The following is a 115,343-nucleotide window of genomic DNA, read 5'->3' on the forward strand; positions in this document are numbered from 1 at the left end:
TTGTCACTACCTCGGAACGTGATTTCTTTTATGAGGCCAACGTCAACTTCATCGCCAGGCTTGAGGAACACGGCGTTCCGGTGGACTCCCTGATCTACCAATGGTCCAACGCCAACACTGAGCACACCTGGCAGCAGGACTACCGTTTCGCGGAATCCCAGGAGGTGTACCGCAGGCTGCATGCCTTCGTCGGGAAAGTCGCCCAGCACCCCCGCATGCACGCCCCTCTCTAAAAGGCAGCCGTCGGCGTTATCTTTGGAGCATGGGAGCCAAGGATCAGGCACCGTTGGGGGTGAGCCCCGAGGATTTCGGCTCCGCCCGCGTTGACGCAGCCGCCTTGCTGGATGCCGGGCTGGGAGACATTGACTGGGCCAGCCCGCCGCCGGGTTCGCGGGCCATGCGGATCCAGGCCCCGAGCGGGCACCTTGCGGCGTGGGTCATGGGCAACCCCGCCGACCCCTGGATTATCCTGGTTCCGGGTGCCACCGGCTCCAAAGAGGATTTTTCGCTGATGATGCCGGACCTGGCTGATGCAGGATACTTTGTGCTCAGCTACGACATGGCGGGCCAGTACGAATCGGCGGGGGCAGGGCCGGAAAACCTGGTGCCTCCACGGCGGCACTACGACTATGGGCTTTTCGTCGACGACTTCCTTGCGGTCCTGGAATCCGCAGGAAAACCAGCACACGTGGTGGGCTACTCGTTTGCCGCAATCGTCGTGCAAATAGCCTTCTCGGTGCGGCCGGAAGCGTTCCTTTCACTCACCCTCCTGAGTTGCCCGCCGGAGCCCGGGCAGAGTTTCCGCGGCGTGAGCCGGATTGGCCGTTTCAGCAGCTGGGCGAATGGCCGGATCGGGGCAGCAGTGCTCATCTGGGGCATCCGCCGGAGCTTCGTCCGGGTGCCCCGGAGCCGGCAGCGGTTCGTCAACTACCGTTTCCGCTTCACCCGCCGGGCCTCCGTCCGGGACATCTACGTGCTGATGAAGAACGTCCCCGACCTCCGCGGCCTCCTGGCAGACGCGGCGCTCCCGAAGTTCGTTGCCGTGGGCGAGCATGATCTATGGCCGTTGCAGCTTCACCGGCTGTTTGCGCAGGCCATCGGGGCACGGATCGCTGTCTACCGCGGAGGGCACAGTCCATCCGAGACGTCGCCGCATCAATTCGCACGCGACCTTCTTGCCTTGTACTCCAAGGACGACGGCCCGGCCTGATAACTGCCCGCCGTCGTCGGCCTATGCCTGCAGGCGCTCCGCCCGCAGGCGGTCCAGCCGGCGCCGGAGCGGCGGTTCCTCCTTGAACTCGACCCGGAAAGTCGTCAGGGACATGTCCATGTGGCGGCGGAAGGACGCCCAGCTGGTAAGCGGGCGCGACGAGACGCCGACCGTGAGGGTGCGGTCATAGATGACAGTCATGGCGGGGCGAAGATGGTAGGAGATATCAAGGTCGTCGTGAACATCGGCGTTGGTCCGCACCAAGTGGCCGCCGATTTCCTGCCAGACGTCCCGGCGCAGCGCGAAGTTCGAGCCGTACACGGGCGGATGGCCCAGGAGGAATCCGACGGCCCTGAAGTAGCCGGCCAGGAACACATGCTTCCCGGCCCACCAGACCCAGCGGCCCGCGCCATAGAATTCCCCGGGACCGGTGACAAGGGACAGATGGTCTGCCGCGGCCAGTTCGGCCTCAATGCGTTCAAGCCAGTCGGCCGGCGGCCTGGAGTCCGTATCCAGCCGGGCGATGATGTCTCCGGTGGCAGCGTCGAAACCGGCAGCGGCCGTGGCCGGAATGCCCGGCACATCCACGGGGATGCGCCGGACGCCGGCAGCGCTGCAGATGCCGGCGGTGTTGTCAGTACTGGCATTGTCCACCACGATGATTTCGTCCGCGGGCCTGGTTTGCCTGGACAGCAGTTCCAGGCATGCCTCCAGCATCCTTGCATCGTTGCGGGTCGGGATCACCACCGAGACAGCCACACCACCACCTGAACGTCCTGCGCCCACTGCTGACTCCTCCACACCCTTTGGCCCTATTCTGGTGGCAGTAATCCCGGAGAGGAAGAGCCTGCTGTGCGTACCCGGAAAGGCAGCCTGCCACCAGCCGGCAGCAAGACGCGTCCTGGACTGATCCCATGGCTGCTCGAGGGCGACCCGGCTGTCCGGTGGCAGGTGCTGCAGGACCTGGCGGGCGCCCCCGCAGCGGACGTTTCCGCTGAACGCCGGCGCATCGCGAACGAGGGCTGGGGCGCCAGGCTGCTGGGCGAACAGGACGACGGCGGCACCTGGGCCCAGGGACTTTACTTGCCCAAGTGGACTTCCACCACGTACACGCTCCTCCTTCTTCACCGGTTGGGCCTTCCCGAGGACAACGCCCAGGCAGTCCGCGGCTGCCAGTGCCTGTGGGACGGCGCAACCTACTTCGGCGGTGGACCAAGCCTGTGGCACGGACCGCCGGACACGTGCGTGGCAGGCATGCTCGTCCTCCTGGGCTCCTGCTTCCGTTACGGGGAGCCCCGGCTGGATGCGGCCGTGTCCTGGCTGCTCGCAGAACAGCTGCACGACGGCGGGTGGAACTGCCAGTCCAGGCGGACAGGGTCGCTCCATGGGTCTTTCCATACCACCATCAGCGTGCTCGAGGCGCTGCTGGCCTACCGGAGCTCCGGCGGTGCAGTTGACGTGCAGGACGCTTCCAGTGGGGGAGAGGAGTTCTTCCTTGCCCATCACCTCTACCGTTCCCACAGGACCGGCGTGATCGCCAACGAAAGCTTCACCCGCTTCCCGTTTCCGCCGCAGTGGCATTTCGATATCCTCCGGGGGCTGGAGTACTTCCGGGCGGCCGGAGCAGCACCTGATCCCCGGCTCGCCGACGCCGTGGAAAGGGTCCGCGGAGCAAGAAACGCGGACGGCCGGTGGAAGCGCCCACCGCCGTACCCCGGCAGGCAGTGGTTCACGCTGGAGCCTCCCGGCGCCAGCCGTATCACCACCTTTCGCTGCCTCCGCGTGCTCCGCTGGTGGGAGGGCAGTGGGGTGCCGGGGGCAACGGCGCCTCAATCCAGCGGCCACGGGTAGCGCATCCCCGTCCGGTCCACCGGCAGGACGCCTTCCGGGCGCAGGCGCAGCCCCGCCGCCCGGGCCCGCGGGGGATGGAGCGCAGCCCCGGCGGAAATGCAGGGAATCACTCGATTCACGGCATGGGAGGGGGCTACCGTGGAGGGGTGACTGATCGTCCCGATATTTTCACTGTTGGTGAGCTGCGCGCCGCCGGCCACGCCCACAAGGACCTCCGCCAGGAAATCCGAGGCAACCTCCTCGCCGCGCTCGCGGCCGGCAGGGATCCGTGGCCGGGGTTGTACGGCTTCAGCCGCACCGTCATTCCCCAGCTTGAGCGGGCCCTGATCGCCGGCCACGACGTTGTCCTGCTCGGCGAGCGCGGACAGGGCAAGACGCGCCTCCTCCGCACCCTGGCGGGGCTGCTGGATGAATGGTCGCCCGTCATCGAGGGCTCGGAACTGAACGAACACCCGTTCGAGCCCATCACCGAGCACTACCGCGCCCTCGCCCTCACCGAGGGCGACCGGCTGCGGGTGGCATGGCGCCACCGGTCTGAGCGGTACGTGGAGAAGCTGGCCACGCCGGACACTTCCGTTGCTGACCTGATTGGCGACGTGGACCCGATGCGCGTGGCCGAGGGCCGCCGCCTCGGGGATCCGGAAACCATACATTACGGCCTGGTTCCGCGGTCCAACCGCGGCATCATCGCCATCAATGAGCTGCCGGACCTTGCCGAACGGATCCAGGTGTCCATGCTCAACGTTATGGAGGAGCGCGACATCCAGATCCGGGGCTACGTGCTCCGCCTGCCGCTGGACGTGCTGGTGGTGGCGTCCGCCAACCCGGAGGACTACACCAACCGGGGCAGGATCATCACGCCGTTGAAGGACCGCTTCGGTGCCGAGATCCGGACGCACTACCCCATAGAGCTCGACGATGAAGTGGCCGTGATCCGGCAGGAGGGCCAGCTGGTGGCCAACGTTCCGCCGGTCATCCTTGAGATCCTGGCCCGCTACACCCGTGCGCTGCGGCAGTCCCCGGCCATCAACCAGACCTCCGGGGTGTCAGCCCGGTTCGCCATCGCAGGTGCCGAGACAGTGGCCGCCGCAGCGCTCCGCCGGGCCAGTGTCCGTGGCGAGGCCGAGGCCGTGGCACGGATAGTGGACCTGGGGACAGCGGTGGAAGTCCTGACCGGCAAGATCGAGTTCGAATCGGGTGAGGAAGGCCGCGAACAAGCCGTCCTCGACCACCTCTTGCGCACAGCCACAGCCGAGGCCGTGCGCGCCCACTACCAGGGCCTTGATCTTGGCCCGCTCGTGGCTGCACTTGACGGGCACACCACAGTCACCACAGGAGAGCACGTCACCGCGCAGGAATTCCTCGAGAACCTTCCGGCCCTGAACGGGTCGGGCCTCTACGACGAAATCGGCACCCGCCTCGGCGCAACGAACGAGGGCCAGCGCGCCGCCGCGATCGAACTCGCCCTGGAAGGCCTCTACCTCGCCCGCCGGATCTCCAAGGAGTCCGACGACGAAGAAACGGTCTACGGCTAGAAGAGCTATGGGCATCCACAACCACTCCGCCAGGTACGGCCGGTACACCGGCGGACCCGACCCCCTCGCCCCGCCCGTTGACCTGGCGGAGGCGCTGGACGCCGTCGCCGAGGACGTGATGGCAGGCTACTCGCCCCGCCACGCCCTGCAGGAGTTCCTCCGGCGCGGCGGCCGGAGCAGGGAAGGCCTGGATGACCTCGCACGGCGCGTCCAGCAACGCCGCAGCGAACTGCTCGGCCGCCACCGGCTGGACGGCACCCTCAGCGAGGTCAGGAAGCTCCTGGATACGGCCGTGCTGGAGGAACGCAAGCAGCTCGCCCGGGACGCGATGATGGACAACGCGGACCGTGCGTTCCGGGAGATGCAGCTGCAGAACCTGCCCGCTTCCACCGCGGCCGCGGTCAACGAACTCGCTTCCTATGACTGGCAGTCAGGCGCCGCAAGGGAAGCGTACGGGCGGATCAAGGACCTGTTGGGCCGGGAGGCCCTGGACCAGCGGTTCGCGGGCATGAAGCAGGCGCTTGAAAACGCCACGGAGGAGGACCGGGCAGCCGTCAGCGGCATGCTCCGGGACCTGAACGGGCTGCTGGACAAACACCGGCGCGGACAGGACACGGAGGCTGACTTCCAGGAGTTCATGGCGCGGCACGGCCACCACTTCCCGGAAAACCCGCAGTCCGTTGAGGAGCTGGTTGACGCGCTGGCCAAACGTGCGGCTGCGGCCCAGCGGCTCCTGCAGTCCATGTCGCCCGAGCAGCGGGACGAGCTGATGCGGCTTTCAGCGCAAGCCTTCGGATCGCCGGAACTGATGGCCCAGCTCAGCCAGCTCGACGACAGCCTGCGGGCCCTGCGTCCCGGAGAGGACTGGAGCGGCTCGGAGCGGTTTGAGGGGCAGGAAGGCCTGGGCCTTGGCGACGGCACCGGCGTCCTGCAGGACATCGCGGAACTCGATGAACTGGCCGAGCAGCTTTCCCAGTCCTACAACGGGTCAACCCTCGGCGACCTGGACCTGGATGCCCTGGCCCGCCAGCTTGGGCAGACCGCAGCGGTTACCGCCCGCACCCTGGCCGAGATCGAGCGGGCCATGCAGGACGGCGGATACCTGCGGCGGGGCGCGGACGGGGACCTCCGGCTCTCGCCGCAGGCCATGCGGCGGCTCGGCAAGTCCCTGCTGCGGGACACGGCCCGGCAGCTGTCCGGCCGGCAGGGACGCCGGGACACCCGCGTGGCGGGAGCCGCCGGCGAGCAGACCGGATCCAGCCGCCAATGGGAGTTTGGGGACGCCGAGCCATGGGACGTCACCCGCACGCTGACCAACGCGATCAGCCGTACCGCGGCCGACGGCGGGACGCCGGGTACCGGACTCCGCCTCACCCCAGCGGACATCGAAGTGAGCGAGACCGAGGCCCGCACCCAAGCCGCCGTCGTCCTTCTGGTGGACGTTTCATTCTCGATGGCCGTCGAAGGGCGGTGGGTGCCGATGAAGCGCACGGCCCTGGCGCTGCACCACCTTGTCTCCACACGCTTCCGCGGTGACCGGCTGGAGCTGATCACGTTCGGCCGCTATGCCCAGGCCATGGACATCGGCGAGCTCACGGCAATGCCGCCCCGCCGCGAGCAGGGAACAAACCTGCATCACGGATTGCTGCTGGCTGGACGTTTCTTCCGCAAGCACCCGTCCATGCAGCCCGTCCTCCTGGTGGTGACCGACGGCGAGCCCACCGCCCATCTGCTCGCGGAAGGCGAACCCTGGTTCTGCTGGCCCACGGACCCCGAAACCATCCGGGTGACGGTGGCGGAACTGGAGCGGCTGGGCCGGGCAGGCACCCAGGCCACGTTCTTCCGGCTGGGCAACGACCCCAGCCTGGAACGCTTCGTCCAGCGCATGGTGCGCCGGGTGGGCGGGCGGGTTGTGGCACCCGAGGCCGGGGACCTCGGAGCCGCGGTAGTGGGGGAGTACCTGCGCGCACACTTCCGCGGGCGCGCGTTCGGCGACTCCGACTGGGCCTCATAGCCGGAGGTTGCGCCGGGGAGGGGCGATCCATGTGAGGATCGGAGTATGCCTGACCGTTTGATGCTGCTGGACACTGCCTCGCTGTATTTCCGCGCCTTTTACGGACTGCCGGACACGATCCGCCGCGCGGACGGCACACCGGTCAACGCCGTTCGTGGCTTGCTGGACATGATTGCGCGGCTCACCACCGACTACCAGGCAACGCACCTTATCGCCTGCTGGGACGATGACTGGCGTCCGCAGTGGCGGGTTGACCTTCTCCCCAGCTATAAGGCCCACCGGGTGGCGGAGGCAGTCGCCGGTGCACCGGACGTCGAAGTGGTTCCGGATGCGCTGGAGGCACAGCTTCCGATGATCCGCCGGGCGCTTGAGCTCGCCGGCATCGCCATCGTAGGCGCGGCCGAGCATGAGGCCGACGACGTTGTGGGAACCTACGCGAGCCACGCGGACCTTCCCGTTGATGTAGTGACCGGCGACCGCGACCTTTTCCAGGTGTGCGACAACGAACGGCAGGTCCGCGTGATCTACACCGCACGCGGCATGAAGAACCTCGAAGTCATCACCGAAGAAGTGGTGGTGGCCAAGTACCGGGTGCTGCCCCAGCAGTACGCCGACTACGCCACACTGCGCGGCGACGCCTCGGACGGGCTGCCCGGCGTCGCGGGAATCGGTGAGAAGACCGCGGCGTCGCTGCTGCTCAAGCACGGCACCCTGGAACGGCTGCTTGAGGCGGCCGGGGACTCCGGCAGCGGCGTGTCTGCACCGGTGCGGGCCAAGTTGGCCGCCGCTGCCGGCTACCTCTCGGTGGCCCCCGCCGTCGTCAGGCTTGTGCGCGACCTGGACCTGCCCAGCCCCGAGGAGGCGGGTGCCAAGCTAAGTCCCGTTGCGGGGGAACCGCGCGCCGAGCTTGAGCGGCTCGCCACCGAGTGGAACCTGGGCGGCTCGGTACGGCGGCTTTTCGCGGCGCTCGACCTGCGGCAGTAGGGGAGCTCCGCTACGTCCATGTTGGCTGCGACCGGCTGACTCCATGGCACAAGGAAAAGCTGCCGCGACGCCCTACGGCGAAGCGGCAGCCCTCCGCGTGGTTTCCCTGGTGGCGGATCAGTACGAAATGAATGCAACGAGTTCGCCCACCCGGTCCTCCGGATAATTCCGGGCAATGTCCGCCTGGCTGAGGACGCCCACCAGGTTGTGCCCGTCAATGACCGGAAGCCGACGGACCTGGTGGTCCTGCATTGTCCGGATCGCTTCCTCAATGGAATCGTCCGCACCGATCGTCACGGGTTTGCCTTCGCCGAATTCTCCGGCCGTGGCAGTGCGGGGATCCCCGCCCTCGGCCAGGCACTTAACCACGATGTCTCGGTCAGTCAGCATGCCCTTCAGGCGGTTGTCCTCTCCGCAGATCGGAAGGGATCCGACGTCGAGTTCCTTCATCTTGCGCGCAGCTGCTTCCAGGGTCTCCTTCTCCCCGATGCATTCAGCGCCCCCGGTCATGATTTCCCGTGCCGTTGCCATGATCGTCTCCTTCGTCTGTGCTGTGCTGTGCTGTGCTGTGCTGTGCTGTGCTGTGCTGTGCTGTGCTGTGCTGAGTTGAGCTTGTGCTCTGTCGTGTTGTGCTCTGTTTCGCTGTGCCGTGGCAAGCCCGCTGCCGGATCTGGGGAGGCCGCCGGGCGGCCCCTCCGAAGGGTGATCTGATAGAAAAATGCTAAGCCTACTGATTATTCGTGTCCAGAGCGGCGAACTCCCGATTGCCCCCACGGCACCCCCTAAAGCCACCCCCCTTCCGGCGCCTCCCGCTTGCGCCGCCCCAGTGGGGTAGTAAGCTTGCTGACCATTACTAGTAAGCTTGCTGATTAATCAGATAAGTGGGAGCAGGTCGAACACATGAGTGCAGTTATTGGTGCCATCTGGTCCCTGGTGGCCGCTGCTGGAGCCGCGCTGGCGGTCAGTGCGCCTTTCGGAGCTGCAGGCCATGGTGGCCAGTACCTCGCCGGTCACGTGCTCCTGGGCGTCGGACTTGGCCAGCTGCTCGCCGCAGTACTTCGCGTGGCCGCGCGCCGGGTCCTCAGGAAAGCCCCCCAGGCAACCCAAGTATCCCTTGCAGCCCTTCCGGAACCGGCAGTCGCGGCGGCACGGCCAGTACCAGAGGCGATACCTGCAACAGCCATCGAATCCACTGCCGTGACGGTCCTGCGTCCCCGGCCGGCCGCCGTCATGCCTCTGCGGGGCAGGCATGCCGCCTGAGGTTACAGAGCCGCAGCCTGCGGAGGGGGGACTCCCGGGACTCCGGCGGCGGAGCGTTTGGGCCGGATTGGCCACAGTTCTCGCAGCCGCCGCCGTGGCAGCGGGAGCCCACCTCGGTTCCCCGGCTTTCCGCGGTCCTGACTCGGACCCGGCCACCCTCCAAGGCTTCCAGATCCGCGTGCTCAACGTGACCCAGGCCGCCGCAGAGAACCGGCTGGACGGCGCCCTCGCCGCCTTGGATGCGCTCGAACAGGACCTGGACGCTGCCGCCGGCGGGGGCATGGTTTCAGTGTCCCGGTATCGCGGCATCGAAGCTGCATTGTCAGCGGTCCGGGCGGACATCACCCGCACCATCGAAGCCCAGGCCGCTGCCGCAGCCAGGGCAGCGGCTGCCGCAGCAGAACCCCCCACCACGGAGGCCGCAGCCACCCAGCCGCAGCCCGTACAGCCCCAACCGGAAACGACCGCCGTCATCCCGGCTCCGGAACCTGCATCCCAGGGGCCTGAACTTCCGGACGCTGCCAAGGAAGCCAAAGGCAAGGGCAAGGGTGCTGGCAAGCCCTGATTCCAGTGTCCTGCAGCATTGTCCCGGCCACGTCGGACTTCAACATTGTCCCGGCCACTTCGGACTTCCGGGCAAAATGGAGGGATGACTTCTCCGAGCGGCCGGAAGGCGCCGCCAGCCGGCATCGCCTTCAACCTCGCGGCCATCGGTGCCGGACTTCCCTTCGCTGACTCACTCGCGGCCTTGGCTGACGCCCTGGACTGCACGGGAGGGACTGCAGTAGTGCAGGCACCGCCCGGAACAGGCAAGACCACCCTGGTTCCGCCACTCCTCGCAAACCACCTGTCGGCCGGCACCACCCGGCCGGGCCGGGTGGTGGTCACGCAGCCGCGCCGCGTCGCGGCCCGGGCCGCAGCCCGCCGGCTTGCCGCCCTGGACGGCAGCCGGTTGGGCAGCCGGGTAGGCTACACCGTCCGCGGGGAACGCCAGGCAGGACCTGAAACCCTGATCGAGTTCGTCACCCCCGGCATCCTGCTGCGCCGCCTGCTGGCCGCTCCGGACCTTCCCAGGGCACGCGCGGTGGTCCTGGACGAGGTCCACGAACGGGGGCTGGAAACCGATCTGCTCTTCGGCATGTTCGCTGAAGTCCGCCAGCTGCGCGGGGACCTGGCCGTCGTCGCAATGTCCGCAACCCTCGACGCTCCCAGGTTTGCTGCCCTCCTGGGAGACCACGACGGCGGCGGGCCGGCCCCGGTCATCGACTGCCCCTCCGTGCTCCATTCCCTGGACATCAAGTGGCGGCCGGCACCCGTGCCGCGGCTGGACGGCAGGGGAGTGACCCCCGCGTTCCTTGAATTCGTGGCGGGGACGGCCGCCGAAGCACACCGGGGTGCGCTGGCAGCAAACGCCGCCACCGATGCCCTCGTCTTCCTCCCCGGAGCCAGGGAAGTTTCCCAGGCGGCGGCACGGCTCCGCAGCCTGCTGGGCCACGGGATTGACGTGCTGGAACTCCACGGCCAGGCAGGGGCAGCCGAACAGGACCGCGCGGTGTCCGGCCGCCAGCCCGGCGACAATCCCAGGATCATTGTCTCCACAGACCTTGCCGAGTCCTCGCTGACCGTCCCCGGCGTCCGGCTGGTGGTTGATTCGGGGCTTGCCCGTGAGCCGCGGCGTGACGCCGGCCGGGGGATGAACGGGCTGGTCACGGTCTCGTGTTCCCGCGCCTCGGCGGACCAGCGTGCAGGGCGGGCCGCCCGCCAGGGGCCCGGCACCGTTGTGCGCTGCTACAGCCAGCAGGCCTTTGGCGCAGCCCCGGCGCACGTGACCCCGGAAATCAATGTGGCGGACCTGACGGGTCCGGCCCTGTTGATGGCGTGCTGGGGCTCCCCGCGGGGGAAGGGCCTCCCGTTGCCTGATGCGCCGCCGGAGCAGGCCATGGATGATGCGATGGAAGTCCTGCAGGAACTCGGGGCCGTGTCCGGCAATGGCCAGGCCACCGCCGCGGGCAGGACGCTTTCCGGCATTCCCGCAGATCCGCGGCTGGGCCGTGCCCTGCTCGACGGCGCGGCGGCCGCCGGTTACAGGGCGGCGGCCGAGGTGGTGGCCGCGGTGGCAGGTGACGCCCGTGCGCCGGGCGCAGACCTGGTGCGGCTCATGTCCCAACTGCGCGCTGACAGCGGACCGGCCGGGCGGCGCTGGGCAGAGGAAAGCCGTCGCCTCCAGGCTCTGGCTGAGCACGCAGGCCCGCTGTCCGAGGCTCCCGCCCTTCCTGCCCTCACTGGCGGCACTGAAGTGGTGGGCGCCGTCGTCGCCCTCGCTTTTCCCGACAGGGTGGCACGGAGGGTTCCCGGCGACGGGCCGGAGCGCTACCTGCTGTCATCCGGGACCCGGGCAGGGCTGCCGGCCGGCAGCAGCCTGGCCGGGCACGAATGGCTGGCCGTTGCGGAGGTGATCCGGGCCGAAGGCAGGGACTCAGCCGGCACCGGGGCCGTCATCCGCGCCGCGGCTCCGCTCTCCGCGGGCCTTGCCGAGGCCGCCGCGTTCCACCTTCTGGCCGAAGCCGTCGAGGCGACGTTCACGCAGGGCCGCGTCACCGCCCGCAAGGTGCGGCGATTGGGCGCCATCAGTCTCGCGTCCACCCCCGTCCGTCCCTCGCCCGCGGAGGGCAGGGCGGCGGTGGCAGCAGTGCTTCAAAAGGAAGGCCTTGCGGTCCTCAAATGGTCGACGCCGGCAGCCGCCTTGCGCTGCCGGCTCGCCTTCCTGCACCGCGAGCTGGGCAGGCCCTGGCCGGACGTCTCCGAGGCAGGGCTCCTTGCCCGGCTGCAGGACTGGCTCGGACCAGAGCTTGAGGCGCTGGCAGGGGGTGCGGACGCCGACAGCGTGGACCTCACCGAGCCTCTCCGGCGGCTGCTTCCCTGGCCAGAGGCGGCCCGGATGGACGAGCTCGCACCGGAATGGCTGGCCGTACCCAGCGGCTCCAGGGTGCCGATCGGGTATCCGGAACCCTCATCGGGGACGGAGCGTCCGGTGGTTGCCGTCAAACTCCAGGAATGCTTTGGGCTGGCAGAGACTCCCCGCCTGGTCCATGGCCGGGTGCCGGTCCTGTTCCACCTGTTGTCCCCGGCCCGGCGGCCCCTTGCCGTCACCGACGACCTGACATCCTTCTGGTCCGGACCATACGCCCAGGTGCACGCCGAGATGAGGGGCCGCTATCCCAAGCATCCCTGGCCAGAAGATCCTTGGACCGCGCCGGCCACCGCACGGACCAAGCCGCGGAAGTAGCTGCCCACCGCGTTCGCCTCCCATGGCTTTGGGAGCCGCGTGAGATCTCCGATACACACCCGTTACTTACCGTCGACGCGCTGAAACATGCACCGCATAGGCTCGTTTCCACTTGGACAGCGGTGTCCTCATAGGACACGGAAGGACGTAAAGATGTTTCTCTTCAACAGCCTTAACCTCTTGCTCGACGGCCGGCGCAGTGATGACAGCCGTTCACACGGCGGCGGCAGCGGACACACCGAATTCCCCGAAGGCCAGCTCAGTTCTGCAGCCTGGGAGGGCTGGTGGCACGAGGAAGCCGCCTGAGAGCAGGGCATCGCCCAGGGCCAGCCTTTGGGAGGGCCAGGATGAGTTGCCGCTCCGGATCAGCTGGAGGTGCGGATGAAGCCAGCCACGGGCTCCGCCAGGGATGCGCCCACTTCCGCGGCCGAACGCTTGGCGCCGGCTACCGCAAACGAATGGTCGCCGCCCTCCACCCACTGCAGGACTGCTGACGGTCCGATCCGCCGCACCACGTCCTCAAGGATTCCGGGGGTGGCGAAGGTATCCCGGCTGCCCTGCAGGAAGAGCATGGGTGACGTGATGCCATACAGGTGTTCGTCCCGCACTTTGTCCGGCTTTCCCGGCGGATGGAGGGGGTACCCCAGGTAGACCAGTCCTGCGGCTTCCATCCCCTCCGCCACGGCCATCGAGGCCATCCGACCGCCGAAGGACTTGCCCGCCGCCCACGGGGTGCCGGTGTCGCCGTGTTCCGCCGCCGCCCCCATGGCTGCCCGCCAGGTTGCGATGGCCACCGGTGGGCGGTCCGGGAACTTCCTGCCGGCTTCCCGGTAGGGGAAGTTGAAGCGGAGGGTTGCCAGGCCCAGGGAGTTCAGTGCGTCCGTGAATCCGCGCAGGAAGGGATGCTCCATGCCTGCGCCGGCACCGTGGGCCACCACCACCGTGGCGGACGGGCTTTCGGGGCGGGCGTAGGCACCGGAGACCATAACTTCACCCACCGGGATGCGGAGGTCGGTTTCAGAAGCTGACATGCGTCCATCATGCCGGACGGGCCGCCCAAATCTGCCGGCCTCCTGTGGCAGGGGTGTACGTTGTCCCCATGGCGAGCGAACAGACCACCCTCACAGTCCAGGGTCCGAACGGTGAGCGCGAAATGCGCATCTCCAGCCCCAGCAGGGTCATTTGGCCAGAGCCGGGGATCACCAAACTCGACCTGGCGCGGTACATCTGCGATGTTGGGGAAGCGTTCATCGCGGCCAACGGCGGCAGGCCCGTTGCCCTGCAGCGGTTCTCGGGCACCATCGACGGCGAGATGTTCTTCTCCAAGAACCCGCCGAAGGGCGCGCCGGAGTTCGTCCGGTCCACCAAGGTAGTTTTCCCCAGCGCGCGCTCCCATCCCATGCTCATCCTGGACGAACCCGCGGCCGCCGTCTGGGCGGTGCAGATGAACACCATCGTTTTCCACCCTTGGCCTTCCCGGGCAGACAACACTGACAACCCCGACCAGCTGCGCATCGACCTCGACCCCCAGCCGGGAACTGATTTCGACGACGCCATCCCTGCCGCGATCGCGTTGAAGGAGGTCCTGGCTGAGGCTGGCCTTGACTGCTTCATCAAGACCTCGGGAAACCGCGGGCTGCATGTCTACGCGCCCGTAGAGCCCACCCGGGAATTCCTTGACGTCCGGCACGCTGTCATAGCGGCGGCGCGCGAACTGGAGCGCCGGATGCCGGATAAGGTCACCACCGCCTGGTGGAAGGAAGAACGGGGCGAGCGCGTATTCGTGGACTTCAACCAGGCCAACCGGGACCGCACCATCGCCGGCGCTTACAGCCCGCGGCCGCTGCCGCACGCCCCGGTGTCCTGCCCCATCGCCTGGGATGAACTGGCCGGCGTGGATCCCAAGGACTTCACCATCCTCACCGTCCCGGACCGGCTCAAGACGATCGGCGACCCGTGGGCGGACATGGGCAGGAACCCCGGAACCATCGACACGCTGCTCGGGTGGTGGGAGCGGGACCTCAAGGCCGGGCTGGGCGAGCTTCCCTTTCCGCCGGACTACCCAAAGATGCCGGGCGAGCCACCCAGGGTCCAGCCAAGCCGGGCGCGGAAGCAGGAGTAGCCGAAAAACGGAAGGCAAGGGCCGCCGTCGCCAGCAGCCCTTATCCCAATAGCTCCTTGCGGCAGCTATTCGAACCGGGAAGGATCACCGGTGCCGCGCCGGACAACCTCCGCCACGCCGCTGGAAAAGTCCACCACCGTGGTGGGTTCTGATCCGCAGTCGCCCGCGTCAATCACAGCGTCCACCTGATGGTCCAGGCGCTCCTTGATCTCCCATCCCTGGGTCATCGGATCCTCCTCGTCCGGCAGCAGCAGGGTGCTTGAAAGCAATGGCTCACCGAGTTCCGCGAGCAAGGCCTGAACCACCCGGTTGTCCGGGATTCTGACGCCAACAGTCTTCTTCTTGGGATGCAGCAGGCGCTTCGGGACTTCCTTGGTGGCCGGAAGGATGAAGGTGTAGCCGCCCGGGGTGACGGCCTTGATGCTGCGAAAGACATCGTTCCCGATGTGCACAAACTGGCCCAGCTGGGCGAAATCCCGGCAGACCAGCGTGAAGTGGTGCTTGTCATCCAGCCGGCGGATGCTCCTGATCCGGTCCAGGGCATCCCTGTTGCCTATCTGCGCGCCCAGCGCATAGCAGGAATCCGTGGGATAGGCGATCAGCCCGCCGTCGAGCACTATCTTGACTGCCTGGCTGATGGCGCGGGGCTGGGGGTCCTGGGGGTGAACGTCAAAGTATCTGGCCATGACCCTGAGCCTACGGCCCGGCCGGCCCTCGCGCACCACCGGCCGGCATCCCCTACCACCCGCCGTTCGTTTGAGGCAGGATGTTGTCTGGTTCCACCATGTTCCGTCCCCACTCAAGGAGATCCACCATGCCGACCACCCTCAACCCCTACATCAGCTTCCGCGACAACGCCCGCGAGGCGATGACCTTCTACCAGGCCGTTTTCGGCGGCGATCTGGCCCTGAGCACTTTCGGGGAGTTCCAGGCCAGCGACGACCCAGCCGAGTCGGACAAGATCATGCACGGCATGCTGACCACCACCCAGGGGATGGTGCTGATGGGGGCGGACACGCCGAACAGCATGGGGTACACCCCCGGGTCATCCATCTCGATCTCCCTCAGCGGCGACGATGAAGCGGAACTGCGGGGGTACTACGAGAAACTCAGCGGCGACGGCGGAACCGTGACCGTTCCGATGGAACAGGCGCCCTGGGGAGACATCTTCGGGATGTGCACCGACCGGTTCGGTGTGGCCTGGCTGGTCAACGTCAACAGCCCCCAGGGCGTCACCGGAGCACCCTAAGCCGGTTCGTCCCCGCTGCCGCGAAGCCGGCGGTACGTCCTCCCGCCGGTTCTTGAGCGGAATGCGGGCCGGTGCGAGGATGTACGCGTGGAGTCAGTCCTTGAGTTCCTGTCCGATAAATGGTGGCTCGTCTTTCCGTTGACTGCCCTGACCGGGCACTGGGCCAATTCCTGGCGCAAAGCCGGGGAACGGCGGCATCAGCGAAGGGTGGAACTCTACAAGCTCAAGAACCAGGCACGGGAAGCTGAGCGGGCATCGGCGGCGGAGGTGGAAGCCCTGATGGCCACCCATGACGCCGTCAACAAGCGCTGGCTGGACTACGAACTGGATGTCGGCAAGCTCATCGACTTTCCCCTCATGACCGATGTCCGGGAACCGCTCACGGTGGCCTTCCTTCGCGCTAAACGGGAAGCCGACGGCCAGCGCCCCGCCTCGGCACAGGAGATCACCTCGCCGTCGCGCCTGGAGTCCTACAGGCAGGCCGTCAACACCTTCGCGGTGGCCCTGGACGTGGCAGAGAGGGAGGCCCGGCGGATCAAGGACGGCAGGTTCAGCGGGCGGGAGCGGGAACGGCTTTCCACTGCCAGGCAATTGCTCAGGATTGCCGGGGACCACGCCGCCACACCGGCCGAACGGCAGGCCGCGTACAAGCGGGCACGCCGCGAGCTGGACGGACTGATCGTGCTGCCAGATGCCGCGCTGGCTGCCCTCGAGGAGCGGATCATGCCCGGGCTGGGCGCCGGCCGCCAACCGGACGTCCGGCAAAGCTAGGTTTCCGGTTTGGACCGGGCATGACCCGCACGCTCTATCTCGACGTTGACGGCGTCGTCTGCCCGTTCGGGCCGGACGGACACAGCGGTTGGGGATCCAGCTGGAAGTACGCCGATGCGGGACTCCTGCCCGTGGCCTACGCGCCGGAACTGGTGGACGGGCTGAACGGCATCGCCGCGATGGCGGGGGTGCGCTGTGTCTGGCTGACCAGTTGGGAGGAACTTGCCCCGCAGTACCTGTGTTCGGCCATTGGACTGAATGGGGCTCAGTGGCCCTACCTGACTTCGGCCGGGACGGGCGCCGGAGCAGGCTGGTGGAAGCTTCGTGCCATCCAGGATGACGTGGAAGCCGCCAGCCCTGAGGGTGTCGCCTGGGTCGATGACCAGTTGGCGTTCGAGGCGGAGGCCCAGTCCTGGGCCAGGTTCCTCGGCCGGCGCATCCTGGCCGTTTCTCCCGATCCCAGGCGAGGCATCTCGCCCGGGGAGCTGGAGCGGGTACGGACGTTTCTCGAACGGCCGTTGTTTTGACCTGATGTTGGGTACGCGTACGATCGATAGGGTTTCACGCCGGGCCAGGTTAACGCCGCCAGTCATTCCAAGCGAACAGCTGGTGAATTAACTGGGTAGGGCGGCCGGGGGAAAAGAAACTGCTTGACGTCGACTCTGCAGATTGGGCAACAGGTGGATATCACCTTCATGGTGGCGCTGGTCATCGCACTGGCACTATTTTTCGATTTCACTAACGGCTTCCATGACACCGCGAATGCCATGGCTACGCCCATTGCGACTGGCGCCATCAAGCCAAAAACCGCTGTGACGCTGGCGGCTATCCTGAACCTCGTGGGTGCATTCCTTTCCACTGAGGTGGCCAAGACGGTGTCCGGCGGAATCATCCGTGAGGGGTCGGACGGCATCCAGATCACCCCGGAGATTATCTTCGCCGGCCTGATGGGTGCCATCCTCTGGAACATGATCACCTGGCTCAAGGGCCTTCCGTCGAGTTCGTCGCATGCCTTGTTCGGCGGCCTTATCGGTGCCGCCATCGCCGGCATCGGCTTCAACTCCATCAACCTTGAAGGCCTCCTCCAGAAGGTCATTCTTCCGGCGATCTTCGCACCGCTGATTGCCGGCATCGTCGCCTACATCTGCACACGCCTTGCCTACGCGCTGACCTCGCGCCACGATCCCGAGACCGGGAGCAAGCTCACGCAGAAGCGCGGCGGCTTCCGGACCGGCCAGATCTTCACGTCCAGCCTGGTTGCGCTGGCCCACGGCACCAACGACGCCCAGAAGACCATGGGCATCATCACGCTGGTCCTGATTGCCGCCGGAACCCAGGAGGCCGGCTCGGGGCCCCAGCTCTGGGTTATCGCGGCCTGTGCCCTGGCCATCGCCGTGGGCACATACGCCGGCGGGTGGCGCATCATCCGCACCATGGGAGCCGGCCTAACCGAGGTGAAGCCTGCCCAGGGCTTCGCGGCCGAAACCAGCACCGCTTCCGCCATCCTTGCGTCCTCACACCTGGGCTTTGCGCTCTCCACCACCCAGGTTGCCTCGGGCTCCGTCATCGGCTCGGGCATGGGCCGCAAGGGGACCAGCGTTCGGTGGAACATGGTGGGCAAGATCGCCCTCGGCTGGCTCTTCACTCTTCCCGCCGCAGGAATTGTGGGCGCCCTGACTGCCTTGCTGGTCAAGACGGGCGTGATGGGCGTGTTGATTGCCGCCGTTGCCGGCACCTCCGCTGTGCTGTTCATGTTCTTCTATTCACGCAAATCCGCCGTCGGCCACCACAACGCCATCGAGGTGGAGGAAGCCGGACAGGCCGTCCGGTTTGCCAAGAAGAAGGCCCTGGCACGGGCCCGCGCGCACGCCAAGTCCAAGGCAGACGCCGAGGCCAACAAGAAGACCGAAGCCGGCACGCAGGCGGAAGCCGACGCCATCAACACGAAGGATGCCCAACGATGAAGTGGCTGGAACTGCTGACCGTAGCCGGGGCCACCCTGGCGGCGGCCGTGACCGTGGTTGTCCTCTACTCCCTCGGAGTCAGGCTGACGGCCATCGCCGGTGATCCGCAGCAGATGTCCCCGGGCATCAAGCGCACCTTCGCCTACATCTGCTTCGGCCTGTGCGGCCTGGCAGTGCTCTTCGGGCTGTACCTGATCATTCCGTACTTTTCCGGCTGATCCCGCCTCTGGCAGGTGCTGGTGCCGTTGGCTAGGCTTGCTCCATGCCACGCATCCAGTACTACGTCGCCGCGTCCCTGGACGGCTTTATTGCCACGCCCACTGATGACCTGGGCTGGCTTTTGCAGTTCGACGGTTTTGAGGGCGGCAAGGAAAGCTACGAGACGTTCATGGCGGATGTTGGCTGCATCGTCATGGGCGGCGGCACCTACGCCTGGTTGCTGGAGCACGAGCCCGGCAACTGGCCGTACCAGGGCACACCCTCCTACGTGTTCACTCACCATGAGTACACGGCTCCGGCAGGTTCCAACACCACCTTCGTCCGCGGCGAAGTCACCGAGTTCCTCCCGGACCTCGAACAGGCCGCAGGCGGGAAGAACATCTGGGTGGTGGGCGGCGGGAACCTTGCCGCCCAGTTCGCCTCAGCCGGGCTGCTCGACGAGTTGATCCTTTCCGTCATTCCGGTCGTGCTGGGGGACGGCAAGCGGCTTCTTCCGCTGGCAGGCCCGACGCCGCCGCTCGAGTTGGCAGCCTCCCGCACCATGGGCCGGGGAATCGTGGAGCTGCGGTACCTTCTGAACGGACACGCCGCCTCCTGAACGGACGCCGCCTCCTGAACGGACGCCGCCTCCTGAACGGACGCCGCCTCCTGAACGGACGCCGCCTCCTGAACGGACGCCGCCTCCTGAACGGACGCCGCCTCCTGAACGGACGCCGCCTCCTGAACGGACGCCGCCTCCTGAACGGAGTGGCCGCCTCCTGAACGGAGTGGCCGCCTCCTGAACGGACGCCGCTTCCTGAACGGACGCCGCTTCCTGAACGGACGCCGCTTCCTGAACGACCGCCGCACCGAAACCTGCCAGCTGAGCCTGGGGCCGCTGCCGCGATCTGCGGACTCTAACCGCTGACTTCAGGGAGCGGCGGGGAAATGAACCCGCGCAGAAGTTCGCTCCGCATCTGCCAACGGACCCGGCTGGGATCATCATGCGCGCATTCATCGATCGCCGGCATGGCCCTGCGGCGGCTTGCTGTGCTGTTAGCCGTGGGCGTGAAGGATGCGCGCCAGGGCGTCTTCTCCTGGGGAGAGCCTGGTGCAGGCGTGGTCCGGCGGCCGGCCGGTGACGGGCTCCAGTTGCCGGGGCCAGTGGGGTGGTTCCCAGTCTTGGTGTTCGCTTGTGTAGTGGCGGCCGGTGGGTGAGGTCCAGCCGGGTGGTCCGGTTGTGGTGGCGGGGGTGGGTTTCCAGCCGCTGGTGTGTCGGAGCTTGTGGTGTTTCGGGCAGGGCTGGCCCAGGTTGCTGATTCCGGTGGTGCCGCCTTGGTGCCAGGCGAGGAGGTGGTCGGCTTCGTTGTCCAGGGAGCTGTTGCTGCAGCCGGGGAAGGGGCATTTTCCGTCCCTGAGCCTGAGCCAGGTCCGCATCGCCTTGGTTACCCGGTAGCTGGTGCGGCCGAATTCCAGTGGTGCCCCGTCCCGCGGGTCAACCAGTACCCGGTGGAACGAGTCCGCCCCGCCGGCGACGAGGTCCCGTGCCATGGAGGCCGGGATGGGTCCGTGCCCGTCCAGCACCGCGGGCTCGTCGGTGAGGCCCATCAGGGAGAACACGGGCACGGTGACCAGCACCTGCGGCCGAATCGAAGACGACGGGCCCGGACCTGCCGCCTCCCCGCCGCCGGAACTGACCGCGTCGTGCCCGTCGCCGTGCCCGTCGCCGTGCCCGGGACCGGTTGGCCCGCTTGTCCCGGCAGCACCGGAACTGCTCCCGCTGTTCCCGCTGGTGGTGGTGGTGCCGCTGGTGAGAAGTGCTTCGGCGAAGGTGTCGGCCCGGAGCTGGGTCAGGGTGCGGGCCTCGTCCGGTCCCTGCCTTCCGCGGGAGATGGCGGTGAGCCGGTTCCAGGCCGCTGCGGCGTGGTGGGCGGGCAGGTAGGCGGAGAGCCAGGCCATGCCGTCCTGGTCCGGCCGGTATTCGACCCGCCGGTCAGCCACACCCTTGGCGTGCCGCTTCTCGATGGATTCGGCGTGGTGGCGTTCCCGCCATGTCCGGGCTTTGGCCCGGAACCGGTACGCCGGCATCTGGCCAATGGCGGCGGCCGTGCCCGGTTGTGGTGTGTGCGGGTCCAGGAAGTAGGCTTCCAGGGCGGCGGCGCCAGCGGGGTCAAGGGTTGCGGCCTCGTCCACCATGACTGTGGCGTGCTGCCAGGAGAGTGTTCCGTTGTGCAGGGCTGCGAGGGTGCGGGGCAGGGAGCTGGTCAGGGCGTGGGACCGGGCCAGCAGGGCGCCCGCGGCCCGGTCCCCGATGGCCATGACACAGCTGATCTCGGCTGCGATTGCCATTTCCTGTGCCTGCACCGGGGCGTCCGGGGGAGCGGCTGCACGGGCGGTGCCCGCGTACGTCCCGGCAGCGTTGGCCACCAGACCCGCTATCCGGGCCTGGACCCCGGCGGCCCCGGCAAGGATCTCCAGGCACCCATCAGCCAGCCCGGCCAACGGGTCAGCTGCCGAAAACGGCTCCGAACCGCACCCGACCGCCTCCGCCCTGAGCACAGCAACAGCCGCGTTGATGTCCTCAAACGCCTTCGCCACCGCCGCTTTCCCCATAAAGCCATCATGACTGGGGGGTCTGACATTTTGACGCGAGGGCTCCGCCCAGACCAGGTGTGTATGGCCCCTCCCAGGCGAGATGGCATGTGATGGCAAACGCCGGTGCCGGGGTTGCCCTTTTAGTCCATCTCGCGGGGTGCTGAAGGAGCCGCGGCCAGTCCTGTCGAGCCGGCGCGGCTAGTCCTGCCGAGCCGGGGCGTTGTCCCGGATCATGTTCGTGATGCGGGCCGTGGACAGCCTGCGGCCCTGCTCGTCCGTGATCACAATTTCGTGGGTCGCCAAGGTCCTGCCCAAGTGGATGGCGGTGCATGTTCCAGTCACAGTGCCCGCGGCGATGGAGCGGTGGTGCGTGGCATTGACCTCGATGCCGACGGCGTGGCGGTCCGGTCCCGCATGCATGCCCGAAGCAAAGGAACCTAGAGTCTCGGCAAGCACTACGTGGGCGCCGCCATGGAGGATTCCGGCTACCTGGGTATTGCCCTCCACGGGCATGGTGGCAACGCTCCGCTCGGGGCTCATCTCCAGGAAGTGAATCCCCATTTTCACCACCAGGGCACCGATCCCGAACCGGCCCAGCCAACCGTGCAGGTGCTCAGGGATCCCGGCGGCGGCAAGCTCCCCGGCGAAAGGGCCGGGCGTGAAATTGTCCATCATGGCAACTAGGCTGGCACCTGTGAGTGAAACAACCAAACCGGCCCCTTTCCCGTCCCAAACCCTGCAGGAGGACAAAGCACCGCAGGGCTCCACTCCCCTTGAGGACGCTGCAGATGGGGAAGGCGCAGGCCAGGACAAGGTTCCGGCGCAGGCAGGTGGCTCGGTTTCAGCAACAGTGGCCCCCGTAGTACCCATGACGGACCAGCCGCGGCTTTTGGTGCTCGACGGACATTCCATGGCCTTCCGCGCGTTTTTTGCGCTGCCCGCGGACAAGTTCTCAACCACCAACGGGCAGCACACCAACGCGATTCACGGCTTCACCTCCATGCTGATCAACCTCATCAAGGAGCAGCAGCCCACCCACATCGCGGTGGCCTTCGACGTCTCGGATGAGTCCACCCACCGCAAGACTGAGTACAGCGAATACAAGGGCGGCCGGAACGAGACGCCCCGGGAGATGAACAACCAGATCGACCTCATTGCGCAGGTCATGCAGGCCTGGGGCATCAAGACCATCACCATGCCCGGCTACGAAGCCGATGACATTCTTGCCACCCTCGCGGCAATGGGTGAAAAAGCCGGGTTCGAGGTGCTGCTCGTGTCAGGTGACAGGGACGCGTTCCAGCTCATCACCGACAACGTTTTTGTGCTGTACCCCAGGAAGGGCGTCAGCGACATCCCGCGGATGGACGCCGCCGCCATCGAGGCAAAATACTTCGTCAGCCCCAGCCGGTACTCGGATCTCGCGGCGCTGGTGGGCGAAACTGCGGACAACCTCCCGGGCGTGCCCGGCGTCGGGCCCAAGACGGCGGCCAAGTGGATCAATCTCTACGGCGGACTCGACGGCGTCCTGGAGCACCTGGATTCCATCGGCGGAAAGGTGGGCGATGCGCTGCGCGAAAACGTCGACGCCGTCAAGCGGAACCGCCGCCTGAACCAGCTGCACACGGACCTTGAGCTTCCTGTCACGCTGGATGACCTGTACCAGCCGCGGCCGGACCAGGCCGCCCTCGAGGACCTGTTCGACAAGCTCGAGTTCAAGACCATCCGCAGCCGGCTCTTCGCGCTCTACGGCGACGAGGACAAGCCAGCCGCGGACCGGGAAAGCATCGACACGCCGGAGTACGCCGTGCCGGCAAATGCCGCGGAGTTGTCAGCGTTCCTCGACGGCGGAGCGGGGCAGCGCTCCGCCGTCGCCGTCGACCTTGTCCCGGGTCGGATCGGCGAGGACGCCGCCGCGCTGGCCATTGTCCGGGACGGTGCCGCCGCCTATATCGACCTGTCGAACCAGGACGCCGAATCGGAAAACGTCCTGGCCAGCTGGCTGCGGGACCCGGAATCGCCGAAGGTCCTGCACGGCTTCAAGGCCGCCCTGAAAGCCCTGACGTCCCGTGGGCTGGAGTTGGAAGGCGTGGTGGATGACACCTCCATCTCCGGTTACCTCATCCAGCCGGACCGGCGCACCTACGAGCTCGCCGAGCTTGCCCAGCACCACCTCAACGTGGGGATCCCTGCCGCCACGGCCAAGGCAGGGCAGCTGGAGCTCTCCTTCGACGGGGAGGACGATGCCGCCGCCGACGCCCTGGTCCAGGCGGCCGCCGTCGTCCTTGCCCTCAGCGGCTACTTCGAGGGGGAGCTGAAGGAGCGACGGGCCGAGGAACTGCTGTCCACCCTTGAACTGCCGGTCAGCCGCGTCCTGGCGGACATGGAACTCGCCGGCATCGGCATCGATATGGCCACGTTGGACGATCAGCTCGCCGACCTTGCCCGGGTGATCGACCACGCGCAGGAACAGGCGTTTGCGGCGATCGGCCACGAGGTTAACCTGGGTTCGCCGAAACAGCTGCAGACCGTGCTGTTCGACGAACTCCAGCTGCCCAAGACCAAGAAGATCAAGTCCGGCTACACCACGGATGCCGCATCGCTGAAGAACCTCCTGGAAAAGACGGGCCACGAATTCCTGGTGCAGCTGATGGCACACCGCGAGGCCGCCAAGCTGAGCCAGATGCTGGAATCGCTCAAGAAGTCCGTGGCCGAGGACGGCCGTATCCACACCACCTATGCCCAGAATGTGGCAGCCACGGGCCGGATCTCCTCCAACAACCCCAACCTGCAGAACATCCCCATCCGCAGCGAGGAAGGCCGCCGGGTCCGCGGGATCTTCGTGGTGGGGGAGGGCTATGAATGCCTGCTGTCCGCCGACTACTCCCAGATCGAAATGCGCATCATGGCCCACCTGTCTGGAGACCAGGGCCTGATCCAGGCATACAGGGACGGCGAGGACCTGCACCGGTTCGTCGGCTCGAACATTTTCCACGTGCCCACCGAAGAGGTCACCAGCGCCATGCGCTCCAAGGTGAAGGCAATGTCCTACGGGCTGGCCTACGGGCTGACGTCGTTCGGCCTGTCCAAGCAGCTGGAGATCTCGGTGGACGAGGCACGCACCCTGATGAAGGACTACTTCGACCGCTTCGGCGCTGTTCGCGACTACCTCCGCGGCGTAGTGGACCAGGCCCGCGTGGACGGCTACACGGCGACCATCGAGGGACGGCGCCGGTACCTGCCGGACCTCACCAGCACGGACAGGCAGTTGCGGGAGAACGCCGAACGCATCGCCTTGAACAGCCCCATCCAGGGCTCGGCCGCGGACATCATCAAGCGCGCCATGCTGGGCGTGCACGCGGAGCTGAAGGCACAGGGGCTGAAATCACGGATGCTGCTCCAGGTCCACGACGAACTCGTGCTCGAAGTGGCAACCGGTGAGCGGGAGGCCGTAGAGAAGCTGGTGACCGAGCAGATGGCTGCCGCCGCGGACCTGAGCGTCCCGCTGGAGGTCCAGATCGGCGTCGGCCCCAGCTGGTACGACGCCGGGCACTAGCGTGTGTTGATGCTGGCCAGGCGCCGGGGATCTTGGCTAGGCTCAGGTGCGTGGCTGATCTGAGTGGAAACTACGAAATCCGGCGCTTTGGCGCGGTGTCAAAGGGCAAGGACGGTTACGCCGAGGCGGAAACCTGGAGCCGCGCCGTATCCTTCGGGTTCCACGAATCCACCCGGACGCCGGAACACGTCGCAAAGACGCTCGAAACGTATGAGGCCGATCAGCGCGTGCTTACCGGCGCCTACCAAACGGGCCCGGTAGCGCCGTCGTCGTTGCCCGCGGACGTGCCGGTGGCCACTTTCGGCACAATGCGCAATACCCTCAACGTGGGCTTCGGGCGCCTGGTGGAAGCCCACCTGGTCACCGCTGTTACCGTCCGTACGTCGCACCGGCGCCGCGGCCTGCTGCGGCGCATGATGAGCGAGGACCTGCAACTGGCAAAGGACGACGGCGTGCCGGTGGCGGCGCTGACCGCCTCCGAGGGAACCATCTACGGCCGGTTCGGCTACGGCGTGGCCAGCTTTGAACGCAACGTCAAGGTGGACACCACTGCCCGGTTCAGCCTCCGGCACCAGGCCACCGGCACGGTGGAAGTGGCCGACCCCAGGGCGCTGCTGCAGCTGGCTCCGGAGGTGTTCGGCCGGGTGCACCGGCTGACCCCAGGATCCATAGGCCGGCAGGACTGGTACCGGCAGCTTGCATCGGGTGCGCTGGGACGCGACGGCAAGGAAGACCCCGCCGTCAAGGTGGCGCTCCACTACGGGCCCGCCGGGAACATCGACGGCTATGTCTCCTATAAGTTCCTCGGCTGGGACACCGAGCCCTACACCGTGGAAGTGGTGGACCTGGTGGCCGGCAGCAATGATGCCTACCTGGAGCTCTGGCAGTTCCTGGGCGCCATTGATCTGGTGGAGCGTGTGTCCTGGACGGAAGCCCCCTTGGACGATCCGCTGGCCTGGGCCCTGGACGACCCCCGCTGCATCGACTCGTCGGACAGCCGGGACATGCTCTGGCTGCGCATCCTCGATGTCCCCAACGCGCTGTCCGGGCGGCGCTACCCCACGGAAGGCCGCCTGGCACTGAAGGTCCTGGACCCGCTCGGCCTCACGGCCGGGACCTACGCCCTTTCCGCCGACGGCGGCGAGGGCGCCGTCGAGCGCTTGCCTGAGACCGCGGACGCGGACCTGACCCTGGACGTCTCGGCCCTGTCCTCCATCTACGTCGGCGGGGTCAGTCCAGTCACGCTGGCGGCAGCGGGCAAAATCCGGGAGCACACCGCAGGCTCCGCGCTGAAGGCCCGGCAAATGTTCGCCGTCGAGCGGGCAACGCACTGCCTCACCCACTTCTAGGGGCCGCGGACCTGCTCCAGGCGGGGCCGCTTTTGACCCGTGTTGCGGGCAGCGACTAGAATAAACGGGCGTGTACCACGTGCACGTATTTGCAGTTCAATATTCTCAGCAATCCACAAAATCAGGATGACCCGGAGGATCCGTCGGATTCACCGCAAATCGCGCCTGCGTTCCATAACGCGGGCGCGCCGGTTTGCCTGACCGACTAACTATCCACAACGGAGCCCCTACTACATGACCATCACCTCCACCGAGAAGCCCGGTACCCCCGTAGTCGCCATTAACGACATCGGTACCGCTGAGGACTTCCTCGCAGCAGTCGACGCGACCATCAAGTACTTCAACGACGGAGACCTCGTCGAAGGTACAGTCGTTAAGGTCGACCGCGATGAAGTCCTGCTCGACATCGGTTACAAGACCGAAGGTGTCATCCCCTCCCGCGAGCTTTCCATCAAGCACGACGTTGATCCCGGAGACGTTGTCTCCGTTGGCGATCAGGTCGAAGCCCTGGTGCTCACCAAGGAAGACAAAGAAGGCCGCCTGATCCTCTCCAAGAAGCGCGCTCAGTACGAGCGTGCCTGGGGCGACATCGAGAAGGTCAAGGAAGAAGACGGTGTTGTCACCGGTACCGTCATCGAGGTTGTCAAGGGTGGTCTTATCCTCGACATCGGCCTGCGCGGCTTCCTGCCCGCATCCCTCGTCGAGATGCGCCGTGTGCGCGACCTGGCTCCGTACATCGGCCAGCAGATCGAAGCCAAGATCATCGAGCTGGACAAGAACCGCAACAACGTGGTCCTGTCCCGCCGTGCATGGCTCGAGCAGACCCAGTCCGAGGTCCGCTCCACGTTCCTCAACAAGCTGGAAAAGGGCCAGGTCCGTCCCGGCGTCGTTTCCTCCATCGTCAACTTCGGTGCCTTCGTGGACCTGGGCGGCGTAGACGGTCTGGTTCACGTTTCCGAGCTGTCCTGGAAGCACATCGACCACCCGTCCGAGGTTGTCGAGGTTGGCCAGGAAGTCACCGTCGAGGTTCTCGAGGTGGACCTGGACCGCGAGCGCGTCTCCCTGTCGCTCAAGGCTACGCAGGAAGACCCGTGGCAGACCTTCGCCCGCACCCACGCCCTCGGCCAGGTTGTTCCGGGTAAGGTCACCAAGCTCGTTCCGTTCGGTGCGTTCGTCCGCGTCGAAGACGGCATCGAAGGCCTGGTCCACATCTCCGAGCTGGCCGTCCGCCACGTGGAGCTGGCAGAGCAGGTTGTCTCCGTTGGTGACGAACTGTTCGTCAAGGTCATCGACATCGACCTCGAGCGCCGCCGCATCTCGCTGTCCCTCAAGCAGGCCAATGAGGGCGTCGACGCCGACAGCACCGAATTCGATCCCGCTCTGTACGGCATGGCCGCAGAGTACGACGAAGAGGGCAACTACAAGTACCCCGAGGGCTTCGATCCCGAGTCCAACGAGTGGCTTGAAGGCTACGAGAACCAGCGCGCCGCCTGGGAGCAGCAGTACGCTGACGCCCAGACCCGTTGGGAAGCCCACAAGAAGCAGGTTGCCCAGCACGCTGCCGACGACGCTGCTGCTGCAACGTCCGGTGAGAGCGATTCCGGCACCACCAGCTACTCCTCGGAGCCGGCTGCTGAGTCCAACGCCGGTGCAGGCACGCTTGCTTCCGACGAGGCCCTCGCCGCCCTGCGCGAGAAGCTGACCGGCAACTAATTGCCACCGGCCCGGACTTTTCCGGGCCAGGCAACAGACCCCCTGCCTCCGGGCGGGGGGTCTGTTGCTTTAAAGTGCGACGACGGCGCGGACCGTTCCGTCGTCGTCGGGCGTGAGGAGGGCGCCGGCGCCGGCAAGGATCCGCTGGGCAGCGCGGTTTCCGGCCAAGGTGCGGGCCGTCACCTCCTTGATTCCGGCGCCGCGGGCTTCCGCCAGGACAAGGCGAAGAGCCGCGCTGCCGATGCCGCGGGACCGGAAGCTCCTGCCAAGCCAGATGCCGGTCTCTGCCGTTTCCCGGCCGTTGCCCGCGTCCACCCGCTTGAGCCGGATGGAGCCGGCCAGGGCACCGTCTGCCAGGATTCCCCAGGACTTTTCTCCCGCCGTCCCGTCGAGGCCTTCCGCAGCGGCGCGATGGTAGCTGAAGAACCAGGCAGTACGTTCCAGGTTCCAGCCCGGCCCGCCGAGCGGGGGAGCCACCTCATCGGGCGAGGCGTCCCGCTTGGCAAGGTCCAGGAGCCGGTCCAGCACCTCTTCGTCGACGTCCACCAGGAACACGTCAGGCAAGGGGGACATCCACCCACTCCGTTCCTTCCATGCTGAGGGCGGTGCTGCCGGCGGTCAGCAGCTGCAAGCGCCCGGCGGCAGCTGCAATGGCTGCGGCCTGATCCGGTACGGCCACGCGCAGGACCGTGTGCCCGGCGGAATACGTGGTTTCGGCCATCACAAATCCCGCTGAGCGCAGGTCGTTCTCCAGCCGGCCGGCAACAGCATGCGGCACTTCGGCCGCACAGATGCGCAGCCTGCTCCGGCGCACCAGGGGCACCAGGGAGAGTGCGGAAGAGACCGATTCCGAGTAGGCGCGCACCAGTCCGCCGGCCCCCAGCAGGACACCGCCGAAATACCGCACGACGACGGCACTGACGTCACTGAGGTCGGCCACCCCGGGCAGCGTCTCCCTTTTGGCCAGTGCCTCAAGCATCGGGATGCCCGCCGTCCCCGAGGGCTCGCCGTCGTCATTGGATCGCTGGATGTCCCGGTCCGGGCCGATGATGAAGGCGGAGCAATGGTGCCGTGCGTCATGGAATTCGCGGCGCAGGCCAGCCACCAGGTCACGTGCGGCTTCTTCTGTTTCGGCACGGCGCAGGACGGTGATGAACCGCGAGCGCTTGATCTCGATCTCGTGGCGGAAATCGGGCCCGGCCGCCAGGGTGGTGTAGCCCGTGGCCCTGCTGTCTTCCTCTTGCACCCGCCCCAGTCTAGGCCCAAGCTCCCGCGACCCGGCAAGGCGGGAAGTGCCGGTTCAGGAACGGAGGCCAGCCGCACCAGCACTTCCGTTCCGGCCGGCGGCAGGGTGTGGGGTAGGGGTCGGTGTTGCGGGATTAAGGATCGATTAAGGCTTCAGCGGGATTCTTGGAACAGCAGGAAATGGGCCAGCAGAGCAGTCCTAACAACAAGGGGGAGCCTGATCATGAAGCGGGTAGAAGCCTCAAGCCGCGGCATTCATCAATGGGGTCCGGTCCAGTTCGCACCGGAGCCCGAAGACCTTCATCAGCAGCCCGGCTGCCAAGCAACTGCAAGTTCCGACTACCGCAGAAACTGGGCTGAAGAGATCTGGCCGGACTGCCGGCTTGAGCGGTCCTTGTCCAGTGCGGACGCCGCCTAAAAGACGTATGGACGTCCATCTCTGGTGCACCTCAATCGACTCTTCGCCGAATCCGGCGCAGGCCTGAACCGAAAACGGTCGGGAAAACCCTGCCATTCACCAGGAGTGGCACCGCAAGAAAGGAGCAGTACATTGTTCACGTCCAAAGGAAACCATCGCATTTCTGCCCAGTTGGCCGGACCCGCGGCTGTGGACAAGCGGTCCCGTGGAGCCAATAAGAGGAAGCTGTTCCTTTCCATCGCAACTGTTGCCGCAGCAGGTTTCTCCGGAGCAGTGGTCGCCGCGCCCGCCCATGCCACTACGACTACGGCCGACGTCGGCACAGACCTGCTCGCTGGCTCAATAGCCGCGCCATATAGCGCCGAGGAAATCCGCAGTCTGCAGCAGCTGGACGACCTCCTTGGCGCCAACTCCCGCATCACGGCCAACCAATATGCACTGGGCAATATGTACCGGAGCAATTAGGAGTGGCCCCCGCGTCCTGGCCGGTTGTCCCTGATGACTGCCGGCCGGGGCTGGTCCGTAGCACTTCAGACGCTCCCTTGACCCGGGCCGGGGGATTAGGGTGGTGGGATGCTCAAGATCGGGTTGACGGGCGGCATTGCCTCCGGAAAGTCAGTGGTTGCCTCACGCCTGGAAGAACGCGGCGCGGTGCTCGTGGATGCCGATGCGTTGGCGCGTGAAGTGGTGGAGCCGGGCACGCAGGGCCTCAACCGGATTGTGGCGGAGTTCGGCAGGGATGTCCTTGGTGCCGACGGCCGGCTTGACCGTCCCAAGCTCGGCGCCCTGGTCTTTGGAGATGCTGACCGCCTGGCCGTGCTGAATGGGATCGTCCACCCGCTGGTCCGGTCGCGCGCGGCGGCCATCGCGGAAGCTGCGCCCGACGACTCGGTGGTGGTGCAGGACATCCCCTTGCTGGTGGAAACCGGACAGGGAAGCGACTTCCACCTGGTTGTGGTGGTGGACGCTCCTGACGATGTGCGGCTGCAGCGGATGCTCGAGCACCGCGGCATGACGGAGGACGCCGCCCGCGCCCGCATGGCCGCGCAGGCCACGCGGGAGGAGCGGCTGGCCGCGGCCGACGTCGTCCTGGACAACTCCGGCAGCGTGCAGCACCTGCTGGACCAAGTGGACCGGCTCTGGGACGGCCGGCTGGTGCCCTTCGCCCACAACCTGGCCGCACGGACGCGTGCCGCCAGGGACTGCGGACCCGTCCTGGAGCCCTACCGGGAGGAATGGGCAAAGGAGGCGGCCCGGATCTCGGCAAGGCTGGCGTCAGCCGCCCCCCGGCTCATCCTGGCGGTGGACCATATCGGCTCCACGTCCGTGCCAGGGCTGGCCGCGAAGGACGTCATAGACCTGCAGGTCGCGGTTTCCGGCCTGGACGCAGCAGACCGTGCTGCGCCCCTGTTGGCCGCGGCCGGCTTCCCCCTGGTCCCCGGCGCCGGGTCCGATACGCCCATGCCGACGGCGCCGGAGCCCGGGCAGTGGCAGAAACGGTTCCATGCCAACGCGGATCCCGGGCGCCCGGTCAACGTCCACGTCCGCGTTGCGGGCTCGCATGGCTGGCGCTATGCCTTGATGTTCCGTGACTGGCTGCGGGCGGAGCCGTCCGCACGCACGCTCTATGCGGCGCACAAGGCGGACCTCGCTGCGCGCTTTGCCGGCTCGGCAAGCACCAGGGCGTACGCCGAGGCCAAGGAACCGTGGTTCACGGACGTGGCCTGGCCCCTTATGTCCGCCTGGGCCGAGGAAACCGGGTGGGCGCCGCCGTCGTACCCGTCCTGAAACCCGACCGTGGACCTGCGGGCTGTTCGCCCGTAACGGACTGGCCCCTTGGCGTCGGTGCCCGGTTGTAGATTAGATCCATGAGCCTTGCGCAGGATATCAACCGTGTTGTAGCGCCCTTCGAGGTCATCAGCGAATTCAAGCCCGCCGGGGACCAGCCCGCCGCCATTGCCGAACTGACGGAGCGCATCAAGAACGGCGAGAAGGATGTGGTGCTGCTCGGTGCCACGGGTACAGGCAAGAGTGCAACCACCGCCTGGCTGATCGAGCAGGTGCAGCGTCCCACCCTGGTGATGGTCCAGAACAAGACCCTGGCGGCGCAGCTGGCCAACGAATTCCGCGAGCTGCTGCCCAACAACGCGGTGGAGTACTTCGTCTCCTACTACGACTACTACCAGCCCGAGGCCTACGTCGCCCAGACGGACACCTTCATCGAGAAGGACTCCTCCATCAACGAGGAAGTTGAAAGGCTCCGCCACTCCGCCACCAACGCCCTGCTGACCCGCCGCGACGTGATCGTCGTCGCCACGGTCTCCTGCATCTACGGCCTGGGCACGCCCGAGGAATACATCGCCGGAATGGTCACGCTCCGCAAGGGGGCGGAGATGAACCGGGACGACCTCCTCCGGAAATTCGTGTCCATGCAGTACGCGCGCAATGACATGGACTTCCACCGCGGCACGTTCCGCGTCCGCGGGGACACTGTGGAGATCATTCCGATGTACGAGGAACTGGCCATCCGGATCGAGTTCTTCGGGGACGAGATCGAGAATATCCAGACTCTCCACCCGCTCACCGGAGAGGTGATCCGCGACGAAGAGGAGATGTATGTCTTCCCCGCCTCGCACTACGTAGCAGGCCCCGAGCGGATGTCCCGGGCCATCAAGCGGATCGAGGATGAGCTTGCCGACCGGCTGAAGGTCCTGGAGAGCCAGAACAAGCTGGTGGAAGCGCAGCGGCTCCGGATGCGGACCATGTACGACCTTGAGATGATGCAGCAGATGGGCTTCTGCAACGGCATCGAAAACTATTCGGCGCACATTGACGGCCGCGCACCCGGAACCGCTCCCCACTGCCTCCTGGACTACTTCCCGGACGACTTCCTCCTGGTGGTGGACGAGTCCCACGTGACCATCCCGCAGATCGGCGCGATGTACGAAGGCGACATGTCCCGCAAGCGGAACCTGGTGGACTTCGGCTTCCGCCTGCCCTCGGCCATGGACAACAGGCCGCTGAAGTGGGACGAATTCCTGGAACGCGTTGGCCAGACCGTCTACCTGTCGGCCACTCCGGGCAAGTACGAACTCGGCAAGGCCGACGGTTTTGTGCAGCAGATCATCCGGCCTACGGGCCTCATCGATCCCGAGGTGGTGGTCAAGCCCACCAAGGGCCAGATCGACGACCTGCTGGGCGAGATCAAGACCCGCACCGAGAAGAACGAACGGATCCTGGTCACCACCCTGACCAAGCGGATGGCCGAAGACCTCACGGACTACCTCCTGGGGCACGGCATCAAGGTGGAGTACCTGCACTCCGACGTGGACACGCTGCGGCGCGTGGAACTGCTGCGCGAACTCCGAATGGGCAAGTTCGACGTCCTGGTGGGCATCAACCTGCTCCGCGAGGGCCTGGACCTGCCCGAGGTGTCCCTTGTCAGCATTCTCGACGCCGACAAGGAAGGCTTCCTGCGGTCCTCCACGTCACTGATCCAGACCATCGGCCGCGCGGCCCGCAACGTCTCGGGCCAGGTGCACATGTACGCTGACCGCATCACGGACTCCATGGCGCAGGCCATCGACGAGACCAACCGGCGCCGCGCCATCCAGGTTGCCTACAACACCGAACACGGCGTGGACCCGCAGCCGCTGCGGAAGAAGATCGCCGACATCACGGACCAACTGGCCAAGGAAGACGCCGATACCCAGGAGCTGCTGAACAACAACCGGCTGGCCAAGGGCGGAAAGCGGAAGTCCGCCGCCAAGGGTGCCGCCCAGGTCCGTTCGGACGGCCTCGCCGCGGCGCCCGCGGAGGACCTGGTGGGTCTGATCGAACAGCTGACGGAGCAGATGCACGGCGCCGCCGCCGAACTTCAGTTCGAAGTTGCAGCCAGGATCAGGGACGAGGTCAGCGAGCTGAAGAAGGAACTGCGCCAGATGCAGGCCGCCGGGCACGCCTGACACAAACATCAACGGGGGACGGCCAGGCTGCCCGCCTGGGGTAGAGTTAAGGTCACGTAGGGGAGTATCCCGAGCGCTACGATCGTCAACACGCAGGGCATGGTTGCCCCGCCGGGCGTAGCGGGCCGCCGTTTCAGCACCAAGTGCGCAGGCAGGCCGGAGAGACTTACACCGCATCTCTGTACCCTGCGAAAGGCTACCCTGTGCTCGAATTGCCCGTCTGGTTCGAAGTCGGCTCACTTGTCGTCCTCGGCCTGATCCTCCTGATCGACCTACTTTTGGTGGTCCGGCGCCCCCACGAACCTTCCATGAAGGAAGCCGGACTCTGGGTAGCGTTTTACGTCAGCCTTGCCCTGGTGTTTGCCGGGGCCATGTTCGCCTTCACGGGCCCCGAATACGGGGGCCAGTTCGTCGCCGGCTGGGTGACGGAATACAGCCTCAGCATCGACAACCTGTTTGTCTTCATCATCATCATGGCCCGTTTCTCGGTGCCCCGGAAGTACCAGCAGGAAGTGCTCATGGTGGGCATCATCATCGCCCTGATCCTGCGCGGCATCTTCATCCTCCTCGGCGCGATCGTGATCGAGCAGTTCAGCTGGGTGTTCTACATCTTCGGCGCATTCCTGCTCTGGACTGCGTGGAAGCAGGCCCAGGATGAAGGCGAGGATGAAGAAGACCGGGAGAACCCGCTGATCGCCAGGATCCGCAAGGTCATCCCCATGTCCGAGAAGTTCGACGGCGGCAAGCTGCGCACCACCGTGAACGGCAAGAAGGTCTTCACCCCCATGCTGATCGTGTTCATCACCATCGGCCTCACGGACCTGCTCTTCGCCGTCGACTCCATCCCCGCCATCTTCGGCCTCACCCAGAGCCCCTTCATCGTGTTCACAGCCAACCTGTTCGCCCTGATGGGCCTGCGCCAGCTGTACTTCCTGCTCGGCGGCCTCATGAACCGCCTGATCTACCTGAAGCACGCGCTGTCCTTCATCCTCGCGTTCATCGGCGTCAAGCTGGTCCTGCACGCCATGCACGTCAACGAACTTCCGTTCATCAACGGCGGCCAGCACATTGAATGGGCTCCCGAGATCCCCACGTTCGTGTCCCTGGCCGTCATCGTCGGCACCATCGTCATCGCCGTGATCGCCAGCCTGGTCAGCTCCAAAGCCAAGGAAGCACACCTGGACCCCCGCCTCGAGGAAGATGCCCGGAGGAGCCACAGCGACGCCGAGTAAGCGTCCCCTGTCCTCCTGAGCTGGGAAATCCCGGCCGCACCTGCGGCCGGGATTTTCGCTTTTAAATTCCCACTGCAGGGCCGGCCTGGCGAGGACTATGCTCGGAACATGGCCCCCACCCTCATATCTGAGCAACGGGTGCGCCACGTGCAGCGGCGCACGGTGGTGCTGCTGAGCGCGGCCCAGGTTTTTGGCGGAATCGGCACCGGAGCCACGGTTTCCATCGGGTCCATCCTCGCGGTAGAGCTGTCCGGTTCCAGTGCCTGGGCGGGTGCCGTTGCCACGGTCATGACCCTCGGCGCCGCGCTGGCGGCCCTGCCGCTTGCCTCGCTGGCCGACCGCAGGGGACGACGGATCGGACAGGTGGCCGGGCTGTCCGCGGCCCTCGCAGGCACGGCCCTGATGGTGCTCGCGGTGGTGTCCGGCCTTTTCATCCTGCTGGTGCTTGGTGCTGCCGGGATCGGAGTGGGTACCGCCGCCAGCCTGCAGGCGCGCTTCGCCGCCGTCGACCTTGCGGACCCCGAACACCGCGGCAGGGCCCTGTCCGCCGTGGTCTGGGCCGTTACCGTTGGCGCCGTCGCCGGACCCAACCTCATCCAGCCAGGCACCGTGGTAGGACAGGCGCTGGGCCTTCCGCCCGTGGCAGGACCTTTCGTGATTGCCGGCGCCGGCCTCCTGGTGGCAAACATCCTGCTTTTTGCCGGGTTGCGGCCGGATCCGCTGCTGCTGGCCAGGGAACTTGCCCCGCAGCAGGCCGGCAACGCCGCCCAGGATGCACAGAGGCACCGGCCGGCAGCAGGCGTCAGCGCCGTGGGGGCAAGCACCGGGGGACGGGCAAAGCACGACGGCGGCTCGCTGGTCCGCGGGCTCCGCGCCATCCGCGGCTCCCGCACCGCCCTCCTGGCAGTGGCCGCCGTCATCGGAGCCCACGCCGTGATGGTGGGCGTGATGTCCATGACGCCACTGCACCTGCAGGAACTGGTGGAGGGGCCGGGCGCCAGCCACGCCGGCCACACCGCTTCCGGCGACGTGCTGGTGATCATCGGGTTCACCATCTCGCTGCACATCGCCGGGATGTTCGCATTGTCACCGGTGATGGGCTGGCTGACGGACAAGGCCGGCAGGGCGCAGACCATCATGATTGGCTTTACCCTGCTCATCGCGGCCGTGGCTGTCGCAGGGTTCGGCCAGGCGTCCACGGGAGCAGTGGCGGCAGGCCTGGTCCTGCTGGGCCTGGGCTGGTCCGCAGCCACGGTGTCCGGTTCCACCCTGCTCGCCGAGAGCGTCGGCCAGGACTCCCGGGTGGTGGTGCAGGGCGTTTCGGACATGCTCATGGGCGCCGCCGGAGCCGTGGGCGGGGCAGTCTCCGGCCTGGTCCTCAGCTGGATCGGCTATCTGGGCCTGAACCTGTTGGGCGGCGTGGTGGGCGCAGCCGTCCTGGCCGCGGCGTTCGTGACCGTCATGGCGGGCCGGCGCCAGTCAGCGGCCGCCTGACCTCGCCATGCCCAGCAGCCGCGCGAAGATGCCTTCCCCGTCGTCGGCAATCCCGTCATGGTGGAAGTCGCCGGTCTCCCAGACCTGCAACCCCCGCACCGCGGACGCTGTCTCAAGGGAGAGCTTCCGGTCCACGTAGATGTCGTCCGAGTAGACGGCGGCAGCCACCGGCACGGTGTTGGCCGCCAGTTGCGCAACGTCGTAGAGCGGCTTCCAGTCCGGCTTTGCCGCAAGCAGTTCCGCCACGTCGCGGAGCGGCCGAAGTGCCGGGTCCTGCTCGAAGTACCACGGATAAACCATCTCGCCCGTCAGCAGCAGCGGCTCGGCGTCCGGCCGGAATTCCGGGTAATCCTCCAGCACCCGCCACGCTGACCAGCCAGTGGCCTGCCCCTGGCCATAGATGGATTCATGCATCAGGGCATAGAGCGGGTTTGACCGGCGCGAAACGATGCCCTGCACCTGGTCCAGGAAGGCATCCGAAAGCCGGACGCCGTGGGCGGTCTCCGTGAAGGCGTCCTCCAGCAGGTAATGCAGGGCGTCCACGCGTGTGTTCCCGCCGAGGAAGGAACCCACCATCTGGAAGCGCTCTACGGTGAGCGGGCCGCCGTCGGGAAGGAACTCGGGGGTGCTCCTCAGGTGGCGGGCAATCCTGTCGACCATGTCCCGGTCCTCCGGGTACCAGCCGAAGTACTCCGCGTTCCGGGCTGCCACGCGCTGGAACGTGGCCCGGTACACGTCGTCGGCCGGACCCGTCAGCGGCGCAAGGCCGCCGGTCACCAGGACTTCCCGAAGGCCCCCCGGTGCAAAGGACAGGTACGTCAGCGCGCAGAAGCCGCCGTAGCTCTGGCCGTAGACCGTCCACGGGCCGGACCCCAGGGCGTCCCGGATCAGCTCGGCGTCGGCAACGATGGAATCCGCACGGAAGTGCTCCAGGTATGCGGCCTGGTCCGCAGCGGGCCCCCGCAACGGCAGGGTGTTCCGGTCCGCAGGCGTGGACAGCCCTGTTCCGCGCTGGTCCAGCATCAGGATCCGGAAGTCCTTGGCTGCCGCTTTGCTCCAGCCGCCCAGTGAGCCAAACCTGTTGCCGCGTCCGCCCGGACCGCCCTGGAGGAACAGGAGCCAGGGAAGATCCGCGGCCTCCTCCTCGCTGTGCGCGGCCGACACATACTCACGGGCAAAAACGGTGATCGTTTCGCCTGAGGGGGAAGAGTGGTCCAGCGGCACCGTGAAGAAGTGCTCCGTGGAACGCATCCCGCGGAACTGGTGCTGCGCCCTTACCTCATGCCCCGCCCGCACCGCCGGACCCGCCGGCGAGGGCATTCCCGCACTAGCCATTGGCGGCGGGGACGGCACTGCCGAACTGTTCGAGGGCCTGGCCGGTAAGCCGGAAGGTGGACCACCCGTCCATGGGCCTGGCGCCGAGGCGCCGGTAGAAGTTGATGGACGGCTCATTCCAGTCAAGGACGCTCCACTCAACCCTTGCGTAGCCGTTCTCTACGGCGGTGGCGGCCAGGTGCTGGAGCAGGGCCTTTCCGTGCCCCTCGCCGCGGGCCTCCGGACTGACGTACAGGTCCTCCAGGTAGATCCCGTGCACGCCTTCCCAGGTGGAATAGTTCAGGAACCACAGTGCGAACCCCTGGACTTCGCCCGCCGCGTTCTCCGCCATGGCGGCGAACACACGCGGGCTCTCGCCGAACAGCACCTGCCGCAGCATCTCCGGGGTGTTCCGGACGGCGTCAGGTTCCTTCTCGTAGTGCGCCAATTCGTGGATCATCCGAAGGATTGCGGGTACGTCGTGCGGGGTTGCGGGGCGGATTACACTCATTGTTCGAGCTTACCGGCCAGCCGCAGGCAAGGGCACGGTTCAGAGCCGGTTGACCTCCGTCACCCTGATCACGGCCGTACCGGTTTCGTCCGAGGCAGCCAGGTCCACCTCGGCGGAAATCCCCCAGTCGTGGTTGCCGGCAGGATCCTCAAAGATCTGCCGGACCTTCCACCGGTCCTTTTCCTCCGTGATCATGAGCAGCGCCGGTCCGCGGGCATCGGGCCCGGTCCCGATGTCGTCGTGTTCGTCGAAGTAGTCGTCCAGGGCGTCTTCCCAGCGTTCGGCGCCCCAGCCGGCTCCGCCGTCGAGTTCTCCCAATGCGGCCGCGTCCTCGTCGGCGAACAGCTCCACGCGGCGGAACATCTCGTTGCGCACCATCACCCGGAACGCCCGGATGTTGGACGTGAGCGACGGCGGGGGCGGGGGAGGCGCGTCGTGCGGCGTCGGGGCGGCGCCCGAGGCGAGTTCCTCCCATTCGTCCAGGAGGCTGGAGTCCACTTGGCGGACCAGCTCGCCGAGCCAGGCGATGAGGTCCTCAAGGTCGTCGCGCAGCATGTCCTGGGGAACGGTCTGCCGCAGGGCCTTGAAGGCGTCCGCGAGGTAGCGCAGGACTATCCCCTCCGAACGGGCCAGCCCGTAGAACTGCACGAACTCGCCAAAGTTCATGGCGCGCTCATACATGTCCCGGACCACGGACTTGGGGGCCAGCTCGAAGTCGCCCACCCAAGGGGCCGCCTTCCGGTACACCTCGAAGGCTTCCCTGAGGATCTCCGCGAGGGGCTGGGGGTAGGACACTTCCTCCAGCATGGCCATCCGCTGGTCGTATTCGATGCCGTCCGCCTTCATGGCGGCCACCGCCTCGCCGCGGGCCTTCTTCTGCTGGGCGGACAGGATCTGCCGGGGCTTCTCCAGGGTCGCCTCGATCACGGACACCACGTCCAGGGCGTACGACGGCGACTCAGGGTCCAGGAGTTCAAGCGCAGCCAGTGCGAAGGGGGACAGCGGCTGGTTGAGTGCGAAGTTCGGCTGGAGGTGGACAGTCAGCCGTACGGTCCGGCCGTCCGGTCCCTGCTCCCGGGCAGGAATCCGCTCCACCACCTCGGCGGCGAGCAGTTCGCGGTAGATGCCCAGTGCCTTCTTCATCAGCTGCAGCTGGGAAGACCGGGTCTCGTGGTTTTCCGTCAGCAGGCGGCGGGCGGCCGCAAACGGGTCCCCGGGCCGCTCCATCAGGTTCATCAGCATCGCGTGCGTAACCGTGAAGCTGGAGGTCAACGGGTCCGGCACCGATTCGACCAGCCGCTTGAAGGTGGGCTCGCCCCAGCTGACGAACCCCTCGGGCGGCTTCTTCTTCACCACCTGGCGCAGCTTCTTCTGGTCGTCACCGTGTTTGGCCACGGCCTTGGCCATTGCCTTGACGTTCTCGGTCACGTGTTCAGGCGCCTGGACCACCACGGTCCCGGCGGTGTCGTAACCTGCCCGGCCTGCCCGGCCCGCAATCTGGTGGAACTCACGGGAGTTAAGCAGCCGGGTGCGGACGCCGTCGTACTTGCTCAGGGCCGTGAGCAGGACGGTCCGGATGGGCACGTTGATTCCGACGCCCAAGGTGTCTGTGCCGCAGATGACCTTCAGCAGCCCCGCCTGGGCCAGCTGCTCCACCAGCCGCCGGTACTTCGGCAGCATGCCGGCATGGTGCACGCCGATGCCGTGGCGGACCAGCCGGTTCAGGGTCTTGCCGAAACCGGCCGCGAACCGGAAGTTGGCGATCAGCTCTGCAATCTTGTCCTTTTCCTCACGGGTGCAGACGTTGATGCTCATCAGGGTCTGGGCGCGGTCAATGGCCTCGATCTGGCTGAAGTGCACCACGTAGACCGGCACCTGCCTGGTGGAGAGCAGTTCCTCCAGCGTCTCGTGCACGGGGGTCTCGTGGTAGTAGTAATGCAGCGGAATGGGCCGTTCCGCAGAGCTCACCGTCGTGGTGGCACGGCCCGTCAGCGCCATGAGGCCTTCCTCGAACCTGCTGACGTCGCCCAGCGTGGCGGACATCAGGAGGAACTGTGCCTGGGGGAGCTCCAGCAGGGGAACCTGCCAGGCCCAGCCGCGCTGCGGATCCGAGTAGAAATGGAACTCGTCCATGATCACCGTGCCGAGTTCCGCGGCTGCGCCTTCACGGAGGGCAGTGTTGGCCAGGATCTCGGCCGTGCAGCAGATGATGGGCGCGTCCTGGTTGACGCCTGAATCGCCCGTGATCATGCCCACGTTCTCGGCGCCGAAAATGTCACACAGGGCAAAGAACTTCTCGGAAACCAGCGCCTTGATCGGTGCAGTATAGTAGCTGCGCTGGCCCAGGGCCATGGCCTGGAAATGGGCGGCGATGGCCACCAGGGACTTGCCGGACCCGGTGGGGGTGGTCAGGATGACGTTGGCCCCCGCGGCCAGCTCCATAATGGCCTCGTCCTGGGCGGGGTACAGGGCCAATCCCCGGCTTTCCGTCCACTCAACGAACCGCATGTAGAGATCGTCGGGATCCACGCCGGCAGTCCGGTTGGGGGCGGGGGGATGGGGCAGCTGGTCAACGAGTTTCATTGATTGCCAGCTTAGTGCCCTGCCGTGCCGGTGATTCCGCCGCGCCCGGGTTAGGCTTCGCGGTACAGCAGACGTCACCAGAATGCGGAGATGGATATGAAGTGGGATCCGGCGAAATACGTCCAGTTCGGGGACTACCGGGACCGGCCCTTTTTCGACTTGACCGGGAGGATCCACGCCGACCGGCCTGTCCAGGTGGTGGACCTGGGCTGCGGGCCGGGGAACCTGACCGCGACGCTCGCGGACCGTTGGCCGGATGCGGAGGTGGTGGGCCTTGATTCCTCGGAGGAGATGCTTGCCAGGGCTGCCGGACGGGCGGAAGGAAACCCGGCCCTGCGCTTCGAACTTGCAGACATTTCGGAGTGGAAGCCCTCCGGGGAGACCGATGTTGTGGTGAGCAACGCCGCCCTGCAGTGGGTGCCGGGCCACCAGGACTTGATGCGGACCTGGCTGGATGCCCTCCGCCCCGGCGCCTGGTTCGCGCTCCAGGTCCCCGGGAACTTCAATGCCCCGTCGCATGCGTTGCTGCGGGAACTTGCGGGCTCGCAGCGTTGGGAGCCGAAGCTCGGCGGGATGCTCCGCGGCGGCGAGTCGGTGGGCGAGCCTGCGGAGTACCTGCGGCTCATGCTTGACGCCGGGTTCTCGGCTGATGCCTGGGAGACGACGTACCTGCAGGTGCTGCCCGGCGAGGACGCCGTTCTGGAGTGGGTACGCGGCACGGCGATGCGCCCCGTGCTTGCCGCCCTCTCCCCTGGGGAGGGGGCGGAATTCGAGGCCGAGTACGCGGCACTGCTGCGGGATGCCTATCCACAATCGGGGCATGGGACGGTCTATCCGTTCCGGAGAATCTTTGCCGTGGGCTGCAGGAACCAGTGACGAAATCCAAGCCGCCGGGCTTTCTTCACAGGCCAGTCACACGTGTGACAACCCTGGTAAGTGATCTGGCCTACAATGACGTGGTGGCTGATGGGGGAGAGGCCGCCGCGGGCTGTTTCCTCCGTCGATTGACCTAACTGGAGGTACGTTGCTGATCGGACTGATGAGGCGGCTGCTCGCGGGCCTTAAGCCCCACGTGGCTGCCATCGTTGTCCTCCAACTCGTCCAGGCGGCGGCCACCCTGATGCTGCCCACCGTCAACGCGGCAATCATCGACGACGGCATCGTTGCCGGAAACAGCGCAGTCATCCCGCGCCTTGGCTTCACCATGGCAGCCCTGGCCGTGGTCCAGGCCGTTGCCGCCATCGGCGCAGGCTACCTCTCCGCGGTGGCGGCAATGAGGATAGGGCACCAATTGCGGGCGGAGATCTTCACCAGGATCCAGTCATTGTCCTCCCAGGAGGTGGCGGCCTTTGGAACCCAGAGCCTGACCACCCGGGCCACCAATGACACCCAGCAGATCCAGGCCTTCGCGGTCCTCGTGTTCACAATGCTTGTTGCGGGCCCTGCCATGGGCCTTGGCGGCATTGTGCTGGCACTGCAGCAGGACCTGGCGCTCTCCGCGGTGGTCATCGTGATTGTGCCCGCGCTCCTGCTCATCATGTACCTCATCGTGGGCCGCCTCATTCCGCTCTACCGTGAGGGACAGGAGCACCTGGACCGTGCAGGGGGCATCCTTCGCGAGCAGATCATCGGCGCCAACGTCATCCGGGCCTTTGTCCGCCAGGACCACGAAGTCCGGCGCTTCGCCCGAATCAACAGCAGCCTGACGGCAAACAACCTCCAGTCAGCACTGCTGGTGGCAGGAATGCTGCCTTTGGTCATGCTGGTGGTGAATATCTCCTCCGTGGCCGTTGTCTGGTTCGGCGGCCAGCGGATCCAGGCCGGGCTGATGAACGTCGGGGCCCTGGCCGCCTTCATTGCCTACATCCTGCAAATCCTCCTTGCCATCATGATGGCGATGTACGTCCTCATGACTGCACCCCGGGCGGCAGTCTGCGCCGAGCGCATCAGCGCCGTGCTGGATACCGAACCCTCGGTGCGCGACCCGCACGAGCCCAGGGCGCTGCTGCCCCCGGCGGCCGGAGGGCAACAGCATCTTCCGGCCGGCCCCGGTGTCCTCCAGTTCAAAGGGGTTGGTTTTTCTTATCCCGGCGCGGAAGCCCCGGTCCTTGCGGACATCACCTTCACAGCCACTCCGGGCACCACCACAGCAATCGTGGGGTCCACCGGCAGCGGAAAGTCCACGCTGTTGAACCTCATTCCGCGATTCCTCGACCCCACTGCCGGAACCATCACCCTGGACGGCGTGGACATCCGGGAGCTGCGGCTCGGCACACTTCGCTCCGCCATGTCCATAGTTCCCCAGCAGTCGCACCTGTTTTCGGGGACCATCGCGGACAACCTCAGGATGGCAGCGCCGGCGGCATCGGACGCCGAGCTCTGGCACGCCCTCGGGACGGCCCAGACCATGCGGTTCATGGGTGTGCTTCCATTGGGGCTTGCCACCCCCGTTGGCCAGGGCGGGACCAACCTGTCCGGGGGGCAACGGCAGCGGTTGTGCATCGCACGGGCGCTGCTGAGGAACGCGCCACTTTATCTCTTTGACGACAGCTTCTCGGCGCTGGATTACGACACGGACGCGAGGCTGAGGCAGGCGTTGGCCGCGGAACTTGCCTCAAGCACGGTGATAGTGGTGGCAGAACGGATCGCCGCGGTGGAAAGCGCGGACCGTATCTTGGTCTTGGACGGCGGGCGCCTGGTGGCGCAGGGCACGCACGCCGAACTGCTGGAAATTTCCCCCACGTACCGCGAAATCGCGGATTCCCAGCTGGCCATGGACGGCCAGTCATGACGCTGCCGGCTGTTGCCCCCGGGGTGCCGGGGAGGTTTTGGCCAACAGCAGGACGGCTGTTGGGCCTGCTGCGCCCGTTCAGGCGCTTGATGGTGGGCGCAGTGGCGGCTACCTGCACGTTCGCCGGGCTCAATGTGGCGGCCCCCAAATACCTTGGTGACGCCACTGATGTCGTGGTGGACGGCGTTACGCAGGGATTCGTGGACCAGGGCCGGCTCGGCATGCTGCTGGCGGGGGTGTCGCTGATGTACGTACTGGCCTCGCTGTTCAACTGGATCCAGGGAGCCCTGACGGCCAGGTCGGTCCAGGGGCTCATGTATGGGCTGCGGGCTTCGCTTGAGGACAAACTGCACCGCCTGCCGTCCACCTACTTCCAGGAGCGCTCCAGGGGCGATGTCCTGAGCCGTGCCACTAATGACATCGACAATATCGCCCAGGCCTTGAACCAGCTCCTCACGCAGCTGATCATGTCCTTCCTGATGCTGTGCGGGTCCCTGGCCATGATGCTGTGGATCTCGCCCCTGCTCGCCGTGATCGCGGTGGCCACGGTGCCGCTGTCCACCCTCATCACGGTTCTCGTGGCCCGACGTTCGCAGGCGCACTTTGCGAGGCAGTGGACCGAAACGGGGGAGTTGAACGCGCACGTGGAGGAGTTCATCACAGGACACGAGGTGATCAAAGCCTTCGGCCACCAGGCCAAGGCCGCGGATATTTTCGCCGGCAGCAACGGCCGCCTGGCCCGCGCCGCTACCAAGGCACAGTATTCCGCCGGCGTGGTCCAGCCATTGATGGTGCTGATGTCCAACCTTAATTACATTGCCGTGGCAGTGATCGGCGCGCTCCAGGTCCTGGCCGGTGCCATGACCATTGGCGGGATCCAGGCGTTCATCCAGTTCAGCAGGCTCTTCACCCAGCCGGTGGGCCAGATCGGCGGGTTGCTCAACCTCATCCAGTCCTGCGCGGCATCGGCTGCACGGGTCTTCGACCTCCTGGACACGGAGGAGGATCCACCGGAGCCGTACACCGCATCCGTTGCGGCCCCGGCAAATGGGCGGATTGTCTTTGACGACGTCACGTTCAGCTACCCCGGATCAGCGCCTGCCGTGCGCAACCTTTCTTTCTCCGTCGAGCCTGGCCAGACCGTAGCGATTGTTGGCCACACCGGTGCGGGGAAGACCACCGTGGTGAACCTCCTGATGAGGTTCTACGAGCCCGGGTCAGGACGCATCACCATGGGAGGGCAGGACATCGCGGCGATTCCCCGGGACCGCCTCCGGGAGCAGTTCGGCGTGGTGCTCCAGGACGCCTGGCTCTTCGCCGGCACTATCAGGGAAAACATTGCCTACGGCCGGCCGGATGCCACGGACTCCAGCATCAGGACGGCCGCCGAGGCCACCCATGTGGACCGGTTCGTCAGGGCACTGCCCGACGGCTACGACACCATCCTGGAAAACGGTGGCGAACCCCTCAGCCAGGGCCAGCGGCAGCTGCTCACCATTGCCCGGGCACAACTGGCCGGCAGGGCCGTCCTGATCCTGGACGAGGCCACCAGCTCCGTCGATTCGCGGACCGAGCTCCTGATCCGCCAGGCAATGCACCGCCTGCGCCAGGGCAGGACGAGCTTTGTGATAGCCCACCGTTTGTCCACCGTCCGCAACGCTGATCTAATCTTGGTCATGGATCACGGCCGCATAGTCGAGCAGGGCACGCACCAAAGCCTCCTGACCGCCAACAGCTACTACGCCCGGCTGCACAACGCCCAATTCTCCGGCCGGCCGGGCCGCGCGGACGCCCTTGAGGCCGGCCTTTGATGCCGGCATCCGGCTTCCCCGGAACATGGAAACCCAACACTTCCAGCTCCGTGCCGCTCTTCGAACAGGTGCGGCTCCAGGTCATCCACCTGGTAGACAACGACGCCCTCCCGGCCGGGACACGGCTGCCCGCCGTCAGGGCCTTGGCCGAGCGCCTGGATGTGGCACCGCATACGGTGGCGCGAGCCTATAAGGAGCTCGAAGCCGCCGGGATCGTGGCCACCCACGGCAGGAAGGGAACAACGGTCTGCGCACGCGACGAACGCCTCGGCGGGCTCGCGGCGGCTGCCGCCGCCTACGCGGCCGAGGCCAAAGCGCAGGGTGCCACGTTCGCCGAGGCCGTAAAGCTTTTGGCCGCCGCCTACGATGTTCCCTAAGGGCGGAACCGTGCAGCTTCGAAGAAGTTTTCGATTAGCATTATGGGGTGCCTAAAGCCGTAGCTGAAGAAACTTCCGCCCCGTCCACTGCTTTGACCGTACCTCCTGCGGCTGTCCCGCACCGTCCGGACCTCTCCCGCCTCGTCGTTAAAGGGGCGCGGGAACACAACCTGCGGAACGTGGACCTCGACCTGCCCCGGGACGCGATGATCGTCTTCACCGGGCTGTCCGGATCCGGGAAGTCCTCCCTGGCTTTCGACACCATCTTCGCGGAGGGCCAGCGGCGCTACGTTGAATCGCTGTCCGCCTACGCGCGCCAGTTCCTGGGCCAGGTGGACAAGCCGGACGTCGACTTCATCGAGGGATTGTCCCCGGCGGTGTCCATCGACCAGAAGTCCACCAGCAAGAACCCGCGCTCCACGGTGGGCACCATTACCGAAATCTATGACTACATGCGCCTGCTGTGGGCCCGGGTGGGCCGGCCCCACTGCCCCGTGTGCGGCGAGCCCGTGGCCAAGCAGACGCCCCAGCAGATCGTTGACCAGCTGCTGGAGCTTGACCAGGGGACACGCTTCCAGGTCCTTGCGCCGGTGGTGCGCGGACGCAAGGGTGAATTTGTTGACCTCTTCAAGGAACTCACGGCCAAGGGCTACTCCCGCGCACGCGTTGACGGGAACCTGGTCCAGCTGAGCGACCCGCCCAAGCTGGGCAAGCAGTTCAAACACACCATCGAGGTGGTGGTGGACCGGCTGGTGGTCAAGGAAGGCATCAGCCAGCGGCTCACCGACTCCATCGAGACCGCACTGGGCCTGGCCGAGGGCCGCGTCCTTGCAGAGTTCGTGGACCTGGAGGCGGACGATCCCGCTCGGCTGCGGGCCTTCTCCGAAAACCTGGCCTGCCCCAACGAGCACCCCCTGGCCATCGACGAGATCGAGCCCAGGTCCTTCTCGTTCAACAACCCCTTCGGCGCCTGCGCCGCCTGCAGCGGCATCGGCACCAAGCTGGAGGTGGACGAGGAACTGATCGTTCCCAACCCGGAACTTTCGCTGGCCGAGGGCGCCATCGCTCCCTGGTCCCTTGGCACGGCCACCACGGAGTACTGGAACAGGCTCCTGGAAGGCCTCGCGAAGGAACTTGGCTTCTCCATGGACACCCCGTGGGAGAAACTGGGCAAGGACGTGCGCCAGACCGTCCTGCACGGCAAGGACCACAAGGTTGTGGTGCAGTACCGCAACCGCTTCGGCCGGGAGCGCAAGTACAGCACCGGGTTCGAAGGCGCCATCCAGTACGTCCACCGCAAGCACGGCGAAACGGACTCCGACTGGGCCCGCGACCGCTACGAAGAGTACATGCGGCAGATTCCCTGCCCCGCCTGCAACGGTGCGCGCCTCAACCCTGCCTCCCTGTCGGTGCTGATCAACGGCAAGTCCATTGCCGACGTCGCCGCCCTGCCCATGCGCGACTGCGCCGCGTTCCTGAACAACCTGGTCCTGACGGGACGGGAAGCGCAGATCGCCCACCAGGTCCTCAAGGAGATCCAGGCGCGGCTGACCTTCCTGCTCGATGTCGGGCTGGAATACCTCAACCTGGAACGTCCCTCCGCCACCCTCTCCGGCGGTGAGGCCCAGCGCATCCGGCTCGCCACCCAGATCGGTTCAGGCCTGGTGGGTGTCCTTTACGTGCTGGACGAGCCGTCCATCGGCCTGCACCAGCGCGACAACCGGCGGCTGATCGACACCCTCACCAGGCTCCGCGACATGGGCAACACGCTCATCGTTGTCGAGCACGACGAGGACACCATCCACGTGGCCGACTGGATCGTGGACATCGGACCCGGCGCCGGCGAGCACGGCGGCCAGGTGGTCCACTCCGGCTCCTACAAGGACCTGCTGGACAACACCGCCTCCCTCACCGGCGACTACCTGTCCGGGCGCAGGAAGATCGAAGTCCCGAAGAAGCGCCGCAAGTACGACAAAAAGCGAGAGCTGAAGGTGGTAGGGGCACGGGAAAACAACCTCCTCAACGTGGACGCCGCGTTCCCGCTGGGGCTCTTCACCGCCGTCACCGGAGTGAGCGGCTCCGGCAAGTCCACGCTGGTCAACGAGATCCTCTACAAAGTCCTGGCCAACAAGCTCAACGGCGCCAAGCAGGTGGCCGGGCGGCACAAGACCGTGCAGGGCCTGGAACACCTGGACAAGGTGGTCCACGTTGACCAGAGCCCCATCGGGCGGACCCCCCGCTCCAACCCCGCCACCTACACGGGCGTGTTTGACAACATCCGCAAGCTGTTCGCGGAAACCACCGAGGCGAAGGTACGCGGTTACCTGCCGGGTCGGTTCTCGTTCAACGTCAAGGGCGGCCGCTGCGAAGCGTGCTCTGGAGACGGAACGCTGAAGATCGAAATGAACTTCCTGCCCGACGTCTACGTCCCCTGCGAGGTGTGCCATGGTGCCCGCTACAACCGGGAAACCCTCGAGGTGCACTACAAGGGCAAGACCATCGCGGACGTCCTCAACATGCCCATCGAGGAAGGCGCCGAGTTTTTCGCTGCCTTCTCGCCCATCGCCCGGCACCTCAACACCCTCGTGGACGTCGGCCTGGGCTATGTCCGCCTGGGCCAGCCCGCCACCACGCTGTCAGGCGGCGAGGCCCAGCGCGTCAAGCTGGCCGCAGAACTCCAGAAGCGGTCCAACGGGCGCAGTGTCTACGTCCTGGACGAGCCCACCACCGGGCTGCACTTCGAGGACATCCGCAAGCTGCTGATGGTCCTGCAGGGCTTGGTGGACAAAGGCAACACCGTGATCACCATCGAGCACAACCTGGACGTCATCAAGAGCGCGGACTGGATCGTGGACCTCGGGCCGGACGGCGGTTCGGGCGGCGGCCAGATTGTGGCGTCGGGAACGCCTGAGGAGCTGGCCAAGTCCACGGCAAGCCACACAGCAGCATTCCTCGCGGAGATCCTGTAGGAGCGGGAGCAAAGTTTCCGGAAGCATTCCAAATGTATGCCGCTGCGCGTATGCGAGTTTCAGGCACGAGTGGTGTCGTGAGAAACTAACCCGGTGACTCAAACAACAGTGCCCGTGATCTTTGACCTGGACGGCACTCTTGTCGATCCGGCCGGTGGAATAACAGACGGAATCTCCTTCGCCCTGAACGCCCTGGGGCTTCCCGTTCCCGGCCAGGACCTCCTCCACGCGATGATCGGTCCGAAGCTCAGTGATTCGCTGCTGAACGTGGCCAACGTTCCGGCGGACCTGCTGGACGAGGTCATCCGCCTGTACCGCGAGTACTACGTGGCCACGGGGATCGCACAAAGCCGCATCTACCCTGGCGTCCGCGAAATCCTGGAGTCCTTCGCGGAAACCGGGCTTCCCGTGGCCGTTGCCACCCAGAAACCGCAGGGCCTGGCCCGCACGGTGCTGGCACACCACGGCATCGATGGCCTGTTCCACGGCATCCACGGTTCCGCGGATGACGAAAGCGCTGTGCGGGGGGTTCCGCTTGGCAAGACGGCCATCATCGCAGCTGCACTGAAGGACTTGAACACCCAGCATGCCGTGATGGTGGGGGACCGGGCACAGGATGTTTCCGGTGCCATCGCCAACGGCCTGGACTGCATCGGAGTGGCCTGGGGATTCGCCCCCGACGGTGAACTGGAAGAGGCCGGTGCGGTGGCCGTCGTGGAAACCGCAGAGGGCCTGGTTGAGCTACTTGGGCGGATGCAGGCCATCCACTCCGCGGCCCTGGGCGAGGTGACCAACGATGGCAATGTTTGATGCTGTCCGCTGGACCACGCGCAGCCTGATCTCGGGCACCTGCCGGCCCACCGTCGTCGGCCTTGAAAACGTTCCGGCGGACGGGCCGTTCATTGTGGCCCCTAACCATCTGTCATTTTTCGACAGCGTGATCGTCCAGGCGCTGATGCCCCGCCCCGTCGCGTTCTTCGCGAAGGCCGAATACTTCACGACAGGGGGCGTCAAGGGCAAGGTCATGAAGGCCTTTTTCGAGTCCGTGGGGTCCATTCCGGTGGAGCGGGGCGAGCAGGCCGCCAGTGTCCAGGCGCTCAAGACACTCTTGGACATCCTGGAATCCGGCAAAGGCATCGGCATCTATCCGGAAGGCACCCGCTCCCGGGACGGCATCCTCTACCGGGGACGCACCGGCGTGGGATGGCTGGCGCTGACAACAGGCGCACCCGTGATCCCGGTGGGGCTTATTGGCACCGAAAACCTGCAGCGCGCCGGTGAGAAGGGCGTCAAGCCCCAGCACTTCACCATGAAGGTGGGGGAGCCGCTGTACTTCGACAAGACGGGCCCGGACCACTCCCTGCCGGCGCGCCGGCAGGTCACGGACCGCATTATGGACGCCATTGCCGAGCTCAGCGGCCAGGAACGCTCCACCAGCTACAACCAGAGCAAGGCCACTGAATAACGTCCGCTCCATCCAGGGTTGGGCAGCTGCAGTTGCGGCAGGGTGGCAATGGCACCCGGCGCGCCTCAGTAGACTGGATAGGTGGCAAATCCAGCAAGTTACAGGCCCAGGACGGGAGAGATTCCCACCAACCCCGGGGTGTACCGGTTCCGTGACGCGCACGGCCGCGTCATCTATGTAGGCAAGGCGAAGAGCCTCCGTTCCCGGCTGAACTCCTACTTTGCCAACCCGGCGGGCCTGCTGCCCAAGACCTACGCCATGGTCCACGCCGCCAGCAGCGTCGAATGGACGGTGGTGGGCAGCGAGCTCGAGTCGCTGCAGCTGGAGTACACCTGGATCAAGGAATTCAAACCGCGGTTCAACGTGGTGTTCCGTGACGACAAGACCTACCCCTACCTGGCCGTGACAGTGGGCGAGAAGTACCCGCGCGTCCAGGTGATGCGCGGCGACAAGCGGAAAGGCACCCGCTACTTCGGCCCCTATACCGCAGGCGCCATCCGGGAGACCATGGACACCCTGCTCCGCGTTTTCCCGGTCCGCAGCTGCAGCGCCGGAGTGTTCAAGCGCGCCGAGGCCAGCGGCCGCCCCTGCCTCCTGGGCTATATCGACAAATGCTCCGCCCCGTGCGTGGGAAGGATCTCCCCCGAAGACCACCGGGCACTGGCGGACGATTTCTGCGCCTTTATGGGCGGCGAGGCCAAGCGCTTCATCGCGAAGCTGGAAAAGCAGATGGCGGAAGCCGTAGCCGAGCTTGACTACGAGCGCGCCGCCCGGGTCCGGGACGACATCACCGCCCTGCGGAAAGTCTTTGAACGCAACGCCGTGGTCCTCGCCGAGGACACCGACGCCGATGTCTTCGCCCTGCACGAGGACGAGCTGGAAGCCGCCGTCCAGGTGTTCCACGTCCGGGGCGGCCGCATCCGCGGCCAGCGTGGCTGGGTAGTGGAAAAGGTGGAGGACTCCACGACTCCCGACCTCGTGGAGCACCTCCTGCAGCAGGTCTACGGCGAGGACGGCGACAGCCACGGCAGGCTGCCGCGGGAGGTCCTGGTGCCCGTCGCGCCCAGCAATGCCGAAGAACTGGCTCAGTGGCTGGGCGGGCTGCGCGGGGCAAAGGTTGACATCCGGGTCCCGCAGCGCGGCGACAAGGCCGCGCTGATGTCCACGGTGCGCGAGAACGCCGAGCACGCCCTGAAGCTGCACAAGACCCGGCGCGCGGGGGACCTGACCGTCCGGTCGCAGGCACTGCAGGAACTCCAGGAGGCGCTGGACCTGCCGGTGCCCCTGCTGCGGATCGAGTGCTTCGACGTCTCGCACGTCCAGGGAACCAACGTGGTGGCGTCCATGGTGGTGGTTGAGGACGGGCTGCCCAAAAAATCGGATTACCGGAAGTTCTCCGTGACCGGACCCGCAGCGGCGGACGACACCGCCGCCATGCATGACGTCCTGACCCGCCGGTTCCGCCACTACCTGCAGGACAAGTCCGCGCAGGTGGGCGAGGCTGCCCTGGCGGGCGTAGCTGAGGTGTCCGGACAGGCGTCCGGAGCAGGGCGCGGGCTGGAACAAGAAGTGCTGGACAGTTCACAGCTGGATACCACCACCCCGGCACCGCGGGCCAAGTTCGCCTACCCGCCCAACCTTGTGGTGGTGGACGGCGGCAAGCCCCAGGTCAACGCCGCCGCCCGTGCCCTCGCGGACCTGGGCATCGACGACGTTTACGTGGTGGGCCTGGCCAAGCGGCTCGAGGAAGTGTGGCTTCCGGACAGCGACTTCCCGGTCATCCTTCCCAGGACGTCCCAGGGGCTGTACCTGCTTCAGCGGATCCGTGACGAAGCCCACCGGTTCGCCATTTCCTTCCACCGGCAAAAGCGCGGCAAGGCCATGACCGTCTCCGCCCTGGACGGTGTGCCGGGGCTGGGTGCCTCCAAGCGGAAAGCCCTGCTGGCCCACTTTGGCTCCGTGAAGGGCGTCAAGGCCGCCTCGGCGGCGGAGCTGTCCCAGGCGAAGGGCATTGGTCCTGCCCTTGCCGGTGCCATCGTGAACCACTTCGCCCCGGACGGACCGGAAGCTGCAGCGGTCCCCGCCATCAACATGACCACGGGCGAAATCATTGAAACTTAGCGGAGTCCCCTGAAACTTGGCTAGGGTAATGAACGGGGTTTCCGCCAACGCGGCAGCCTGCTGGACAACAACAGGAACGGGGCGGACTTAATGGCAGAGACGACGGCGGAATCCGGGGCCGGGCAGGACGGGCTGCAGCCCGTCAAGCCCCTCGAAGCGGAGCTGCTGGTGGTCACCGGAATGTCCGGAGCCGGGCGGAGCACAGCCGCCGACGCGCTTGAGGACCACGGCTGGTATGTCGTGGAAAACCTTCCGCCGCAGATGCTCGGGACCTTGGCCGACCTTGTGTCCCATGCCCCGCAGTCCATTCCCCGGCTGGCGGTGGTCATCGACGTCCGCAGCAAGGGCCTGTTCGCGGACATCCGCGCCGCACTGGGAGCGTTGGCTTCCAGCGGAGTGGCTTTCCGGGTGCTTTTCCTCGACGCCAGCGACAACGTCCTGGTCCGGCGGTTCGAACAGGGGCGCCGGCCGCACCCCCTGCAGGGCGGCGGGCGCATCCTCGACGGCATCGCTGCCGAACGGGAACTGCTCCAGGAACTGCGCGACAGCTCCGACGTCGTCCTGGACACGTCCGGCTACAACGTCCACGGCCTCGCCACCGCCATCACCGAACTGTTCAGCGAAACGGGGCCGGTGGCCCTGCGCTTGAACGTCATGAGTTTCGGCTTCAAGTACGGCCTGCCCGTGGACGCCAACTACGTGGCGGACGTCCGGTTCATCCCCAACCCGCACTGGGTGCCCCAGCTGCGCCCGCACACCGGGCTGGACAAGGACGTCAGCGACTACGTCCTCGAGGCGGAAGGGGTCAAGAACTTCGTCGACCGCTACGTCATGGCCCTGGAGCCCGTCCTGGACGGTTACCGCCGCGAGAACAAGCACTACGCCACCATCGCCGTGGGCTGCACGGGGGGGAAGCACCGCTCCGTGGCCGTGGCCGTCGAGCTTTCCAAGAAACTGGCACAGTTCCCCAGAGTCACGGTGACCACCACCCACCGGGATCTGGGCCGGGAGTAATGTCGCTTTTCACCGGGGCCCTGCCGTTGGTTCCGCCCGCCGGAGCAGCGGGCGGGCAGCAGGCCAAAGGCCCCAAGGTAGTTGCCCTGGGCGGCGGACACGGCCTCTCGGCGTCGCTGTCCGCCCTGCGCCTGCTCACCTCCGACCTGACGGCGGTGGTGACAGTGGCGGACGACGGCGGCTCGTCGGGGCGCCTGCGCGAGGAGTACGGCGTCCTTCCGCCGGGCGATCTGCGCATGGCGCTGGCCGCCCTGTGTGACGACACCGACTGGGGACGCACCTGGCGCGACGTCATGCAGCACAGGTTCCGCCCCGGCAAGGGCCCGGGCGGCTCCCTGGACGAACATGCCATGGGCAACCTGCTGATCGTGACCCTGTGGGAGCTGCTGGGCGACGCCGTGGCCGGGCTCAAGTGGGCCGGCGCGCTCCTGGGGGCGCGGGGCCAGGTCCTCCCCATGTCCACCGTGCCGCTCACCATCGAAGGGGACGTCCGGGTCACCGCCCCCGACGGCGGGTCCGCCCTGCAGACCATCCGCGGCCAGGCGCGCTGCGCGGTGGCGGGTTCCCTGGAACAGGTGCGGCTCCTCCCCGAGGCCGCCCCCGCCTGCGTTGAAGCACTTACCGCCATCGAGCTCGCGGACTGGGTGATCCTTGGGCCAGGCTCCTGGTACACCTCCGTGCTGCCCCACCTCCTCCTCCCCGAGATGCGGGAGGCACTGTGCCAGACGCCCGCCAAGCGCTGCCTCACCATGAACCTGGCCACGGACACCAAGGAAACCTCCGGTATGACCGCCGCGGACCACCTTCACGTGCTGCGGCGTTATGCCCCAGGGTTCAGCGTGGACGTTGTCCTGGCTGATCCCGCATCCGTCCCTGACCGGCAGGAGTTCGAGAAAGCCGCCGGGATGATCGGCGCCGAGGTGGTCTTGGGTAAAGTAGGGGCGTCGGGCCGCCGTCCCGTCCATGACCCCCTGCGTCTGGCGACGGCGTACCACGACGTGTTTGGGAACAGTTAGGAAGGTGCCATGGCACTGACAGCATCGGTCAAAGAAGAACTGTCCCGTCTGGACATCAAGAAGTCATCAGTACGCAAGGCCGAAGTCTCCGCCATGCTCCGCTTCGCAGGCGGGCTGCACATCATCTCCGGCCGGATCGTTATCGAGGCGGAGGTGGACCTCGCGTCCACCGCGCGGCGCCTTCGGGCAGCAATCGCGGAAGTGTACGGCCACCAAAGCGAGATCATCGTCGTTTCCGCCGGGGGGCTGCGGCGCGCCAGCCGCTACGTGGTCCGGGTAGTGCGCGACGGCGAGGCGCTTGCCCGCCAGACAGGCCTCCTTGATGGCCGGGGCCGTCCCGTGCGCGGGCTGCCGTCCGCCGTCGTCAACGGCTCAGCCGCCGACGCCGAAGCGGTGTGGCGCGGCGCCTTCCTGGCGCACGGTTCGCTGACCGAGCCCGGACGCTCGTCGTCGCTGGAGGTTACGTGCCCAGGCCCGGAATCGGCACTGGCCCTCGTGGGCGCGGCGCGCAGGCTGGACATCCAGGCCAAGGCCCGCGAAGTCCGCGGGGTGGACCGCGTGGTCATCCGCGACGGCGACACCATTGCGGCGCTGCTGACCCGGATGGGTGCCCATGACGCCCTGATGGTCTGGGAGGAACGGCGGATGCGCAAGGAGGTCCGCGCCACCGCCAACCGGCTGGCGAACTTCGACGACGCCAACCTCCGGCGCTCTGCCCAAGCCGCAGTGGCGGCAGGGGCACGCGTTGACAGGGCCCTTGAAATCCTTGGCGACGACGTGCCGGACCACCTGAAGTACGCTGGCGAACTCCGGGTGGCACACAAGCAGGCCAGCCTGGATGAGCTGGGGCGCCTGGCGGACCCGGTCATGACGAAGGACGCGATCGCCGGAAGGATCCGCCGGCTGCTGGCCATGGCGGACAAACGTGCGCTGGACCTGGGCATCCCGGGGACGGACGCCAATGTGACGCCTGAAATGCTGGACGAGTGACAGCCCCATAGAATCAAAATGATTCCGGGCGCCAGCCGCCCGGATGCACAATCCGAGAGTTACCAACCGGACCGGATGTCCACGATATTGGAGGATTTTGTGACCGAGTACGTATTGCCCGAACTCAGCTACGACTACGCCGCCCTGGAGCCGCACATTTCCGCGCGGATCATGGAGCTGCACCACAGCAAGCACCACGCAGCCTACGTTGCCGGCGCCAACAATGCCCTGGCCCAGCTGGCCGAAGCACGGGAGAAGGGCGACTTCGCCAACATCAACCGGCTCTCCAAGGACCTCGCGTTCCACACCGGCGGCCACATTAACCACTCCGTCTTCTGGAACAACCTCTCCCCGGACGGCGGCGACAAGCCCGAGGGCGAACTCGCTGCGGCCATCGATGACGCCTTCGGCTCCTTCGATGCCTTCCGCGCACAGTTCTCCGCAGCAGCACTCGGCCTGCAGGGTTCCGGCTGGGGCTTCCTGGCCTACGAGCCCATCGGCGGCAACCTGGTTATCGAGCAGCTGTACGACCAGCAGGGCAACACGGCGCTGGGCACCACCCCGCTGCTCATGCTGGACATGTGGGAGCACGCCTTCTACCTGGACTACGTCAACGTGAAGGCCGACTACGTCAAGGCGTTCTGGAACATCGTGAACTGGGCCGACGTCGCCAAGCGCTTCGAGGCTGCCCGCACCAACGCCACGGCACTCATCACACTCCCGTAGTGCGAACGGCTGCACCGCGGTGTAACAAACTTCACATTTTGGACTTATAACGGCCGGGATGTGGACGGTCCGCCCCCGCACTTGCGGGGGCGGACCCAGTTAAACGTAAGATAGGTCACGGAAGGCGGTTAGCCTTCAGCAATGAGGCTGGTCGCCCTCCGTATGTAAATCATCTCTGCCCAATGGCGTGCGGGATCTGTTAGTTGGCTTGATAGCCCGCTCAACTAGTTGTGCTTCTGAAAGCACCAAGGAGACTGAAAAAGTGACGACCCGTATTGGTATTAACGGCTTTGGCCGTATTGGCCGCAACTACTTCCGCGCAGCACTTGCGCAGGGCGCAGACCTGGAGATCGTTGCAGTCAACGACCTCACCAGCCCCGAGGCACTCGCGCACCTCTTCAAGTACGACTCCGTCGGCGGCCGCCTGAAGGAAACCATCGAGGTCAAGGACGGCAACATCGTCGTCAACGGCAACGTCATCAAGGTCCTGGCAGAGCGTGATCCCGCCAACCTTCCCTGGGGCGAGCTGGGCGTTGACATCGTCATCGAGTCCACGGGCTTCTTCACCAAGGCCGCCGATGCGCAGAAGCACATCGATGCAGGCGCCAAGAAGGTCCTGATCTCCGCTCCGGCCTCGGACGAGGACATCACCATCGTGATGGGCGTGAACCACAACCTGTATGACAACGCCTCGCACCACATCATTTCCAACGCGTCCTGCACCACCAACTGCCTGGGCCCGCTGGCCAAGGTGGTCAACGATGAGTTCGGCATTGAGCGCGGCCTCATGACCACCGTCCACGCCTACACCGCGGACCAGAACCTGCAGGACGGCCCGCACAAGGACCTGCGCCGCGCCCGTGCCGCAGCGATCAACATGGTCCCGACGTCCACCGGTGCCGCCAAGGCCATCGGCCTGGTCCTGCCCGAGCTCAAGGGCAAGCTGGACGGCTACGCCATCCGCGTTCCCGTGCCCACCGGCTCCGCCACTGACCTCACGGTCACGGTCTCCCGCGAAACCACGGTGGAGGAAGTCAACGCTGCCCTCAAGCGCGCTTCCGAGTCCGAGGAACTGCAGGGCTTCCTGACCTACACCGAGGAGCCCATCGTCTCCTCCGACATCGTCGGTGACCCTGCCTCGTCCATCTTCGACGCCGGCCTCACCAAGGTGATCGGCAACCAGGTCAAGGTTGTTTCCTGGTATGACAACGAATGGGGCTACTCAAACCGCCTCGTTGACCTTACGGAGCTTGTCGCAGCCAAGCTGGGCTAGGGTTAGACACATGACACTTCACACCCTCAACGAACTTCTCGCTGAAGGTGTCCGCGGGCGGTACATTCTGGTTCGTAGTGACCTGAATGTGCCGCTCGACGGCTCTACAGTCACTGACGACGGCCGCATCAAGGCCTCACTTCCAGTGCTGTCAAAGCTCACGGACGCCGGTGCCCGCGTGCTGGTAACAGCCCACCTCGGACGCCCCAAGGGCGCCCCGGAGGAAAAGTACTCCCTGAAGCCCGCAGTGGCCCGCCTGGCCGAACTCGCGGACTTCAATGTCTCCCTGGCCGCTGACACGGTAGGCGGCTCCGCGAAGGAGGCTGCAGCCGCCCTCCAGGACGGCGAGGTGCTGGTCCTGGAAAACGTCCGCTTCGATGCCCGCGAGACCAGCAAGGACGACGCCGAGCGCGGCGCCTTCGCTGACGAGCTGGTCGCCCTGACGGGCGGTAACGGCGCCTACGTGGACGACGCCTTCGGAGCAGTGCACCGCAAGCACGCTAGCGTGTACGACGTCGCCACCCGGCTTCCGTCCTACCTCGGCGACCTCGTGCACACCGAGGTGGAGGTCCTCCGCAAGCTGACGGCCGACACCCAGCGCCCGTATGTTGTGGTGCTTGGCGGTTCCAAGGTCTCCGACAAACTGGCAGTCATTGACAACCTGCTGGGCAAGGCGGACACCATCCTGGTGGGCGGCGGCATGCTGTTCACCTTCCTCGCCGCGGCCGGGCACAAGGTTGCCTCCAGCCTGTTGGAGGAAGACCAGATCCCGGTGGTCCAGGACTACCTCAAGCGAGCGGCCGGTGCCGGAACCGAGTTCGTGGTCCCCACCGACGTCGTGGTGGCGGAGAAGTTCGCTGCCGACGCCGCACACGAGACTGTCCCTGCGGACAACATCGAGGGCAGCAGCTTCGGGACACAGGGCATCGGCCTGGATATCGGGCCCGAGTCGGCAGCTGCTTTCGCTGACCGGATCAAGGGTGCGAAGACCGTGTTCTGGAACGGGCCGATGGGGGTCTTCGAGTTTGAAGCGTTCTCCGCCGGAACCCGTGCCATCGCCCAGGCCCTGACCGAAACCGGCGCATTCACGGTGGTGGGCGGCGGGGATTCGGCTGCTGCGGTACGCACGCTAGGGTTCGCCGACGACCAGTTCGGCCATATCTCCACCGGCGGCGGCGCCAGCCTGGAATACCTCGAAGGCAAGGAGCTCCCGGGGCTCAGCGTCCTCGACCGCTAAAGCCTTCCGGCAGCAGCATCTGACCCATTTGTCCCTCCGGCCGGCAGGTTGCCCCGCGGCAGCCTGCCGGCCGAACACATATCAAGAACTTTTTTTGGAGAATACGTGACAACGTCAACGAACGGCGCATTCGACCGCAAGCCCTTCATCGCGGGCAACTGGAAAATGAACATGGACCACGTGCAGGGCATCACCCTCCTGCAGAAGCTCGCCTGGACCCTCTCGGACGCGAAGCACGACTACAGCCGGGTCGAAGTTGCGGTCTTCCCCCCGTTCACCGATCTCCGCGGTGTCCAGACCCTGGTCCAGGGCGACGACCTGGACATTGCCTACGGCGGGCAGGACCTCTCCCAGTTCGATTCCGGCGCCTACACCGGTGACATCTCGGGCCAGTTCCTGAACAAGCTGGGCTGCAAGTACGTCCTGGTGGGCCACAGCGAACGCCGGACCATCCATAATGAATCGGACGAGGTCCTCAACGCAAAGGTCAAGGCGGCCTTCAAGCACGGCATCACCCCGGTGCTTTGCGTCGGAGAGGGCCTGGAGATCCGCCAGGCAGGTACCCACGTGAGCCACACGCTGGAGCAGCTTCGTGCCGGTGTGGAGGGGCTTTCCGGCGAGCAGGCCGCAGAGCTGGTTGTCGCCTACGAGCCCGTCTGGGCAATCGGCACCGGTGAAGTAGCCGGACCTGAGGACGCACAGGAGATGTGCGCCGCCATCCGTGCCGAGCTGGAGTCGCTGTTCGGCGCCGACGTTGCTGCCAGGACGCGGCTGCTTTACGGCGGCTCAGTCAAGGCCAACAATGCCGCCGCAATCCTCAAGGAACGCGACGTGGACGGCCTGCTGGTGGGCGGGGCCAGCTTGGATCCGGCCGAGTTTGCTAATATTGTCAGGTTCGAGAGTCACTTGGTGACGGACTAGTCCGTCCGCTCAACTCGCGCAATCCCAACTTCCTGAAAGGCCGTCGTGGACGTTCTTCATGTCATTCTGCAGATTCTCCTGGGCATTACCAGCCTCTTGCTGACGCTGCTCATCCTCCTTCACAAGGGCCGGGGCGGCGGGATGTCGGACATGTTCGGCGGCGGCATGAGCTCAGGCCTCAGCTCGTCGGGCGTGGCCGAACGCAACCTGAACAGGTTCACAGTGGTCCTCGGCGTAACCTGGGGCATCGTCATCATCGCGCTGGGACTGATCATGCGGTTCAGCGGCGGCGGAGACTCCTGACCTCCTGATTCGCAAAAAGTGTCGTGGCGGAAACTGCCGCGGCACAGGTCTGCCAACTAAACTGTGGCTGTCGGTTCCCGACAGCCACAGTTCTGTTTAAACAGGCAGGAGTCCCGATGATTCATCCGTCGTCAGGCTTCCGGGGCACCCGCGCGGGCGTCACGGAAGGAACGGGTTTCAGCTTCGAGTCAGAGGACCATGGGAAGCCGCTGCCGCGCATCCGGGTCTCATACTGGTGCGCAAAGGGCCACGAAACCACACCCGTGTTCCTCAAGCTGCCCGAGGACCAGATCCCGCTGGTCTGGGATTGCCGGAAGTGTGGCGGCCCGGCATCCCGGGACGGGCAGGCAGCAGCAGCCGACGCCGTGGACGACGGCTACAAAAGCCATCTTGAGTACGTTAAAGAGCGGCGCTCCGACCAGGATGCTGAAGATGTCCTGGCCGGAGCGCTGGAAAAACTACGCGCCCGCGGCGTCCTTCCGGACCAGCTGCTGGGGGACCCGTGAGGCCGCGTTCTCGTCGATAAGCCACAATGTCCGGGACGTGCCCCGCGGTCCTGCGGCCGGGACCTGGACGGGGTTGGCGCCGGCAAGCGCCAGCCCCACGGCGCCGGCCTTGTCCTCACCTGCCACCACCATCCACACCTCGGAAGCAGTGTTGATCGCCGGCAGCGTCAGGGAAATCCGAAGCGGAGGCGGCTTTGGCGAATTCCTGACACCCACCACGGTGCGTTCCTTCTCGCGGATACCTGCCTGCTCCGGGAACAGCGACGCGACGTGCGCATCAGGACCAACACCCAGCAGGACGACATCGAGGCGGGGGAGCGCGGAAGGTTCCTCTGGCCGGTCATCGGACATGTCCGCTGCGTGTTCGGCTGCGGCCGCTTCCCGGAACCGCCGGGCGTAATCCTCGGCGGCTTCTTCCGGACTGCCGAACTCATCCGAGGATCCCGGCTCGTGGATCCGCTCCGGGTCCACGGGGATGCGCGCCAGCAGGGCGTCCGACGCCTGCTTCGTGTTCCGTTCCGGGTCCCCGGCCGGAAGGAAGCGCTCGTCGCCCCACCAGAAGTTCACCTTCGACCAATCGACGGCCGGGGCCGCCGGGGAATCAGCAACAGCCTTCAGCGTGCCGATGCCCACGGTTCCCCCGGTCAGCACCACGGTGGCCTCGCCGTACTTATCCTGCACATCAACAAGCTTGGTGATCAGGCGGGCCGCGATGGCAGCCATCAGGACGGACGAATCAGGATGAATGCTTACTCTTGGGTCAACGCTCACTGGGTCGGACGCTCCTTAGATTGGTACGTGGCAGTCCAATAGTAATCACTTCACCAAACACTTCGTCCGGGTCCAGGCGGCGCAGCTCCTCCGCCAGGCAGTCGCGGAGGCTGCGGCGTGGAAGCGAGATGCGCTGCGCGGGCTGGCCCGGCTGGGTCAGCTCGGCTACGGACAGCCCCGGCCGGAAGAGCTGGACGTCGCCGCCGGGGCGGGAGAGCCGGACACGCCGGATGCCAGTCCCGGCAGGGTCTGCCACGATGGTGACCGGAGCCTCCAGCGTGAGGGTGAGCCAGGCGGCCAGGAGGATGGTGGAGGGTGAGTCCGAGGCTCCTTCGACGGCGACGGCGGTGACCGGTGAGGGGTCCACTTCATCCAAGGCTGCGGCGAGTTGGATCCGCCAGTTGGTGAGGCGGGTCCAGGCGAGGTCGGTGTCGCCGGCGCGGTAGGTCTTATGGATTTTCTCCAGCGCGGCCTGGGGGTCCGGTTCGTTGGCCGAATCAGTGATCCGTCGGTGTGCGATTTTCCCGATGGACGTTTCGCAGGCGTTTTCCGGTGCGCCGTGCGGCCACCAGGCCACGATCGGTGCGTCCGGCAGCAGCAGGGCGGCCACCAGGGATTCGCTTTCGTGGGCGAGCTGGCCATAGCCGCGCAGCACGATCACCTCGGATGCTCCGGCATCACCGCCCACCCGGATCTGTGCGTCCAGGCGGTCCGGCGCCGTGGCGCCGGCGTCGGCCAGGACGATGATCCGGCAGGGGTGCTCACGGCTGGCGTCGTTTGCCGCCTCGATTGCTTCTTCCTCGAGCCCGGACTTGGTGACCACCACCAGGGTGAGCACCCGGCCCAGTGCGATCACGCCGCCCTGTTCGCGCAGGGCCATCAGCTTCTTGGACACGTTCGAGGTGGTGGTGTCCGGCAGGTCTACAATCATGGCCTTCTCCAGGTTCGTCCGTCGCGGGCCAGCAGCTCATCGGCGGAGGCCGGGCCCCAGGATCCAGGGGCGTAGGGCTCCGGCTGTTCGTTCGTGGTGGCCCAGTACTCCTCGAACGGGTCGAGGATCTTCCAGGACAGCTCCACTTCCTCATGCCTCGGGAACAGTGGCGGTTCGCCCAGGAGCACGTCCAGGATCAGCCGCTCATACGCCTCCGGGGAGGACTCGGTGAACGAGTGCCCATATCCGAAGTCCATGGTCACGTCGCGGACTTCCATCTGCGTGCCAGGAACCTTCGAACCGAACCGGATGGTCACACCCTCGTCCGGTTGGACCCGGATCACCACGGCGTTCTGGCCAAAGTCGTCCTCGGCATGGTCGCGGAACAGCAGGTTGGGTGCGCGCTTGAACACCACCGCGATCTCGGTGACGCGGCGGCCCAACCGCTTGCCGGCGCGAAGGTAGAACGGCACCCCGGACCAGCGGCGGGTGTGGATGTCCACGCGGATCGCGGCGAAGGTTTCAGTGGTGGAATCGGCAGGGATGCCTTCCTCCTCCAGGTAGCCCTGGACCTGCTCCCCGCCCTGCCAGCCACCAGTGAACTGGCCCCGCGCGGAGTGTGTGGACAGGTCATCGGGGAGCTTGACGGCGGCGAGGACCTTTTCCTTTTCCGCGCGCAGGTGGTCGGCGTTGAAGGAGATGGGCTCTTCCATTGCCGTCAACGCCAGCAGCTGGAGCAGGTGGTTCTGGATCACGTCGCGGGCCGCGCCCACGCCGTCGTAATACCCTGCCCGGCCGCCGGTCCCGATGTCCTCAGCCATGGTGATCTGGACATGGTCCACGTAGTTTGCGTTCCACAGCGGCTCAAACAGCTGGTTCGCGAACCGCAACGCAAGGATGTTCTGGACTGTTTCCTTGCCCAGGTAGTGGTCGATCCGGAATACCGCGTCCTGCGGGAATACCGACTCCACGATGTCGTTCAGCTTCCGGGCGGACTCGAGGTCGTGCCCGAACGGCTTCTCGATCACCACGCGCCGCCACTTCTCACCCTCGGCCTGTGCCAGGCCGTGTTTGGACAGCTGCCGGCAGACCTGCTCGAACGCCTTGGGCGGGATCGACAAATAAAAGGCATGGTTCCCGCGGGTGCCGCGGACATCGTCCAGTTCCTTGATCGTTTCGCCGAGCCGCTCAAACGCCCCGTCGTCGTCGAACTCGCCCTGGACAAAACGGACGCCCTCGGACAACTGGTTCCACACAGCCTCATCAAAAGGCGTCCGTGCATAAGCCTGCACCGAGGACTTCACCTCGGCGGCAAAATCCTCATCACTCCAGGGCCGCCGCCCAAATCCCACCAGCGCGAAGCTCGGCGGCAACAGACCACGGTTGGCCAAGTCGTACACAGCCGGCATCAGCTTCTTGCGGGCAAGGTCGCCGGTGACTCCGAAGAGCACCAGCGAGGACGGGCCTGCGATCCGGTTCAGGCGGCGGTCACGCGGATCCCGCAGCGGATTCCGGCGCTGGCCGGGACGGGTTCCGGCCGGCTTGCCGTATTCAGTTTCTGGCATAGTGCTTCTGTGCCTTAGCTTTCGGTAACGGAGGCTGACCTGGCGGACAGCGCAGCAATGATGTCCTGCAACTGTGCCACACCGGCCGCGCGGTTGGTCAGGTGCAGGCGGAGCACGGGCCGGCCGTGCCCTTCCAGGACCTGGGCGTCGCCCGCCGCCTGGGCAGCGATGAGGGCGCCGAACGTGAAGGGACGCTCCGGGATGGCGACGTCTTCCGCCGAAGCAGCGGTGACCTGGAGGAACACGCCGATGGCCGGTCCGCCCTTGTGGAACTGCCCGGTGGAGTGCAGGAAGCGCGGTCCCCAGCCGAAGGTTACGGGCCGGCCGGTGACGGCTGCGAGTTCGTCGCGGACGCCTTCGAGCTGCGCGAACGCCAGGCGGTCGAAGTAGGCCTGGACGCTAAGGTAGCTGTCCGGCTGGAGGGTATCCAGCAGTGCGCGGACTGCCTCTTCAGCTGTCGCGGCGCTGCCAAGCCATTCACCGCCGCGGACCTCGATGGATCCGTCAACGAAGGCTGCGGGCGTGGGCTCAGGCTGTGCGTCCAGCAGGCCGCGCGCTGCTACCTTGGCCGCCTCGACGTCAGGCTGGTCGAACGGGTTGATGCCCAGCAGGCGGCCCGCCACGGCAGTGGCGAACTCCCACACCATCATCTGGGTGGCAAGTCCACCGGCGATGGCCACTTCATTTTCCCGAAGTTCGACGTCGGCATCGGCGGCTACCAGCCGGACCACCAGGACGTCGTCGGCGCCGGAGGTCACCTCGGGTGAGTTGGGGCCGGCGACCACCGGCAGGACGCCGGTGCCGAGCTTGCCGGTGGATTCGGCGATGAGCTGCTCGGCCCAGTCCGCGAAGCCCACAATCCCGGAGCCGTCCTCGGCGATGACAATCTTGTTGCGCAGCGGGCTGGTCCCGCCGAGCGCGGTGCCCAGCGCCAGCCCGATGTTCTCCGGTGCGTCCTCGTTCAGGATTTCCGCGGCGTCCTCGGCCTCGTCCAGGAATGCCTGGATGTCAACGCCGGCCAGGCCGGAAGGCACCAGCCCGAAGGCGGTCAGCGCGGAGAAGCGGCCGCCGACGTTGGGGTCGGCGTTGAAGACGGCCCGGTACCCGGCGTCGCGCGATGCCTTGTCCAGCGGCGACCCCGGGTCCGTGACGATGATGATCCGGCTGGCGGCGTCGACGCCGGCGTCGTTGAACGCCTTTTCGAAGACCCTGCGCTGGGAGTCGGTCTCAACGGTGGAGCCGGACTTCGAGGAAACCACAATGGCGGTTTCCGCCAGCCGGTCCGCCAGGGCAGCACGGACCTGGTCGGGGTCCGTGCTGTCCAGCACAGTCAGCTCGACGCCGGCGGTACCGGCGATGACCTCGGGAGCCAGCGAGGATCCGCCCATGCCGCACAGCACGATGCGGGTAACACCCTCGGCCCGGAGGGCGTCGCGGAGTTCCAGGATGTCCTTGACCAGCGGCTGCGAGACGGTGGCCGCCTCAACCCAACCGAGGCGGATTGCCGACTCTGCTTCGGCGTCGGGGCCCCACAGGGTGTGGTCCTTCGCGAAGATCCGCGTGGCGATCCGGTCCTCGACCAAGACGGGAAGGTGCTGTTCGAGTGCCTGCTGTGCGGCACCTGTGGCTTCGTAGCTGAGTGTGCTCATGGTGGGTTAGGAGGCCTTCCGTGCAGAGGCGAGGGCGCCCTCGACGTCGCCGAGCAGTTCCTTCCAGCTGGCCACGAACTTGTCCAGGCCTTCGGACTCGAGGATGGCGACAACGTCGTTGTAGGAGATGCCGAGCTTTTCGAGGGCATCGAGCGTGGCGTTGGCTTCGGCGTAGGTGCCGGTGACGGTGTCGCCGGTGACCACACCGTGGTCGAAGGTGGCGTCCAGGGTCTTCTCGGGCATGGTGTTGACGACGCCCGGGGCTACGAGTTCAGTGACGTAGAGGGTGTCCGGGTATGCCGGATCCTTGACGCCGGTGGAAGCCCACAGGGGGCGCTGGGGGAGTGCGCCTGCCTCGGCCAGCAGGGCCCAGCGCTCGGTGGCGAAGAGTTCCTCGTAGACCTGGTAGGCCAGGCGGGCGTTGGCCAGGCCGGCCTTGCCCTTGAGCGCCTTGGCTTCGTCCGTGCCCAGGGCGTCGAGGCGCTTGTCGATCTCAGAGTCCACGCGGGAGACGAAGAAGGAAGCCACCGAGTGGATCTTGGAGAGGTCGTGGCCGTTTTCCTTGGCCTGCTCCAGTCCGGACTGGAAGGCGTTGATGACTGCGCGGTAGCGCTCCAGGGAGAAGATCAGGGTCACGTTGACGCTGATGCCTTCGGCCAGGGTGGCGGTGATCGCTTCAAGGCCCTCGAGCGTGGCCGGGATCTTGATGAGGACGTTGTCCTTGTTAACGCGCTTGTACAGGTGCTTTGCTTCTGCGATGGTGCCTGCGGTGTCCCAGGCCAGGCGCGGGTCAACTTCGATGGACACCCGGCCGTCCACGCCCTTGGTGGCCGCGGCGACCGGTGCGAACAGGTCGCAGGCGTCCGCGACGTCGGTGGTGGTGATTTCGAAGATGGTGTCTTCGACGCTGGCACCGGCCGCCGCCTGCTTTGCGATGGTGGCGTCGTAGTCCGTGCCGGAGGTGATCGCGGCGTGGAAGATCGACGGGTTGGTGGTTACGCCAACCACGTTCTTCTCTTCGATGAGCTTGGCCAGGGTGCCGGTTTCCAGGCGTCCACGGGAAAGGTCATCGAGCCAGATGGAGACGCCGGCGTCGGAGAGCTGCTGGGTGGGAGTAGTCATGGTGTGTATCTCCTCGAAAATTGGGGTTATGCCTGGAGGCTGGCGAGGGAGTCCTTGGCGGCCGCGGCAACTGCTGCTGCGGTGATGCCGAACTCCTGGAAGAGGCGCTTGTAGTCTGCGGAAGCGCCGTAGTGCTCAAGGCTGATGGAACGGCCGGCGTCGCCGACGAATTCCTTCCAGCCAAGGGCCAGTCCTGCCTCAACGGACACGCGTGCCTTGACGGCGGCGGGCAGGACGGATTCGCGGTAGGCGGCGTCCTGCTTGTTGAACCATTCAACACAGGGCATGGACACGACGCGCGCGGCGATGCCTTCGGCCTGCAGGGCTTCGCGGGCCTGCACGGCCAGCTGGACCTCCGAACCGGTGGCGATGAGGATGACGTCGGCCGGGACGGTGGCGCCGTCCTTGGCGGCCTCGGCAAGGACGTACCCGCCCTTGGCGACGCCCGCGACGGAACCGAAGGTATCGCCGTCGGCCTCGCCTTCGCCGCGCTCCCAGGTGGGGATGTTCTGGCGGGTCAGCACGATGCCGGCCGGGTTGCTGTGGTTCTCCAGCATGGTCTTCCAGGCCACGGCAACTTCATTGGCGTCGCCGGGGCGGACCACGTCCAGGCCCACGATGGCGCGCAGCGAGGCGAGCTGTTCCACCGGCTGGTGCGTGGGGCCGTCTTCGCCCAGTCCGATGGAGTCGTGCGTCCAGACGTACAGGGAGGGGACGCCCATCAGCGCGCCGAGGCGGATGGCCGGGCGCTGGTAGTCGCTGAAGATCAGGAACGTGCCGGAGAATGCCCGGGTGCGGCCGTGCAGGCTGATGCCGTTCACGATCGACGCTGCGGCGTGCTCGCGGATGCCGAAGTGCAGGACGCGGCCGTACGGGTTGCCGGACCAGGCGTCAGTCTGCTTGGAGGCGGGAACGAACGACGGCGAGCCCTCGATGGTGGTGTTGTTCGACTCCGCGAGGTCGGCCGAACCGCCCCACAGTTCCGGCAGGACCGGGCCCAGGGCGTTCAGGACCTTGCCGGAGGCGGCGCGGGTGGAGACGTCCTTGCCGGCGGGGAACACCGGGAGGGCCGAGTCCAGGTCCTCGGGAAGTTCCTTGGCCTCGATGCGCTGCAGAAGTGCCGCGCCCTCGGGGTTGGCGGCCTGCCAGGCGTTGAAGGACTCTTCCCACTCCTTGCGGGCAGCGGCACCGCGGTCGACGACGGCGCGGGCGTGGGCGAGGACGTCCTGGTCCACGTCGAAGGACTTGGCGGGATCGAAGCCCAGGACCTCCTTCAGCGCTGCGACTTCCTCCGCACCGAGTGCGGAACCGTGGATCTTGCCGGTGTTCTGCTTCTTGGGGGCGGGGTAGCCGATGATGGTGCGGAGGGAGACGATGGAGGGCTTGGACGTCTCGGCCTTGGCGGCGAGGAGTGCGGAGTAGAGCTCCTGCACGTCCTCCTTGTACTCGCCGGTCTTGGTCCAGTCCACGCGCTGGACATGCCAGCCGTAGGCCTCGTAGCGCTTCAGGACATCCTCGGTGAAGGCGATATCGGTGTCGTCCTCGATCGAGATGTGGTTCTCGTCGTAGACAACAACAAGGTTGCCGAGCTCCTGGTGGCCGGCCAGCGAGGAAGCCTCTGCCGTGACGCCTTCCTGGAGGTCGCCGTCGGACGCGATAACCCAGATGGTGTGGTCGAACGGGCTGGTGCCCGGTGCGGCGTCGGCGTCGAACAGGCCGCGCTGGCGGCGCTGGGAGTAGGCGAACCCAACGGAGGACGCCAGGCCCTGGCCCAGCGGGCCGGTGGTGATCTCGACGCCGGCGGTGTGCTTGTACTCGGGGTGGCCGGGGGTGAGTGAGCCCCAGGTGCGCAGTGCCTCGAGGTCCTTCAGTTCCAGGCCGTAGCCGGAAAGGAACAGCTGGATGTAGAGAGTGAGCGAAGTGTGGCCGGGGGACAGGACGAAGCGGTCGCGCCCCAGCCAGTCAGGGTTGCGGGGATCGTGGCGCATCAGCTTCTGGAAAAGAAGGTACGCGGCCGGCGCCAGGCTCATGGCCGTTCCGGGGTGGCCGTTGCCCACCTTCTCCACCGCATCCGCGGCCAGCACGCGGATGGTGTCCACCGCACGCTGGTCCAGGCTGGTCCAGGACAGTTCTTGCTCTTCCAAATGTGGCACGAAAACCGGGCCCCTCTCTGTGCTGATGGCAGGCGGCACACGGGATCCGTACAAAGGCACGCTGTGTGGCGCCCGCTCGGTGTGTACCAGCCGTTCACCATCGAAACGTTGATCTTTTCACTCAGCCACTGGCCAGTCCGGGAATGCGTTTTCCACTGCTTCCTTGCTGCGTGCTGATCTTGTGACAGCTTAGCTCCATTCCACCCTTTGGGCGGCGTAAATCTCACGTTGTGGACGCAATTTCCGCTTATGTGAATGCCTCTGAAGTGAGGTTGAGTTAATCTGCTCGAATCTGTGCGCGAGCAATCACCAGCACCAAATGGCGGGCCGTTGGCAGGGGGCCGGCGCGGTATGATATTCGGAGGCCAGCGCCGGGTCGGGGGAATCAATCCAGCCGCCCGCACTCCCGGCTGTTGCGTGGATCACTCTTCCGCGGGCGCCCGGTTGGGGCGGGGCCGCATGACTAGCTGGACAGCCAGACAGAACTGCCAACAGAACGGGTGACTGCCACCGTGAGCACAACAGATACGCCGCTGAACGCATCCCGGGCCGCACGCCCCGGGATCGCCCGTAAGGCAAAGGCGTATCTCGCCCTCACCAAGCCCCGCGTCATCGAACTGCTCCTGGTGAGCACACTGCCCACCATGATCTATGCCGAACGCGGCTTCCCGTCCTTTGGGCTCATCCTTGCCACGCTGGTTGGCGGGGCCTTCGCTGCCGGCAGTGCCGGTTCGTTCAACTGCTACATCGACCGCGACATCGACAAGCTGATGCACCGGACGGAGAACCGCCCCCTGGTCACCGGCGAAGTCAGCCCCCGTGAGGCGTTGGTCTTCTCCTGGCTCCTGGGTGCTGCTGCCATTGCCATCCTCTGGTTCGGCGCCAACCCGCTGTCCGCGTGGCTTGGGCTGGGGGCGATTTTCTTCTACGTGGTGATCTACACGATCATCCTGAAGCGGCGCACCGCCCAGAATATTGTGTGGGGCGGCGCTGCGGGGTGCTTCCCGGTGCTCATTGCCTGGGCGGCCGTCACCAACTCGGTGGAGTGGCCCGCCGTCATCCTCTTTATGGTGATCTTCCTGTGGACGCCGCCGCATTACTGGCCGCTGTCCATGCGCTACGGCGAGGACTACCGCAACGCCAAGGTTCCCATGCTCGGCGCCATCGCCGGTGCCAAGGTGGTTTCCGTGCAGGTTGTCCTCTACGCCTGGGCGATGGTGGCCTGCTCGCTCCTGATGGTTCCCGCGGGCGGTGCCGGCTGGGTCTACACTGCCACCGCCGTCCTGGCTGGAGCCTGGTTCCTTTATGAGTCCCACGCCCTGCACAGCCGGGCACAGCGCGAGGACATCTCCGACAAACGGGCCATGAAGGTCTTCCACGGCTCCATCAGCTACCTCACGCTGCTCTTCATCGCCCTGGCCGTCGACCCGTTCATCGGGCCCGCCGTCATGGCGGGCTGAGCGGGAATACAGCCCGCGGCTATCCTCGCCTCCCCCCGGCTTTGCCGGGTGGTCCGCCGCCTCCCTCAGGTTCGATTCGTTCCAGCTCCATAGGCAGTTTTGGCGAACCCAGGCGTATGACATTTTTGTCATGTCAGTCACTTTTCCTGTCATCTTAAATGACCTCGTGGGTACTGTGGGACCGATCCTGCCCGCGAGTGAAGGAATATCCATGGCACAGGCGCCCGATCCATCGTCCATCCCGACGGCAGTCCACAGTCCGCCCGCGCCAGGAAGGGGCGGGAGGAAACGCCGCCGCCTGCAGTTCCTGGGCCACCTGGGCGCCGATATCCCTGCATCACTCGTGGTGTTCCTCGTGGCGCTCCCGCTTTCGCTCGGGATCGCCGCGGCCTCCGGTGCTCCTATCATGGCGGGACTTATTGCCGCCGCCGTTGGCGGCATCGTCGCGGGAAGCCTGGGCGGGTCTCCGCTCCAGGTCAGCGGACCGGCGGCCGGCCTCACCGTCGTGGTGGCCGGGCTGGTCCAGGAGTTCGGCTGGCAGGTGACGTGCGCGATCACCGCGGCGGCCGGCGTCGTGCAGCTGTTGCTGGGAATCAGCCGCGTGGGGCGCGCCGCGCTGGCAGTCTCACCCGTGGTAGTCAAGGCGATGCTGGCAGGCATCGGCGTCACGATCATCCTTCAGCAGAGCCACGTAATGCTTGGTGGGCAGCCGGCGGGCTCGGCCCTCGAGAACATCGTGGCCCTGCCGGCAGCCATCACCAGTGTGGAACTGCACGCAGCCTTGCTGGGACTGGCCGTCGTCGTGATCCTGCTCGGCTGGAAGCACCTCCCGGCGGCGGTGCGCCGTATTCCCGGGCCGCTGGCCGCCGTCGCTGCCGGCACTGCCCTTTCCATCGCCTTCGCCCCCGGCGTCGAGCGCATTTCCTTCGAGGGGTCCCTTGTCGACGCCGTGGCGCTGCCGCAGCTGCCTGAAGGAAACTGGCGCGCCGTTGCCTTCGCCGTCATTTCCATGGCGCTGATCGCCAGCATTGAATCGTTGCTTTCCGCTGTCGCCGTGGACAAGATGCACAGCGGCCCGCGCACCAATCTGAACCGGGAGCTCGTGGGGCAGGGAGCGGCCAACATTGTTGCGGGGTCGCTGGGCGGGCTGCCCGTGACCGGCGTCATCGTCCGCAGTGCCACCAACGTGGAGGCGGGCGCCGTGACCCGCGCCTCCGCAGTCATGCACGGCATCTGGGTCCTCGCCTTCTCCGCCATCTTCGCCGGAGTCATCCAGCTCATCCCGCTGGCCGTCCTTGCGGGGCTCCTTGTGGTGATCGGTGCCCGCCTCATCAAAATTGCGGACATCAGGACCAGCCTCCGCACGGGTGACCTTTTGATCTACTCCGTGACCCTCCTCTGTGTCGTCTTCCTGAACCTGCTCGAGGGCGTCATGGTCGGCCTCGCGCTGGCTGCTGCCAGCGTGCTGTGGCGCGTGCTCCGGGCCGCAGTCGACGCACACACACCCGTCTCGCCGTCGGACTCCTGGCGCGTCACTGTGGCAGGGTCCTGCAGCTTCTTCGCCCTGCCGCGGCTCAACCGCGTGCTGCATTCCGTGCCGGGCGGGAAGCACGTTGTGGTGGAGCTGAACGCGGACTACGTTGACCACGCCTTCCGCGAAGCCCTGATCGCCTGGCAGAAGCAGTACCGGGCGGCCGGCGGAACGGTGCGCATTGAAGAACACGGCAACACGCTCTTCCAGGATGCAGCTGACCGCACGCCCAAGCGCCAGGATGCGCGCGAACTTCCGCTCCCGCCCAGGACGTCGTGGCAGTCTGCAGTGCCCGGCCAGGAAGGGGCCGGGGAGCCGGCCCGCGTGCACCCGGGACCGCTGGAACCGCTCCTCCACGGGATCAGCAAGTACCACCGCCGCTTCGCGGACCAGGTCCAGCCCCTGGTCCAGGATCTGGCGGAGGGCCAGAACCCGGACACCCTGTTCATTGCTTGCGTTGATTCCAGGGTCAACCCCAACCTGATCACCAGCAGCGGCCCGGGCGACCTGCTGACCCTGCGGAACATCGGGAATGTGGTGTGCCATGAGGGCCAGGACGCATCAATCGATTCCGCCCTGTCCTTCGCCGTGAAGGGCCTGAACGTGGACTCGATCGTGATCTGCGGGCACTCCAACTGTGGCGCCATGAAAGCACTGGTCGAGGACGCCAGCGGTCACGGAAACCCTGGACTGGGCGCAGGTTTCGACGCCTGGCTGGACCATGCCCGGCCCAGCTATCGGCACCTGGCGGACCATCCGGTGGCGCTGGAAGCTGCGGCCGCGGGCTACAGCGAGGTGGACCAGTTGGCCATGGTCAACGTTGCCGTCCAGCTGCGGAAGCTGGAATGCCATCCGGCGGTTGGCCCCGGACTCGCTGCCGGCAGCGTTCAGGCCACGGGGCTGTTCTACGACATTGCCACGGCCAGGGTGCTGTTGGTGGAGCCCACCGGCATCCGGTTCCTGGACCCTGCGCAGGCTGCCGCCCGCCAGGCCGCCGCGCGCAAGTTGGCCCAGCCCGCCCGCCACTCCGACCCGGCGTGCGCCGGGTGATAGGGCGGCATCGGACCCGGCGCACAAGCGCCCCCCGTGCGGTATCACATTGGACTGTTTCCGTCAGGCATTGCCTGCGGAGTCCCGGCGAGGGTTCCTTTTCGCGGTGGGCGGGCGGCCCTGACCAACAGCACGACGGCGGCGATCGCCCAGAATGCCGCGCCCCAGGCCAGGGGCGGGACCAGGAGCGCGAGGCCTGATCCAGTGCCGGAGGCCGCCATGAAGGAGAGGACGAAGGCAGCCGCCGAGAGGGGTGCATGCATCATCATCGCCAGGGGAAGGCTCCGGGTATGGTCGTAGACCCACACCATCAGCACCCTGTACGGAGGAAGCCACGCGAAAAGGTACACGGCCACTACCAGGGCGGCGGGTACGGCTCCCGATGGGTCTGCGCTCCCGGCGAACATGGGGTAATGCCAGGCGCCCCACAGCATGCCCATGATGAGCCCCGTGGCGAGGACGCCGTACCGCCGCCGAAGCTGCGGCAGTGCAAAGCCTGTCCAGCCGAGCTCTTCCAGGCTGCCGACCGCGATTCCCACCACCACTCCGGCCAGCACGATAAAGGCCAGCTCCCCGGGCGTGGCGAAGCCCGGGTAGAAACCCGGGAACGCCCATGTGACAGCAGCCGCGGTCGCCGCCATGACAACGGGCCCGGCCAGGAGCGCGACCGCATACCAGCGTGCACCGGCCGGCCAGGTACGGAGGCGGATTCCGAGTTGCCGCAGGCCTGCTTTTCCGTGCAGGAGCCAGGTGAGGAGGACGCATGCGGCCGCCGGGCCAAGCGGGCCCGCCGTCACTGCGACCGCCATCGGTACCGGCCCAACACCCTGGATGGCAGCTATCCCGCCCCAGGAGATTGCGAAGGTCAGCAGATAGTAGGCGGGCACGGGATGCCGCCTGATGGCCGCGGTGAACCCGTTCCCGCTCCCTGCGGGTACGCCCGGCACCGGGACTCCAGGCTGTGGCTGGCCAACCATCGCGCATCCTCCCGCCCCTCGGCCCTTGGAGCCGCCGTCGGTCCCACGGAGCAGGCCAAAGTGTTTCCAAACCCAGCCTGCCTGGGCGGGGGCCGGGAAGGTAGAGGCGTTGGTCACAGGCTGCAGCGGCCGGGTCGCTGCAGCGGGCTATTCCACCGGACTTGCTTTTGCGAGGTCCCAGGCGTTCGTTGCGGCAACCATCAGCAGCGCGGCCCCGAGCATGTGGGCGGCCACCAGCAGCGCCGGGATGCCGTTGTAGTACTGGGTGAAGCCGATGACGGCCTGGAGGACCGTCACGGCGAGGAGTCCCAGGACGGCGGCGCGGAAGGGGCCCCGGATGCGTCGGAGGACCACCAGCGCCAGGGCAACAAGGGTTCCTGCAGTTACCAGGTACGCGGGCACGGCATGGATGTGGGAGAACAGATCCCAGTCCAGGCCGTTGCGGGGAGCGTCGGCGTCGCCTGCGTGCGGGCCGGCTCCGGTCACCACGACGCCCAGCATGACGGCGAGGGCAGAGAAAAGCGCGACGGCGGCCGTCACAGGGCGCATGACTCCCGGAAGGGCCGGGTGGCGTACGGCCAGGAACCGTCCCGTACGCCCGTAGGCACGGTTCACCAGCAGCGTGGCGAACACCACCAGTGCCATGGATACCAGGAAGTGCAGGCCGACGACCCACGGGTTGAGGTTGGTGAGGACGGTGATGCCGCCGATCACGGCCTGGGCGGGGATGCTGGCCAGGAGGCCCAGGGCCAGCAGGAAGAGGTCGCGCCGCTCCTTGCGGAGGTTCCACAGGTACACCAGCATCAGGGCGGCGACGGCGGCCAGAGCGAACGTGAGGAGGCGGTTGCCGAATTCGATGAAGCCGTGGATGCCCATCTCCGGAGTATTCACCAGTGAGCTGTCCGTGCAGCGGGGCCAGGTGGGGCAGCCCAGCCCGGACGAGGTCAGCCGTACGGCTCCACCGGTGACCACCAGCAGGGTCTGCCCGATCAGGGAGGCTACAGCCAGGCGGCGGACGCTGGCGTCCACCGTTCGGGGCAGCCGGGAGGCCAGGCGGCCGGCGAACTCAGGGAGGCGGGAGGCGGTGCTCACGAATATCTCAATTCCACTTGAACCAACGGATTGCTGCTGCCCCGGCAATAACTGTCCAGAGCACCAGTATGAGGGTGGCGGCGCCGTTCAGCGCGCCGTGCAGGAAGGCGTCCCGCAGGGCTTCGCCCAGTGCGCCCGAGGGCAAGTATCCGACGATCTGCTGGGCCCCGGCGGGCAGCTTTTCCGCCGGAATCACGATTCCGCCCAAGGCCCCCAGGAGGATCCAGAGCAGGTTGGTGATGGCCAGGGTGGCCTCCGGCCGGACGGTTCCGGCCACCAGGAGGCCCAGGGCAGTAAAAGCTGCCGCCCCCAGCGCAAGGAGCAGGAGCCCGGGAACCCAGCCAGCCGCCGTCGGCCGCCATCCCAGGGCCAGCCCAACGGAGGCCACCACGGCAACCTGCAGGCACAGCACCGCCAGGACGGAAAGCACCTTTCCTGCGATCAGCCCACCGCGGCCCAGCGGCGTGGTGGAGAGGAAGCGGAGCACGCCATAGCGCCGGTCGAAACCGGTGGCGATGCCCTGGCCGGTAAAGGCCGTGGACATGGCGCAGAGGGCGAGGATTCCGGGCACTGCCACGTCGATGCGGCTGGGCCCCAGCCCGTCCAGGAAAGGTGTCACCGTCAGGCCAACAAGCGCCAGCAGCGGCAGCACCACGGCAAGGATCAGCTGCTCGCCATTGCGCAGCATTGCCAGCGCCTCGTACTTGCCCTGCAGCAGGATGCGCCGCGCCAGGGGAGCGGGACCGTGGCCGCCGGGAGCTCCGGCGCCGGGGCCGGGAGCGGTACCTGCGGCACCCGTGGAGGTCCCGTTCATCGGAGGTCCTTTCCCGAAATGTCCAGAAAAACGTCTTCAAGGCTACGCGCCTGCAGGGTCATGAAGGCGGGCATGATGTCGTGGACGGCCCACCACTCAGCCAAGTCCGCAAGGTGGCGCGGGGTCAGCGTACCGGTGGCCGTGTAGCTGCCCGCCCGTTCCTCGGAGATGACGACGTCGGGGGGCAGCACGCCGGACAGGTCCAGGCCCGGCTTCGCCTCGAAGGTAAGGGTCCGCACGTGGTCGGCGCCCGCCTCCACGGCGGGTCCGCGCTGGAGGAGTTCCTGGACTGTCCCCTCGGCGACGTTCCGGCCGCCGTCGATGATGTAGACATAGTCCGCCAGCCGCTGGGCGTCGTCCATCAGGTGCGTGGTGAGGATGATTCCCATGCCTGAATCCCGGAGTTCGCCGATCAGCTCGAACACCAGTTGGCGGGACTGCGGATCCAGCCCGGCGCTGGGCTCGTCGAGGAACAGGACTTCCGGCCGGCCGATCAGTGCAGCCGCTAGGGCGAGGCGCTGTTTCTGGCCGCCTGAAAGCCGCCGGACGGTGGTGCGGCCGAAAGCGCCGATCCCCAGCCGCTCAACCAAGTCCTCGACGGGCCAGGGGTGCGCGTAGAGTCCTGCGACATGCCGCAGCAGCGGGAGGGGCCTGGCCGACGGCGGGAGGCCGCCGTCCTGGAGCATCACACCTACGCGGGAACGCAGGTCCGCCCCTGCCGAGGCCGGATCCTGGCCCAGCAGGGAAATGCTGCCGCCGCTGCGCTTCTGCAGGCCCTGGGCGCATTCGAGGGTTGTGGTTTTGCCGGCGCCGTTGGCGCCCAGCAGTGCCGTGACCTGCCCGCGCTCGGCAACGAGCGAGATGCCGCCCACCACCCGGAGCATTTTGCCGTCCAGGCTGGAAAGCGGGCCTACATCCTTTATGAGCCCATTGATGGACAGGACAGGGGATTGGGGCGATCGCACCCCAGTATTCTACGGGAAGTAGTACTGCCGGCAGTCCCCGCCCGCTGCTCAGGTCAGCCTGTCCTTACTGGAACGTGGGACTAAATTACGACACTATTGTGTTGTGTATTCCATGACCAACGCTACTGCTGTGCCTGTTGCCCGGCACGGGGCTTCCGCTGTCACCGCGGAACGTGGCGTCATGCCCGCAGGTCCGGTGGCTGACGCCGATGAGCGCACCCGCGACCGCGTCCTCGCCGCCGTCCTGGAACACGGGCCGGTCAGCGCCGCTGAACTGGGCGACCTGCTCGGCTTCACGCCTGCGGCAGTCCGCCGGCACCTGGACCATCTGTCCCGCGCGGGCGTTATCGAAGTCAAGCGGGTGGCCAAGTCGGGGGCAGGCGCAGGCCGTCCGGCACGGCGTTACGTCCTCAGCTCCCAAGGCCAGTCGAGCCTTGGCGATGACTACCTTGATATCGCCGCGTTGGCACTCCAGCAGCTCCAGAAAATGGCGGGCCCGGACGCAGTGCGCGCCTTCGCCGTCGAGCGTTTTGCCGACATGGAGCGCCGGTACGCGCCCGAGATCGAGAAGGCCGGCCCGGACATCACTGACCGGGCCAAAGCGTTGGCGGATGCCCTGAGTCGTGACAACTTCGTGGCGTCGGCAGCCTCCATCGAGGCCAAGGCTCCGCTCCCCGCCGCCCTTTCCAGCGTCCAGCTGTGCCAGGGCCACTGCCCCATCCAGCAGCTCGCCGCCCGGTTCCCCGTGTTCTGCGACGTGGAGACCGAAGTCTTCTCCCGGCTGGTGGGCGTGGACGTGCGGCGGCTTTCCACCCTTGCCCGCGGCGGGCACGTCTGCACCACCCACATTCCCACAGGCCGGCTGTCTGCCGGAGGGCCTAAACCGCTCCCGGCAGCCCCCGCCAGCCTGAATGAAGTAAACAACCATCAGCAAGAAAGGCCGTGATGACGGACCAACTATCAGAGAAAGCAGTAGCCGAAAACACTGTGATCTCGGAGATTCTGGAAAAGAATCCCGAGCTCCACGGCATCGGCAACTACGAGTACGGATGGGCTGACAAGAACGACGTCGGCGCCAACGCACGCCGTGGGCTCAACGAAGAAGTGGTCCGGGACATTTCGGCCAAGAAGAGCGAGCCGGAATGGATGCTCGACCTGCGCCTCAAGGGCCTGAAGTACTTCGACCGCAAGCCCATGCCCACGTGGGGTGCGGACCTCTCCGGCATCGACTTCGACAACATCAAGTACTTTGTCCGTTCCACGGAGAAGCAGGCCACCTCGTGGGACGACCTTCCTGAGGACATCAAGAACACCTACGACAAGCTGGGTATCCCGGAGGCCGAAAAGCAGCGCCTGGTTTCCGGCGTCGCCGCCCAGTACGAGTCCGAGGTTGTCTACCACCAGCTCCGCGAGGACCTCGAGCGGCAGGGTGTCATCTTCCTGGACACCGACACCGCGCTGAAGGAACACCCGGAGATCTTCCAGGAGTATTTCGGCACGGTCATCCCCGTGGGCGACAACAAGTTCGCGTCGCTGAACACCTCCGTATGGTCCGGCGGTTCCTTCGTCTACGTCCCCAAGGGCGTCCACGTGGACATCCCGCTGCAGGCATACTTCCGCATTAACACGGAAAACATGGGCCAGTTCGAGCGGACCCTGATCATTGCCGACGAGGACTCCTACGTCCACTACATCGAGGGCTGCACCGCGCCCATCTACACCTCGGACTCGCTGCACTCCGCCGTGGTGGAGATCATCGTGAAGAAGGGCGCCCGCGTCCGGTACACCACCATCCAGAACTGGTCCAACAACGTGTACAACCTGGTGACCAAGCGTGCCATCTGCGAAGAGGGCGCCACCATGGAATGGGTCGACGGCAACATCGGCTCCAAGGTCACCATGAAGTACCCGGCCGTCTACCTCGTCGGCGAGCACGCCAAGGGCGAGACCCTGTCCATCGCGTTCGCCGGCGAAGGCCAGCACCAGGACACCGGCTCCAAGATGGTGCACATCGCGCCGAACACCAAGAGCTCCATCATCTCCAAGTCGGTGGCCCGCGGCGGCGGACGCGCTGCGTACCGCGGCCTGGTCCAGGTCCGCGAAGGCGCCAAGCACTCGGCCAACACCGTCCGCTGCGACGCGCTGCTCGTTGACACGATCAGCCGTTCGGACACCTACCCGTACATCGACATCCGCGAGGACGATGTCGTGATGGGCCACGAGGCAACTGTTTCCCGGGTCAGCGAAGAGCAGCTCTTCTACCTGATGTCCCGCGGCATGCGCGAAGACGAAGCCATGGCGATGATCGTCCGCGGCTTCATCGAGCCGATTGCCCGCGAGCTCCCCATGGAGTATGCACTTGAGCTGAACCGCCTGATTGAACTGCAGATGGAAGGGTCCGTCGGATAACGATGACTGAAATCACTACTGAAAAGGCACGCATCGGCGCGCCCTCAGCCCAGCCGTTCATCGACGGCTTCACCGAGGAAGGCGAGAGCCTTTCGCCCATCAACGCGGCAGGCTCCAAGGCTCCGCTCGCCGGCGAAGCGGTCAAGAGCCACTCGCACGGTGGCGGTGTTGGTGTTCCGGACAGCTCACGCGCAGGCCGCCTGACGTCCTACAAGCTTGCCGACTTCAAGCCGCTCACCGGCATGGAGGAGGACTGGCGCTTCACGCCGCTGAAGCGGCTCCGCGGACTTCACTCCGAGGTCCTCGCCGGCGCCGCGCCCACCGTGGTTGTCACCGGCCCGGAAGAGGTCACCGTTGAGAGCGTCGGCCGTGACGACCACCGCATCGGCACCGCCGGCATCCCCGAGGACCGGGTGTCCGCCAACGCCTGGGAGAACTTCGCCGGCGCCACGGTGGTGACCATCCCGTCCGAGTTCGAGGCGACGTCGGAGGTCACTGTTGACATCGAGGGCACGTCCCTCGAGGCCGCCGCGCAGCACCTGTTGATTGTCGCGGAAAAGTTCTCCAAGGCCGTTGTTGTCCTGAACCACAGGGGTTCGGCCGTTGTTTCGGAGAACGTCGAGATCATCGTGGAAGACGGCGCCAGCCTGACCGTTATCACGCTCCAGGAATGGAACGACGACGCCGTCCACGCCTCCTCCCAGCAGGCGAAAATCGGCCGTGACGCCAAGCTCAAGCACGTCATGGTGAGCCTCGGCGGCGACCTTGTCCGCGTCACGCCGTCGGCCCGCTTCACCGCCCCCGGCGGCGAGGCGGAGCTGTTTGGACTGTACTTCGCCGACGCCGGCCAGCACCTGGAGCAGCGACTGTTCGTTGACCACGCCGTGGCCAACTGCAAGTCCAACGTGCTGTACAAGGGCGCACTGCAGGGCCGGAACGCCCACGCCGTCTGGGTTGGCGACGTCCTGATCCGCAAGGAAGCCGAAGGCACCGACACCTACGAGGCCAACCGCAACCTGCTGCTGACCGACGGCGCCCGCGCCGACTCCGTGCCCAACCTCGAAATCGAGACCGGCCTGATCGAGGGTGCCGGCCACGCCAGCGCCACCGGCCGCATGGATGATGAGCACCTGTTCTACCTGATGGCACGCGGCATCCCCGAGGACGTTGCCCGCCGCCTGGTGGTCCGCGGCTTCCTGAACGAGATCATCCAGCAGATCAAGGTCCCCTCCATTGAGGAGCGGCTGACCGAGGCTGTTGAGCGCGAGCTCGCCCTGACGGACAACTAGGAAGCACGGAGCACGGGTTAACAGATGACTGACCAGCCAAAGGGCGAGCTTGTCTGCAAGGTGGATGAAATCCAGCTGAAGCAGGCGCTGCGGATCCTGATCGACGACTACCCTGTGGCCATCGTCAAGGACTCCATGGGGGAGATCCACGCCATCGGCGACACCTGCTCGCATGCGGACATTTCGCTGTCCGAGGGCGAGGTGGAGGGCTGCGCCATCGAGTGCTGGGGCCATGGGTCCCAGTTCGACCTGCGCAGCGGCCAGCCGCTGCAGCTGCCGGCCTACGATCCCGTCCCGGTGTTCGCCGTCGACATCCGCGGGGACGAGGTCTACGTGGACGTCACCAACGTCCTCAACGGCGCCGAAGCTCCAAACTTCAGCTAGCACCACAGAATTACGAACCAACTTCCAGACAGAGAGCGCACCGCGGCCGGCAGGCACGGTGCAGAGGAGAACAAGACACATGTCTACTCTTGAGATCAAGGACCTGCACGTCAGCATTGAGACGGAGCAGGGAACCAAGGAAATCCTGAAGGGCGTCAGCCTGACCATCCGGACCGGCGAGACCCACGCCATCATGGGCCCCAACGGCTCCGGCAAGTCCACGCTGGCCTCCACCATCGCTGGCCACCCCCGCTACAACGTCACCAGCGGCTCCATCACCCTGGACGGCGAAGACGTCCTGGAGATGAGCGTTGACGAGCGCGCCCGTGCCGGCGTCTTCCTGGCCATGCAGTACCCGGTGGAGGTCCCCGGCGTCAGCATGACCAACTTCCTCCGCACCGCCAAGACCGCCATCGACGGCGAAGCACCCAAGCTCCGCACCTGGACCAAGGACGTCAAGGCTGCCATGGAGCAGCTGCGGATCGACGCCGACTTTGCCCAGCGCAACGTGAACGAAGGCTTCTCCGGCGGCGAGAAGAAGCGCGTGGAAATCCTGCAGCTGGAACTCTTCAAGCCCAAGTTCGCCGTCCTGGACGAGACCGACTCCGGCCTGGACGTTGACGCGCTGAAGGTTGTCTCCGAGGGCGTCAACCGCGCCCACGCCGAGGGCAAGATGGGCACGCTGCTCATCACGCACTACACGCGCATCCTGCGCTACATCAAGCCTGACTTCGTCCACGTGTTCGTGGACGGCCAGGTTGTGGAAGAAGGCGGCCCGGAGCTGGCCGACCGCCTGGAAGAAGAAGGCTACGACCGCTACGCCAAGGGCGCCGGCGCAGCCACCATCGCGGCCCCCGCCCCAGCACAGGCCTAGTAAAGGACACCTGCCATGACCGAAATCAACGCGGCACGCACGAGCCTTGAGGACGTCGAAGAGGCGCTCAAGGACGTCATCGATCCTGAGCTCGGCGTCAACGTGGTGGACCTCGGGCTGTTGTACGGCCTGAAGTACTCCGACGACGACGGCGCGCTGCTGATCGACATGACCCTGACCACGGCCGCCTGCCCGCTCACCGATGTCCTGGAGGAGCAGGTGGGCAAGGCCCTCGATGGCGTTGTGGACGAATGGCGCCTCAACTGGGTATGGATGCCGCCATGGGGTCCCGAGCGGATCACCGACGACGGCAAGGACCAGATGCGGGCCCTCGGCTTCAACATCTAAGAGTCAAAAAAGTACGACGACGGCCGCTCACCTTCCTTGGGGGCGGTTTCTAGGGGTCGTTGCAACACCTGCTGGTTAGGTGGTTAGTAGTAAATCACGTAAACGCTCGGCTGGGGTCTTCCAGCCGAGCGTTTTGCGTGGGCGGCCGTTGAGTTCCTGGGCGACGTGTTCGAGGTCTTCAGTGCCGTAGGCGGACAGGTCGGTGCCTTTAGGGAAGTACTGGCGCAGTAGCCCGTTGGTGTTTTCATTCGAGCCGCGTTGCCAGGGGCTGGCGGGGTCGCAGAAGTAGACGGGCATGTCGGTGGCCATGGTGAAGGATCGGTGTCCGGCCATTTCGGCGCCTTGGTCCCAGGTCAGTGAGCCGCGCAGGTGCGCTGGAAGGGAACTGATGGTCCGGACGAGGCCGTCACGGACGGTTTCGGCGGTGTGGTCATTTGGCAGGTGGACGAGCATCACGTACCGGGTGGTGCGTTCGACCAGGGTTGCGATGGCGGACTGGTTTAGTGTGCCGGTGATCAGGTCGCCTTCCCAGTGGCCGGGTACGGCGCGGTCCTCGACCTCGGGCGGTCGTTCGGAGATCATGACCATGGGGTCGGCGAAGCGGGAGATGCGCTGTTCGCCGGTGTTATGGGGTTTGCGGCGGGTCCGGCCGGTGCGCAGGGCCGCCTGAATTTCGCGTTTGAGCCCCCCTCTGGCCTGGACGTAGAGGGCTTGATAGATCGTCTCTGGGCACACACGCATCTCCGGCAGTTCGGGGAAATCTTCGACCAGCGTGTGGCTGATCTGCTCTGGAGACCAGCGTAGGAGCAGTTTCTCCTTCACGTAGTTGCTCAGATCCGATTCACCAGCGAGTTTCCCGGTTTTGGGCCGGGCGCGGCGTGAGGCAGCTTGACGTTGCGCCGCATACGGCTGGTAGCCAACACCCGGGTGGCCGTTACGGGCGATTTCCCGGCTAACGGTCGACGGCGATCGCTGCAACACTGCCGCGATTGTACGCAGCGAGGCCCCAGCGCCGTTCAGGTCCCGGATGGTCTCGCGTTCTTGCAGCGACAGAAACCTCGGGTCAATGGCCCGTTCAAGCACCGAGATCGATACCGACCGGGTCTGCTGCCTTTTGCCGGGGACGGCAGGAAGTGTTGAAGAATCCACATCATGGTTGTAATGCATTCTCTGTCCACCTGGATAAATGCGTCGACCGCCAGATTTCCTCACCCCAAGCTCCCACTCCCGTGCACTGCTGCGGGGAACGCCCAGGGCCTTGACCGCATCGCGCCGGCTCAGTCCTTGGTCCCATAAGCGCAGGTACTCCACTCGCCTGCGATGACTCACCGGCCGGCTGGAAATGCCCGCCTCGCGGGCCCAGCGGAACGCAGTGTTTACATTCAGGCTGATCTCAGCTGCGGCAACAGTCACGCTCCCTTCCCGCTCGAGAACGGACAAGAACTCACGTTTCTGTTCGGATGTGTATTTGGTTCTGGCTGCCTGGCGGGTTGATGCGGTGTTCCCGGAAGTGAGGCCAGCCCTGCGGAGCCACTGATAGCAGCTGTTCCGGTTCAAACCCAGTTCTGCCGCGGCTGATGTCGCACTTCCGAGTCGGTCAAAAACCTGGAAGAACTCTTCCCTCTGCTGAACAGTCGATCTCGCGTACTTCCGGGACTCCGCTGGAACATCGCTTAAATACGGCACGGTCGTTGCAACTCCCAAAATCTATGGGTGTTGCAACGACCGCTAAAACTCAAGGGGAAGGTGAGCGGCCGTCGTCGTACTTTAACTCAATCCACTGCTCCGTAGGTGTCGTTTTTCAGCGATCTAAACGACACCTACGGAGCAATCGAGGGGGCTAAATGCGGGGTTAGAGCGAGGGTGATGAGAAGGTGTCGCACTGGTTGATGTCCCCGGTCTCGTAGCCCCGGTAGAACCAGCGCTGGCGCTGCTCACTGGAGCCGTGGGTCCAGGCCTCCGGAGAGACCCGGCCCGTGGCTGCCTCCTGGATCCGGTCGTCACCAACTGCGGACGCGGCGGACAGTGCGTCGTTCAGGTCCTGCTGGGTGAGTTGCTCCAGGAAGGGCTGGCCGTCCGGACCAGGCTGGGTGGATGCGTGCTTTGCCCAGAGTCCGGCGTAGCAGTCGGCCTGCAGTTCAACCCGGACAGCGCCGGATTCCGGACCCTGCGGATCCTGCTGGGCCTGGTCCAGGCTGCCCAGCACGTTCTGGATGTGGTGCCCGAACTCGTGGGCCACCACGTACTCCTGCGCCAGCGGCCCGCCGGAGGAACCGAACCGGTCCACGAGCTCCTGGAAGAACCCGGGATCAAAGTAGGCGGTGGTGTCGGTGGGGCAGTAGAACGGTCCAACCGCGCTGGAGGCCGTGCCGCAGCCGGTGCTGACCCCCTGCTCGAAGATCACCGTCTCCGGCTGCGGGTACTTCACGTTGTACTGCTGCAGATAAGCAGGCCAGAAGGCGTTCAGGCTGTTCACCGTGCCGGTGATGCGGCAGTCCACGCGGGCGTCCGCATCCGCCCCGGTCTGGCAGGCAGGAGCCGTGCCCTGGCTCTGCGGCGCCTGGCCCGCGCCGGCCAGGCCTTCCAGCAGCTGGGGGTTGACGCCCAGGAGCGTGGCAATGAGCAGGATGAGCCCACCGCCGATGCCGCCGCCCACTTTTACTCCACGGCCCATGCCGCGCCGGTCCTGGACCTGCGAGGGGTCCAGCTGCACATTGTCGTTGAAACTCATAAAGTCACATTACCCGCGCGCCCGTCGCTCAACCGGGCCGGCCGGTAAAGTTGATCCGATGCCTTTCCTTAACCGAATCCAGCGCTGGGCCGATGAACGGCCCCACGACACCGCCGTCGTGATTGCAGGACGGCGCCTTTCATGGGCTGAATTCCGGGAATCCGCTGGGGACCTGGTGGCCCATGCAAAGTCCGTGACGTCCCTCTGTGAAGCAAATTCGGTTGACTTTGCCACCAGGTTCGCCGCCGCAGTGGCCGGCGGGCGCCAGTGCGCGGTCCTTGACCCGGCATGGCCGTTCCAACTGCAGGAGGACATCAGGGGGCGTGTTGAAGCCTCGGCACTTCCGGCCGCGGTGTCGCCTGACGATGACCTGGCCGATGGCGCGCCGGAGTCCACCTTCCTCATCGGCCTCACGTCCGGCACCACCTCGGTGCCCAAAGCCTTCACACGCTCCCGGCGGTCCTGGCAGGAATCCTTCGACGCCTCGATCGAGTTCTTTGGACTCCGTCAGGACGATGTGACGCTGGCGCCCGGACCGCTCGCCGCGAGCCTCAACCTCTATGCCCTGGCAGAGTGCCTCTATGCCGGCTCTGAGTTCCAGACCCTCGAATCCTTTGACGTCGGGGACGTCCATGCCGCCATCGCGCATGACCGCGTCACCAGGCTGGTGCTGGTGCCCACCATGCTGAGGATGCTCAGCGAGCGCGGCCTGGCCGGATGCGTGGACGCTTCCGGAGTACGCACCATCATCTGTGCCGGCTCAAAGCTGGACGCCCGGACCCTTGAGGCCGCGCGCCGCTGGGCCCCGAACGCCACCATCTTCGAGTACTACGGCGCCTCGGAACTGAGCTTTGTTTCCGGGGCCGGGCTGCCCGCCCGGCAGCTTGCCGTGCCCGGCGGGACCGGCATCGGCCGGGCATTTCCGGGCGTGGAGGTCCGGATCCTCGATGACACCGGGGCGCCCCTTCCGGACGGCGAGGCCGGGAACATCTGCGTCCGGAGCCCGATGGTCAGCAACGGCTACCTCTGGGGCGACGACGGCCAGGCGCTGAAGTCATTTGACGGCTGGTCCACCGTGGGGGACCAGGGGTATCTCGCCGAGGGGGAACTCCACATCCTGGGCCGCCGCGCGGACATGATCCTCACGGCAGGCAAGAACGTGTATCCGCATGAGGTTGAACTGGCACTGTCAGCCGTGCCCGGGGTATCCGCCGCTGTGGCTGCCGGAATACCGGACGACCTGCGCGGCCAGCGTGTGGTGGCCGGTGTTCTTCCCTCCCACGGGGCGGTCACGGCAACGCAGCTCCGGGCAGGACTTGAAGAGATCCTGGCGCGGGACAAGCGGCCGCTCCAGTATTACCTCCTGTCCGAACTGCCCACCACGGACCGCGGCAAGGTCAGCAGGAGCCTGCTGCTGGACTGGATACACTCCCGGGACCAAAGGGTGCGCAGCCTTGGCGGTTGAGCTGCTCCCTCCTGAACGCCAGCCGGTCATCATCGCCGCGCGGCGGACCCCGGTGTGCCGCAGCAACGGTGCCCTCAAGAAACTGCGCGCCCATGAACTGCTGGCGCCCGTCCTGCGCGGGCTCCTGGCCGCCGCCGGGGTTGAGCGTTCGGCTGTCGCCGATGTGGTGATCGGCAACGCCGTGGGCGGCGGCGGAAACGTGGCGCGCCTTGCCTTGCTGGAGGCGGGGTTGCCGGTCAGTGTTCCCGGCGTCACCGTGGACCGCCAGTGCGGTTCGGGGCTGGACGCCATCGTCCTCGCTTCACGGCTGGTGGCTGCGGGCGGTGGCCCGCTGTTCCTTGCCGGGGGAGTGGAGAGCACCAGTACGGCGCCCCTGCGCGCATACAGGAACGACGACGGCGGGCCGGAGTTCTACCGGCGCGCACAGTTCGTGCCGGAAAGCTTCGGCGATCCGGACATGGGTGTGGCGGCAGAAACCGTGGCCCAGAGGTTCGGCATCAGCCGGGAGCGGCAGGACGCCTTCGCCCTGCGGAGCCACCGCCTGGCGCTTGGCGCCTCTGAGGCCGGGTATTTCGACGGCGAACTGGTTCCCCTGCATACCCAAGCCGGGACTGTTGCTGCCGACGATGGCCCACGCCGGGGGCTGAACTCCGCAGTGATGTCCCGGTTCCCGGCCGCCTTCGTGGACGGGGGAACCGTCACCGCGGGGAACTCGTGCTTCGACGCGGATGCCGCCTCCGCCGTCGTCATTACCTCCCTTGAGCGGGCACGGGACCTGGGCGCCGTGGACGGGCTGCTGGTCAAAGGCGCCGGAACGGCAGGAGTGGAACCCGAGGTGCTGGGCGTGGGCGCCGCAGCCGCGGCGGGGAACGTGCTGGCTGCCGCCGGCGTGCGGGCCGAGGAACTGGAACTGGTGGAGTTCAACGAAGCCTTCGCCTCACAGACGCTTGCCTGCCTGGACCAGTTGGGGATTGACGGCGGGCGGGTAAACCTCGACGGCGGGGCGCTGGCTTTGGGGCACGCGTATGGGGCATCCGGTGCTGTCCTGGTGACCCGCGTGCTGGCGCAGGCGCGGAGGAACGGAACACCGGGCAGCCTGGCCCTGGCCATGATCAGCAGTGCTGGAGGCATGGGTACAGCCGCGCTGCTGGAATACCGGCACCTGTAGGTAATCCCTGGGCTCAGTCCTCGGCTTCGCCCAGGCCTCGGGCGGCGAGCGCCTCGCCCGTCTGGCGGGCAAAAGCCACCGAGGTGATGAAGACTGGCAGGATCAGCGCGCGGGGGTTGCGTTCCAGGCCGCGGGCCCGGGCGGAATCCCGGACGTCGGCGAACGTGCCGGCGATGTAGGGGATGCTGCGCAGCATGATGCCGATCGTCAGTGCGAACCGCTCGGGGTCTGCACCAAGTCTCCTGAAGGGGGTGGCTGCTTTGACCACTCCGTCCAGGAGCTGCTGGACCGGGGTGGTGGCGGTGAGCAGTGACGCGGCCATGACGCAGACCAGGATATTCAGGACGATCCTTGCTGCTGTTGGTGCTCCCAGCTGCCACCACTGGAATACGCCGATGGCCAGCAGCACGGCGGCGAGCGGCCGGACAGCACCCCAGAGCCGCCCAAGACCGGCGCCGGTGAGCAGGAAGAGCCCGCTGAGCCCGCCGAGTACCGCCGCCGAGATGAGCCAGTCCTGGATGATGAACGAGGCCAGGCCGCAGCCGAACACCAGCAGGAACTTCAGCGCCAGCGGCGCCCGGTGGACCAGGGAGTCCCCCGGCGCGTAATTGGCCAGGAGGAAACCGTGGCCCCTCACCGGGTGCCCGGTTCCGTGGTGTGGAGGCCGTCCATGCACAGGGCGCGGTATATCGCGACAGCTTCCGCAGGGGCGCCGTCGAACGCGGTTCTCCCTTGGTCAATGACCAGCACGCGGTCCATTTCGAGGGCCAGGTCAAGGTCGTGCGTGGACATGATGATCTGCTGGTCCAGTCCCGCCAGGGTCCTGCGAAGGAGTTCACGGTTGCGGAGGTCCAGGAGGGTGGAGGGTTCATCAAGTACCAGGACGTTGGGGTTCACGGCCAGGACGGCGGCGAGCGCCATCAGTTGCCGCTCGCCGCCGGAGAGTTCGTAGATGCTTTGGTCGGCCAGGTGCAGCAGCCCCATCCGTTCAAGGGCCGCTTCAGCCTGGTTGCGCCGCACGGTGGCGTTCTTAGCCGAGCGGCGGAGCGAAAGCTCCACGTCCTCCCGGCCGGTGGGCATCACCAACTGGGAGAGGGGATCGGTGAAGACAAAGCCCACGTTCCGCCTGACGTTCCGGACGGCACGTACTGTGTCGTCGCCGTCGACCGCCACCCGGCCATCCGTTGGCTGGACCAGGCCGTTGACCAGCCGCAGCAGCGTGGACTTACCGGAGCCGTTGGCCCCGATGACGCCCACGCGGCGTTCCGTGAGTTTAAGGTTAACGGCGTCGAGAAGGACTTTCGGCTCGCGGGAGTGGTCCGTTTCGACGGCGACTGTTACCTGGTCAAAGGTGACGGAGGGCATGGCCGGCTGGTCCTAGGCTGTGGTGGTCTGGGAATTGGCGGCCTGGGTAGTGATGGTTGGTGCCGCGCCGCGGCGGACGCGGCGGACGCGGCGGACCAGGATGTCCGGGAAGGCGCGATGGAGGGCCACGGCGATGACGGCGGCGAGGACGTTCTTGATGATGTCCCCGGGATAGAAGACCAGGTCACTCACGAACGCCTGCACCAAGGTTGCCTTTGTGTTGAGGGCTATGCCGGCGACACCGAGCGAGTGCACCACCAGCACGCTGGTGGCCATGGCGGCAAGGAAAAGCCAGAGGGCACGGACCTTGGTGGTGCGGCGGATTACTGCGATCGCAAGCAAACCCACCACCAGGGCGGCGATGGGGAAAGCGATGATATAGCCGGCGGAGGGACCGGCGAGGATGCCCAGCCCGCTGCGGCCCTGGCTGAAGATCGGAAGGCCTGCGAGGCCCAGCAGGGTATACAGGCCGACGGCGGCGAAGCCCCTTCCGGGGCCCAGGACCAGGCCGGTGAGCATCACCGCGAGGGTCTGGAAGGTGATGGGGACGCCGAAGCCGTTTACGGCCAGGCCGGGAACCAGGGCAGCGCTGGCCACAAGGGCTGCGAAGACGGCGATCAGGCCCAAGTCGGTGGCGTTCCAGCGGCGGCGCTGGGCTTTAGGGGTGGTGTTGACGGCGGTTTTGGTGTTGCTCATGGCGGTCCTGTCGGGGTTGTACAAGCGGCATCTGGTGTAATCCCGACGTTACCGGGGCGCGGTGATGCCTATTTTGTAGGGGGCCTACTAAAGCAGGCCCCGGCCGATGAGGGCTGGGCACAACTGGCCCACGGATTACACCACGCAATGGCTCTGTTGGTTCCCGGGTAGCCTCGGGGGCTTCCTTGGGGTGTGCACGGTCGAGCACGCGGACACCCGTGCCGTGCAGCTCCACCAGGATGGCTTCCTGGGGAGAACTGTTCGGCGCGCTGGGGCCTGAACCTGGTGCAGCTGTGATCGCTTGCGGTTCTATTGCAGCTGGAGCACCAGCTTTGGCGGGGTCGTAGTCTCCCTGGAACCGAAGTCGGCCCCGTCGCTGCTGGTGGCGTTCATGCCAAGCGACAGGAGGCCGCCGAGCTCTCCCTGCAGGGCTGACGCAGTCAGTGTCACTTCATAATTGGTGTTCGCCGTGACTGGTCCGAGGCTGCCCAGGATGCTGCTGCCCAGGGCCGGCCTTGTGCCGTACGTGAGGACGGTCTCGGCCCATGTGTCGTCCGTGACGAACCTGACGTTCTGTGTTCCCACTGAGCCGCTGGTCGTAGCCCGCAGTTGGAGCTTCGCGCTGACGATCGTTTTGCCTGCGAAAGCGGAAAGATCGAACTTCAGGTAGGCGTTCTCGACTGGACTGTTGTCCACGGCGAGCTTCACCGCCGTTCCGTAGTTCGTCGTCGTCGCCCCGCTGGAAACATAGGTATCCGCTATGGCCGTCAACGTCACCGTCTCCGAGGGCGTGGTGGCTGCGGCTGTAGTGAAAGTCCACGTCTTGGCCACGACTGTGTTGCCGGCGGAATCTTTCGCTCCGCTGACCTTGGCGGTGTACTGCGTGGCAGGTTTGAGATTGTCCGTGGGATCCAATGTGGCGGTGTTGTTGCTGAGGGTGACCGTCGCGCCCACAGGAGTCGTTGACGTCCCCTCGGACAGAGTGAAGGTCGTGTTGTTGACCGTCGTGAGATCCATGGCTTCCGAAAACGTAGCCGTGACATTTCCGGTGACCGCTGCATCTGATGCGTTCTCTACCGGCGTCACTGAGGTCACCGTGGGTGCGGTGGTATCCGCGGGTGGCGGGGTCCCCGTGCCCGATCCAAGCTGGAGCACCAGCTTTGGTGGGGTCGTGGTCTCCCTGGAGCCGAAGTCGGCCCCGTCGTTGCTGGTGGTGTTGATGCCCAGGGACAGGATGCCGCCCAGCTCGCCCTGCAGAGCTGACGCAGTCAATGTCACTTCATAATTGGTGTTCGCCGCGACCGGTCCAAGACTGCCCAGCACACTGCTGCCCAGAGCTGGTCTGGAGCCGTAGGTGAGGCCGCTCTCCGTCCACGTGTCGTCCGTAACCAGCCTGACGTTCTGCGTACCCGTTGAGCCACTGGTCGTCGCCCGCAACTGGAGCTTCGCGCTGACGACCGTCTTTCCGGCGAGTGCCGACAGGTCAAACTTCAGGTAGGCGTTCTCCACCGGGCTGTTGTCCACGGCGAGCTTGGGCGCCGTCCCGTAGTTCGTGGTCAGCGCCCCGCTGGAAACATAGGCGTCCGCTGCTGCCGTCAAGGTCTCCGTTTGGGGCGCCGAGGTGTCGATCAGCCAAGTCCGCTCCGCAGGAGTTGGGTCCGCATTGCCGGCTGCGTCGGTCGCCCGAACCGCGAAGACGTGCGAGCCAACCGCGAGATCAGCATATCTCTTGGGTGACGTACATCCTTCGAAGGCGCCCCCATCCAAGGCACACTCGAACGTGCCAGGCTCCGTCGCAGTGAAGGTGAACTCAGGTGAAGTGCTGGCACTGGTCCCTGATGGACCACCTGTAATCGACGTATCAGGCGGTGTGGTATCCGGTCCGGGGTTGCCTCCTCCGCCGCCCTCTGCTCCTATCTGCCGCGGGTCAAAAGTGGTGTCCACAAGCAGCCGGGGGCTGAACGCGTCGGCAATCTGCTGCCAGGAGACGAGCTTGTGGTTTTGGTTGCCACTGTTGCCGTTGCCCGCATCAGTATTGTTGTGGTCCTGGCTTGTGAAGAGCCCAGCGGGATAGGAAGGTCCGAGCGGGAAATTGGTGACATCAATCCCGTCCTGCCCATTGACACCGTCGACGCCGCCTCCGGTGGCGATCTTGAAGGAGCCGACGAAGGCGTTGTCACCGCGGTTGTAGACGACGAAGTTGGATCCACCCTGGCTCGATACAATCAAATAACCGGTCCCCTGCCGGCCATAATAAATGGCGGAGTTCTTGACGTTCTCCACTATCCGCCCACCGGTTGCCACAGTACGGTCCACAAGTGACCGGGTTGAACCGTCCCCCGGCTCAGCTCCGTATCGCCACAAACCGACTTTCTCCTCTGACACATACAGACGTTGCAGCTCATCATCGGCCGAAATGCCCTCGGAGCTGTCGCCGTTGTCGAAAGAACGTACGGCAGTCCCGCGGACCGCTCCATTGGAACCGTCCAACTCGAACTGGGTAATCACATTCGTATTGAAGTCATGAACAAAGGCGTAATACTTCCCCGAGACGGGGGAGTGATACATTCCGAAGCCGCGAGGCCTGCCCGGCGTGCTGATGCGCCCCACCTCTGTCAGGGACCGGTCAGCGACGTTCACCTTGTAGAACCGGACGCCGGTCGACTCCACGTTCCTCTCCGTCACGCCGACGAGGGCGATGCGCTCACTGCCCAGCGGAAAGTTGTACCGGAGATCGACGTTGTTCATACTGCCGTGCAGGTAGAAATGTAACTGGCGCCCCGACAGGTCGTAGACCCCCACACCTCCGGTACTTAGCTTGTCGGTACCGATCACCACGCTTTGCGACGGATCCGTGGGGTGTATCCAGATCGCGGTGTCGTCTGCCGCGTCACTGGAACTCGGAACCGGTGTTGTCTCTGCCGAGGGAGTCACCAGGACGTCCGCCGCATGCGCCCGCGGGGCGGTGAGTACGCTGAGGCCTGCGAGGGCTGCAGCCAAAACCGCGACAAGCAGGAGCCGGAGCAGCGTGGGGGCGTGGCGCAAGTATCCGCCTATGTCCCGGGAACGTCGAACAGCAGCCGTGTGAGCCATGGATTTCCTATCCGTTGGCCGGTGCGCTGCACAAGCGCACCGGACGTCTGACACAGACGCCCCACACCCCAGCAGCATTCGGCGTCGTAGAGGAATCCTAGCTGTGGTCAAACCCGCCCAGAATAAGGCCGGATACCCGAACATCGGCTGGAACTACCTAATTTCTGCCGCCGATGCGTCCATTCCCTCATCGGGTTTAGGTTATTCACCGGCTCCCAAAACTCGGGTATAGGGGATTGATTGCCCGCGTATTTCTCCAGGTTTACGCTGTGAGATAGCTCGCATTTAGCCGTCGTTGTTTCTGGGTCGACGTTGGTTCAGGCAGCCGGGTACATCACAGTCCTAAGAGAAATAGCGACGAACATGAAAGCTACGAGCCTCCTGGCTTTGCCAACTCAGCAGAAACGGCGCGGCATGATGCTTCGGCGTAAATGCGCAGCGGGTGCATCGTCCATTCTGCTTTTGTTCGGAATTCTTGCGCCAACAACCGCAAATGCCGCAGCGACGACCTCTTTAGTCATGGACGCTTACGTGCAAGCCGACAAGGCGACTTCGAACTTTGGAACCAGTGTCCGCTTGTCTACAGAAGGCCGTGCGTATATCTGGCGGAACTCGCTCCTGCGGTTCTCCGTGCAGGTGCCCGCCGGCGAACATGTTGTATCAGCCAAGCTTCGTGCGTATTCCGAGGCCTCCACGACTTCCACTGAGTTCGTTGATGTCTACACCACATCGGGCGGCTGGACCGAGAGGGGCGTCACGTGGAATAACGCACCGGCCCGCGGCACGTGGCTCGGGAAGGCCGGCGGTTTCGCGAGTGGTTCCTGGGTTGAATGGGATGTGACGAAGGGCGTCAATCCCAAAGGCGGCGAGCAAAACTTCAAGCTGGAAAGCAATGCCCGGAAATGGATTGGGTTCAAGTCAAGGGAATCGTCGAACTCGGCCCTGCGTCCAAGGCTTGTGGTGACGACCGCGCCTGACACGGTGACCTCCACCGAGGCGGCCGTAATACATGGGTGGGGCGCACGTGTGGCCGGGGACGAGTTCAATTATTCCGGCGCGCCCGATGCCACGAAGTGGAATGTCTATAACAGCGCGGGTCACGCGGGCAACGGTTACCGGAGCCCGCAGCAGGTCACCGTGGACGGTTCCAAAATGGTCATCACAGGAACTCCCGATGGCACGACCGCCGGAATGGGCGCGAAGTTCGCAAACCAGAAGTACGGGCGGTGGGAAGTACGCGCGGCCGGGTCCGGTGATAACGAATACCACTTGGTTTCCATCCTGTGGCCCGACAGCGAGAATTGGCCGTGTGATGGCGAGATTGACTACGCGGAGACCATTGGCGACTGGAACGTCATCAACTTCTTCCACCACTATGGATGTTCAAACCTGCAAACGCAGGCGTCCAGGCCTCTGGACGTAACCCAGTTTCACAACTACGCGGTTGACTGGTCGTCGCGCGGGATCGTCGGCTATATCGATGGAATCAAGTGGTTTGAAGACACCGACCCTACGCATCAGCCTCCGGGTCCGATGCACCAGACATTACAGCTGGACTGGTTCCCTGACAGCAGTGCCGACGGAGCCGCGGAAATGCGTGTTGATTGGGTCCGCGTGTACGCGGCGGGGTGATATCCAAACGCGGGCAACGCTGTCCTGGTCCGGGTATTCCCAGTCCGTGAGACCCGTCTCGAAGTAGCGTTCCTCAGCGCGTTCAACGGTAGACTTGGGTGGGCCGTTCTCCGGCCATTGCCGCCCACGCCCACCACAGACGCACTGGGCGGCGGCTTATCCCTGCTGTGAAAGGCTTTACCTGCTTTGATTACTGTCCAGGACCTTGAACTGCGTGCCGGCGCCCGGCTGCTGATGGACCAGGTGAGCTTCCGCATCGACAAGGGAGACAAGATCGGGCTGGTGGGCCGGAACGGCGCCGGGAAGACTACGCTCACCCGGGTGCTCGCGGGAGAAGGGCTCCCGGCCGCCGGCAAGGTCACCCGCACCGGCGAAATTGGCTACCTTCCGCAGGACCCGCGCACGCCGGACATGGAACAGCTCGCGAGGGACCGGATCCTGTCCGTCCGGGGCCTGGACATCGCCCTCGGCAAGCTCCGCGTGGCGCACGAGGAGATGGCCAGCGAGGATGCTGCCGTCCAGCGCAAGGCAATGAACCGCTACGACCGGCTCGAGTCCGAGTTCCTGGCCGCCGGCGGTTACGCCGCTGAGGCTGAGGCCGCGGCGATCTGCTCCAACCTCGCCCTCCCGGACCGGCTGCTGAACCAGCCGCTCAAAACGCTCTCCGGCGGACAGCGGCGGCGCGTGGAGCTGGCGCGCATCCTGTACTCAGATGCCGAGACCATGCTCCTCGACGAGCCCACCAACCACCTCGATGCCGACTCCATCGCATGGCTCCGTGACTTCCTGAGAAACCACCAGGGCGGGCTGATAGTCATTAGCCACGACACGGAACTCCTTGAAGCCACCGTTAATAAGGTGTTCCTGCTGGACGCCAACCGCGCGCAGATCGACTTCTACAACATGGACTGGAAGCGCTACCTCACACAGCGCGAAACCGATGAACGTGCCCGCAAGCGCGAACGCGCCAACGCCGAGAAGAAGGCCCAGGTCCTGTTTGACCAGGCCAATAAGATGCGGGCGAAGGCAACCAAGGCCGTTGCGGCACAAAACATGGCCAAGCGCGCCGAGCGCCTGCTGAGCGGCCTGGAGGCTGTCCGCGAGCAGGACCGGGTGGCGGCGCTGCGCTTCCCGGATCCGTCGCCGTGCGGCCGCACCCCGCTTACCGCCGAGGGCCTGAGCAAGTCCTACGGTTCGCTGGAGATCTTCACTGATGTAGACCTGGCCATCGACCGCGGGTCCAAGGTGGTCATCCTCGGACTCAACGGTGCCGGCAAAACCACCCTTCTTAGGATGCTTGCGGGCGTGGACAAGCCCGACACCGGGGACGTTATAGCCGGGCACGGCCTGAAGGTGGGCTACTACGCCCAGGAACACGAGACCCTCGACGTGGACCGCACCGTCCTGGAAAACATGCGCTCCGCCGCTCCCGACATGAAGGACGCAGAAGTCCGGGGCATCCTGGGCTCGTTCCTGTTCTCCGGCGACGACGTCGACAAGCCCGCCGGCGTCCTCTCCGGCGGCGAAAAGACCCGCCTCGCCCTGGCCACCATCGTGGCCTCAAGCGCCAACGTGCTCCTCCTCGACGAGCCCACCAACAACCTCGACCCCGCCAGCCGGGCCGAAATCCTGGGCGCCCTCAAGAACTACAGCGGCGCCGTCGTCCTGGTCAGCCACGACGAAGGGGCAGTCGAGGCCCTCAACCCCGAGCGCGTTGTCCTGCTGCCCGACGGCGTCGAGGACCACTGGAACGAAGACTACCTGGACCTGATCACGCTCGCTTAGTTCGCCTCCGGCCGCCCGGTGGTTACGTCCGCACCACCGGCCGCGTAATTTGCCGCTTGCTGGCTCGTCCCTCGCCTCTGACGCAAGCTACACAAATCATCCGGCCGCTGGCACTTAGCGGTCCGGTCACCTTTGGACGCGCTACCGGACCGCCAGTTCGCTGGCGTCGGTGATTCTTCGCAATTCTTCATAGGTGATGCTGAACATCGAGTGGTGGTCTCCCGCTCCCGCCCAGAGGAGTTGGTGCTCCTGGAGGCTCACGTCCAGGAGGGCCCGGATCTTGGCCGGGTGGCCCACCGGCGCCACACCGCCTACCGGTTGGCCGGTGTGATGCAGGACGAAGTCCGGGGAGGCGCGGCGGATCCTGCCTGTTTCTAACCCCCGGGACCGAACGCCGGGCCAACTATGAGCACCAGGCCCGCCGTCGTGGATTGCACGTTGGCCGGGGGCACCAGCGCAGCAGCGTGGGTGATTTATATAGCGTGCGTCAAAGGCGAGGAACGAGCCAGCACGCGGGAAATCACCCACGGTGTGAAGCGAACGCATCCATGGACGCAGACGCAATCGACGGCGCGAAACGGAAGACGCTCAGTACCCCTGGGCATCGAGGAGCGCGTCTTCCTCTTCCTCCGACGTGGCCTTCTTACGCTTCTTCGGAGCAGGCAAAGGACGACGGCTGGGTGCCCCGGACGCCGTGCGGGGCGCACCTTCGGGGGTCTCGTCGTCGTCCTCTGCATCAATGGCCGCATTGCGCGCCTGCTGCCGTGCCGCGTAGCCGAAGCCGACGAACATCAGGACGCCGAACGCAAACCACTGCAGCGAGTAGGAAAGGTGTGTGCCTTCCTCCGTGGAGGGCTTCGGGAAGGGGAACGGCATCTCCGCCGCAGGCGGCGTCTCCGACGCGAGCTGGCCGTACGCGCCGGCCAGCAGCGGGTATCCAAGCTGGGCGGAATAGGCGGGAAGGTCGATGGACGCGAGCTGGCCCTCCGGCGCGCCCCGCTGGAGTTCGGGCTCGGGATGCTTCAAGCGGACGACGGCGGTCACCTCACCGGGAGGGGGCGCCGGCACCGAGTCGGGGCTGCCGGGATTCCGGTTGCCGATAGGCAGCCACCCACGGTCGATCACGACGGTTTCACCCGTGGTCAGCCGGAACGGGACCACCACTTCGTAGCCAGGCTGGCCGTTGAGCGGACGGTTCCGGACCACGCGCTGGCCCTCGACAAGATAGGTTCCCCGGAGCTCCACCTGTGTCCACTCCATGGCGGGGTCCAGCCGCCTGAATTGTTCCTTGGCGTCCGCGAACGGAATGGGCGCCGCGGAGTAGTTGGTGACGACGCGGTTGATCTCCGCGAGGGTCTCCGCGCGCCGGTCCATTTGCCAGCGGCCCAGGAACACGCAGGCGGAGGCAAAGACCGCGGCCAGCAGAAGATAACCCAGCCACTTGCTGGAGAAGAGGAAACGGTACATTCAGTTGTCCTGCTCCAGGTCACCGGGGGCAAGGTAGTCCACAAGGGGGAGGGTTTCCTTCCACAGCCCCCTCGTTTGGAGGTAGTCTTCCAGCCAGTCCCGGTGGTCCGCGCAGGCCAGCCAGGTTTTGCGGCGCTCGGGGGTGTGGATCTTCGGGTTGTTCCACAGGAGCTGCCAGGACGCCTGCACCCGGCACGCTTTGCGGGAGCAGATGGCTCCGGCGTCGGCCATCGGGGGATTGGTGCCGGCAGCGAAATCAAAGATGCTCATGATGCCTTCCGCTCCTGCCCGGATGTTGTTTCGTCGTCGTCCTCAATCAGCTCGCCCTGAAGGACCTCGCTGCCCTGCTCCCCGCCGGCGGACGGGGGCGCGCTCTCGAGTTCCGCCAGCGGTGCAGAGTCCAGCAGCAGGTCGCTGTGCCCTTCCGCTTTATCGCTGCCGTTGGCTATGACCACCGCAATCCAGGGCAGGAAGACTGCTCCGGCCACCGCGATGATCTTGAACCAGCCGTCCACCACGAAGATCAGGATCAGGCACACCATGCGGATTCCCATGGCCAGGGCGTACTTGATCATGCGCTGCCGCATGTCCTCCGAATGGGCCGCGGCAGCATCCGTGATGCTGTGGACCTCCGCGTCACCGGAGAACCTGCCAGGTTCCCCGGGCGCGGATTGTCCCGCATGGTTTTCAAGGGTCACGGTGATTTATCACGCTCCAAAGGCTTAGCTCAATTCTCTCACCATCGGCAGTGGCACCCAAACCCGGACAGGGCCGGAGGCTAAGATCGAAGTCAGCCAAGCTACCCCTACCTACCGCGGCCCCAGCGCGCCGCAGAATCCCGGAGCCCCTCCATGACTGAAGCAGCATCCGCTCCCCGCAGCGTCCTGATAACCGGCGGCAACCGCGGTATCGGACTGGCCATCGCCGAGGCGTTCCTGGCCAACGGCGACAAGGTTGCCGTGACCTACCGGAGCGAATCGAAGCTGCCGGAAGGTATCCTGGGCGTCAAAGCGGATGTCACGGACGAGGCCTCCGTGGACGCGGCCTTCAAAGAGGTGGAAGCGGCCCACGGTCCCGTGGAGGTCCTGGTGGCCAACGCCGGAATCACCAAGGACACCCTGCTTTTGCGCATGAGCGAGGACGACTTCACGTCCGTCATCGACACCAACCTCACCGGTGCGTTCCGCGTCATCAAGCGCGCCTCCAAGGGCATGATCCGGCTGCGCAAGGGCCGCGTTGTCCTGATTTCCTCCGTGTCCGGCCTGTACGGGGCGCCAGGCCAGATCAACTACTCGGCGTCCAAGGCAGGCCTGGTGGGCATCGCCCGTTCCCTGACGCGTGAGCTTGGGTCCCGCGGCATCACGGCCAACGTGGTGGCCCCGGGCTTCATCAACACGGACATGACCGCCGAGCTTCCCGAAGCCACCCAGAAGGACTACCTCTCCAGCATTCCGGCAGGCCGCTTTGCCGAGGCGTCCGAGGTTGCCAACGTTGTCCGCTGGATCTCCAGCGACGAGGCAGCCTACATCTCGGGAGCCGTGATCCCCGTGGACGGCGGCCTGGGCATGGGCCACTGACAGTAGCGGCCAACTAGCAGCACGGCCCTTCTTTGTGTGGGTCACACAAGGGAATTGGCCAAGGCCGCTGGCATGATGGACTGCAGGCCATCAGCAATTTAGACGTTTCAGACAAAGGAGCCCGCATGGGACTGCTGGATAACAAGACTGCCATCGTGACCGGATCCTCCCGCGGCATCGGCGCGGAGGTGGCGAAGAACCTGGCCAAGGAGGGCGCCGCCGTCGTGGTCAACTACCGCCAGAAGGCTCCACGCGCCAACAAGGTGGTGCAGGGCATCGAGGCCGACGGCGGCCGGGCCGTGGCAGTGGGCGCCGACCTCACCAGCCAGGAGGGCGTGCAGGCCCTCGCCAGCGCCGCCATGGAAAACTTCGGCTCGCTGGACATCCTGGTGCTGAACGCCTCCGGCGGCATGGAAACCGGCATGGGCGAGGACTACGCACTCAAGCTGAACCGCGACGCCCAGATCAACATGCTCAACGCCGCCGTGCCCCTGATGAAGGAAGGCTCCCGCGTGGTGTTCGTGACCAGCCACCAGGCCCACTTCATCAACACCGTGCCCACCATGGAAGCCTACGAGCCCGTTGCCCGCAGCAAGCGCGCCGGGGAGGACGCCCTGCGCGAACTCATCCCAAGTCTGGCTGAGAAGGGCATCACCCTGGTGGTGGTGTCCGGCGACATGATCGAGGGCACCGTCACCGCCACGCTCCTGGACCGCTCCACCCCCGGTGCCATCGAAGCCCGCCGCGCTGAGGCCGGAAAGCTTTACTCCGTGGAGGAGTTCGCTGAGGTGGTGGCCAGCATGGCCACGGCCGACGTCGAATCCGGCCACACCGAATACGCCGGCGGCGCCGACTACTTCGGCAAGGGCGCCGGCCAGGCCACAAGTTAGCCCCCGCGCTGCCCCCACACGACACGGCAGTCCGCGGCAATGTCCCTTCCGGACATTGCCGCGGACTGCTCGCCATCCGCGCCCTGACGCCGTGCGCCCATCTCGCGGTTAATGGGTGTCAGACGCCGGCGACGTACCTGACGGCGTCGAGGTACGGCATGTTAACGGCGGCGTCGGCAACGGCACGCACTGCGGGCTTGGCGTTGAAAGCGATGCCGATGCCGGCCGCGCCCAGCATGTCCAGGTCGTTGGCGCCGTCGCCCACGGCCACGGTGTGCTCCAGCGCGATGCCCTCGGATGCTGCCCATTCACGCAGGTATTTTTCCTTGGCCGCCCGGTCCACAACAGCGCCCAGCACCTTGCCCGTCAGTGCGCCGTCCACGATCTCCAGCTCGTTCGCCTGCCAGTGGTGCAGGCCCAGCTCATCGGCGATCGGCTCCAGGATCTGGTTAAAACCACCCGAAACAACGGCAACCACGTGGCCGGCGGCCTTGAAGGCGGCCACCAGTTCGCCGGCGCCCAGGCTCAGCTTTACTTCCTGCCGAACGGAATGGACGACGTCGGCCGGCAGCCCCGCGAGAACCGCCACCCGGGCGTGGAGGCTTTGGGCGAAGTCCAGTTCCCCGCGCATCGCAGCTTCGGTGACGGCGGCTACTTCTTCCCGTTTTCCTGCATAGGCGGCCAAGAGTTCGATGACCTCCTGCTGGATCAGGGTGGAGTCCACGTCCATGATCAGGAGCTTGCGTTCAGCTGACCGCAGACCGGCAGGGACCAGTGCGGTGTCCATCCCGCTGATGGAGGCCTCCGCCACTGCATGGCGGAGGGCAGCGAGGCCAGCGGCCGTGGCATCGGGAAGCGCCAGGTCCGCGACGTGGACCTGGTACCGCTCGTCGCCAAGGCTGGCCTCGGACAGCACGGCGGCGCCGTGCGCAGTGAAGATGGAACGGAGCTGCTCCAGCCCGGTTGGAGACAGTTTCAGGCCGTAGCTGACCGCAGTCACGTTCGAAGTCATGCCTGCAATCTTAGCCAGCGGGCAAGGGGTCCCTTGAATTCATTTCACGGTTGCTGGAAGGTGGCAGGCGGACAGCAATAACGGTTGCACGTGGAGGAACCTATGATTGAGCTGCTCACGCCCCGCGAAGTGGACGAGGCCCGTGTTTCAGGCCAGTTCGTGGCCAAGACCCTGGCGGCGCTGAGGGACAGAATCCGGCCGGGGACCAACCTCCTGGAAATCAACGACTGGGCTGCGTCCATGATCGAGGCCGCGGGGGCGCGCTCCTGCTACGTCGACTATGCTCCCTCGTTTGGGCGCGGCCCCTTTGGGAAAGTCATCTGCACTTCCGTCAACGATGCGGTTCTGCACGGGCTGCCCCATGACTACGTGCTGGGGGACGGGGACCTGCTGACGCTGGATTTCGCCGCGGGTGTCGACGGGTGGGTTACCGACTCCGCAATCAGCTTTGTTGTAGGGAAGTCTTCTGCGCCCCGAGACCTTCACATGATCGAGGCCACTGAGAAGGCTCTTGTGGCTGGTATCGGTGCCGCGCAGCCTGGAGCCCGCATCGGAGACATCTCCCACGCGATCGGCTCGGTGCTTGAAGCGGCAGGGTTCCAGGTCAACACCCAGTTCGGCGGACACGGCGTCGGGAGCACCATGCACCAGGACCCGCACATTCCGAATACCGGTAAACCCGGGCGCGGATACGTGCTTCGCCCGGGGCTGCTGTTGGCAATAGAACCGTGGATCATGGACGGCACCAGTGAGCTCGTCACCGCTCCGGATGGATGGACGCTGTGCAGTTCCAACGGCCGCCGGACGGCGCACTCGGAGCACACCGTAGCCGTCACCGAATCCGGTCCGATCGTCCTCACCCAACTGGCGGAATAGGCGCCAGGGGAGATCAGGCTCCCCGCCTGTAGCCTGGCCGCTCGTGGTCAGGCAAGGCGGGCGCTGATTGCGGCATGCGGCCGGTGGCCGGTGCCAGTTCGTCTCTCAATGGAAACTGTTCCGAAGCCAGTGGATTCGAGCAGCTTGGTAACGCCTTTGACTGGCCATGAGTAGGCAGGCGTCACGGCATGCGGAAACCTCTGGATTTCCGGGCTCTCAAACAAGCCCACCAGGAGATCCCCGCCCGGGCCCAGGGACCGTGCCAGTTCCTGGAGAACGGGAGGAACCTCGTTGGGTTCAAGGTGGATCAGTGAGTACCAGGCAAGGATGCCGGCGGCCGCGCCCGCCGGGGCTCCAAGGCTTGTAAGGGACGCTTCGCGGAAAGGAATCCCGGGAAAGCGGTCTTTTGCCTGCTCAATGAATGCCGGCACCACATCGATACCTTCGACGACGGCCCCCTGGTCCGCGAGGAATTTCGTCCAGTGCCCGGGCCCGCAGCCTACATCCAGCACTGGCCCGACGACGGCTCCAGCCCATTTAGCAATGAGTTGCCGGTCTGCCGGGTGTGCTGACTCCACGTCCCCGAAGCGTGCAATGTACTCGGCAGCCCGGCTTGAGTATGCGGCCTGGACTAGTGCCTCCGTCATGAAGCCACCCTACTTTGGTGAAGCATTCGCGCCGGCCCTTCCTGATGCGACTTTCCGGCACCATGACCAGTTATCAGTCAGCCTCTTTTTTGTCCTAGTGTCTATTCCTATGAGTGATGTTCTGGAATTGGCTTCCGTCAGCGTTGTCCGAGGCAAAAAGACCCTGCTGGACAAAGTCGACTGGGAGGTCAATGAAGGCGAACGCTGGGTGATCCTCGGCCCCAACGGCGCCGGCAAGACCACGCTCCTGCAAATAGCTGCAGCCCGGCTCCACCCCAGCAGCGGCAAAGCCGGCATCCTTGACGAAATCCTCGGGCGCACGGACGTCTTCGAGCTCCGTCCCCGGATCGGCCTCTCCTCTGCCGCACTCGCAACCCAGATTCCCGAACAGGAGAACGTCCTCAACGTCGTGGTCACCGCTGCCTACGGCGTCACCGGCCGCTGGCGCGAGGGCTACGAGCGCGACGACGAACGGCGGGCCTTCCGCCTGCTCAACGACTGGGGGATGGGGCCGCTGCTGAACAGGACCTTCGCAACCCTGTCCGAGGGGGAGCGCAAGCGTGTCCAGATTGCCCGCGCCCTCATGACCGACCCCGAGCTGTTGCTGCTTGACGAACCGGCAGCCGGCCTGGACCTGGGCGGCCGCGAGGAACTCGTCCACAAACTGGGGGAACTCGCGCAGGACGAGGCCGCACCCGCCATGGTCCTGGTGACGCACCACCTCGAGGAAGTCCCGCCGGGCTTCACCCACGCCATGCTGCTGCGTGACGGCGGAGTGGTCGCCGCGGGCGCCATTGCGGATGTCCTGACAGCGGAGAACCTCAGCAAGACCTTCGGGCTGGACCTGGACGTCAGCGAAAACGCCGGCCGGTACACCGCCGTCGCCCGCCGCTAACGCGGCACTGCATCACCTTGGATCTTCTCAGCAGCATCTTTGTGTCCATCGCCGGCCTGTGGGCCGGAACCATCAACGCCGTCGTGGGCTCCGGCACCCTGGTGACGTTCCCCGTGCTCATCGCCCTTGGCGTCGCCCCGGTTGTGGCCTCCATGAGCAACGCCATGGGCCTTGTCTTCGGCACGGCAGCCGGAGCGTTCGGGTACCGGCGCGAGCTGAAGGGCCGCGGCCGCCAGCTGATGCGGCTCCTGCCCGCATCACTCCTGGGCGGCATCTCTGGTGCATGGCTGCTCCTGCACCTGCCTGAGAGGGTCTTCCACTACGCAGCCCCCGTCCTCATTGTCCTTGCCCTCCTTATGGTGGTGTTCCAGCCGCGCCTGCAGGCGTGGGTGCGTTCCCGGGAGGAAAACCCGGAGCACGCAGTCCGGGACAAGCGGCACGGTATCCTCCTGGTGGTTCTGGTCTATGCGGCCGGGGTCTACGGCGGGTACTTCGTCGCTGCCCAGGGCATCCTGCTGGTCGGCATCCTCGGCATTTTCCTTACCGGCACTATCCAGAACGCCAATGCCATGAAGAACATCCTGGTCCTGGGCGTGAACCTGGTGGCTGCGGTGTCCTACGTCCTATTCGCGTTCGACCGGATCAACTGGCTGGTGGTGCTCCTGATTGCCGTGAGTTCCAGCATCGGCGGGCTCGTTGGAGCCAAGGTGGGCCGCAAACTCTCGCCCACCGTGCTGCGCGGCGTGATCCTGGCCCTGGGCCTGGTGGCCCTCGGATTCATGATCGCCAATCTGCTGAAATAATCACCCGGTGACAATCCACTATCTCGAATCCGCCGCGGACCCCCGGGTCTCCGACTACACGCAGCTCACCGACGTGCACCTGCGCAAGCTCCGGGAACCGGCTGAAGGCATGTACATTGCCGAATCCTCCCGCGTCCTGCGCCGGGCGCTGGCGGCGGGTCACCAGCCGCGCTCCTTTTTCCTCGCGGAAAAGTGGCTGGACGACCTGCAGGACGTCCTGGCCGCGCACCCGCAGGTCCCCGCCTTCATTGGCAGCGCCGCCCTGCTGGAGGAGATCACCGGTTTCCACCTGCACCGCGGTGCCATGGCGGCCATGCAGCGCCCGGCCCCGGTTCCGCTGCCGGAGCTGCTGGCCGGTGCCCGCAGGGTGGCCGTCCTCGAGGACATTGTGGACCACACGAACGTTGGCGCGATCTTCCGCTCCGCCGCCGCGCTGGACATCGACGCCGTCCTCGTTTCCCCCCGCTGCGGCGACCCGCTCTACCGCCGGAGCGTCCGGGTGAGCATGGGCACCGTCTTCCAGGTGCCGTGGGCCAGGCTAACCAGCTGGCCCCAGGATCTCCTCCTGCTCAAGGACCACGGGTTCACGGTTGCAGCGCTGGAGCTCACCGAGGACGCGCAGGACGTGGACGCGGTGGCTGCCCGGAACCCGGAAAAGCTCGCCCTGGTGCTCGGCACGGAAGGCGCCGGAATGAGCGCCGGGACGCTCGCCGCCGTCGACCTCGCCGTGAAGATCCCCATGCGAAACGGCGTGGACTCCCTGAATGTTGCGGCGGCATCGGCGGTGGCCTTCTGGGAGCTGCGCCCCCGGGACTAGGGCCGGAACGCCGTTCGCGGGCACAGTGGTTATCCGCTATTATTGATAGCTGGCTGCCCTGCGCTTCACGGCACAGAACACGGCCATCCCATTCATACCTGGCAGCTGGCAAAATCCAGTTGTGCGAACAAAGGTCCCATTATGAAGTCTGATATCCACCCGAAGTACGAAGCTGTTGTTTTCAACGACCTGGCTTCCGGCACGAAGTTCCTGACCAAGTCCACCGTTTCTTCCTCGAAGACCATCGAGTGGGAAGACGGCAACACCTACCCGGTCATCGACGTCGAAATCTCCTCCGAGTCCCACCCGTTCTACACGGGCAAGCAGCGCATCATGGACTCCGCAGGCCGCGTCGAGCGCTTCAACGCCCGCTTCAAGGGCTTCGGCGGCAAGAAGTAACCACCTTCCGCAAGGTTCTTTGGGAAAGCCCGCACCGGTCAACGGTGCGGGCTTTCTGCGTTCCCGCCACCCGTTACTGGCGTGCGCCGCTTTTGGGGCAGGATTGATGGCATGACCGCCATGCCTCCTCCAGCACGCCGTTCCGCCTCCAGCCGCCACGGCGAATACAAAGTGCCCGGCGGCAAGCTCGTGGTGGTGGACCTGGACGTCATCGGTGGCCGGCTGGCCAACGTGAGCGTCAGCGGCGACTTCTTCCTGGAGCCGGACGAGGCACTCCTGGACATCAACCGCGGGCTGGCGGGACTGCCTGAAACAACAACGGCGGCCGAACTTGCCGCCGTCGTCTCATCGTCGCTTCCGGCCGGCTCAGCCCTGTTCGGCTTTTCCGCGGACGCCGTCGCCGTCACCGTCCGCCGCGCCCTCGCCAAGGCGACCTCCTGGGCGGACCACGAGTGGAATGTCATAGCACCCACCGTCCTGCCCACCGAGATCAATGTGGCCCTCGACGAGGTCCTCACGGAGGAGGTTGGCGCGGGCCGACGCAACCCCACGCTCCGCTTCTGGGACTGGCAGGAGCCGTCCGTGGTCATCGGCAGCTTCCAGTCTGTCCGCAACGAGGTGGACCCGGCCGGCGTGGAGAAGCACGGCATCACCGTGGTCCGGCGCATCAGCGGCGGGGGAGCAATGTTCATGGAGGCGGGCAACTGCATCACCTACTCCCTCTATCTGCCGCAGACTCTCGTTGACGGCATCAGCTTCGCCGATTCCTATCCGTTCCTGGATTCCTGGGTCATGGCGGCGCTGGAAAAGCTCGGCATCAACGCGTTCTACGTGCCGCTGAACGACATCGCCACGGACCAGGGAAAGATCGGCGGGGCAGCGCAGAAACGGCTGGCCAACGGGGGCATGCTGCACCATGTGACCATGAGCTACGACATCGACGCCGACAAGATGGTCGAGGTGCTGCGGATCGGCAAGGAGAAGCTTTCCGACAAGGGCACCCGCAGCGCAAAGAAGCGGGTGGACCCGCTGCGGCGCCAGACCGGCCTGGCCCGCACCGCCATCATCGCCGCCATGAGCGAGGTATTCACCGACCGCTACGGTGCAACGCCGTCACAGCTGACCGAGGCGGAACTGGGCACCGCCCGGGAGCGCGTCGGCAGCAAGTTCGGCACGGCAGGCTGGCTGCACCGCGTCCCCTGAGCGCATTCATTGTCCCGCCGGCCCCTAACCTCGCAAGTTCGGCCAGGGAACCCTGCCGGCATGGGCCCACCTACTGCCGTTATGAGCGCTGAAAACGGCGGTTACGGAGCAATCGATGGTGTACTTACGACGGCGGCCTGGGCGTTGAGTGCCCGCAGCAGGTGGCTGCGCTGCTCGATGATGATGCGGCGCAGGGCACGGGGAGCGTCCGCGTTGTCTGCCAGCCACGTATCCGTGCGCCGGATGACGGGATGCTCCGCCGGTGCCGTTCCCTCCGCCAGGTCCTGCGCAAGCGGATACAGTCCCCGGACGATCCGGCCGGCGACCTCGATGCTGCGGCTCTCCCACACGCTGCGCAGGCACTCGAAATATGGCTCCACGTAAGGCTCCAGCAGCTCCGCAGGGGACGTGGTGAACCCGTTGATGGTGGCGCCCAGGAGCTGGTTGGAGAGCTCGTTCCGGTGCACGGCCGCCTGCCAGGCGGCGGCCTTGGCGTCCTTGTCCGGGCGGGCAGCGATCGCCGTAGCATGGCCGGCCCTCCCGGAGGCCGTGGTGTCCCGGGCGAGCTCGGCGTCCAGTTCCTCCACGGCGGCCTGGCCCTGCGCCGCGAGGGCATGCCAGAAGTGCCAGCGCAGTTCCGCGTCCACCGCCAGTCCGGGCACCCCAACGGTGCCGTCCAGGAGGCCGCGCAGCCGGGACACCATGGCGTCGTCCTCCCGGCTGAGGGTGGCCAGGGTCCTCGCCCAGGCCAGTTGCTGGTCCGAACCGGGTTCTGACTGGTCCATCCGGGCAGCCGCGGTGGCCAGGAAAGCTGCACGTACAGATGCCCGCTCACTGGCGGGCGTGTAGCGTTCAACCGCGGTGCTTGCGTTCTCGAGGATGTTCAGCAGCACACCGATGCCGGTTTCGGATGGACCAAACGCAGCAACGGCCTCGACGTACCGGGATGCCGGGCTTTCACCGTCACGTGCCGAGTTCCAGAGCGCCGTCCAGCACAGTGCCCGGGCCATGGGGTCGGCGAGCCGGTCCAGGGAGGAACGGACCGTGGCCTCGGAGCCCGGATCGAGCCGGACCTTGGCGTAGGTGAGGTCCTCGTCGTTCACCAGCAGGAGCGCAGGGCGGGGCTGCCCGGAAAGCTGCGGCAGGTCCGTGCGCGCCCCGACCACATCCGTTTCGAAGCTCCCGGTCCGGACCAGGGCGCCGCCGGCGTCGAAGTCGTAGGAGCCGATTCGAAGCCGGTGCGGCCGCAGCTCTTCCCGTCCCGTGACCGGATCAATGGCCTCCTGGACGATTGCCACTGCCCCCAGGTTGCCGTCGTCGCCCGCTGCATGCGGCGCGGTGTCCAGGGACAGCGTGGAGATGCCGGAGGTCTGCAGCCACTTCTGCGCCCAGCCGGCGAGGTCACGCCCGGAGGCAGCGCGGAGCGACTCCAGCAGGTCCGCCAGCGTAGTGTTGCCGTAGGCGTGCTTCCGGAAATAGGCCCGCGAGCCTGCAATGAACGCCTCAAATCCGGCGTAGGCCACCAGCTGCTTCAGCACCGAGGCGCCCTTGGCATATGTGATGCCGTCGAAGTTCTGTTTGGCGGCTTCCAGGTCCGGGATGTCCGCCACGATCGGGTGCGTGGTGGGCAGCTGGTCCTGGAGGTAAGCCCACGCCTTGCGCTTGTTGGCGAAGGTCACCCAGGCAGTGTCCCAGTGCGTTGCCTGGTCCACGCCCAGGGTTCCCATGTAGTCGGCAAAGGATTCCTTGAGCCACAGGTCGTCCCACCATTGCATGGTCACCAGGTCGCCGAACCACATGTGCGCCATCTCGTGCATCAAGGTGTTGGCCCGCCCCTGGTACTGGGAGTCGGTGGCGCGCGAGGTGAAGACGTAGCTTTCGGTGAACGTCACCAGGCCCGGGTTCTCCATGGCGCCGAGGTTGTATTCCGGCACGAAGGCCTGGTCGTACTTGCCCCACGGATAGGGGTAGTCGAAGAGCCGGTTGAAGAAGTCCAGGCCGTTCTTGGTGAGGCGGAAGAGTTCGTCCGTGTCGAAAGAGTCCGCCATCGAAGCGCGGCAGTACAGGGCGAGCGGCACGTCCAGGGAGGTCCCGTCGTCGAGCGTGCCCTGCCAGCGGTCCTCCGCCTTGAAGTAGGGGCCCGCCAGCACGGTGGTGATGTAGGTGGACATCGGACCTGTGGCCGCGAAGTCCCAGCGCGCCGCGGCGGGGTCGCCGGGAAGCGCGGACCGGTCCGCCTCCGCCCCGTTGGAGGCGACGTGCCAGCCGGCGGGGGCCGTCACGTGGAAGGTGTACGTGGCCTTGAGGTCGGGCTGCTCGAAGTTGGCGAAGACCCGGCGAGCGTCCGCGGGCTCGTACTGGGTGTACAGGTAGCACTGCCCGTCCGCGGGATCGACGAACCGGTGCATGCCCTCACCGGAGCGGCTGTACAGCGCGGTCCCGGCGACTGCCACGTGGTTGTGCAGCTGCAGGTTCTCCAGCCTGATCCTGGCGCCGTCCGCCACGTCCCCCACGCGGAGTTCCTCGCCGTTCAGGACCACGCTGTGGACATCCCCGATGAAGTCCAGGAACGTCGCTGCCCCTGGTTCGGCTGCGGTGAAGGTGATGACGCTCCGGGTCGGATAGCCGGCAACATCCGGATCCGCAGCGTGCCGCACGTCCAGCGAAACGTCGTAACTGGTGGTACTGATCAGGGCTGAACGTTCGGCGGCTTCATCGCGCTGCAGATTCTCATGTGACACCCAGCTATCTAATCACGCAGCGGGTGTCCGAAATCACGCGGCGATCAGCAGGGCTGCCGCCAGTCCTAGGAGGGCAATCAGGAACCACGATGCGAGGGCCGCGAGGAGCGCGCGTCCGCCGGTGTGGAGGAGCGTCCGGACACGCACCGCGGACCCCAGCCCGAACAGTGCGGCGCCGAGCAGGATGTCCTGCAGCGCGCCGCCGGCCTCCAGCCATCCCGGCGCGAGCCACCCCGTGGAGCGAAGCCCCACCATGGCCACGAATCCCAGGACAAAAAGCGGCACCACCGGCGGAAGCTTGGTGTTCTGGCCGTCCCCGGTGTCCGCCGGCCGGGGTGCAAGACGGTGGTGCGCGCCGGCGATTGCTGCGACCGGAGCCAGCAGGAGCACCCGGGTGAGCTTGACCACGACGGCGATGCCCAGCGCCGCCGTTCCCGCCGTTTGCGCCGTGGCCACCACCTGGCCGACGTCGTGCACCGACGCGCCCGTCCAGGCGCCGAACACGGGCGCGCTGAGCCGCAGGGGATGGACCAGCAGGGGAAGGACGCCGATGGCAAGGGTTCCGCAGAGTGTCACGAGGGCCACCGGCAGGACGGTGTCGACGTGCCGGATCCGGCGGACGGCCGCCATGGCGCCGATCGCCGAAGCACCGCAGATGGAGAATCCGGTGGCCACCAGGAGCGAGGTCACCGGCGGCAGCCGGAAGAGCCGGGAGATGGCGTACGTCCCGCCGAAGCTCGCCGCCACCACGCCAACGATCAGGACGAGTGACAGCCATCCCAGGCCCAGCACGTCCATGATGCCGACCTTCAGGCCCAGCAGGACGATTCCGCCGCGCATCAGGTGTTTCCCGGCGAAGTCCAGCCCGGGCCGGGCCCTGCCGGCTGTCCAGGCTCCGGCAACAGGCAGGTTCGCGGCGAGGACGCCCAGGACCACCGCCAGCGTCATGGCCGGCAGCACGGGCACCAGTCGGTGGACCAGGAACGCGGCGGCCACCGCAATGGCGGCACCCGCCAGCCCCGGGAGCAGCCTCTCCGCCCGTCCGGACAGGCCACGGGCGGGCTCAGGATAAGATCTGCTGGCTGGCACTCACCTACTGTGCCGGAAAAGACGCGGAATGCACGAACCAGGGGACCTCCGCCAACACGCCACAATGGATGGCAGTAATGAATTCGAAACAAAAAGATGGTTGGCTATTGGACATGTCAGACCTATTCCAGGATTACTCCGTGGCCGCCGGCCGGTCCGGAGCCTACGACGAGATGTTCGCCCCCGGGCAACAGGCAAGGGACTCGTACGGGCAGGTGGCGGACGCCCTTCGCAAGCTCTCCCTGGCCGATGTCAGCGCGCGCGCAGACTCAATGGCGCGCACCTTCCTGGACCGCGGCGTGACCTTCGACTTCGCGGGGGAGGAGCGCCCCTTCCCGCTGGACATCGTTCCCCGGGTCATTCCAGCGGGGGAGTGGGATGTGCTGGAGCGCGGGGTCGCGCAGCGCGTACGCGCGCTCGAGGCGTTCCTCAACGACGTGTACGACAAAATGACCGTGGTGGCCGACGGCGTGATTCCGCGGCAGCTGGTGACCACCAGTGCGCATTTCCACCGGCAGGTCCACGGCTTCGAGCCTGCCGGCGGCGTCCGGGTCCACATTTCGGGCATCGACGTCGTCCGTGATGCCGCCGGAACGTTCCGGGTGCTGGAGGACAACGTCCGCGTTCCCTCGGGCGTGAGCTACGTCCTGGAGAACCGCCGGGCCATGGCCAAGGGCCTGCCGGAGGCTTTCGGCCAGCAACTCATCCGCCCCGTCGAGGAGTACCCGCGGCGCCTGCTCTCTGCCCTGCGCAAGACCGCGCCGTCCGGGGTGGACGATCCCACCGTCGTCGTCCTGACCCCCGGCGTGTTCAACAGTGCCTACTTCGAACACACCCTGCTGGCGGGCCTCATGGGCGTGGAGCTGGTGGAGGGCCGCGACCTCATTTGCCGCGGAAACCGCGTGTACATGCGCACCACCGCAGGCGAGCAGCGCGTGGACGTCATCTACAAGCGCATCGACGACGACTTCCTTGATCCGCTGCAGTTCCGCTCCGACTCCATGCTCGGCTGCCCCGGACTGGTCAACGCAGCCAGGGCCGGCGGGGTGACGATCGCCAACGCTGTGGGCAACGGCGTCGCGGACGACAAACTGGTCTACAGTTACGTCCCTGACCTCATCCGCTACTACCTCAGCGAGGAACCCATCATCGCCAACGTGGACACGTACCGCCTGGAGGAGAAGGAATCCCGCGAGTACACCCTGGACAACCTGGCCGAACTGGTGGTCAAGCCCGTGGATGGTTCCGGCGGCAAGGGGCTGGTCATCGGGCCGGATGCTTCCAAGGACGAACTGGACGCGCTCCGGCAGCGAATCATTGCGGATCCGCGCGGCTGGATCGCCCAGCCGGTGCTGCAGCTTTCCACGGTCCCCACCTTGAGCGGGGACAAGTTCGGCCCCCGCCACGTGGACCTTCGGCCCTTTGCGGTAAACGACGGGGACAATGTCTGGGTCCTCCCGGGCGGCCTGACCCGCGTGGCCCTGAAGGAGGGTTCACTGATTGTGAACTCCAGCCAGGGCGGCGGATCCAAGGACACCTGGGTCCTGGCGGACTCTCCCCAAGTGCCGGTGGAAACCGTGCCCCGGCCCTCCATTTCTGTCCGGGAGCGTGTTTCCGTGTGGCCGGTGGAGAGCAACTGGCGGGACCGCCAGTCGGAGCAGCAGCAGTGAGCCGGGCCCTTGCCCGGGCAGTATCTTTTCCAGTTTCGGGCACGCAGGAGGTAGCCGCGAATGCTTAGCCGTATTGCCGAGTCCCTTTTCTGGATCGGCCGCTATGTGGAGCGTGCGGACGGCACCGCCCGCATCCTCGACGTCCACCTCGAACGCCTCAACCACCTGCCCATGGACGAACGCAAGAGCGTGGCCCAGGAGCTCCTGGCGGTCATGGGGGCAAGGCCGCAGAGCGAGGATTTTGGCCTGCCCGAACTCCTCCACGCGCTTGCCTACGACAAAACCAGCGCCACCTCCATCGCCGGATCCCTGGGTGCCGCGCGGGAGAACGCCCGGCGCGCCCGGGAGACTGTGTCCTCCGGGCTCTGGGAGAGCCTGAACACCACCTATTACGGGCTGAGCCAGCACCGCAAGGACGTTGTCGGTACGTACCGGTTCTGCAACTGGACCCTTGAACGGACGGCCATGGTCAGCGGCCTGGCGGACACCACCGTCAGCCATGACGAAAGCTGGCTCTTCCTGGTGCTGGGCCGCTCCCTGGAACGGGCCGACATGACGGCCCGCATGCTGTCCACCCGGGATGTCCTGTCCGCCGGCATGTCATGGGTCAACATGCTCCGTTGCGCCGGGGCGTACGAGTCTTTCCTGCGCACCCGCCGTGCTGCCTTCGGGGACCAGCACGCGGCGGAATTCCTGCTGCTGGACCGCCTCTTCCCGCGGTCCATCGTCTACGCCCTGCGGGACGCTGACGAGTGCCTGGCAAAGCTTGATCCGTCCGCCCAGCGGGTGGGGTTCATCAACGATGCGCGGCGGATTGTGGGCCAGGCCCGGACGTTCCTTGAGTTCCACCGGACGGACGATCTGATGTCCGAGCTGCCCGAGCACATGGAGCGCGTGCAGAAGGCCGTCTCGCAGGCCTCGGACGCAATTTCCCGTAAGTACTTCAATCAGGCGGATGAACTTGCCTGGGTGGGAGAAGTTTCATGACCCGGCTGAGCATCGTCCACAAGACGGCCTACAAGTACAACAAACGGGTCACCCTGTCCTACAACGAGGCCCGCATGACCCCGCTGACGGATTCCCAGCAGGTGGTGCTCGAGTCCGTGGTCAAGGTGTCGCCGTCGCAGGCTGCCGTGAGCACCTACCGCGACTACTGGGGCACCAGGGTCACGGCGTTCGACATGCAGATGCCGCACGAACACCTTGAAGTGGTTTCCAACATCACCGTGGAGGTCCACCGCGCCGAGAAAATCCCGTCGGAGTCTGACATTGCCGGCTGGGACGTCCTGGCCTCACCCGAGACGCACACCACCTTCAGCGATTGGCTTCCCCAGTCCAGGCTGAGCGGTCCCGGTGACGAAGTCCTGGGCATCATCCCGCAAGTGGTGGCCGGGAAGAACCCGCACGAGGCCGCCATGGCCTTGTTCGAGTGGATGCGCGGCGAAATGACCTACATGTCCGGTTCCACAGCGGTCACCACCAACGCGGAAGAGGCTTGGGGCCAGCGGCAGGGCGTCTGCCAGGACCTCGCCCACCTGGCCATCGGTGCGTTGCGCAGCTGCGGCATCCCGGCGCGCTACGTCTCGGGTTACCTTCACCCCCGCTCCAGCGCCGGCATCGGAGAGACTGTGGCCGGGCAGTCGCATGCGTGGCTGGAGTGGTGGGACGGCGACTGGCGCAGCTGGGACCCCACCAACCATAAGCCGGCCGGGGACTTCCATGTCACGGTGGCCCGGGGCAGGGACTACCGCGATGTGCCGCCGCTGAAGGGCATTCTGTCGGGTGGGGGCGGTTCGGCCCTGAGCGTCAGCGTGGAGATCACGCAGCTCGCCTGACCGGGCGTGTCTCCCCGGACAGCGTCTGCCGGGCCAGCTCCGCGGGCTGGCCCGGCAGACGGCGTTTATTCCTGGGCGGATTTCACCGCGCCGCTGAGCTGGGTCCACCAGGTCATCGGTTCCGTCACCTTGAAGCGTCGGCCCGTCACTGTGTCCGGTGTGATCCGGACGAAGATGTCCTTTTTGCCTGCCTGCCAGGGGAAGAGGAAGAGCTGCGCGGTTTCCAGGACCTGCTCCGTGCCGGTGACGATGGCGGCCGTGCCCTTGACCACCACGCTCCAGGCCAGGCCGGTGTTGGGATCCACGCCGTCCGCCTCCACCGCCACCGGGGCGTCCTCCGAGGCGCCGGAGAGTTTGGTTCCCTCGCTGGTGCGGAACACCAGGGTGCCCCGGTCAACCGTGTAGTTGATGGGAAAGATATCGGGGCGTCCCGCTACCAGGACCGCCAGCCTGCCGACGGACACGGTGCGGAGCGCGGCCCAGCACTCGTGGTGTTCAAGGTTCTGGACTTCAGGTATTGGTTCGGCGCTCATGCCGCGAGCTTACCCTCACCAAGGGCTGGGTTTGTAGTCCTTGAGGAACACGCCGTACTGGTCCTCACCGTGCTCTCCCATGACGATGGGATCGTACACGCGGGCGGCCCCGTCCACCAGGTCAAGGGGGGCGTGGAAGCCTTCTTCCATGAGCCTGACCTTGGTGAAGTGCGGACGCTCGTCGGTGATCCAGCCGGTGTCCACGGCAGTCATCAGGATGCCGTCGCTGTCCAGCATTTCCTGGGCGCTGGTGCGCGTCATCATGTTGAGTGCAGCCTTTGCCATGTTGGTGTGCGGGTGGCCCGGGCCCTTGTAGGCGCGGGAGAACTGGCCCTCCATGGCCGAGACGTTGACGATGTATTTCCGGCGGGCGGTGGACCGCTTCATGGCGCTCCGCAGCCGGCTCACCAGCAGGAAGGGCGCGGTCACGTTGCAGAGCTGTACCTCGAGCATCTCCAGCGGATCCACCTCGTCCACCACCTGGGTCCAGCTGTTGATGGTGGCCAGGTCCGGAACCAGCCCGCCGGCGTCGATGGCCGTTCCTGACGCAATGCGTTCCAGGGAGGCTGATCCCGTGGATAGTGCCAGCGATGTGATGGCATCCCCGGCCAGGACCGGGTGCTCCGTCACGCTGCTGGCCAACGCCAGGGGGTGCTTGTCATGTGCGTGGCCGAAGGTCACCAACTCGGGACCGCCGTTGGCCTGTTCCAGTGCCGCCGGAAGCGGTTCATCCTCGGCGTCCACCAACGGCTTGTAGGCATTGCCGGAACGGCGTACCGTCTGCGCCGCGTTGTTGATGATGATGTCCAGCGGGCCTGCCTCGTTGAGTGAGTCCGTGAGGGCCATGACCTGGGCGGGATCGCGGAGGTCGATGCCCACGATGCGGAGCCGGTGCAGCCATTCGCCGCTGTCCTCCATGGCGGCGAACCTGCGGGCGGCATCCTTGGGGAAGCGCGTGGTGATGGTGGTGTGGGCGCCGTCGCGGAGCAGTCGAAGCGCGATGTACATCCCGATTTTGGCCCGCCCGCCGGTCAGCAGGGCGCGGCGGCCGGTCAGGTCGGTCCGGGCATCGCGTTTGCTGTGGCTGAAGGCAGCGCAGTCGGGGCACAGCTGATGGTAGAAGGCATCAACCTGCGTGTAGTGCTGCTTGCAGATGTAGCACGGGCGCGAGCGGATCAGGTGGCCGGCGACTTTGCCGGTGGCTGAGGTGGCCAGCTTGTTGCCGCGCGTCTCGTCGTCGATCCGGTCCGGGGCTGCGGTTGCGGTCTGGGCGATGACAGCCCGGTCCGCTTCGGAGATCAGGTCCCGCTTGGTGACCCTGCGGTGCCGCTTGACGGCCTTGAACATTTTCCCGGTGGCGCGGCGCACTGAAACGTAATCCGGGTGCTCCTCGTCGTAGGCATGGATGGTATTCAGGACCTTGAGGCAGGCCTGGATTTCCTCAGGGGTCAGATCGGGGGAGCTCACTGTATCGATTTTACAGCCTGGGGCTCCCTGCCGGCCCCACCGTCAACGGGGCGGGCGGCTGCCGGGGAGCGCCCTGTAGGAGCGCTCCCGGGCAGTGGTCAGGAGAGGCGGACGCGCGGCGCGGCGTCCGCGGCCGCCGCAGCGTGCGTCGCAGCAACCTTGTCCAC

General features: G+C 66.1%; 102 protein-coding genes and 1 pseudogene (2 of these 103 only partly in view). 65 read left to right on the forward strand and 38 right to left on the reverse strand.

All coding sequences use genetic code 11. The features are described 5' to 3' along the window. Together KTR40_RS08625 and KTR40_RS08630 are read left to right on the forward strand one after the other, a co-directional pair. Window positions 1-233: the end of an alpha/beta hydrolase gene (locus KTR40_RS08625; RefSeq protein WP_304940896.1), read on the forward strand. Its footprint begins 820 nt before the window's first position; 233 of the gene's 1,053 nt are visible here — the last part of the coding sequence; its start codon lies off the left edge, out of view; the stop codon is at window positions 231-233. Window positions 234-262: 29 nt separating this feature from the next. After that, window positions 263-1,210, forward strand: coding sequence for an alpha/beta fold hydrolase (locus KTR40_RS08630; protein WP_228405881.1), 948 nt, complete (start codon window positions 263-265; stop codon window positions 1,208-1,210). A 21-nt stretch (window positions 1,211-1,231) separates the two neighbouring features. On the opposite strand, the gene KTR40_RS08635 is transcribed toward KTR40_RS08630, so the two are convergent. After that, window positions 1,232-1,996 (reverse strand): glycosyltransferase family A protein, encoded by a 765-nt coding sequence (locus tag KTR40_RS08635; protein ID WP_228405882.1) that lies wholly within the window; start codon window positions 1,994-1,996, stop codon window positions 1,232-1,234. 66 nt (window positions 1,997-2,062) lie between these two features. Between KTR40_RS08635 and KTR40_RS08640 the strand changes: the two genes are divergently transcribed. The 4 genes from KTR40_RS08640 to KTR40_RS08655 all read left to right on the forward strand — a co-directional run bounded on the left by KTR40_RS08640 (window position 2,063) and on the right by KTR40_RS08655 (window position 7,594). Next, the gene (locus KTR40_RS08640; protein WP_228405883.1) at window positions 2,063-3,061 is read left to right on the forward strand and encodes a hypothetical protein; all 999 of its coding nucleotides are present in this window, start codon (window positions 2,063-2,065) and stop codon (window positions 3,059-3,061) included. Window positions 3,062-3,207: 146 nt separating this feature from the next. Further along, window positions 3,208-4,596 carry a sigma 54-interacting transcriptional regulator gene (locus tag KTR40_RS08645; RefSeq protein ID WP_139029069.1) on the forward strand — a complete coding sequence of 463 codons (1,389 nt, stop codon included), beginning with the start codon at window positions 3,208-3,210 and terminating at the stop codon, window positions 4,594-4,596. A gap of 7 nt (window positions 4,597-4,603) precedes the next feature. Continuing rightward, window positions 4,604-6,610 carry a VWA domain-containing protein gene (locus KTR40_RS08650; RefSeq protein WP_228405884.1) on the forward strand — a complete coding sequence of 669 codons (2,007 nt, stop codon included), beginning with the start codon at window positions 4,604-4,606 and terminating at the stop codon, window positions 6,608-6,610. A gap of 45 nt (window positions 6,611-6,655) precedes the next feature. After that, window positions 6,656-7,594: a 5'-3' exonuclease gene (locus KTR40_RS08655; RefSeq protein WP_228405885.1), complete on the forward strand. Its 939-nt coding sequence runs from the start codon at window positions 6,656-6,658 to the stop codon at window positions 7,592-7,594. A gap of 117 nt (window positions 7,595-7,711) precedes the next feature. Here KTR40_RS08655 and KTR40_RS08660 read toward each other — a convergent pair whose 3' ends face one another. Next, complete coding sequence (locus KTR40_RS08660) at window positions 7,712-8,125, reverse strand: CBS domain-containing protein (RefSeq protein WP_139029072.1); 414 nt, start codon at window positions 8,123-8,125, stop codon at window positions 7,712-7,714. Window positions 8,126-8,494: 369 nt separating this feature from the next. Between KTR40_RS08660 and KTR40_RS08665 the strand changes: the two genes are divergently transcribed. From KTR40_RS08665 to KTR40_RS08680, 4 genes are all read left to right on the forward strand, one after another. Next, the gene (locus tag KTR40_RS08665; RefSeq protein WP_228405886.1) at window positions 8,495-8,854 is read left to right on the forward strand and encodes a hypothetical protein; all 360 of its coding nucleotides are present in this window, start codon (window positions 8,495-8,497) and stop codon (window positions 8,852-8,854) included. Between the two features lie 67 nt (window positions 8,855-8,921). Beyond that, window positions 8,922-9,419 carry a hypothetical protein gene (locus KTR40_RS08670; RefSeq protein ID WP_228406250.1) on the forward strand — a complete coding sequence of 166 codons (498 nt, stop codon included), beginning with the start codon at window positions 8,922-8,924 and terminating at the stop codon, window positions 9,417-9,419. 84 nt (window positions 9,420-9,503) lie between these two features. After that, window positions 9,504-12,140 (forward strand): ATP-dependent helicase HrpB, encoded by a 2,637-nt coding sequence (gene hrpB, locus KTR40_RS08675; RefSeq protein WP_228405887.1) that lies wholly within the window; start codon window positions 9,504-9,506, stop codon window positions 12,138-12,140. A 153-nt stretch (window positions 12,141-12,293) separates the two neighbouring features. After that, window positions 12,294-12,446: a hypothetical protein gene (locus tag KTR40_RS08680; protein ID WP_171058978.1), complete on the forward strand. Its 153-nt coding sequence runs from the start codon at window positions 12,294-12,296 to the stop codon at window positions 12,444-12,446. A gap of 59 nt (window positions 12,447-12,505) precedes the next feature. Here KTR40_RS08680 and KTR40_RS08685 read toward each other — a convergent pair whose 3' ends face one another. After that, window positions 12,506-13,171, reverse strand: a complete 666-nt coding sequence (locus tag KTR40_RS08685; RefSeq protein ID WP_228405889.1) for an alpha/beta family hydrolase — start codon at window positions 13,169-13,171, stop codon at window positions 12,506-12,508. 68 nt (window positions 13,172-13,239) lie between these two features. Between KTR40_RS08685 and ligD the strand changes: the two genes are divergently transcribed. Then, complete coding sequence (gene ligD / locus KTR40_RS08690; RefSeq protein ID WP_139029078.1) at window positions 13,240-14,262, forward strand: non-homologous end-joining DNA ligase; 1,023 nt, start codon at window positions 13,240-13,242, stop codon at window positions 14,260-14,262. A 65-nt stretch (window positions 14,263-14,327) separates the two neighbouring features. On the opposite strand, the gene KTR40_RS08695 is transcribed toward ligD, so the two are convergent. Then, window positions 14,328-14,948, reverse strand: a complete 621-nt coding sequence (locus KTR40_RS08695; RefSeq protein ID WP_228405891.1) for an L-threonylcarbamoyladenylate synthase — start codon at window positions 14,946-14,948, stop codon at window positions 14,328-14,330. 128 nt (window positions 14,949-15,076) lie between these two features. Between KTR40_RS08695 and KTR40_RS08700 the strand changes: the two genes are divergently transcribed. The 6 genes from KTR40_RS08700 (at window position 15,077) to KTR40_RS08725 (ending at window position 19,063) form a co-directional block, all read left to right on the forward strand. Next, window positions 15,077-15,511, forward strand: coding sequence for a VOC family protein (locus tag KTR40_RS08700; RefSeq protein WP_228405892.1), 435 nt, complete (start codon window positions 15,077-15,079; stop codon window positions 15,509-15,511). A gap of 87 nt (window positions 15,512-15,598) precedes the next feature. Beyond that, window positions 15,599-16,282 carry a hypothetical protein gene (locus tag KTR40_RS08705; protein ID WP_228405894.1) on the forward strand — a complete coding sequence of 228 codons (684 nt, stop codon included), beginning with the start codon at window positions 15,599-15,601 and terminating at the stop codon, window positions 16,280-16,282. Window positions 16,283-16,302: 20 nt separating this feature from the next. Beyond that, window positions 16,303-16,809 (forward strand): HAD domain-containing protein, encoded by a 507-nt coding sequence (locus KTR40_RS08710; protein ID WP_228405896.1) that lies wholly within the window; start codon window positions 16,303-16,305, stop codon window positions 16,807-16,809. A gap of 153 nt (window positions 16,810-16,962) precedes the next feature. Further along, window positions 16,963-18,246: an inorganic phosphate transporter gene (locus KTR40_RS08715; RefSeq protein ID WP_228406078.1), complete on the forward strand. Its 1,284-nt coding sequence runs from the start codon at window positions 16,963-16,965 to the stop codon at window positions 18,244-18,246. Continuing rightward, window positions 18,243-18,464 (forward strand): hypothetical protein, encoded by a 222-nt coding sequence (locus KTR40_RS08720; RefSeq protein WP_139029083.1) that lies wholly within the window; start codon window positions 18,243-18,245, stop codon window positions 18,462-18,464. Before KTR40_RS08715 ends, KTR40_RS08720 begins: the two co-directional genes overlap by 4 nt. Window positions 18,465-18,508: 44 nt before the next feature. Continuing rightward, window positions 18,509-19,063, forward strand: coding sequence for a dihydrofolate reductase family protein (locus tag KTR40_RS08725; protein WP_228405897.1), 555 nt, complete (start codon window positions 18,509-18,511; stop codon window positions 19,061-19,063). A 437-nt stretch (window positions 19,064-19,500) separates the two neighbouring features. On the opposite strand, the gene KTR40_RS08730 is transcribed toward KTR40_RS08725, so the two are convergent. Beyond that, window positions 19,501-21,057 (reverse strand): HNH endonuclease signature motif containing protein, encoded by a 1,557-nt coding sequence (locus KTR40_RS08730; protein ID WP_228405898.1) that lies wholly within the window; start codon window positions 21,055-21,057, stop codon window positions 19,501-19,503. A 180-nt stretch (window positions 21,058-21,237) separates the two neighbouring features. Continuing rightward, the gene (locus KTR40_RS08735) at window positions 21,238-21,714 is read right to left on the reverse strand and encodes a hotdog fold thioesterase (protein WP_139029086.1); all 477 of its coding nucleotides are present in this window, start codon (window positions 21,712-21,714) and stop codon (window positions 21,238-21,240) included. A 235-nt stretch (window positions 21,715-21,949) separates the two neighbouring features. On the opposite strand from KTR40_RS08735, the gene polA reads away from it, so the two are divergent. From polA to rpsA, 3 genes are all read left to right on the forward strand, one after another. Continuing rightward, entirely contained in the window at window positions 21,950-24,592 is a 2,643-nt protein-coding gene (gene polA / locus KTR40_RS08740) for a DNA polymerase I (protein ID WP_255708888.1), read from the forward strand. 50 nt (window positions 24,593-24,642) lie between these two features. After that, window positions 24,643-25,941 carry a GNAT family N-acetyltransferase gene (locus KTR40_RS08745; RefSeq protein ID WP_228405899.1) on the forward strand — a complete coding sequence of 433 codons (1,299 nt, stop codon included), beginning with the start codon at window positions 24,643-24,645 and terminating at the stop codon, window positions 25,939-25,941. Between the two features lie 234 nt (window positions 25,942-26,175). Continuing rightward, entirely contained in the window at window positions 26,176-27,654 is a 1,479-nt protein-coding gene (gene rpsA / locus KTR40_RS08750) for a 30S ribosomal protein S1 (RefSeq protein ID WP_139029088.1), read from the forward strand. A gap of 69 nt (window positions 27,655-27,723) precedes the next feature. Here rpsA and KTR40_RS08755 read toward each other — a convergent pair whose 3' ends face one another. Then, window positions 27,724-28,227, reverse strand: a complete 504-nt coding sequence (locus KTR40_RS08755; RefSeq protein ID WP_228405901.1) for a GNAT family N-acetyltransferase — start codon at window positions 28,225-28,227, stop codon at window positions 27,724-27,726. Next, on the reverse strand, window positions 28,211-28,900 hold the full coding sequence (locus tag KTR40_RS08760) for a YigZ family protein (protein WP_228405902.1): 690 nt from the start codon (window positions 28,898-28,900) through the stop codon (window positions 28,211-28,213). Before KTR40_RS08760 ends, KTR40_RS08755 begins: the two co-directional genes overlap by 17 nt. A 549-nt stretch (window positions 28,901-29,449) precedes the next feature. On the opposite strand from KTR40_RS08760, the gene KTR40_RS08765 reads away from it, so the two are divergent. The 5 genes from KTR40_RS08765 to KTR40_RS08785 all read left to right on the forward strand — a co-directional run bounded on the left by KTR40_RS08765 (window position 29,450) and on the right by KTR40_RS08785 (window position 36,008). Next, window positions 29,450-29,782 (forward strand): hypothetical protein, encoded by a 333-nt coding sequence (locus KTR40_RS08765; protein WP_228405904.1) that lies wholly within the window; start codon window positions 29,450-29,452, stop codon window positions 29,780-29,782. Window positions 29,783-29,890: 108 nt separating this feature from the next. Further along, the gene (coaE, locus tag KTR40_RS08770) at window positions 29,891-31,105 is read left to right on the forward strand and encodes a dephospho-CoA kinase (protein ID WP_228405906.1); all 1,215 of its coding nucleotides are present in this window, start codon (window positions 29,891-29,893) and stop codon (window positions 31,103-31,105) included. A gap of 80 nt (window positions 31,106-31,185) precedes the next feature. Next, window positions 31,186-33,282 (forward strand): excinuclease ABC subunit UvrB, encoded by a 2,097-nt coding sequence (gene uvrB / locus KTR40_RS08775; protein ID WP_139029093.1) that lies wholly within the window; start codon window positions 31,186-31,188, stop codon window positions 33,280-33,282. Between the two features lie 203 nt (window positions 33,283-33,485). Then, window positions 33,486-34,514: a TerC family protein gene (locus KTR40_RS08780; protein WP_228405907.1), complete on the forward strand. Its 1,029-nt coding sequence runs from the start codon at window positions 33,486-33,488 to the stop codon at window positions 34,512-34,514. 108 nt (window positions 34,515-34,622) lie between these two features. Further along, a complete protein-coding gene (locus KTR40_RS08785; protein ID WP_228405908.1) occupies window positions 34,623-36,008 on the forward strand; it encodes an MFS transporter in 1,386 nt (461 codons plus the stop codon). Here KTR40_RS08785 and KTR40_RS08790 read toward each other — a convergent pair. Genes KTR40_RS08790 through KTR40_RS08800 form a run of 3 tightly spaced genes read right to left on the reverse strand, consistent with a single transcriptional unit; the run spans window position 35,994 to window position 40,416 of the window. Next, window positions 35,994-37,328: an alpha/beta fold hydrolase gene (locus tag KTR40_RS08790; RefSeq protein WP_228405909.1), complete on the reverse strand. Its 1,335-nt coding sequence runs from the start codon at window positions 37,326-37,328 to the stop codon at window positions 35,994-35,996. The genes KTR40_RS08785 and KTR40_RS08790 overlap by 15 nt on opposite strands. 7 nt (window positions 37,329-37,335) lie before the next feature. Continuing rightward, window positions 37,336-37,833 carry a GNAT family N-acetyltransferase gene (locus tag KTR40_RS08795; protein WP_139029097.1) on the reverse strand — a complete coding sequence of 166 codons (498 nt, stop codon included), beginning with the start codon at window positions 37,831-37,833 and terminating at the stop codon, window positions 37,336-37,338. Between the two features lie 39 nt (window positions 37,834-37,872). After that, a complete protein-coding gene (locus tag KTR40_RS08800; RefSeq protein ID WP_228405910.1) occupies window positions 37,873-40,416 on the reverse strand; it encodes an RNA helicase in 2,544 nt (847 codons plus the stop codon). 96 nt (window positions 40,417-40,512) lie between these two features. Here KTR40_RS08800 and KTR40_RS08805 point away from each other — a divergent pair, with 96 nt between their 5' ends. The 17 genes from KTR40_RS08805 (at window position 40,513) to KTR40_RS08885 (ending at window position 59,936) form a co-directional block, all read left to right on the forward strand. Then, a complete protein-coding gene (locus tag KTR40_RS08805) occupies window positions 40,513-41,292 on the forward strand; it encodes a trans-aconitate 2-methyltransferase (protein ID WP_228406081.1) in 780 nt (259 codons plus the stop codon). Window positions 41,293-41,455: 163 nt separating this feature from the next. Continuing rightward, window positions 41,456-43,207 carry an ABC transporter ATP-binding protein gene (locus tag KTR40_RS08810; RefSeq protein ID WP_370633195.1) on the forward strand — a complete coding sequence of 584 codons (1,752 nt, stop codon included), beginning with the start codon at window positions 41,456-41,458 and terminating at the stop codon, window positions 43,205-43,207. Window positions 43,208-43,296: 89 nt separating this feature from the next. Continuing rightward, on the forward strand, window positions 43,297-45,018 hold the full coding sequence (locus KTR40_RS08815) for an ABC transporter ATP-binding protein (protein WP_228406083.1): 1,722 nt from the start codon (window positions 43,297-43,299) through the stop codon (window positions 45,016-45,018). Next, entirely contained in the window at window positions 45,018-45,395 is a 378-nt protein-coding gene (locus KTR40_RS08820) for a GntR family transcriptional regulator (RefSeq protein ID WP_228405912.1), read from the forward strand. The genes KTR40_RS08815 and KTR40_RS08820 overlap by 1 nt, the downstream gene beginning before the upstream one ends. A 47-nt stretch (window positions 45,396-45,442) precedes the next feature. Beyond that, window positions 45,443-48,364, forward strand: a complete 2,922-nt coding sequence (gene uvrA, locus KTR40_RS08825) for an excinuclease ABC subunit UvrA (protein ID WP_228405913.1) — start codon at window positions 45,443-45,445, stop codon at window positions 48,362-48,364. A 93-nt stretch (window positions 48,365-48,457) separates the two neighbouring features. Next, window positions 48,458-49,174 carry an HAD hydrolase-like protein gene (locus tag KTR40_RS08830; RefSeq protein WP_228405914.1) on the forward strand — a complete coding sequence of 239 codons (717 nt, stop codon included), beginning with the start codon at window positions 48,458-48,460 and terminating at the stop codon, window positions 49,172-49,174. Further along, entirely contained in the window at window positions 49,161-49,829 is a 669-nt protein-coding gene (locus KTR40_RS08835) for a 1-acyl-sn-glycerol-3-phosphate acyltransferase (protein WP_139029104.1), read from the forward strand. The genes KTR40_RS08830 and KTR40_RS08835 overlap by 14 nt, the downstream gene beginning before the upstream one ends. 81 nt (window positions 49,830-49,910) lie before the next feature. Continuing rightward, the gene (gene uvrC, locus KTR40_RS08840) at window positions 49,911-51,950 is read left to right on the forward strand and encodes an excinuclease ABC subunit UvrC (RefSeq protein ID WP_139029105.1); all 2,040 of its coding nucleotides are present in this window, start codon (window positions 49,911-49,913) and stop codon (window positions 51,948-51,950) included. Between the two features lie 90 nt (window positions 51,951-52,040). Next, entirely contained in the window at window positions 52,041-52,964 is a 924-nt protein-coding gene (rapZ, locus tag KTR40_RS08845; protein WP_139029106.1) for an RNase adapter RapZ, read from the forward strand. Beyond that, complete coding sequence (gene yvcK, locus KTR40_RS08850) at window positions 52,964-53,980, forward strand: uridine diphosphate-N-acetylglucosamine-binding protein YvcK (protein WP_228405915.1); 1,017 nt, start codon at window positions 52,964-52,966, stop codon at window positions 53,978-53,980. The genes rapZ and yvcK overlap by 1 nt, the downstream gene beginning before the upstream one ends. A gap of 9 nt (window positions 53,981-53,989) precedes the next feature. Further along, complete coding sequence (gene whiA, locus KTR40_RS08855) at window positions 53,990-54,970, forward strand: DNA-binding protein WhiA (protein WP_015937022.1); 981 nt, start codon at window positions 53,990-53,992, stop codon at window positions 54,968-54,970. Between the two features lie 99 nt (window positions 54,971-55,069). Beyond that, window positions 55,070-55,696, forward strand: coding sequence for a superoxide dismutase (locus tag KTR40_RS08860; protein WP_228405916.1), 627 nt, complete (start codon window positions 55,070-55,072; stop codon window positions 55,694-55,696). A gap of 262 nt (window positions 55,697-55,958) precedes the next feature. After that, window positions 55,959-56,969: a type I glyceraldehyde-3-phosphate dehydrogenase gene (gene gap, locus KTR40_RS08865; RefSeq protein WP_139029108.1), complete on the forward strand. Its 1,011-nt coding sequence runs from the start codon at window positions 55,959-55,961 to the stop codon at window positions 56,967-56,969. Window positions 56,970-56,979: 10 nt separating this feature from the next. Then, window positions 56,980-58,206 (forward strand): phosphoglycerate kinase, encoded by a 1,227-nt coding sequence (pgk, locus tag KTR40_RS08870; protein ID WP_139029109.1) that lies wholly within the window; start codon window positions 56,980-56,982, stop codon window positions 58,204-58,206. A 105-nt stretch (window positions 58,207-58,311) separates the two neighbouring features. After that, entirely contained in the window at window positions 58,312-59,127 is an 816-nt protein-coding gene (tpiA, locus tag KTR40_RS08875; protein WP_139029110.1) for a triose-phosphate isomerase, read from the forward strand. Between the two features lie 45 nt (window positions 59,128-59,172). Continuing rightward, window positions 59,173-59,430, forward strand: coding sequence for a preprotein translocase subunit SecG (secG, locus tag KTR40_RS08880; RefSeq protein ID WP_104997906.1), 258 nt, complete (start codon window positions 59,173-59,175; stop codon window positions 59,428-59,430). Window positions 59,431-59,546: 116 nt separating this feature from the next. Next, entirely contained in the window at window positions 59,547-59,936 is a 390-nt protein-coding gene (locus KTR40_RS08885; RefSeq protein ID WP_228405917.1) for an RNA polymerase-binding protein RbpA, read from the forward strand. On the opposite strand, the gene pgl is transcribed toward KTR40_RS08885, so the two are convergent. From pgl to tkt, 6 genes are read right to left on the reverse strand one after another with little or no spacing between them, the layout of a single operon-like run. Beyond that, window positions 59,889-60,659 carry a 6-phosphogluconolactonase gene (pgl, locus tag KTR40_RS08890; protein ID WP_255708889.1) on the reverse strand — a complete coding sequence of 257 codons (771 nt, stop codon included), beginning with the start codon at window positions 60,657-60,659 and terminating at the stop codon, window positions 59,889-59,891. The two genes, KTR40_RS08885 and pgl, sit on opposite strands and share 48 nt — an antisense overlap. A 37-nt stretch (window positions 60,660-60,696) precedes the next feature. Beyond that, a complete protein-coding gene (locus KTR40_RS08895; protein WP_228405919.1) occupies window positions 60,697-61,638 on the reverse strand; it encodes a glucose-6-phosphate dehydrogenase assembly protein OpcA in 942 nt (313 codons plus the stop codon). Continuing rightward, on the reverse strand, window positions 61,635-63,203 hold the full coding sequence (gene zwf, locus KTR40_RS08900; RefSeq protein WP_139029114.1) for a glucose-6-phosphate dehydrogenase: 1,569 nt from the start codon (window positions 63,201-63,203) through the stop codon (window positions 61,635-61,637). The genes KTR40_RS08895 and zwf overlap by 4 nt, the downstream gene beginning before the upstream one ends. Window positions 63,204-63,217: 14 nt before the next feature. Then, the gene (locus KTR40_RS08905) at window positions 63,218-64,852 is read right to left on the reverse strand and encodes a glucose-6-phosphate isomerase (protein WP_228405920.1); all 1,635 of its coding nucleotides are present in this window, start codon (window positions 64,850-64,852) and stop codon (window positions 63,218-63,220) included. Between the two features lie 6 nt (window positions 64,853-64,858). Beyond that, complete coding sequence (tal, locus tag KTR40_RS08910; RefSeq protein ID WP_139029116.1) at window positions 64,859-65,974, reverse strand: transaldolase; 1,116 nt, start codon at window positions 65,972-65,974, stop codon at window positions 64,859-64,861. 26 nt (window positions 65,975-66,000) lie between these two features. Continuing rightward, window positions 66,001-68,118, reverse strand: a complete 2,118-nt coding sequence (gene tkt / locus KTR40_RS08915; protein WP_139029132.1) for a transketolase — start codon at window positions 68,116-68,118, stop codon at window positions 66,001-66,003. A gap of 509 nt (window positions 68,119-68,627) precedes the next feature. Between tkt and KTR40_RS08920 the strand changes: the two genes are divergently transcribed. Both KTR40_RS08920 and KTR40_RS08925 read left to right on the forward strand, forming a co-directional pair. Further along, complete coding sequence (locus KTR40_RS08920; RefSeq protein ID WP_228405922.1) at window positions 68,628-69,587, forward strand: heme o synthase; 960 nt, start codon at window positions 68,628-68,630, stop codon at window positions 69,585-69,587. Window positions 69,588-69,798: 211 nt separating this feature from the next. Then, entirely contained in the window at window positions 69,799-72,168 is a 2,370-nt protein-coding gene (locus tag KTR40_RS08925; protein ID WP_228405923.1) for a bifunctional SulP family inorganic anion transporter/carbonic anhydrase, read from the forward strand. 44 nt (window positions 72,169-72,212) lie between these two features. On the opposite strand, the gene KTR40_RS08930 is transcribed toward KTR40_RS08925, so the two are convergent. The 4 genes from KTR40_RS08930 to KTR40_RS08945 form a co-directional block, all read right to left on the reverse strand. Further along, complete coding sequence (locus KTR40_RS08930; protein ID WP_228405925.1) at window positions 72,213-73,055, reverse strand: CPBP family intramembrane glutamic endopeptidase; 843 nt, start codon at window positions 73,053-73,055, stop codon at window positions 72,213-72,215. Window positions 73,056-73,292: 237 nt separating this feature from the next. Next, entirely contained in the window at window positions 73,293-74,237 is a 945-nt protein-coding gene (locus KTR40_RS08935) for a heme A synthase (RefSeq protein WP_228405927.1), read from the reverse strand. Between the two features lie 7 nt (window positions 74,238-74,244). Beyond that, window positions 74,245-75,051, reverse strand: a complete 807-nt coding sequence (locus KTR40_RS08940; RefSeq protein WP_228405929.1) for an ABC transporter permease — start codon at window positions 75,049-75,051, stop codon at window positions 74,245-74,247. After that, window positions 75,048-76,016: an ABC transporter ATP-binding protein gene (locus tag KTR40_RS08945; RefSeq protein ID WP_228405931.1), complete on the reverse strand. Its 969-nt coding sequence runs from the start codon at window positions 76,014-76,016 to the stop codon at window positions 75,048-75,050. Before KTR40_RS08945 ends, KTR40_RS08940 begins: the two co-directional genes overlap by 4 nt. 103 nt (window positions 76,017-76,119) lie before the next feature. On the opposite strand from KTR40_RS08945, the gene KTR40_RS08950 reads away from it, so the two are divergent. From KTR40_RS08950 to KTR40_RS08975, 6 genes are all read left to right on the forward strand, one after another. Then, window positions 76,120-76,962: a helix-turn-helix transcriptional regulator gene (locus tag KTR40_RS08950; protein WP_370633182.1), complete on the forward strand. Its 843-nt coding sequence runs from the start codon at window positions 76,120-76,122 to the stop codon at window positions 76,960-76,962. Next, the gene (sufB, locus tag KTR40_RS08955; protein ID WP_013600910.1) at window positions 76,962-78,425 is read left to right on the forward strand and encodes a Fe-S cluster assembly protein SufB; all 1,464 of its coding nucleotides are present in this window, start codon (window positions 76,962-76,964) and stop codon (window positions 78,423-78,425) included. The genes KTR40_RS08950 and sufB overlap by 1 nt, the downstream gene beginning before the upstream one ends. A 2-nt stretch (window positions 78,426-78,427) precedes the next feature. Beyond that, window positions 78,428-79,714, forward strand: coding sequence for a Fe-S cluster assembly protein SufD (gene sufD, locus KTR40_RS08960; protein ID WP_139029123.1), 1,287 nt, complete (start codon window positions 78,428-78,430; stop codon window positions 79,712-79,714). Between the two features lie 24 nt (window positions 79,715-79,738). After that, window positions 79,739-80,098: a non-heme iron oxygenase ferredoxin subunit gene (locus tag KTR40_RS08965; RefSeq protein WP_013600912.1), complete on the forward strand. Its 360-nt coding sequence runs from the start codon at window positions 79,739-79,741 to the stop codon at window positions 80,096-80,098. A gap of 79 nt (window positions 80,099-80,177) precedes the next feature. Continuing rightward, window positions 80,178-80,972, forward strand: coding sequence for a Fe-S cluster assembly ATPase SufC (sufC, locus tag KTR40_RS08970; protein ID WP_139029124.1), 795 nt, complete (start codon window positions 80,178-80,180; stop codon window positions 80,970-80,972). A 15-nt stretch (window positions 80,973-80,987) separates the two neighbouring features. Next, window positions 80,988-81,320 carry a metal-sulfur cluster assembly factor gene (locus KTR40_RS08975; RefSeq protein ID WP_139029125.1) on the forward strand — a complete coding sequence of 111 codons (333 nt, stop codon included), beginning with the start codon at window positions 80,988-80,990 and terminating at the stop codon, window positions 81,318-81,320. Window positions 81,321-81,395: 75 nt separating this feature from the next. Here KTR40_RS08975 and KTR40_RS08980 read toward each other — a convergent pair whose 3' ends face one another. Further along, window positions 81,396-82,601 (reverse strand): IS30 family transposase, encoded by a 1,206-nt coding sequence (locus KTR40_RS08980; protein WP_228406085.1) that lies wholly within the window; start codon window positions 82,599-82,601, stop codon window positions 81,396-81,398. Window positions 82,602-83,172: 571 nt separating this feature from the next. Next, a complete protein-coding gene (locus KTR40_RS08985; protein WP_139029134.1) occupies window positions 83,173-84,051 on the reverse strand; it encodes a neutral zinc metallopeptidase in 879 nt (292 codons plus the stop codon). A 58-nt stretch (window positions 84,052-84,109) separates the two neighbouring features. Between KTR40_RS08985 and KTR40_RS08990 the strand changes: the two genes are divergently transcribed. Then, the gene (locus KTR40_RS08990) at window positions 84,110-85,516 is read left to right on the forward strand and encodes a class I adenylate-forming enzyme family protein (protein WP_228405933.1); all 1,407 of its coding nucleotides are present in this window, start codon (window positions 84,110-84,112) and stop codon (window positions 85,514-85,516) included. Next, entirely contained in the window at window positions 85,506-86,684 is a 1,179-nt protein-coding gene (locus KTR40_RS08995) for a thiolase family protein (protein WP_228405935.1), read from the forward strand. Before KTR40_RS08990 ends, KTR40_RS08995 begins: the two co-directional genes overlap by 11 nt. 13 nt (window positions 86,685-86,697) lie before the next feature. Here KTR40_RS08995 and KTR40_RS09000 read toward each other — a convergent pair whose 3' ends face one another. From KTR40_RS09000 to KTR40_RS09015, 4 genes are all read right to left on the reverse strand, one after another. Next, on the reverse strand, window positions 86,698-87,321 hold the full coding sequence (locus KTR40_RS09000; RefSeq protein ID WP_228405937.1) for an energy-coupling factor transporter transmembrane protein EcfT: 624 nt from the start codon (window positions 87,319-87,321) through the stop codon (window positions 86,698-86,700). Next, a complete protein-coding gene (locus KTR40_RS09005; protein WP_228405938.1) occupies window positions 87,318-88,049 on the reverse strand; it encodes an energy-coupling factor ABC transporter ATP-binding protein in 732 nt (243 codons plus the stop codon). Before KTR40_RS09005 ends, KTR40_RS09000 begins: the two co-directional genes overlap by 4 nt. A gap of 12 nt (window positions 88,050-88,061) precedes the next feature. Beyond that, the gene (locus KTR40_RS09010) at window positions 88,062-88,745 is read right to left on the reverse strand and encodes a biotin transporter BioY (protein ID WP_228405939.1); all 684 of its coding nucleotides are present in this window, start codon (window positions 88,743-88,745) and stop codon (window positions 88,062-88,064) included. Window positions 88,746-89,054: 309 nt separating this feature from the next. Then, entirely contained in the window at window positions 89,055-91,838 is a 2,784-nt protein-coding gene (locus tag KTR40_RS09015; RefSeq protein WP_228405940.1) for a phytase, read from the reverse strand. A gap of 363 nt (window positions 91,839-92,201) precedes the next feature. On the opposite strand from KTR40_RS09015, the gene KTR40_RS09020 reads away from it, so the two are divergent. Further along, window positions 92,202-93,470, forward strand: coding sequence for a DNRLRE domain-containing protein (locus KTR40_RS09020; protein ID WP_228405941.1), 1,269 nt, complete (start codon window positions 92,202-92,204; stop codon window positions 93,468-93,470). A gap of 186 nt (window positions 93,471-93,656) precedes the next feature. After that, entirely contained in the window at window positions 93,657-95,255 is a 1,599-nt protein-coding gene (locus KTR40_RS09025; protein ID WP_139029141.1) for an ABC-F family ATP-binding cassette domain-containing protein, read from the forward strand. Window positions 95,256-95,396: 141 nt separating this feature from the next. On the opposite strand, the pseudogene KTR40_RS09030 reads toward KTR40_RS09025, so the two are convergent. The 4 genes and pseudogenes from KTR40_RS09030 to KTR40_RS09045 form a co-directional block, all read right to left on the reverse strand. Then, window positions 95,397-95,633 (reverse strand): annotated as a pseudogene (locus KTR40_RS09030) (YbaK/EbsC family protein); the annotation flags it as partial. Window positions 95,634-95,843: 210 nt separating this feature from the next. Then, window positions 95,844-96,722 (reverse strand): SURF1 family protein, encoded by an 879-nt coding sequence (locus tag KTR40_RS09035; protein WP_228405942.1) that lies wholly within the window; start codon window positions 96,720-96,722, stop codon window positions 95,844-95,846. Continuing rightward, entirely contained in the window at window positions 96,723-96,992 is a 270-nt protein-coding gene (locus KTR40_RS09040; RefSeq protein ID WP_139029143.1) for a hypothetical protein, read from the reverse strand. Next, the gene (locus KTR40_RS09045) at window positions 96,989-97,420 is read right to left on the reverse strand and encodes a DUF3099 domain-containing protein (protein ID WP_228405943.1); all 432 of its coding nucleotides are present in this window, start codon (window positions 97,418-97,420) and stop codon (window positions 96,989-96,991) included. Before KTR40_RS09045 ends, KTR40_RS09040 begins: the two co-directional genes overlap by 4 nt. 153 nt (window positions 97,421-97,573) lie before the next feature. Between KTR40_RS09045 and KTR40_RS09050 the strand changes: the two genes are divergently transcribed. Both KTR40_RS09050 and KTR40_RS09055 read left to right on the forward strand, forming a co-directional pair. After that, window positions 97,574-98,299 (forward strand): beta-ketoacyl-ACP reductase, encoded by a 726-nt coding sequence (locus KTR40_RS09050; protein WP_139029145.1) that lies wholly within the window; start codon window positions 97,574-97,576, stop codon window positions 98,297-98,299. A 125-nt stretch (window positions 98,300-98,424) separates the two neighbouring features. Next, window positions 98,425-99,189: an SDR family oxidoreductase gene (locus tag KTR40_RS09055; protein ID WP_139029146.1), complete on the forward strand. Its 765-nt coding sequence runs from the start codon at window positions 98,425-98,427 to the stop codon at window positions 99,187-99,189. A gap of 118 nt (window positions 99,190-99,307) precedes the next feature. Here the strand turns inward: KTR40_RS09055 and serB are convergent, their stop codons facing one another. Then, on the reverse strand, window positions 99,308-100,201 hold the full coding sequence (serB, locus tag KTR40_RS09060; protein WP_139029147.1) for a phosphoserine phosphatase SerB: 894 nt from the start codon (window positions 100,199-100,201) through the stop codon (window positions 99,308-99,310). Between the two features lie 102 nt (window positions 100,202-100,303). Between serB and map the strand changes: the two genes are divergently transcribed. Beyond that, the gene (gene map / locus KTR40_RS09065) at window positions 100,304-101,077 is read left to right on the forward strand and encodes a type I methionyl aminopeptidase (protein WP_228405944.1); all 774 of its coding nucleotides are present in this window, start codon (window positions 100,304-100,306) and stop codon (window positions 101,075-101,077) included. A gap of 47 nt (window positions 101,078-101,124) precedes the next feature. On the opposite strand, the gene KTR40_RS09070 is transcribed toward map, so the two are convergent. Continuing rightward, entirely contained in the window at window positions 101,125-101,724 is a 600-nt protein-coding gene (locus tag KTR40_RS09070; RefSeq protein ID WP_228405945.1) for a class I SAM-dependent methyltransferase, read from the reverse strand. 109 nt (window positions 101,725-101,833) lie between these two features. Here KTR40_RS09070 and KTR40_RS09075 point away from each other — a divergent pair, with 109 nt between their 5' ends. The 5 genes from KTR40_RS09075 (at window position 101,834) to KTR40_RS09095 (ending at window position 105,841) form a co-directional block, all read left to right on the forward strand. Beyond that, window positions 101,834-102,619, forward strand: coding sequence for an ABC transporter ATP-binding protein (locus KTR40_RS09075; RefSeq protein ID WP_139029150.1), 786 nt, complete (start codon window positions 101,834-101,836; stop codon window positions 102,617-102,619). A gap of 17 nt (window positions 102,620-102,636) precedes the next feature. Next, complete coding sequence (locus tag KTR40_RS09080; protein ID WP_139029151.1) at window positions 102,637-103,422, forward strand: sulfite exporter TauE/SafE family protein; 786 nt, start codon at window positions 102,637-102,639, stop codon at window positions 103,420-103,422. A 7-nt stretch (window positions 103,423-103,429) separates the two neighbouring features. Continuing rightward, complete coding sequence (locus KTR40_RS09085; RefSeq protein WP_228405946.1) at window positions 103,430-104,239, forward strand: RNA methyltransferase; 810 nt, start codon at window positions 103,430-103,432, stop codon at window positions 104,237-104,239. 141 nt (window positions 104,240-104,380) lie between these two features. Next, on the forward strand, window positions 104,381-104,638 hold the full coding sequence (locus KTR40_RS09090; protein ID WP_066275740.1) for a type B 50S ribosomal protein L31: 258 nt from the start codon (window positions 104,381-104,383) through the stop codon (window positions 104,636-104,638). Window positions 104,639-104,749: 111 nt separating this feature from the next. Then, window positions 104,750-105,841: a biotin/lipoate A/B protein ligase family protein gene (locus KTR40_RS09095; RefSeq protein WP_228405947.1), complete on the forward strand. Its 1,092-nt coding sequence runs from the start codon at window positions 104,750-104,752 to the stop codon at window positions 105,839-105,841. 101 nt (window positions 105,842-105,942) lie between these two features. Here the strand turns inward: KTR40_RS09095 and pepN are convergent, their stop codons facing one another. Then, window positions 105,943-108,582: an aminopeptidase N gene (gene pepN / locus KTR40_RS09100; protein ID WP_228405948.1), complete on the reverse strand. Its 2,640-nt coding sequence runs from the start codon at window positions 108,580-108,582 to the stop codon at window positions 105,943-105,945. 33 nt (window positions 108,583-108,615) lie between these two features. Next, entirely contained in the window at window positions 108,616-109,671 is a 1,056-nt protein-coding gene (locus KTR40_RS09105) for a YeiH family protein (protein ID WP_370633183.1), read from the reverse strand. 113 nt (window positions 109,672-109,784) lie between these two features. Between KTR40_RS09105 and KTR40_RS09110 the strand changes: the two genes are divergently transcribed. The 3 genes from KTR40_RS09110 to KTR40_RS09120 are packed head-to-tail and all read left to right on the forward strand — an operon-like array spanning window position 109,785 to window position 113,176. Then, window positions 109,785-111,341, forward strand: coding sequence for a circularly permuted type 2 ATP-grasp protein (locus KTR40_RS09110; RefSeq protein WP_139029155.1), 1,557 nt, complete (start codon window positions 109,785-109,787; stop codon window positions 111,339-111,341). Window positions 111,342-111,401: 60 nt separating this feature from the next. Continuing rightward, window positions 111,402-112,328, forward strand: coding sequence for an alpha-E domain-containing protein (locus tag KTR40_RS09115; RefSeq protein ID WP_102975536.1), 927 nt, complete (start codon window positions 111,402-111,404; stop codon window positions 112,326-112,328). Continuing rightward, window positions 112,325-113,176 (forward strand): transglutaminase family protein, encoded by an 852-nt coding sequence (locus tag KTR40_RS09120; protein ID WP_228405949.1) that lies wholly within the window; start codon window positions 112,325-112,327, stop codon window positions 113,174-113,176. The genes KTR40_RS09115 and KTR40_RS09120 overlap by 4 nt, the downstream gene beginning before the upstream one ends. A 65-nt stretch (window positions 113,177-113,241) precedes the next feature. Here the strand turns inward: KTR40_RS09120 and KTR40_RS09125 are convergent, their stop codons facing one another. The 3 genes from KTR40_RS09125 to glgC all read right to left on the reverse strand — a co-directional run. After that, window positions 113,242-113,709 carry a pyridoxamine 5'-phosphate oxidase family protein gene (locus KTR40_RS09125; protein ID WP_139029157.1) on the reverse strand — a complete coding sequence of 156 codons (468 nt, stop codon included), beginning with the start codon at window positions 113,707-113,709 and terminating at the stop codon, window positions 113,242-113,244. A 15-nt stretch (window positions 113,710-113,724) separates the two neighbouring features. After that, the gene (locus tag KTR40_RS09130; RefSeq protein WP_228405950.1) at window positions 113,725-115,176 is read right to left on the reverse strand and encodes an SDR family NAD(P)-dependent oxidoreductase; all 1,452 of its coding nucleotides are present in this window, start codon (window positions 115,174-115,176) and stop codon (window positions 113,725-113,727) included. A 98-nt stretch (window positions 115,177-115,274) separates the two neighbouring features. Next, window positions 115,275-115,343: the end of a glucose-1-phosphate adenylyltransferase gene (gene glgC / locus KTR40_RS09135; protein WP_139029159.1), read on the reverse strand. The gene runs 1,341 nt beyond the window's last position; only the last 69 of its 1,410 coding nucleotides appear in the window; the start codon falls outside the window, past its right edge; it ends in the stop codon at window positions 115,275-115,277.

This window comes from Pseudarthrobacter sp. L1SW, assembly GCF_020809045.1.
Classification (GTDB): domain Bacteria; phylum Actinomycetota; class Actinomycetes; order Actinomycetales; family Micrococcaceae; genus Arthrobacter.

Bases quoted from the DNA above. Each gene is read 5' to 3' on its own strand.
- KTR40_RS08630 (WP_228405881.1), top strand. From the start codon at position 263: ATGGGAGCCAAGGATCAGGCACCGTTGGGGGTGAGCCCCGAGGATTTC.
- KTR40_RS08650 (WP_228405884.1), top strand. From the start codon at position 4,604: ATGGGCATCCACAACCACTCCGCCAGGTACGGCCGGTACACCGGCGGA.
- KTR40_RS08655 (WP_228405885.1), top strand. From the start codon at position 6,656: ATGCCTGACCGTTTGATGCTGCTGGACACTGCCTCGCTGTATTTCCGC.
- KTR40_RS08660 (WP_139029072.1), bottom strand. From the start codon at position 8,125: ATGGCAACGGCACGGGAAATCATGACCGGGGGCGCTGAATGCATCGGG.
- KTR40_RS08665 (WP_228405886.1), top strand. From the start codon at position 8,495: ATGAGTGCAGTTATTGGTGCCATCTGGTCCCTGGTGGCCGCTGCTGGA.
- hrpB (WP_228405887.1), top strand. From the start codon at position 9,504: ATGACTTCTCCGAGCGGCCGGAAGGCGCCGCCAGCCGGCATCGCCTTC.
- KTR40_RS08680 (WP_171058978.1), top strand. From the start codon at position 12,294: ATGTTTCTCTTCAACAGCCTTAACCTCTTGCTCGACGGCCGGCGCAGT.
- KTR40_RS08685 (WP_228405889.1), bottom strand. From the start codon at position 13,171: ATGTCAGCTTCTGAAACCGACCTCCGCATCCCGGTGGGTGAAGTTATG.
- ligD (WP_139029078.1), top strand. From the start codon at position 13,240: ATGGCGAGCGAACAGACCACCCTCACAGTCCAGGGTCCGAACGGTGAG.
- KTR40_RS08695 (WP_228405891.1), bottom strand. From the start codon at position 14,948: ATGGCCAGATACTTTGACGTTCACCCCCAGGACCCCCAGCCCCGCGCC.
- KTR40_RS08700 (WP_228405892.1), top strand. From the start codon at position 15,077: ATGCCGACCACCCTCAACCCCTACATCAGCTTCCGCGACAACGCCCGC.
- KTR40_RS08710 (WP_228405896.1), top strand. From the start codon at position 16,303: ATGACCCGCACGCTCTATCTCGACGTTGACGGCGTCGTCTGCCCGTTC.
- KTR40_RS08720 (WP_139029083.1), top strand. From the start codon at position 18,243: ATGAAGTGGCTGGAACTGCTGACCGTAGCCGGGGCCACCCTGGCGGCG.
- KTR40_RS08725 (WP_228405897.1), top strand. From the start codon at position 18,509: ATGCCACGCATCCAGTACTACGTCGCCGCGTCCCTGGACGGCTTTATT.
- KTR40_RS08730 (WP_228405898.1), bottom strand. From the start codon at position 21,057: ATGGGGAAAGCGGCGGTGGCGAAGGCGTTTGAGGACATCAACGCGGCT.
- KTR40_RS08735 (WP_139029086.1), bottom strand. From the start codon at position 21,714: ATGATGGACAATTTCACGCCCGGCCCTTTCGCCGGGGAGCTTGCCGCC.
- polA (WP_255708888.1), top strand. From the start codon at position 21,950: ATGGCCTTCCGCGCGTTTTTTGCGCTGCCCGCGGACAAGTTCTCAACC.
- rpsA (WP_139029088.1), top strand. From the start codon at position 26,176: ATGACCATCACCTCCACCGAGAAGCCCGGTACCCCCGTAGTCGCCATT.
- KTR40_RS08755 (WP_228405901.1), bottom strand. From the start codon at position 28,227: ATGTCCCCCTTGCCTGACGTGTTCCTGGTGGACGTCGACGAAGAGGTG.
- coaE (WP_228405906.1), top strand. From the start codon at position 29,891: ATGCTCAAGATCGGGTTGACGGGCGGCATTGCCTCCGGAAAGTCAGTG.
- uvrB (WP_139029093.1), top strand. From the start codon at position 31,186: ATGAGCCTTGCGCAGGATATCAACCGTGTTGTAGCGCCCTTCGAGGTC.
- KTR40_RS08785 (WP_228405908.1), top strand. From the start codon at position 34,623: ATGGCCCCCACCCTCATATCTGAGCAACGGGTGCGCCACGTGCAGCGG.
- KTR40_RS08790 (WP_228405909.1), bottom strand. From the start codon at position 37,328: ATGCCCTCGCCGGCGGGTCCGGCGGTGCGGGCGGGGCATGAGGTAAGG.
- KTR40_RS08795 (WP_139029097.1), bottom strand. From the start codon at position 37,833: ATGAGTGTAATCCGCCCCGCAACCCCGCACGACGTACCCGCAATCCTT.
- KTR40_RS08800 (WP_228405910.1), bottom strand. From the start codon at position 40,416: ATGAAACTCGTTGACCAGCTGCCCCATCCCCCCGCCCCCAACCGGACT.
- KTR40_RS08805 (WP_228406081.1), top strand. From the start codon at position 40,513: ATGAAGTGGGATCCGGCGAAATACGTCCAGTTCGGGGACTACCGGGAC.
- KTR40_RS08810 (WP_370633195.1), top strand. From the start codon at position 41,456: ATGAGGCGGCTGCTCGCGGGCCTTAAGCCCCACGTGGCTGCCATCGTT.
- KTR40_RS08815 (WP_228406083.1), top strand. From the start codon at position 43,297: ATGGTGGGCGCAGTGGCGGCTACCTGCACGTTCGCCGGGCTCAATGTG.
- KTR40_RS08820 (WP_228405912.1), top strand. From the start codon at position 45,018: ATGCCGGCATCCGGCTTCCCCGGAACATGGAAACCCAACACTTCCAGC.
- KTR40_RS08835 (WP_139029104.1), top strand. From the start codon at position 49,161: ATGGCAATGTTTGATGCTGTCCGCTGGACCACGCGCAGCCTGATCTCG.
- rapZ (WP_139029106.1), top strand. From the start codon at position 52,041: ATGGCAGAGACGACGGCGGAATCCGGGGCCGGGCAGGACGGGCTGCAG.
- yvcK (WP_228405915.1), top strand. From the start codon at position 52,964: ATGTCGCTTTTCACCGGGGCCCTGCCGTTGGTTCCGCCCGCCGGAGCA.
- whiA (WP_015937022.1), top strand. From the start codon at position 53,990: ATGGCACTGACAGCATCGGTCAAAGAAGAACTGTCCCGTCTGGACATC.
- pgk (WP_139029109.1), top strand. From the start codon at position 56,980: ATGACACTTCACACCCTCAACGAACTTCTCGCTGAAGGTGTCCGCGGG.
- KTR40_RS08885 (WP_228405917.1), top strand. From the start codon at position 59,547: ATGATTCATCCGTCGTCAGGCTTCCGGGGCACCCGCGCGGGCGTCACG.
- pgl (WP_255708889.1), bottom strand. From the start codon at position 60,659: ATGGCTGCCATCGCGGCCCGCCTGATCACCAAGCTTGTTGATGTGCAG.
- KTR40_RS08895 (WP_228405919.1), bottom strand. From the start codon at position 61,638: ATGATTGTAGACCTGCCGGACACCACCACCTCGAACGTGTCCAAGAAG.
- zwf (WP_139029114.1), bottom strand. From the start codon at position 63,203: ATGCCAGAAACTGAATACGGCAAGCCGGCCGGAACCCGTCCCGGCCAG.
- KTR40_RS08905 (WP_228405920.1), bottom strand. From the start codon at position 64,852: ATGAGCACACTCAGCTACGAAGCCACAGGTGCCGCACAGCAGGCACTC.
- tal (WP_139029116.1), bottom strand. From the start codon at position 65,974: ATGACTACTCCCACCCAGCAGCTCTCCGACGCCGGCGTCTCCATCTGG.
- KTR40_RS08925 (WP_228405923.1), top strand. From the start codon at position 69,799: ATGGCACAGGCGCCCGATCCATCGTCCATCCCGACGGCAGTCCACAGT.
- KTR40_RS08940 (WP_228405929.1), bottom strand. From the start codon at position 75,051: ATGAACGGGACCTCCACGGGTGCCGCAGGTACCGCTCCCGGCCCCGGC.
- sufB (WP_013600910.1), top strand. From the start codon at position 76,962: ATGACGGACCAACTATCAGAGAAAGCAGTAGCCGAAAACACTGTGATC.
- sufD (WP_139029123.1), top strand. From the start codon at position 78,428: ATGACTGAAATCACTACTGAAAAGGCACGCATCGGCGCGCCCTCAGCC.
- KTR40_RS08965 (WP_013600912.1), top strand. From the start codon at position 79,739: ATGACTGACCAGCCAAAGGGCGAGCTTGTCTGCAAGGTGGATGAAATC.
- sufC (WP_139029124.1), top strand. From the start codon at position 80,178: ATGTCTACTCTTGAGATCAAGGACCTGCACGTCAGCATTGAGACGGAG.
- KTR40_RS08975 (WP_139029125.1), top strand. From the start codon at position 80,988: ATGACCGAAATCAACGCGGCACGCACGAGCCTTGAGGACGTCGAAGAG.
- KTR40_RS08985 (WP_139029134.1), bottom strand. From the start codon at position 84,051: ATGAGTTTCAACGACAATGTGCAGCTGGACCCCTCGCAGGTCCAGGAC.
- KTR40_RS08990 (WP_228405933.1), top strand. From the start codon at position 84,110: ATGCCTTTCCTTAACCGAATCCAGCGCTGGGCCGATGAACGGCCCCAC.
- KTR40_RS09005 (WP_228405938.1), bottom strand. From the start codon at position 88,049: ATGCCCTCCGTCACCTTTGACCAGGTAACAGTCGCCGTCGAAACGGAC.
- KTR40_RS09010 (WP_228405939.1), bottom strand. From the start codon at position 88,745: ATGAGCAACACCAAAACCGCCGTCAACACCACCCCTAAAGCCCAGCGC.
- KTR40_RS09015 (WP_228405940.1), bottom strand. From the start codon at position 91,838: ATGGCTCACACGGCTGCTGTTCGACGTTCCCGGGACATAGGCGGATAC.
- KTR40_RS09020 (WP_228405941.1), top strand. From the start codon at position 92,202: ATGAAAGCTACGAGCCTCCTGGCTTTGCCAACTCAGCAGAAACGGCGC.
- KTR40_RS09035 (WP_228405942.1), bottom strand. From the start codon at position 96,722: ATGTACCGTTTCCTCTTCTCCAGCAAGTGGCTGGGTTATCTTCTGCTG.
- KTR40_RS09040 (WP_139029143.1), bottom strand. From the start codon at position 96,992: ATGAGCATCTTTGATTTCGCTGCCGGCACCAATCCCCCGATGGCCGAC.
- KTR40_RS09050 (WP_139029145.1), top strand. From the start codon at position 97,574: ATGACTGAAGCAGCATCCGCTCCCCGCAGCGTCCTGATAACCGGCGGC.
- KTR40_RS09055 (WP_139029146.1), top strand. From the start codon at position 98,425: ATGGGACTGCTGGATAACAAGACTGCCATCGTGACCGGATCCTCCCGC.
- serB (WP_139029147.1), bottom strand. From the start codon at position 100,201: ATGACTTCGAACGTGACTGCGGTCAGCTACGGCCTGAAACTGTCTCCA.
- map (WP_228405944.1), top strand. From the start codon at position 100,304: ATGATTGAGCTGCTCACGCCCCGCGAAGTGGACGAGGCCCGTGTTTCA.
- KTR40_RS09070 (WP_228405945.1), bottom strand. From the start codon at position 101,724: ATGACGGAGGCACTAGTCCAGGCCGCATACTCAAGCCGGGCTGCCGAG.
- KTR40_RS09075 (WP_139029150.1), top strand. From the start codon at position 101,834: ATGAGTGATGTTCTGGAATTGGCTTCCGTCAGCGTTGTCCGAGGCAAA.
- KTR40_RS09090 (WP_066275740.1), top strand. From the start codon at position 104,381: ATGAAGTCTGATATCCACCCGAAGTACGAAGCTGTTGTTTTCAACGAC.
- KTR40_RS09095 (WP_228405947.1), top strand. From the start codon at position 104,750: ATGACCGCCATGCCTCCTCCAGCACGCCGTTCCGCCTCCAGCCGCCAC.
- KTR40_RS09110 (WP_139029155.1), top strand. From the start codon at position 109,785: ATGTCAGACCTATTCCAGGATTACTCCGTGGCCGCCGGCCGGTCCGGA.
- KTR40_RS09115 (WP_102975536.1), top strand. From the start codon at position 111,402: ATGCTTAGCCGTATTGCCGAGTCCCTTTTCTGGATCGGCCGCTATGTG.
- KTR40_RS09120 (WP_228405949.1), top strand. From the start codon at position 112,325: ATGACCCGGCTGAGCATCGTCCACAAGACGGCCTACAAGTACAACAAA.
- KTR40_RS09125 (WP_139029157.1), bottom strand. From the start codon at position 113,709: ATGAGCGCCGAACCAATACCTGAAGTCCAGAACCTTGAACACCACGAG.